109 protein-coding genes, 2 tRNA genes and 2 pseudogenes (2 of these 113 only partly in view) are annotated in these 114384 nt (G+C 64.5%); 84 read left to right on the top strand and 29 right to left on the bottom strand.

Going from position 1 to position 114384, the window contains the following annotated elements; genetic code table 11:
• From TK49_RS13920 to TK49_RS13905, 4 genes are all read right to left on the bottom strand, one after another.
• A protein-coding gene (locus TK49_RS13920; RefSeq protein WP_045787229.1) for an RDD family protein crosses the window boundary here: on the bottom strand, nt 1–88 show its start. Its footprint begins 437 nt before the window's first position; 88 of the gene's 525 nt are visible here — the first part of the coding sequence; the start codon lies at nt 86–88; its stop codon lies beyond the left edge, outside the window.
• A gap of 88 nt (nt 89–176) precedes the next feature.
• Nucleotides 177–1028, bottom strand: coding sequence for a DUF3106 domain-containing protein (locus tag TK49_RS13915; RefSeq protein ID WP_045787228.1), 852 nt, complete (start codon nt 1026–1028; stop codon nt 177–179).
• An 11-nt stretch (nt 1029–1039) separates the two neighbouring features.
• The gene (locus TK49_RS13910) at nt 1040–1477 is read right to left on the bottom strand and encodes a DUF3619 family protein (RefSeq protein WP_045787227.1); all 438 of its coding nucleotides are present in this window, start codon (nt 1475–1477) and stop codon (nt 1040–1042) included.
• Nucleotides 1474–2040, bottom strand: coding sequence for an RNA polymerase sigma factor (locus TK49_RS13905; protein WP_045787226.1), 567 nt, complete (start codon nt 2038–2040; stop codon nt 1474–1476). Before TK49_RS13905 ends, TK49_RS13910 begins: the two co-directional genes overlap by 4 nt.
• Before the next feature lie 359 nt (nt 2041–2399).
• On the opposite strand from TK49_RS13905, the gene TK49_RS13900 reads away from it, so the two are divergent.
• The 45 genes from TK49_RS13900 (at nt 2400) to ureC (ending at nt 47526) form a co-directional block, all read left to right on the top strand.
• Nucleotides 2400–4157: an acetolactate synthase 3 catalytic subunit gene (locus TK49_RS13900; protein ID WP_045787225.1), complete on the top strand. Its 1758-nt coding sequence runs from the start codon at nt 2400–2402 to the stop codon at nt 4155–4157.
• Nucleotides 4157–4648, top strand: a complete 492-nt coding sequence (gene ilvN / locus TK49_RS13895; RefSeq protein ID WP_004630835.1) for an acetolactate synthase small subunit — start codon at nt 4157–4159, stop codon at nt 4646–4648. The genes TK49_RS13900 and ilvN overlap by 1 nt, the downstream gene beginning before the upstream one ends.
• A gap of 75 nt (nt 4649–4723) precedes the next feature.
• Complete coding sequence (gene ilvC / locus TK49_RS13890) at nt 4724–5740, top strand: ketol-acid reductoisomerase (RefSeq protein ID WP_045787224.1); 1017 nt, start codon at nt 4724–4726, stop codon at nt 5738–5740.
• Nucleotides 5741–5888: 148 nt separating this feature from the next.
• Complete coding sequence (locus TK49_RS13885) at nt 5889–6536, top strand: phosphatidylserine decarboxylase (protein WP_045787223.1); 648 nt, start codon at nt 5889–5891, stop codon at nt 6534–6536.
• Between the two features lie 12 nt (nt 6537–6548).
• Complete coding sequence (gene pssA / locus TK49_RS13880; protein ID WP_045787222.1) at nt 6549–7421, top strand: CDP-diacylglycerol--serine O-phosphatidyltransferase; 873 nt, start codon at nt 6549–6551, stop codon at nt 7419–7421.
• Nucleotides 7422–7737: 316 nt separating this feature from the next.
• Nucleotides 7738–9279, top strand: a complete 1542-nt coding sequence (locus TK49_RS13875; RefSeq protein ID WP_045787221.1) for a 2-isopropylmalate synthase — start codon at nt 7738–7740, stop codon at nt 9277–9279.
• A 316-nt stretch (nt 9280–9595) separates the two neighbouring features.
• Nucleotides 9596–10855 carry a branched-chain amino acid ABC transporter substrate-binding protein gene (locus TK49_RS13870; RefSeq protein WP_045787220.1) on the top strand — a complete coding sequence of 420 codons (1260 nt, stop codon included), beginning with the start codon at nt 9596–9598 and terminating at the stop codon, nt 10853–10855.
• Nucleotides 10856–11014: 159 nt separating this feature from the next.
• Nucleotides 11015–11284 carry a 30S ribosomal protein S15 gene (gene rpsO, locus TK49_RS13865; RefSeq protein ID WP_045787219.1) on the top strand — a complete coding sequence of 90 codons (270 nt, stop codon included), beginning with the start codon at nt 11015–11017 and terminating at the stop codon, nt 11282–11284.
• 310 nt (nt 11285–11594) lie between these two features.
• Nucleotides 11595–13769 (top strand): polyribonucleotide nucleotidyltransferase, encoded by a 2175-nt coding sequence (pnp, locus tag TK49_RS13860; RefSeq protein WP_045787218.1) that lies wholly within the window; start codon nt 11595–11597, stop codon nt 13767–13769.
• A 91-nt stretch (nt 13770–13860) separates the two neighbouring features.
• A complete protein-coding gene (locus TK49_RS13855; RefSeq protein ID WP_045787217.1) occupies nt 13861–14808 on the top strand; it encodes an HAD family hydrolase in 948 nt (315 codons plus the stop codon).
• Between the two features lie 20 nt (nt 14809–14828).
• Entirely contained in the window at nt 14829–15833 is a 1005-nt protein-coding gene (locus TK49_RS13850) for an NAD(P)H-quinone oxidoreductase (protein ID WP_045787216.1), read from the top strand.
• An 81-nt stretch (nt 15834–15914) separates the two neighbouring features.
• On the top strand, nt 15915–16661 hold the full coding sequence (gene tpiA / locus TK49_RS13845) for a triose-phosphate isomerase (RefSeq protein ID WP_045787215.1): 747 nt from the start codon (nt 15915–15917) through the stop codon (nt 16659–16661).
• A 63-nt stretch (nt 16662–16724) separates the two neighbouring features.
• Complete coding sequence (gene secG, locus TK49_RS13840) at nt 16725–17084, top strand: preprotein translocase subunit SecG (protein WP_045787214.1); 360 nt, start codon at nt 16725–16727, stop codon at nt 17082–17084.
• Nucleotides 17085–17262: 178 nt separating this feature from the next.
• Nucleotides 17263–17347, top strand: a tRNA-Leu gene (locus TK49_RS13835).
• Nucleotides 17348–17511: 164 nt separating this feature from the next.
• Nucleotides 17512–17871, top strand: coding sequence for an NADH-quinone oxidoreductase subunit A (locus TK49_RS13830; RefSeq protein WP_004630810.1), 360 nt, complete (start codon nt 17512–17514; stop codon nt 17869–17871).
• Between the two features lie 6 nt (nt 17872–17877).
• The gene (locus TK49_RS13825; RefSeq protein WP_003261929.1) at nt 17878–18360 is read left to right on the top strand and encodes a NuoB/complex I 20 kDa subunit family protein; all 483 of its coding nucleotides are present in this window, start codon (nt 17878–17880) and stop codon (nt 18358–18360) included.
• A gap of 1 nt (nt 18361) precedes the next feature.
• Nucleotides 18362–18964: an NADH-quinone oxidoreductase subunit C gene (locus TK49_RS13820; protein ID WP_045787213.1), complete on the top strand. Its 603-nt coding sequence runs from the start codon at nt 18362–18364 to the stop codon at nt 18962–18964.
• A 13-nt stretch (nt 18965–18977) separates the two neighbouring features.
• Nucleotides 18978–20231 (top strand): NADH-quinone oxidoreductase subunit D, encoded by a 1254-nt coding sequence (locus tag TK49_RS13815; RefSeq protein ID WP_045787212.1) that lies wholly within the window; start codon nt 18978–18980, stop codon nt 20229–20231.
• Between the two features lie 112 nt (nt 20232–20343).
• Complete coding sequence (gene nuoE, locus TK49_RS13810; protein ID WP_045787211.1) at nt 20344–20847, top strand: NADH-quinone oxidoreductase subunit NuoE; 504 nt, start codon at nt 20344–20346, stop codon at nt 20845–20847.
• Nucleotides 20848–22143: an NADH-quinone oxidoreductase subunit NuoF gene (nuoF, locus tag TK49_RS13805; protein WP_045787210.1), complete on the top strand. Its 1296-nt coding sequence runs from the start codon at nt 20848–20850 to the stop codon at nt 22141–22143.
• Nucleotides 22144–22155: 12 nt separating this feature from the next.
• Nucleotides 22156–24507, top strand: a complete 2352-nt coding sequence (gene nuoG, locus TK49_RS13800) for an NADH-quinone oxidoreductase subunit NuoG (RefSeq protein WP_045787209.1) — start codon at nt 22156–22158, stop codon at nt 24505–24507.
• An 8-nt stretch (nt 24508–24515) separates the two neighbouring features.
• Nucleotides 24516–25580 (top strand): NADH-quinone oxidoreductase subunit NuoH, encoded by a 1065-nt coding sequence (gene nuoH / locus TK49_RS13795; protein WP_045787208.1) that lies wholly within the window; start codon nt 24516–24518, stop codon nt 25578–25580.
• Between the two features lie 20 nt (nt 25581–25600).
• On the top strand, nt 25601–26092 hold the full coding sequence (gene nuoI, locus TK49_RS13790; RefSeq protein WP_003261939.1) for an NADH-quinone oxidoreductase subunit NuoI: 492 nt from the start codon (nt 25601–25603) through the stop codon (nt 26090–26092).
• 154 nt (nt 26093–26246) lie between these two features.
• The gene (locus tag TK49_RS13785) at nt 26247–26879 is read left to right on the top strand and encodes an NADH-quinone oxidoreductase subunit J (RefSeq protein WP_045787207.1); all 633 of its coding nucleotides are present in this window, start codon (nt 26247–26249) and stop codon (nt 26877–26879) included.
• A 17-nt stretch (nt 26880–26896) separates the two neighbouring features.
• Entirely contained in the window at nt 26897–27208 is a 312-nt protein-coding gene (gene nuoK / locus TK49_RS13780) for an NADH-quinone oxidoreductase subunit NuoK (RefSeq protein WP_004630788.1), read from the top strand.
• Between the two features lie 27 nt (nt 27209–27235).
• Entirely contained in the window at nt 27236–29293 is a 2058-nt protein-coding gene (nuoL, locus tag TK49_RS13775) for an NADH-quinone oxidoreductase subunit L (RefSeq protein WP_045787206.1), read from the top strand.
• 12 nt (nt 29294–29305) lie between these two features.
• Entirely contained in the window at nt 29306–30772 is a 1467-nt protein-coding gene (locus TK49_RS13770) for an NADH-quinone oxidoreductase subunit M (RefSeq protein WP_045787205.1), read from the top strand.
• A gap of 16 nt (nt 30773–30788) precedes the next feature.
• Nucleotides 30789–32264 carry an NADH-quinone oxidoreductase subunit NuoN gene (gene nuoN, locus TK49_RS13765; RefSeq protein ID WP_045787204.1) on the top strand — a complete coding sequence of 492 codons (1476 nt, stop codon included), beginning with the start codon at nt 30789–30791 and terminating at the stop codon, nt 32262–32264.
• 13 nt (nt 32265–32277) lie between these two features.
• Nucleotides 32278–32583, top strand: a complete 306-nt coding sequence (locus tag TK49_RS13760) for a DUF2818 family protein (RefSeq protein WP_045787203.1) — start codon at nt 32278–32280, stop codon at nt 32581–32583.
• A 43-nt stretch (nt 32584–32626) separates the two neighbouring features.
• Nucleotides 32627–33244, top strand: coding sequence for an NUDIX domain-containing protein (locus TK49_RS13755; protein ID WP_045787202.1), 618 nt, complete (start codon nt 32627–32629; stop codon nt 33242–33244).
• 137 nt (nt 33245–33381) lie between these two features.
• Nucleotides 33382–33846: a DUF1178 family protein gene (locus tag TK49_RS13750; RefSeq protein WP_045787201.1), complete on the top strand. Its 465-nt coding sequence runs from the start codon at nt 33382–33384 to the stop codon at nt 33844–33846.
• Between the two features lie 84 nt (nt 33847–33930).
• Entirely contained in the window at nt 33931–35127 is a 1197-nt protein-coding gene (locus TK49_RS13745; protein WP_045787200.1) for an acyl-CoA dehydrogenase family protein, read from the top strand.
• Between the two features lie 25 nt (nt 35128–35152).
• On the top strand, nt 35153–36283 hold the full coding sequence (locus TK49_RS13740; protein ID WP_045787199.1) for an acyl-CoA dehydrogenase family protein: 1131 nt from the start codon (nt 35153–35155) through the stop codon (nt 36281–36283).
• Nucleotides 36284–36339: 56 nt separating this feature from the next.
• A complete protein-coding gene (locus TK49_RS13735) occupies nt 36340–36810 on the top strand; it encodes a MaoC family dehydratase (RefSeq protein ID WP_045787198.1) in 471 nt (156 codons plus the stop codon).
• A gap of 37 nt (nt 36811–36847) precedes the next feature.
• On the top strand, nt 36848–37327 hold the full coding sequence (locus TK49_RS13730; RefSeq protein WP_045787197.1) for a MaoC family dehydratase: 480 nt from the start codon (nt 36848–36850) through the stop codon (nt 37325–37327).
• 260 nt (nt 37328–37587) lie between these two features.
• Nucleotides 37588–38850, top strand: coding sequence for an urea ABC transporter substrate-binding protein (gene urtA, locus TK49_RS13725; protein ID WP_045787196.1), 1263 nt, complete (start codon nt 37588–37590; stop codon nt 38848–38850).
• Nucleotides 38851–38955: 105 nt separating this feature from the next.
• The gene (gene urtB, locus TK49_RS13720) at nt 38956–40566 is read left to right on the top strand and encodes an urea ABC transporter permease subunit UrtB (RefSeq protein ID WP_045787897.1); all 1611 of its coding nucleotides are present in this window, start codon (nt 38956–38958) and stop codon (nt 40564–40566) included.
• Between the two features lies 1 nt (nt 40567).
• Nucleotides 40568–41749 (top strand): urea ABC transporter permease subunit UrtC, encoded by a 1182-nt coding sequence (gene urtC / locus TK49_RS13715; RefSeq protein ID WP_045787195.1) that lies wholly within the window; start codon nt 40568–40570, stop codon nt 41747–41749.
• Complete coding sequence (gene urtD, locus TK49_RS13710; protein ID WP_045787194.1) at nt 41746–42597, top strand: urea ABC transporter ATP-binding protein UrtD; 852 nt, start codon at nt 41746–41748, stop codon at nt 42595–42597. The genes urtC and urtD overlap by 4 nt, the downstream gene beginning before the upstream one ends.
• A 141-nt stretch (nt 42598–42738) precedes the next feature.
• Complete coding sequence (gene urtE, locus TK49_RS13705; protein ID WP_045787193.1) at nt 42739–43431, top strand: urea ABC transporter ATP-binding subunit UrtE; 693 nt, start codon at nt 42739–42741, stop codon at nt 43429–43431.
• Between the two features lie 102 nt (nt 43432–43533).
• A complete protein-coding gene (locus tag TK49_RS13700; protein ID WP_045787192.1) occupies nt 43534–44421 on the top strand; it encodes an urease accessory protein UreD in 888 nt (295 codons plus the stop codon).
• A 79-nt stretch (nt 44422–44500) separates the two neighbouring features.
• On the top strand, nt 44501–44803 hold the full coding sequence (gene ureA, locus TK49_RS13695; protein WP_045787191.1) for an urease subunit gamma: 303 nt from the start codon (nt 44501–44503) through the stop codon (nt 44801–44803).
• A gap of 54 nt (nt 44804–44857) precedes the next feature.
• Nucleotides 44858–45475 (top strand): HupE/UreJ family protein, encoded by a 618-nt coding sequence (locus TK49_RS13690; protein ID WP_045787190.1) that lies wholly within the window; start codon nt 44858–44860, stop codon nt 45473–45475.
• 13 nt (nt 45476–45488) lie between these two features.
• On the top strand, nt 45489–45794 hold the full coding sequence (locus TK49_RS13685) for an urease subunit beta (protein WP_012762288.1): 306 nt from the start codon (nt 45489–45491) through the stop codon (nt 45792–45794).
• A gap of 13 nt (nt 45795–45807) precedes the next feature.
• Complete coding sequence (gene ureC, locus TK49_RS13680; RefSeq protein WP_045787189.1) at nt 45808–47526, top strand: urease subunit alpha; 1719 nt, start codon at nt 45808–45810, stop codon at nt 47524–47526.
• 83 nt (nt 47527–47609) lie between these two features.
• On the opposite strand, the gene TK49_RS13675 is transcribed toward ureC, so the two are convergent.
• Entirely contained in the window at nt 47610–48875 is a 1266-nt protein-coding gene (locus TK49_RS13675; RefSeq protein ID WP_045220114.1) for an IS256 family transposase, read from the bottom strand.
• 400 nt (nt 48876–49275) lie between these two features.
• On the opposite strand from TK49_RS13675, the gene ureE reads away from it, so the two are divergent.
• The 4 genes and pseudogenes from ureE to TK49_RS13655 all read left to right on the top strand — a co-directional run.
• On the top strand, nt 49276–49932 hold the full coding sequence (gene ureE, locus TK49_RS13670; protein ID WP_045787188.1) for an urease accessory protein UreE: 657 nt from the start codon (nt 49276–49278) through the stop codon (nt 49930–49932).
• Nucleotides 49925–50614: an urease accessory protein UreF gene (locus tag TK49_RS13665; protein ID WP_045787896.1), complete on the top strand. Its 690-nt coding sequence runs from the start codon at nt 49925–49927 to the stop codon at nt 50612–50614. The genes ureE and TK49_RS13665 overlap by 8 nt, the downstream gene beginning before the upstream one ends.
• Before the next feature lie 11 nt (nt 50615–50625).
• Nucleotides 50626–51249 (top strand): urease accessory protein UreG, encoded by a 624-nt coding sequence (gene ureG, locus TK49_RS13660; RefSeq protein WP_045787187.1) that lies wholly within the window; start codon nt 50626–50628, stop codon nt 51247–51249.
• Between the two features lie 174 nt (nt 51250–51423).
• Nucleotides 51424–52311 (top strand): annotated as a pseudogene (locus TK49_RS13655) (IS481 family transposase); the annotation flags it as partial.
• Between the two features lie 4 nt (nt 52312–52315).
• Here TK49_RS13655 and TK49_RS24420 read toward each other — a convergent pair.
• From TK49_RS24420 to TK49_RS13625, 6 genes and pseudogenes are all read right to left on the bottom strand, one after another.
• Nucleotides 52316–52971 (bottom strand): annotated as a pseudogene (locus TK49_RS24420) (DDE-type integrase/transposase/recombinase); the annotation flags it as partial.
• Between the two features lie 116 nt (nt 52972–53087).
• Nucleotides 53088–55793 carry an aconitate hydratase AcnA gene (acnA, locus tag TK49_RS13645; RefSeq protein ID WP_045787185.1) on the bottom strand — a complete coding sequence of 902 codons (2706 nt, stop codon included), beginning with the start codon at nt 55791–55793 and terminating at the stop codon, nt 53088–53090.
• Nucleotides 55794–56187: 394 nt separating this feature from the next.
• On the bottom strand, nt 56188–56733 hold the full coding sequence (locus tag TK49_RS13640; RefSeq protein WP_045787184.1) for a hypothetical protein: 546 nt from the start codon (nt 56731–56733) through the stop codon (nt 56188–56190).
• 209 nt (nt 56734–56942) lie between these two features.
• Nucleotides 56943–57839, bottom strand: a complete 897-nt coding sequence (gene prpB, locus TK49_RS13635; protein WP_045787183.1) for a methylisocitrate lyase — start codon at nt 57837–57839, stop codon at nt 56943–56945.
• Nucleotides 57840–57855: 16 nt separating this feature from the next.
• Complete coding sequence (locus tag TK49_RS13630) at nt 57856–58836, bottom strand: HpcH/HpaI aldolase/citrate lyase family protein (RefSeq protein WP_045787894.1); 981 nt, start codon at nt 58834–58836, stop codon at nt 57856–57858.
• Between the two features lie 109 nt (nt 58837–58945).
• Nucleotides 58946–59935, bottom strand: a complete 990-nt coding sequence (locus TK49_RS13625; RefSeq protein WP_045787182.1) for a malate dehydrogenase — start codon at nt 59933–59935, stop codon at nt 58946–58948.
• 352 nt (nt 59936–60287) lie between these two features.
• On the opposite strand from TK49_RS13625, the gene TK49_RS13620 reads away from it, so the two are divergent.
• The 23 genes from TK49_RS13620 (at nt 60288) to purF (ending at nt 84520) form a co-directional block, all read left to right on the top strand.
• On the top strand, nt 60288–61100 hold the full coding sequence (locus TK49_RS13620; RefSeq protein ID WP_045787181.1) for a GntR family transcriptional regulator: 813 nt from the start codon (nt 60288–60290) through the stop codon (nt 61098–61100).
• 264 nt (nt 61101–61364) lie between these two features.
• Entirely contained in the window at nt 61365–61775 is a 411-nt protein-coding gene (sdhC, locus tag TK49_RS13615) for a succinate dehydrogenase, cytochrome b556 subunit (protein WP_045787180.1), read from the top strand.
• Nucleotides 61776–61785: 10 nt separating this feature from the next.
• On the top strand, nt 61786–62151 hold the full coding sequence (gene sdhD, locus TK49_RS13610) for a succinate dehydrogenase, hydrophobic membrane anchor protein (RefSeq protein ID WP_045787179.1): 366 nt from the start codon (nt 61786–61788) through the stop codon (nt 62149–62151).
• Between the two features lie 3 nt (nt 62152–62154).
• On the top strand, nt 62155–63933 hold the full coding sequence (sdhA, locus tag TK49_RS13605; protein WP_045787178.1) for a succinate dehydrogenase flavoprotein subunit: 1779 nt from the start codon (nt 62155–62157) through the stop codon (nt 63931–63933).
• A 30-nt stretch (nt 63934–63963) separates the two neighbouring features.
• Nucleotides 63964–64665: a succinate dehydrogenase iron-sulfur subunit gene (locus tag TK49_RS13600; protein WP_009241007.1), complete on the top strand. Its 702-nt coding sequence runs from the start codon at nt 63964–63966 to the stop codon at nt 64663–64665.
• Between the two features lie 70 nt (nt 64666–64735).
• Nucleotides 64736–65023 (top strand): FAD assembly factor SdhE, encoded by a 288-nt coding sequence (locus TK49_RS13595; protein WP_045787177.1) that lies wholly within the window; start codon nt 64736–64738, stop codon nt 65021–65023.
• A gap of 122 nt (nt 65024–65145) precedes the next feature.
• Nucleotides 65146–66447, top strand: a complete 1302-nt coding sequence (gene gltA / locus TK49_RS13590) for a citrate synthase (protein WP_045787176.1) — start codon at nt 65146–65148, stop codon at nt 66445–66447.
• Nucleotides 66448–66651: 204 nt separating this feature from the next.
• Nucleotides 66652–68061, top strand: coding sequence for a 3-isopropylmalate dehydratase large subunit (gene leuC / locus TK49_RS13585; RefSeq protein WP_045787893.1), 1410 nt, complete (start codon nt 66652–66654; stop codon nt 68059–68061).
• A 33-nt stretch (nt 68062–68094) separates the two neighbouring features.
• Nucleotides 68095–68745 (top strand): 3-isopropylmalate dehydratase small subunit, encoded by a 651-nt coding sequence (leuD, locus tag TK49_RS13580; protein ID WP_045787175.1) that lies wholly within the window; start codon nt 68095–68097, stop codon nt 68743–68745.
• A 29-nt stretch (nt 68746–68774) separates the two neighbouring features.
• Nucleotides 68775–69845: a 3-isopropylmalate dehydrogenase gene (gene leuB / locus TK49_RS13575; RefSeq protein WP_045787174.1), complete on the top strand. Its 1071-nt coding sequence runs from the start codon at nt 68775–68777 to the stop codon at nt 69843–69845.
• An 80-nt stretch (nt 69846–69925) separates the two neighbouring features.
• Nucleotides 69926–70102: a hypothetical protein gene (locus TK49_RS24570; RefSeq protein ID WP_157774004.1), complete on the top strand. Its 177-nt coding sequence runs from the start codon at nt 69926–69928 to the stop codon at nt 70100–70102.
• An 81-nt stretch (nt 70103–70183) separates the two neighbouring features.
• Nucleotides 70184–71287, top strand: a complete 1104-nt coding sequence (gene asd / locus TK49_RS13570; RefSeq protein WP_045787173.1) for an aspartate-semialdehyde dehydrogenase — start codon at nt 70184–70186, stop codon at nt 71285–71287.
• A gap of 402 nt (nt 71288–71689) precedes the next feature.
• Entirely contained in the window at nt 71690–74581 is a 2892-nt protein-coding gene (tapV, locus tag TK49_RS23745; RefSeq protein WP_052698611.1) for a FimV/HubP family polar landmark-like protein TapV, read from the top strand.
• A gap of 82 nt (nt 74582–74663) precedes the next feature.
• The gene (gene truA, locus TK49_RS13560) at nt 74664–75488 is read left to right on the top strand and encodes a tRNA pseudouridine(38-40) synthase TruA (RefSeq protein ID WP_045787172.1); all 825 of its coding nucleotides are present in this window, start codon (nt 74664–74666) and stop codon (nt 75486–75488) included.
• A gap of 7 nt (nt 75489–75495) precedes the next feature.
• The gene (locus TK49_RS13555; protein ID WP_045787171.1) at nt 75496–76188 is read left to right on the top strand and encodes a phosphoribosylanthranilate isomerase; all 693 of its coding nucleotides are present in this window, start codon (nt 75496–75498) and stop codon (nt 76186–76188) included.
• 96 nt (nt 76189–76284) lie between these two features.
• The gene (gene trpB, locus TK49_RS13550) at nt 76285–77478 is read left to right on the top strand and encodes a tryptophan synthase subunit beta (protein ID WP_045787170.1); all 1194 of its coding nucleotides are present in this window, start codon (nt 76285–76287) and stop codon (nt 77476–77478) included.
• A gap of 22 nt (nt 77479–77500) precedes the next feature.
• Entirely contained in the window at nt 77501–78319 is an 819-nt protein-coding gene (locus tag TK49_RS13545) for a DNA-methyltransferase (RefSeq protein ID WP_045787169.1), read from the top strand.
• 15 nt (nt 78320–78334) lie between these two features.
• A complete protein-coding gene (trpA, locus tag TK49_RS13540; RefSeq protein ID WP_045787168.1) occupies nt 78335–79132 on the top strand; it encodes a tryptophan synthase subunit alpha in 798 nt (265 codons plus the stop codon).
• A gap of 42 nt (nt 79133–79174) precedes the next feature.
• The gene (gene accD / locus TK49_RS13535) at nt 79175–80047 is read left to right on the top strand and encodes an acetyl-CoA carboxylase, carboxyltransferase subunit beta (RefSeq protein ID WP_045787167.1); all 873 of its coding nucleotides are present in this window, start codon (nt 79175–79177) and stop codon (nt 80045–80047) included.
• Nucleotides 80048–80130: 83 nt separating this feature from the next.
• Entirely contained in the window at nt 80131–81429 is a 1299-nt protein-coding gene (gene folC / locus TK49_RS13530) for a bifunctional tetrahydrofolate synthase/dihydrofolate synthase (RefSeq protein WP_045787166.1), read from the top strand.
• Between the two features lie 13 nt (nt 81430–81442).
• Nucleotides 81443–82300, top strand: coding sequence for an SPOR domain-containing protein (locus tag TK49_RS13525; RefSeq protein ID WP_045787165.1), 858 nt, complete (start codon nt 81443–81445; stop codon nt 82298–82300).
• Between the two features lie 93 nt (nt 82301–82393).
• Nucleotides 82394–82891 (top strand): CvpA family protein, encoded by a 498-nt coding sequence (locus TK49_RS13520; RefSeq protein ID WP_045787164.1) that lies wholly within the window; start codon nt 82394–82396, stop codon nt 82889–82891.
• Between the two features lie 96 nt (nt 82892–82987).
• Complete coding sequence (purF, locus tag TK49_RS13515) at nt 82988–84520, top strand: amidophosphoribosyltransferase (protein ID WP_045787891.1); 1533 nt, start codon at nt 82988–82990, stop codon at nt 84518–84520.
• A gap of 71 nt (nt 84521–84591) precedes the next feature.
• Here the strand turns inward: purF and TK49_RS13510 are convergent, their stop codons facing one another.
• The 4 genes from TK49_RS13510 to TK49_RS13495 all read right to left on the bottom strand — a co-directional run bounded on the left by TK49_RS13510 (nt 84592) and on the right by TK49_RS13495 (nt 87307).
• Nucleotides 84592–85413, bottom strand: a complete 822-nt coding sequence (locus TK49_RS13510) for an ABC transporter permease (RefSeq protein WP_045787163.1) — start codon at nt 85411–85413, stop codon at nt 84592–84594.
• A gap of 23 nt (nt 85414–85436) precedes the next feature.
• Nucleotides 85437–86399 (bottom strand): nodulation factor ABC transporter ATP-binding protein NodI, encoded by a 963-nt coding sequence (nodI, locus tag TK49_RS13505; protein ID WP_045787162.1) that lies wholly within the window; start codon nt 86397–86399, stop codon nt 85437–85439.
• A 156-nt stretch (nt 86400–86555) separates the two neighbouring features.
• Complete coding sequence (locus TK49_RS13500; protein ID WP_045787161.1) at nt 86556–86756, bottom strand: glycine zipper 2TM domain-containing protein; 201 nt, start codon at nt 86754–86756, stop codon at nt 86556–86558.
• 137 nt (nt 86757–86893) lie between these two features.
• The gene (locus TK49_RS13495; protein ID WP_045787160.1) at nt 86894–87307 is read right to left on the bottom strand and encodes a PRC-barrel domain-containing protein; all 414 of its coding nucleotides are present in this window, start codon (nt 87305–87307) and stop codon (nt 86894–86896) included.
• A 190-nt stretch (nt 87308–87497) separates the two neighbouring features.
• Here TK49_RS13495 and TK49_RS13490 point away from each other — a divergent pair, with 190 nt between their 5' ends.
• The 5 genes from TK49_RS13490 (at nt 87498) to TK49_RS13470 (ending at nt 90165) form a co-directional block, all read left to right on the top strand.
• The gene (locus TK49_RS13490; protein ID WP_045787159.1) at nt 87498–87998 is read left to right on the top strand and encodes a phasin family protein; all 501 of its coding nucleotides are present in this window, start codon (nt 87498–87500) and stop codon (nt 87996–87998) included.
• Between the two features lie 255 nt (nt 87999–88253).
• Nucleotides 88254–88493 (top strand): hypothetical protein, encoded by a 240-nt coding sequence (locus tag TK49_RS13485; RefSeq protein ID WP_045787158.1) that lies wholly within the window; start codon nt 88254–88256, stop codon nt 88491–88493.
• A 148-nt stretch (nt 88494–88641) separates the two neighbouring features.
• Nucleotides 88642–88971, top strand: coding sequence for a hypothetical protein (locus tag TK49_RS13480; protein ID WP_045787157.1), 330 nt, complete (start codon nt 88642–88644; stop codon nt 88969–88971).
• A gap of 245 nt (nt 88972–89216) precedes the next feature.
• Complete coding sequence (locus TK49_RS13475; RefSeq protein WP_045787156.1) at nt 89217–89486, top strand: hypothetical protein; 270 nt, start codon at nt 89217–89219, stop codon at nt 89484–89486.
• Nucleotides 89487–89751: 265 nt separating this feature from the next.
• Nucleotides 89752–90165, top strand: a complete 414-nt coding sequence (locus TK49_RS13470) for a GlcG/HbpS family heme-binding protein (protein ID WP_045787155.1) — start codon at nt 89752–89754, stop codon at nt 90163–90165.
• A gap of 207 nt (nt 90166–90372) precedes the next feature.
• Here TK49_RS13470 and hemP read toward each other — a convergent pair whose 3' ends face one another.
• The 5 genes from hemP to TK49_RS13445 all read right to left on the bottom strand — a co-directional run bounded on the left by hemP (nt 90373) and on the right by TK49_RS13445 (nt 94805).
• Complete coding sequence (hemP, locus tag TK49_RS13465) at nt 90373–90633, bottom strand: hemin uptake protein HemP (RefSeq protein ID WP_045787154.1); 261 nt, start codon at nt 90631–90633, stop codon at nt 90373–90375.
• 153 nt (nt 90634–90786) lie between these two features.
• The gene (locus TK49_RS13460) at nt 90787–92799 is read right to left on the bottom strand and encodes a BCCT family transporter (RefSeq protein ID WP_045787153.1); all 2013 of its coding nucleotides are present in this window, start codon (nt 92797–92799) and stop codon (nt 90787–90789) included.
• Between the two features lie 149 nt (nt 92800–92948).
• Nucleotides 92949–93362, bottom strand: coding sequence for an ExbD/TolR family protein (locus TK49_RS13455; protein ID WP_045787152.1), 414 nt, complete (start codon nt 93360–93362; stop codon nt 92949–92951).
• Between the two features lie 9 nt (nt 93363–93371).
• Nucleotides 93372–94100, bottom strand: coding sequence for a MotA/TolQ/ExbB proton channel family protein (locus TK49_RS13450; protein WP_045787151.1), 729 nt, complete (start codon nt 94098–94100; stop codon nt 93372–93374).
• 45 nt (nt 94101–94145) lie between these two features.
• Complete coding sequence (locus TK49_RS13445; RefSeq protein WP_045787150.1) at nt 94146–94805, bottom strand: energy transducer TonB; 660 nt, start codon at nt 94803–94805, stop codon at nt 94146–94148.
• A gap of 525 nt (nt 94806–95330) precedes the next feature.
• Here TK49_RS13445 and TK49_RS13440 point away from each other — a divergent pair.
• Nucleotides 95331–97646, top strand: coding sequence for an AAA family ATPase (locus TK49_RS13440; protein ID WP_045787149.1), 2316 nt, complete (start codon nt 95331–95333; stop codon nt 97644–97646).
• On the opposite strand, the gene TK49_RS13435 is transcribed toward TK49_RS13440, so the two are convergent.
• Nucleotides 97647–97988 carry a DHCW motif cupin fold protein gene (locus TK49_RS13435; RefSeq protein ID WP_045787148.1) on the bottom strand — a complete coding sequence of 114 codons (342 nt, stop codon included), beginning with the start codon at nt 97986–97988 and terminating at the stop codon, nt 97647–97649. It abuts the gene before it with no gap.
• Nucleotides 97989–98365: 377 nt separating this feature from the next.
• Here TK49_RS13435 and TK49_RS13430 point away from each other — a divergent pair, with 377 nt between their 5' ends.
• On the top strand, nt 98366–99634 hold the full coding sequence (locus TK49_RS13430; RefSeq protein WP_045787147.1) for a dicarboxylate/amino acid:cation symporter: 1269 nt from the start codon (nt 98366–98368) through the stop codon (nt 99632–99634).
• Between the two features lie 40 nt (nt 99635–99674).
• Here TK49_RS13430 and murI read toward each other — a convergent pair whose 3' ends face one another.
• From murI to TK49_RS13410, 4 genes are all read right to left on the bottom strand, one after another.
• Nucleotides 99675–100523, bottom strand: coding sequence for a glutamate racemase (murI, locus tag TK49_RS13425; RefSeq protein WP_045787146.1), 849 nt, complete (start codon nt 100521–100523; stop codon nt 99675–99677).
• A gap of 10 nt (nt 100524–100533) precedes the next feature.
• Nucleotides 100534–102057, bottom strand: coding sequence for a fumarate hydratase (locus TK49_RS13420; RefSeq protein WP_045787145.1), 1524 nt, complete (start codon nt 102055–102057; stop codon nt 100534–100536).
• Nucleotides 102058–102246: 189 nt separating this feature from the next.
• A complete protein-coding gene (locus TK49_RS13415; RefSeq protein ID WP_045787144.1) occupies nt 102247–102786 on the bottom strand; it encodes a TIGR00645 family protein in 540 nt (179 codons plus the stop codon).
• 89 nt (nt 102787–102875) lie between these two features.
• Nucleotides 102876–103832 carry a DMT family transporter gene (locus TK49_RS13410; RefSeq protein ID WP_099050676.1) on the bottom strand — a complete coding sequence of 319 codons (957 nt, stop codon included), beginning with the start codon at nt 103830–103832 and terminating at the stop codon, nt 102876–102878.
• A gap of 203 nt (nt 103833–104035) precedes the next feature.
• Between TK49_RS13410 and acs the strand changes: the two genes are divergently transcribed.
• Entirely contained in the window at nt 104036–106018 is a 1983-nt protein-coding gene (gene acs / locus TK49_RS13405; protein ID WP_045787143.1) for an acetate--CoA ligase, read from the top strand.
• A gap of 20 nt (nt 106019–106038) precedes the next feature.
• The gene (locus TK49_RS13400; RefSeq protein ID WP_394372227.1) at nt 106039–108102 is read left to right on the top strand and encodes a sodium:solute symporter family protein; all 2064 of its coding nucleotides are present in this window, start codon (nt 106039–106041) and stop codon (nt 108100–108102) included.
• 68 nt (nt 108103–108170) lie between these two features.
• On the opposite strand, the gene TK49_RS13395 is transcribed toward TK49_RS13400, so the two are convergent.
• The 3 genes from TK49_RS13395 to TK49_RS13390 form a co-directional block, all read right to left on the bottom strand.
• Nucleotides 108171–109715, bottom strand: a complete 1545-nt coding sequence (locus tag TK49_RS13395) for a methyl-accepting chemotaxis protein (protein WP_045787142.1) — start codon at nt 109713–109715, stop codon at nt 108171–108173.
• Between the two features lie 524 nt (nt 109716–110239).
• The gene (locus tag TK49_RS24975; protein ID WP_240479883.1) at nt 110240–110380 is read right to left on the bottom strand and encodes a hypothetical protein; all 141 of its coding nucleotides are present in this window, start codon (nt 110378–110380) and stop codon (nt 110240–110242) included.
• Between the two features lie 2 nt (nt 110381–110382).
• Nucleotides 110383–111081, bottom strand: a complete 699-nt coding sequence (locus tag TK49_RS13390; protein ID WP_045787141.1) for a CocE/NonD family hydrolase C-terminal non-catalytic domain-containing protein — start codon at nt 111079–111081, stop codon at nt 110383–110385.
• A gap of 531 nt (nt 111082–111612) precedes the next feature.
• On the opposite strand from TK49_RS13390, the gene TK49_RS13385 reads away from it, so the two are divergent.
• The gene (locus TK49_RS13385) at nt 111613–111894 is read left to right on the top strand and encodes a DUF7696 family protein (RefSeq protein WP_045787140.1); all 282 of its coding nucleotides are present in this window, start codon (nt 111613–111615) and stop codon (nt 111892–111894) included.
• Nucleotides 111895–112035: 141 nt separating this feature from the next.
• On the opposite strand, the gene TK49_RS13380 is transcribed toward TK49_RS13385, so the two are convergent.
• Nucleotides 112036–112126, bottom strand: a tRNA-Ser gene (locus tag TK49_RS13380).
• Nucleotides 112127–112302: 176 nt separating this feature from the next.
• Between TK49_RS13380 and TK49_RS13375 the strand changes: the two genes are divergently transcribed.
• Together TK49_RS13375 and TK49_RS13370 are read left to right on the top strand one after the other, a co-directional pair.
• A complete protein-coding gene (locus TK49_RS13375; protein ID WP_045787139.1) occupies nt 112303–112770 on the top strand; it encodes a (2Fe-2S)-binding protein in 468 nt (155 codons plus the stop codon).
• Nucleotides 112767–114384, top strand: partial view of a xanthine dehydrogenase family protein molybdopterin-binding subunit gene (locus tag TK49_RS13370; protein ID WP_045787138.1) — the 5' portion only. The gene runs 680 nt beyond the window's last position; 1618 of the gene's 2298 nt are visible here — the first part of the coding sequence; its start codon is at nt 112767–112769; the stop codon falls past the right edge of the window. The genes TK49_RS13375 and TK49_RS13370 overlap by 4 nt, the downstream gene beginning before the upstream one ends.

Here is a 114384-nt window from a genome sequence, read left to right as displayed (position 1 = left end):
GCATGCCCGCTAGACGGCGGCGCAGGGTGGGCGCTGCGAGCGCATCGTGCGCCGCAGCCGAGGAAGCAGGGGAAGCGGGAGTGGCCATCGAACGGGTGAGCGCGGCAAGCGCAATCCAACATCCGCCGGCAAGGCTTGCGCGGCGCTGTTCGGATTATGCCAAAGGGTGTGCCGGCTCAGCCGCCGAGCACCGTGGACGGGGGCGGACTCCCCGATTCGCCCCCCGTCGTGGTGGACGGCGCGGCGGGCTGCGCAGGGGCGGGGGGCGTGCTTACCGGTGCGGGTGCCGCAACGGCGGGCGCCGAGGCAGCGTTCGGAGCCGGCGTGGCCGCGGGGCTGGACGCTGTAGCCGTCACCTTGCCAGGCGGCGTCGTGCGCGTCGTGCCAGGCTTCGTGCGCCCATGATGGACCGCCTTGGCAGCATCCTTGGCGAGGCTCGCATTGCCGGGCAGCGCCGTGACCGCAGACGGATGTTTCTGCGCCTTGGCGGCGGCCGCCAAGGCCTTCTTCTGCTCATCCGACAGCTTCTGGTAGCTCTGCCAGGCCTCGCTTTTCTTCTGCAGCGGCACGGACTTGGTGGTCTGGAAGTTCTCACGCGCACGGTGGCGCTGCTCGGGCGTGAGCTTGACCCAGTCGGCCATGCGGGTTTGCAGGCGCTGCTGCTGGGCCGGCGTGTATCTCGGATACGCCTGCGCGATCTGCAGCCACTTCTTGCGCGCAAGCTCCGGCATGTCGTTCCACTCCGGTGCCAGCGGCGCCAGGATGCGCTGCTGCACGATGGTCAGTTCCGACCAGTTCGGGTGGACGGAGGGCCGCGGATTGGTTGCAGGCGGCGTCGGCAGGTCGACCGGGGCGTTGACGATGACCCCCGATGCAGCAGGCACCGGCGCCGAAGCGCTGGTGCCCTGTGCGATCGCGAGCCCTGCCGTCAGTCCTGCGGTACCAAGCAGCAGGGCCACGCTGTTGCGCAGACACCGGATCCGATCGCCGCGCGGTGGTTGGCCGTGGGTGTGGAAGACGTTGCTCATCGATCAGCCTGTCACTGATCGTGCTTCAGGTACTGGTGGAAACCTTGGTCGGCGTAGGCCGCCAGCGGCAGGTCGTCGAGCAGCATGGCGGTGTCGACCTCGGCGAGCTCGTCCACGCGCTGCTGTTGCTGCCACTGGTAGATTCCAGCGAGGCCCGCAACCAGCGCGATGGTCGGCCACAGCAGGCCGAACCGGCGCAGGAACGCTGCGGCGCGTTGCAGCGGCGAGGCGCCGCTTTCCATCTCGAACGACGCCGAACCACCACCGGGCAGCGCCAGGGCGGGCGCATGGACCGTCCGCGGGGCTTCCGCTTTCTTGTGCGCAAGCGCCGTGCGGCGCGCCGCTGCGAGGCGGTCGCGCACATCGGGCGGCAACTGCCCGGCCGACTCGTTCAGAGCGGTGCGGACGGCGTGCACAAAACGGCGTTCTCGGAGTTCTGCCTTGTTCATAGTCGGATACCTCGCGCCCGCAGCGCCTGGGCCAGGGCGTGTGTTGCCCGCGAGCAGTGCGTCTTTACGCTGCCCTCGGAACAGCCCATTGCCAGGGCCGTCTCGGCAACATCCATGTCTTCCCAGTAACGCATCAGAAAGGCTTCCCGTTGACGTGTGGGGAGCTTCTCGATTTCGCGCTCCAGGATCTCGAGCACCTGCGCACGTTCCACCTTGTCGGCGCTGGACTCCGCCGCTGTGGAGCCGGCTTCGCTTTCGATGAGTTCGAGCGGGTCGGTGTCGTCGCCCTCGGCATCGGAGCGAAAGCTCGAGAACAGGCTCACCCAGGTGTTGCGCACCTTGCTGCGACGGAACCAGTCATGGATCGTGTTCTGCAGGATGCGCTGGAACAGCAGCGGAAGCTCGGCTCCGGGCTTGTCGCCGTATTTCTCGGCCAGCTTGATCATGGCGTCCTGCACGATGTCGAGCGCGGCATCGTCGTCGCGCACCGCAAAGACCGCCTGCTTGAAGGCGCGTTTTTCGACGCTTAGGAGGAAGGCCGACAGTTCCTGTTCAGAGGCCATACAACGGCGAGTGCGAATCCTGTGGGGCAGCCGGGGCGAAATTCACACTGTCATATGTGATCCTAGCGCCGCGTGGCAGCGACGGCCAAGGCCGTCAAAAATGTTGCGATGCTAGCAAAAATGCGGGTCGGCGGACACCCCGAGTGTCTGGCGGGCGGCCCGACGTGGCGAATCTTGGCGCTGCTGGACCGCCATGCGGCATTCCAGTATCATCCCCGGTTCACAATATCTGTGGTTTGTCTCATCTGGCTGCCCATCAGGCGGTCCATCCATGCAGACGCGCAACCGCTCAAACCCGCGCCACAAGCCCGGTAGAGAGCATCCGAACAATTTTTTGCCGAAAATTGCAAAGGACTGAAATGAATATGCCAAGCGCGGAATTTTCCCACGCCAATAGCGGTTCATCTGCCGACATGATGGGGGCTGACATCCTCGTCAATGCGCTCGCGGCAGAGGGCGTCGAGTTCGTCTGGGGTTACCCCGGCGGCGCGGTGCTCTACATCTACGACGCGTTCTACAAGCAGAACAAGATCGAACACATCCTGGTGCGCCATGAACAGGCGGCAGTCCATGCGGCTGACGGCTATGCGCGCGCCACGGGCAAGGTCGGTGTCGCCCTCGTGACGTCCGGCCCCGGCGTGACGAACGCCGTGACCGGCATCGCCACCGCCTACCTGGATTCGATCCCGATGGTGATCATCACCGGTAACGTGCCGACGCACGCCATCGGCCAGGATGCCTTCCAGGAGTGCGACACCGTCGGCATCACGCGCCCGATCGTCAAGCACAACTTCCTGGTCAAGGACGTGCGCAATCTCGCCTCGACCATCAAGAAGGCGTTCTACATCGCCTCGACCGGCCGCCCGGGCCCGGTGGTGGTGGACATCCCCAAGGATGTCTCGCGCGAACTGTGCAAGTACGAGTACCCGAAGACCATCGAGATGCGCTCGTACAACCCCGTCAACAAGGGGCACTCGGGGCAGATTCGCAAGGCAGTAAGCCTGCTGCTGCAGGCCGAACGTCCGTACATCTATTCGGGCGGCGGCGTGGTGCTGGCCGAGGCCAGCGAAGAGCTGCGCCAGCTGGCCGCACTCACGGGCTACCCCGTCACGAACACGCTGATGGGCCTGGGCGCATTCCCCGGCACCAGCAAGCAGTTCGTGGGCATGCTGGGCATGCACGGCACGTACGAAGCCAACATGGCCATGCAGAACTGCGACGTGCTGATCGCCATCGGCGCGCGGTTTGACGACCGCGTGATCGGTAGCCCGGCACACTTCTCGTCGCAGCCGCGCAAAATCATCCACATCGACATCGATCCGTCGTCCATTTCCAAGCGGGTGAAGGTCGACATCCCCATCGTCGGCAACGTCAAGGACGTGCTGCAGGAGATGATCGCCCAGATCCAGTCGGGCGAAGCCAAGCCGAACAAGGCGGCGCTCGCCAAGTGGTGGGAGCAGATCGAACAGTGGCGCAGCGTCGACTGCCTGAAGTACGACCGCACCTCCGAGATCATCAAGCCGCAATACGTGGTGGAGAAGATCTGGGAACTGACCAATGGCGACGCTTTCATCTGCTCCGATGTGGGTCAGCATCAAATGTGGGCCGCGCAGTTCTACAAGTTCAACGAGCCGCGCCGCTGGATCAACTCCGGCGGTCTGGGCACGATGGGTGTCGGCCTGCCGTACGCGATGGGTATCAAGAAGGCGTTCCCGGACAAGGAAGTCGTCACCATTACAGGTGAGGGCTCGATCCAGATGTGCATCCAGGAGCTGTCGACCTGCCTGCAGTACGACACGCCCGTGAAGATCTGCTCGCTCAACAACGGTTACCTCGGCATGGTCCGCCAGTGGCAGGAAATCGAGTACGACAACCGCTACTCGCATTCCTACATGCAGGCGCTGCCCGACTTCGTGAAGCTGGCCGAATCGTATGGCCACGTCGGCATGCGCATCGAGAAGACGTCTGACGTCGAGCCCGCACTGCGCGAGGCTTTCCGACTCAAGGATCGCACCGTGTTCCTCGACTTCCAGACCGACCCGACTGAAAACGTCTGGCCGATGGTCCAGGCGGGCAAGGGAATTTCTGAAATGCTGCTCGGCGCGGAGGATCTGTAATGCGCCACATCATTTCTGTCCTGCTCGAAAACGAACCGGGCGCGCTGTCGCGCGTGGTGGGCCTGTTCTCGGCGCGTGGCTACAACATCGAGACGCTGACGGTCGCCCCGACCGAAGACGCCTCGCTGTCGCGCATGACCATCGTCACGACCGGTTCGGACGACATCATCGAGCAGATCACCAAGCACCTGAACCGCCTGGTGGAAGTCGTCAAGGTCGTCGACCTGACCGAAGGTGCGCACATCGAGCGCGAGCTGATGCTCGTGAAGGTGCGCGCCGTCGGCAAGGAACGCGAGGAGATGAAACGCACCGCGGACATCTTCCGCGGCCGCATCATCGACGTGACCGAGAAGACCTACACGATTGAGCTGACCGGCAACGGCAGCAAGCTCGACGCGTTTCTCGATGCCATCGATCGCACTGCCATTCTCGAGACCGTTCGCACAGGCGGCTCGGGCATCGGCCGCGGCGAGCGCATTCTGAAGGTTTGAACCGGCGCGTGCACCAGCGTGCAGCTGCGGCCGGACCCCATCGATATCGAAGTATCTGAAAATTAGGACATCAACATGAAAGTGTTTTACGACAAGGACGCCGACCTCTCCCTGATCAAGGGCAAGAACGTCACCATCGTTGGCTATGGCTCGCAAGGCCACGCCCACGCCCTGAACCTGAACGACTCGGGCGTGAAGGTGACGGTCGGCCTGCGCAAGAACGGCGCGTCGTGGAACAAGGCCGTCAACGCCGGCCTGCAGGTCAAGGAAGTGGCCGAGGCGGTGAAGGAAGCCGACGTTGTCATGATCCTGCTGCCGGACGAGCAGATCGCCGATGTGTACAAGAACGAAGTGCACAACAACATCAAGCAGGGCGCCGCACTGGCATTCGCGCACGGCTTCAACGTGCACTATGGTGCCGTGATTCCGCGTGCCGACCTGGACGTCATCATGATCGCCCCGAAGGCGCCGGGTCACACCGTGCGCGGTACGTACACGCAAGGTGGCGGCGTGCCGCACCTGATCGCCGTGCACCAGGACAAGTCGGGCACCGCGCGTGACATCGCCCTGTCGTACGCCACCGCCAACGGCGGCGGCCGCGCCGGCATCATCGAGACGAACTTCCGCGAAGAAACCGAAACCGACCTGTTCGGCGAGCAAGCCGTGCTGTGCGGCGGTACCGTCGAACTGATCAAGGCTGGTTTCGAGACGCTGGTCGAAGCCGGTTACGCTCCGGAAATGGCTTACTTCGAGTGCCTGCATGAGCTGAAGCTGATCGTCGACCTGATCTATGAAGGCGGCATCGCCAACATGAACTACTCGATCTCGAACAACGCCGAATACGGCGAGTACGTCACCGGCCCGCGCGTGGTGACGGAAGAGACCAAGAAGGCCATGAAGCAATGCCTGAAGGACATCCAGACCGGCGAATACGCCAAGAGCTTCCTGCTGGAGTACAAGGCCGGCCAGCCGACGCTGATCTCGCGCCGCCGCCTGACCGAAGAGCACCAGATCGAGCAAGTTGGCGCCAAGCTGCGTGCGATGATGCCGTGGATCGCCAAGAACAAGCTGGTCGACCAGTCGAAGAACTGATCGGACGCATCTTGTGCGAGAAAGCCAGCCTTCGGGCTGGCTTTTTTTTTATGCTGATTCCAGGACGCCAGATACTGTTTGAAGTGCTGGCGCGGCCCCGTGTCGGCTAGAATGCCGCATTTCCTTCAAGACGCTGTCGAGGTCTGAGTTGAACAACACGTATCCGCATCCCATCATCGCCCGTGAGGGCTGGCCGTACCTGGGCGCGATCTTCGTCGTCTCGCTCATCGTGCAGATGGCCGCCGGCTTTGGCTGGGCGTGGCCGTTCTGGGTGCTGACGCTGTTCGTGCTGCAGTTTTTCCGCGATCCGGCGCGCCCGGTGCCAACGCAGGCCAACGCGATTCTCTCGCCGGCAGACGGCCGCATCGTTGCCGTCGAACAGGTGCGCGACCCGTACGCCGATCGCGATGCGCTGAAGATCAGCGTGTTCATGAACGTGTTCAACGTCCACTCCAACCGCGCGCCGGTCGATGGCACGGTGCAGCAGGTGCAGTACTTCCCCGGCAAGTTCGTCAACGCAGACCTGGACAAGGCGTCGCTCGAAAACGAGCGCAACGCCATCGTGCTGCGCCGCGGCGACGGCCAGCTCGTCACGTCCGTGCAGGTGGCCGGCCTCATTGCTCGGCGCATCCTTTGCTACACCAGGGTTGGAGAGACGCTCGCGCGCGGGCAGCGCTACGGTTTCATCCGCTTTGGCTCGCGCGTCGACGTGTATCTGCCGCTCACTGCCCGGCCGCGCGTGACGATCGGCGAGAAGGTGTCCGCCACCCTCACGGTGCTCGCCGAGCTGGACTGACCGGAGGCCGCCATGCCCGCGTTCAACCGCCGCAAGAAGCGCTTCACCGCCGGCAACGTGACGCACCTGCGTCCGCTGCGACACAACCAGCCGCGCTCGGATGACGACGATCTCGAAATCGTGCGCCCGCGCCGCCGCGGCATCTATCTGCTGCCCAACGCGTTCACGACGGCGGCCCTGTTTGCCGGCTTCTTCGCGATCGTGCAGGCGATGAACCTGAACTTCGAGACCGCCGCCATCGCCATCTTCGCGGCGATGGTGCTCGATGGCATGGACGGCCGTGTCGCGCGCATCACCAACACGCAAAGCGCGTTTGGTGAGCAGTACGATTCGCTCTCCGACATGGTCTCGTTTGGCGTGGCGCCGGCGCTGGTCATGTACGAATGGATCCTGCGGGATCTGGGCAAGTGGGGCTGGCTCGCCGCGTTCGTGTATTGCGCGGGGGCCGCCCTGCGCCTGGCACGCTTCAACACCAACATCGGCGCGGTCGACAAGCGCTTCTTCCAGGGTATGCCAAGCCCCGCTGCGGCAGCCCTGATCGCCGGTTTCGTCTGGCTGGCCATCGACAACAAGCTGCCCGTCAAGGAGCTCTGGATGCCGTGGGTAGCATTCGGGCTGACGCTGTACGCAGGGCTGTCGATGGTGTCGAACGCGCCGTTCTACAGCGGCAAGGCGCTCGACGTGCGGCATCGCGTGCCGTTCGGTGTGATGGTGCTGGTGCTCGTGCTCTTCGTCGTGGTGTCCAGCGACCCGCCGGTCGCGTTGTTCGGGCTGTTCGTGGGCTACGCGGTGTCAGGCTACCTGCTCTGGGGCTGGCGCACGTTGCACGGGCAACAGGGCAGTCCGCGCCTGCCGAAACAGGTTTCCGACGATGTGCACGAGTGATCCGTGCGTGACGTTTTTGTGCGCTTGCGTCAATTTTTGAATTCGTCTATAGTCGTTCGCATGCTTTCGCGCCCGATTTCCATTCTGATTACGCTAGTCTCGATTGGTGGCCTACTAGGTCATCAGGTCGGGACACGCGCATAGGAAATCGCAAGACGAGGCAAGCAAAACCGCCAAGTTTTCGCGAACCAGGATTCAACAGCGCCCCGGCCTGCAACCATGCATGCCGGGGCGTTTTGCATTCTGCGCCGCAAAAAACGATCCGAGACACCATCAAGACCGACGCCAAAAACGTCACCCCCACCAAGGAGCCGCCATGAGCGACAAACTCATCATTTTCGACACCACCTTGCGCGACGGCGAGCAGTCCCCGGGTGCGTCGATGACCAAGGAAGAGAAGATCCGCATCGCCAAGCAGCTCGAGCGGCTCAAGGTGGACGTGATCGAAGCCGGCTTCGCAGCCAGCTCGAATGGTGACTTTGAGGCGATCCGCGCGATTGCGCAGTCGGTCAAGGATTCGCGGATTTGCTCGTTGGCCCGTGCGAATGATCGCGACATTTCCCGCGCTGCCGAGGCGCTCAAGCCGGCGGGGCAGTTCCGCATCCACACGTTCATCGCCACGTCGGCGCTGCATATGGAGAAGAAGTTGCGCATGACGCCGGACCAGGTGTACGAGCAAGCGCGTCTGGCGGTGCGCTTCGCGCGCCAGTTCACGGACGACATCGAGTTCTCGCCCGAAGACGGCAGCCGCTCCGACATGGACTTCCTCTGCCGCGTGCTGGAAGGCGTGATCGCCGAGGGCGCGACCACCATCAACCTGCCCGACACAGTGGGCTATGCGGTGCCGGAGGGCTACGCCGGGCTGATCCGCTCGGTGCGCGAACGCATTCCGAATTCGGACAAGGCGATCTGGTCGGTGCATTGCCACAACGATCTCGGCATGGCGGTCGCCAATTCGCTGGCGGCCGTCAAGCTTGGGGGCGCACGCCAGATCGAATGCACGATCAACGGCCTGGGCGAGCGCGCCGGAAACACGAGCCTCGAAGAGGTCGTGATGGCGGTCAAGACGCGCCGGGACTACTTCAACCTCGATGTCGGCGTCGATACCACGCAGATCGTGCCGGCCTCCAAGCTGGTTTCGCAGATCACCGGTTTTGTCGTGCAGCCGAACAAGGCCGTGGTAGGCGCCAATGCCTTCGCTCACGCGTCGGGCATTCACCAGGACGGCGTGCTCAAGGCGCGCGACACCTACGAAATCATGCGCGCCGAAGACGTGGGCTGGACGGCCAACAAGATCGTCCTCGGCAAGCTCTCGGGCCGCAACGCATTCAAGCAGCGCCTGCAGGAACTCGGCATCGAGCTGGATTCGGAAGCCGAACTGAACGCCGCATTCCAGCGCTTCAAGGAACTGGCGGACCAGAAGGCCGAGATCTTCGACGAGGACATCGTCGCCATCGTCTCCAATGAAGCGCAGCACAGCGAGGGCGAGTACTTCCGCTTCGTGTCGCTGTCGCAGCGCTCGGAAACCGGTGAGCGCCCGCACGCGCGCATCGTCTTCGTGGCCGACGGCAAGGAAGTGACCGGTGAAGCCGAGGGCAACGGCCCCGTCGATGCCACGCTCAACGCCATCGAAAGCCGGGTCGCCAGCGGCGCGGAGCAGCTTCTGTATTCGGTCAACGCCATCACGACGGGCACGCAGGCTCAGGGCGAGGTGACGGTGCGTCTGTCCAAGTCCGGCCGCATCGTCAACGGCGTGGGCACCGACCCGGACATCGTCGCGGCGTCGGCCAAGGCCTATCTGGCCGCCCTGAACAAGCTGCAGGACAAGAGCAGCGAGAAGCTCAATCCGCAGATCTGAGCGCCGGCCTCAACGCACACCCCAGGAGCGACTCGACCTACACGATCACAACAGAGCGCGCACCCGGTTACCCGCCGGGCCGCGAAGCGGGTGCGGCGGCACCGGACACGCCAAGAGCGTGATTGCCGTGCCGGCCGCCTTTGAGAGCGATGTCCGTGCCATCCACGACGCCGCCGACCCGAACATCCACGCCAGGTGATGCGCCTTGCGTGGATGTTGCCGTTGCGACGAACCGTCCTCTGTTGACCAGCGGCTGCGCGTGCCTTGTGTTGGCGTGCGCAGCCGCTTTACCATCCGCGCTTCACGGAGGTTTGACATGGTGTTTCGTTGGTTCGTGGCCGCGCTGGCGGCTGTGGGGATGTGCGGGGCCGCAGCGGCCCAGCCTGAAGCTGGGCCCATTCGGTTGGCCTTGATCGAGGGGCTGTCAGGACCGTTCGCCAATGCGGGTGAGGCGGTGGACCGCAATCTGCGCATTGCCATCGAAGGCGTGAACGCGCGCGGCGGCGTGAAGCTGCCGGATGGGCGTCATCCGCTTGCGCTGGTGCGTTTCGACAGCAAGAACACGGTCGATGAGTCGCTGCTGCAATTGCAGGCGGCCACCGATGCCGGCATCCGGTTCGTCCTGCAGGGCAACAGTTCATCGGCCGCGGCGGCCTTGTCGACGTCCATTTCGCGCTACAACGAGCGACATCCGGACGCGCGCGTGCTGTTCCTGAACTATGCGGCCGTCGACCCCGCGCTCACCAACGAGGCGTGCAGCTTCTGGCATTTCCGTTTCGATGCGTCGGCCGACATGCGCATGCACGCACTCACCGAAGTGATCCGCACCGACAAGGCCGTCAAGAAGGCCTACCTGATCGGCCAGGACTACACGTTCGGGCGCCAGGTCGCGCAGCTGGCGCGTCAGCAGTTGGCCGAAAAGCGCCCCGACGTGGCCATCGTCGGCGAGGTACTGCACCCGATCGGCAAGGTGAAGGATTTTGCGCCATACGTGGCGCGCATCGCGGCGTCCGGCGCCGATACGGTCATCACCGGCAACTGGGGGAATGATTTGACGCTGCTCGTCAAGGCGGCGCGGGATGCGGGGCTCAAGGCCCGGTTCTTCACGTTCTACGGCAACTCGCTCGGCGCGCCGGCGGCCATGGGCGAGGCAGGGGTCGGCCGCGTGGTGGCCGTGGCGGAATGGCATCCGAACCTGGGTGGCGTGAAGTCGGATGCGTTCTACAAGGCCTTCCGTGTGCGCTATCCAGCACCCTCAGACGACTACCCGCTGCTGCGCGATCAGATGATGATCGACATGCTCGCGGCCGCCATCGAGCGCGCCGGCACAACGGAGGCAACAGCCGTGGCGCGTGCACTGGAAGGCGCTTCCCTTGACACCGGCTTCCACCGGATCACGCTGCGTGCCGACGACCATCAGGCCATCCAGCCGCTTGTCGTGATGCAGATGGAGCGGGCCGGCACGGGTGCTGCGCCCTTCGATATCGAGGGCTCGGGCTACGGCTTCCGTACGCTCAGAGTGATTCCCGCGCCGCAAACCGCCTTGCCGACCACGTGCAAGATGGTGCGCCGTTAACCGCTCCTGGCGCGGAGTGTCGTTGCGGGCCGGTTCTGCGCTATAATCGCGGTCTTGCCGTCCAGACCGGTCTTGGGATGGATGGCCGGATCATTGTTCAACACGGCACCGGCGGCGGCCAATGAGGCGCTGCAGTGTCCGCAAGTCAAAGGAATCGAAATGTCCGTCGCTGACATCAACAAGCAAGAAATCGTCAAGGATAACGGCCGCAGCGCCAACGACACGGGCAGCCCGGAAGTGCAGGTTGCACTGCTGACCGCCCGCATCAATGAACTGCAGCCGCACTTCAAGGCGCACATGAAGGATCACCACAGCCGTCGCGGCCTGCTCAAGATGGTGAGCCGTCGCCGTCGTCTGCTGGACTACCTCAAGAGCAAGGACGCTGACCGTTACACCGCGCTGGTTGCCAAGCTGGGTCTGCGTAAGTAATGGTGGGTCTCACGCACTGCGCGTGATGAACAAGTGCCTGCGTCAGCATGCTGATGCAGGCATTTTGTTTTTGGCGGCCGCGTTGGCGGCTGCGCCGGGCAACCGGCAATGATGGCGATCGGTGATGAAGCCGGTCGTTGGGACCGGGGGCGGCAGGAAGCGGAATCTTGTGTCATTCCAGCGCGGCATTGGGCGCCAGCGCTGCGCTGGAATGGCATAAACACACTTCTGCAACCGCACCGTCTCCCGGAACGTGTTTGTCGTGGCGAAGCGTCATGAAGCTCGCCGCGAATACTGAACAGGAGATGCTATGACCATGTTCAACAAGGTCGTCAAGGAATTCCAATGGGGCGGCCACAAGGTCCGCATGGAAACGGGTGAGATCGCCCGCCAGGCGAGCGGCGCTGTGCTGCTCGACATGGAAGACACCGTTGTGCTCGCCACCGTGGTGGGCGCCAAGAACGCCAAGCCGGGACAGGACTTCTTCCCGCTGACGGTCGACTACATCGAGAAGACCTATGCCGCCGGCAAGATCCCGGGCGGCTTCTTCAAGCGTGAAGGCCGTCCGTCGGAAAACGAAACGCTGACCTCGCGCCTGATCGATCGTCCGCTGCGTCCGCTGTTCCCGGAAGGCTTCTACAACGAAGTCCAGGTCGTCGTGCACGTGCTGTCGATGAACCCCGAAGTGCCGGCTGACATCCCCGCGCTGGTGGCGGCTTCGGCTGCGCTGGCCGTGTCGGGTCTGCCGTTCAACGGCCCGGTGGGCGCTGCCCGCGTCGGCTACAAGGATGGCCAGTACCTGCTGAACCCGAACCGCGCGCAGCTGGCGCATTCCGAGCTGGATCTGGTTGTGGCCGGTACCGAGCGTGCCGTGCTGATGGTCGAGTCCGAAGCCAACCAGCTGTCGGAAGAGGTCATGCTCGGCGCCGTGGTGTACGGTCATGAGCAGATGCAGATCGCTATCAACGCGATCCACGACCTGGTGCGTGAGGGCGGCAAGCCCGAGTGGGATTGGCAAGCCGCTCCGAAGAACGAAGCGCTGATCGCCAAGGTGTCGGAACTGGGGCTGGCCGATCTGCAGGCCGCTTACCAGCTGCGCCAGAAGCAGGCACGCAGCCAGAAGCTGAAGGAAGTCTACAAGTCGGTGGCAGAGAAGCTGGCCGAAGCCGGCGTGGAAGCCGACGGCGTGGAAGTGGACAACATCCTGTTCGAGCTCGAGTCGAAGATCGTGCGCGGCCAGATCCTCAACGGCGAGCCCCGTATCGACGGGCGCGACACCCGCACGGTGCGCCCGATCGAGATCCGCTCGTCGGTGCTGCCGCGTGCGCACGGCTCGGCGCTGTTCACGCGCGGTGAAACGCAGGCGCTGGTGGTGGCGACGCTCGGCACCAAGAGCGACGAGCAGATCATCGACGCGCTGCAGGGCGAGTACCGCGACCGCTTCATGCTCCACTACAACATGCCGCCGTTCGCCACCGGCGAAACCGGCCGCGTGGGCAGCCCGAAGCGCCGCGAAATCGGCCACGGCCGTCTGGCCAAGCGCGCACTGATCCCGGTGCTGCCGAAGGAAGATGAATTCGCCTACACGATCCGCCTGGTGTCCGAAATCACCGAGTCGAACGGTTCGTCGTCGATGGCGTCGGTGTGCGGCGGCTCGCTCGCGCTGATGGACGCTGGCGTGCCGATCAAGGCGCACGTGGCCGGTGTGGCCATGGGCCTGATCCTCGAAGGTAACAAGTTCGCCGTGCTGACGGACATCCTGGGTGACGAAGATCACCTGGGCGACATGGACTTCAAGGTGGCGGGTACCGATGCCGGTATCACCGCGCTGCAGATGGACATCAAGGTGCAGGGCATCACCAAGGAAATCATGCAGGTCGCGCTGGCGCAAGCCAAGGAAGGCCGTCTGCACATCCTGGGCAAGATGCAGGCTGCCATGGGCGGCGCACGCACCGAGCTGTCGGAGCACGCTCCGCGCATGATCACCGTCAAGATCAACCCGGAGAAGATCCGTGACGTGATCGGCAAGGGCGGCTCGACCATCCAGGCGCTCACCAAGGAAACCGGCTGCACGATCGACATCCAGGAAGACGGCACGATCACCATCGCGTCGACGTCGTCCGAAGGCATGGCCGAAGCCAAGCGCCGTATCGAAGCGATCACGGCCGAAGCCGAAGTGGGCAAGATCTACAACGGCACCGTGCTCAAGCTGCTGGACTTCGGCGCGATCGTGAACATCCTGCCGGGCAAGGATGGCCTGCTGCACATCTCCGAGATCGCCAACGAGCGCGTGAACCAGGTCTCCGACTACGTGAAGGAAGGCCAGGCCGTGCGCGTGAAGCTGCTCAGCACCGACGAGAAGGGCCGCATGCGTCTGTCGATCAAGGCCGCCAAGGCTGAAGAAGGCGACGTGCCCGCCGCTGCCCCGCAGGCGCCGGGCGCTGGCGACGCTGTCTCGCAACAGCAGCAGCAACAGCAGCAGTAAGCGAGCGGTTTTCGCAGCGAAGAACGGCTGGACGATGTCCAGCCGTTTTTTTGTTTACACTGCGTCGCGAGTTCTCCACCTGGGCCTGACCATGAGCCGCCTGTTCGAGCAAAATCGCATCGCCATCGTCTGGGATTTCGACAAGACGCTGATCCCGCGCTACATGCAAGTGCCGCTGTTCGAGCGCTTCAACATCGCCGAGCAGGCCTTCTGGGACGAGGTCGCCGCCGGTTCGAAGGCAATCGAATCGCGGGGCCAGAAGGTCAACCACGAGACGTTCTACCTCAATGTGCTGCTGCGCCATGTGCGCGACGGCCGCATGGGCGGTCTGGATAATGCTACGTTGCGCGAGCTCGGGGCCGACCTCGAGTTCTTCCCGGGCGTGACCGACTTCTTTGAGCGCAGCAAGGCCTGGGTGCGCGAAAACGCGGCGTATCAGGCGTTCGACATCAAGCTTGAGCACTACATCGTCAGTACCGGCCTGACCGAGATGATCAAAGGCTCCCCCATCGCGCCCTACATCGACGGCGTGTGGGGATGCGAATTCCTGGAGGCCCCCGATGCAAGCGGCCGGCCGGTTATCTCGGAGGTGATCTATGCCATCGACAACACCACCAAGACCCGTGCGCTCTTCGAGATCAACAAGGGTGTCAACAAGCACCCCGAGGCCGTCAATGTGAACTCATCGATTGCCGAGGACGAACGCCGCGTGCCGTTCGCCAACATGATCTATGTGGCCGACGGCCCGAGCGACATTCCGGCGTTCTCGGTGGCGCGCAAGGGCGGCGGTCGCACGTATGCGGTCTACAACCCCGAGAGCCCGCGCTCGTTCGAACAGGCCGACAACCTGCGTGCTGATGACCGCGTCGACATGCTGGGCCCGGCCGACTACCGCTCCGGATCACCGACCGAGATGTGGCTCAGATTGCATATCGGCAAGATTGCCGACGCCATCGTCCACGGCAAGCAGGAAATCCTGCGCGAAACCACGCGCGGCATCCCGCAGCACTTTGTCGAGCCCAAGCGCGCTGCGTCATAACCCTCACCGATCCGATTCTCATGAAAGCGATTGAAATTACCGAGTACGGCGCTCCCGAAGTCCTGAAGCTCGGCGAGCGCCCGATGCCTGAGCCCAAGGCGGGTGAAGTGTTGATCCGCGTACGTGCCGCCGGCGTGAACCGTCCCGACGTGTTTCAGCGCACCGGCAACTATCCGGTGCCACCGGGCGCGTCGGACATTCCCGGCTTGGAAGTCGCAGGCGAAATTGTGAGCGGCGATCTTTCACATGCCGACAACCGCTACGGGTTGAAGGCCGGCGATCGGGTTTGCGCGCTGGTGCAGGGCGGCGGGTATGCGGAATTCTGCACCGCGCCCCTGGGCCAGGTGCTGCCGGTGCCGACCGGGCTGTCTGATGTCGAGGCTGCCGCGCTGCCTGAGAACTACTTCACCGTGTGGTCCAACGTCTTTGATCGCGGCCTGCTCGGCAAAGGCGCACACGGTGCCGATGAAACGCTGCTCGTGCAGGGCGGGTCCAGCGGCATCGGCACGACGGCCATCCAGATCGCGTCGGCACTCGGCCATCGCGTGTTCGCCACGGCGGGCAGTGCCGACAAATGCGCCGCCTGCGTGGAGCTCGGTGCCACGCGTGCGATCAACTACAAGACCGAGGATTTCGTCGAGATCGTCAAGGCAGAAACGGGGCGGGGCGCCGACGTCGTGCTCGACATGGTCGGGGGCAGCTACGTTGCACGCGAGATCGCCTGCACGGCCGACGATGGCCGCATCGTGCTGATCGCACTGCTGGGCGGCGCCAAGGCCGAAGTGCCGCTCGCCGACATCCTGCGCCGGCGCATCACGCTGACCGGCTCGACGCTGCGCCCGCGTCCGGCGGCGTTCAAAGCCGCAATCGCCGCCCATCTCTACGAGAAGGTCTGGCCGCTGCTGGCGTCCGGGCGCATCAAGCCGGTGATCCATGAGGTCATGCCGACCGCACAGGCTGCGCAAGCCCATGCGCTGATGGAGTCGAGCGCCCACATCGGCAAGATCATGTTGGTTTGGGACTAACCGCGGGACGCCAAAATTGACCCTGTTTTTGCCGCCACGGTAGAATGCCGGGTTTATTTGACAGTCGACCGGGCAAAAAACGTGAACGCTAGACCGAAGCTGGTGGTGGGTAACTGGAAGCTGCATGGCAGCCTGAACACCAATGCGGCACTGCTCGAGCAGATCAAGGCTGCCGGAAAGACCCGTGCTGCACTGGCGGTCTGCGTGCCGTTCCCTTACCTGGCGCAGTGTCAGGCGCTGCTGGCGGGCTCGGCGGTGGGTCTCGGTGCACAAGACGTATCGACCGAGACGCGCGGAGCGTTCACCGGCGAGGTGGCGGCATCGATGCTGACGGAGTTCGGCTGCGGCTACGTGATCGTCGGCCACTCCGAGCGCCGCACGTATCACGGCGAGACGGACGCACAAGTGGCGACCAAGGCGCTGCGCGCACTCGAGCATGGGATCACCCCGATCGTCTGTGTTGGCGAAACGCTGGCCCAGCGCGAGGCCGGCGAAACCGAGCAGGTGGTGGGCCGCCAGCTGGATGCCGTCCTGGAAGCGCTGTCCGTCGAGCAGCTGGGTCGTATCGTCGTCGCCTACGAGCCCGTGTGGGCGATCGGGACCGGCAAGACGGCCACGAGCGAGCAGGCGCAGGCGGTGCATGCCTTCCTGCGTGCACGTGTTGCGGCCCGGGATGCGGGTGTGGCACAGCGGCTGCCGATTCTGTACGGCGGCAGCGTCAAGCCCGATAACGCGGCAGAGCTGTTTGCGATGGCTGACATCGATGGCGGCCTGATCGGCGGGGCGTCGCTGAAAGCAGAAGATTTCGTGGCGATCGGCCGCGCTTAAACGGCCGTTCGGGCCGTCATGTGAAAGCGCTGACGCTCGCAACATATTATTGAGAGAAATGAAATGGCAATTCTGAAGACTCTGCTGGTCGTGGCGCAAATCCTGAGTGCGCTCGGCGTGATTGGCCTGGTGCTGCTGCAGCACGGCAAGGGCGCCGACGTGGGTGCGGCTTTCGGCTCTGGCGCGTCGGGCAGCCTGTTCGGTGCGACCGGCTCGGCCAACTTCCTGTCGCGCACCACGGCGGTACTGGCAACGGTGTTCTTCGTGGCCACGCTGGCGCTGACGCTGATTGGTACCAACAAGGGCAGCGTGTCGGCGGGTGTGATGGGTTCGGTTGCGCCGGTTGCGCCTGCAGCATCGGCTCCGGCCGCTTCTGCGCCCGCTGCTCCGGCCGCTGCTTCCGCGCCTGCCGTTCCCAAGTAATCTGATGTAACGGAAGGGGGTGTGCCGTCGGCTTTTCGGTGGGCTCCCGAGCATAAGTTTTTTGTTTGTGCATTGAACAAAAGCTGCGCTTTGCGGTAGAATGCAAGGCTTGAAACAACACGGGAAACGGCAACGGCGCCTAGCCTGATCCGGCCTCCTGATCGAGTTTCTTCCCCCAGCCGACGTGGTGAAATTGGTAGACACGCTATCTTGAGGGGGTAGTGGCGAAAGCTGTGCGAGTTCGAGTCTCGCCGTCGGCACCAATCAAATTTCGGGGTCTGTTCAACGGGAGTGTTCCGCGCAGGCCCCTCCGCAAGGCGGCGCGCAGTCAGGCGTCGTGAGGCTGCGGACCCGGCGCCTTTGATGGGGCGACAAGGCGCCGCCTGCGGGCAGTGCTGTTGCAACCATTCAAAAAGGCGGGCGTCCCTTGAACCTCGAAGCCTATTTCCCCGTACTGCTGTTCATCGTTGTCGGCGTTGGCCTTGGCCTGGCGCTGATGACCATCGGCCGTGTCCTCGGTCCGAACAATCCCGATCCTGACAAGCTCTCGCCGTACGAGTGCGGCTTCGAAGCATTCGAAGACGCGCGCATGAAGTTCGACGTGCGCTATTACCTCATCGCCATCCTGTTCATCCTGTTCGATCTGGAGACTGCGTTCCTCTTTCCGTGGGGCGTGGCGCTGCGTGAGATCGGCTGGCCGGGCTTCTTCGCGATGGGCGTGTTTCTTCTCGAGTTTCTCGTGGGCTTCGTCTACATCTGGAAAAAAGGCGCGCTCGATTGGGAGTGATGTGAAATGGCGATCGAAGGCGTACTCAATGAGGGCTTTGTCACGACCACCGCTGACAAGCTGATCAACTGGACCCGTACCGGGTCGCTGTGGCCGATGACGTTCGGCCTGGCCTGCTGTGCCGTGGAAATGATGCACGCCGGTGCGTCGCGTTATGACCTGGACCGCTTTGGCGTGGTGTTCCGCCCGTCGCCGCGTCAGTCCGACGTGATGATCGTGGCAGGCACGCTGTGCAACAAGATGGCGCCGGCCCTGCGCAAGGTGTACGACCAGATGGCCGAGCCGCGCTGGGTCATCTCGATGGGCTCGTGTGCCAATGGCGGGGGGTATTACCACTACTCGTATTCCGTCGTGCGCGGCTGCGATCGTATCGTGCCGGTCGACGTGTATGTGCCGGGCTGTCCGCCGACGGCTGAAGCGCTCATCTACGGCATCATCCAGCTGCAGGCGAAGATCCGCCGCACCAACACCATCGCGCGCAAGGGCTGAGATGACCGACAAGCTAGCCACCCTGAAGGCCGCGCTGGAGAAGGCGCTCGGCAACCGCATTCAGAGCCTGACCGAGGCGGTTGGTGAATTGACTCTCGTGGTCAAGGTTGCCGACTACCTCGACGTCATGCGCACGCTGCGCGACGACGCATCGCTGAAGTTCGAACAACTGATGGATCTGTGCGGCGTCGATTACGCCGACTACGGTGACGGCGCCTGGAACGGCCCGCGCTTTGCCGCCGTATCACACCTGCTGTCGGTGTCGCACAACTGGCGCGTGCGTGTACGCGTGTTTGCGCCCGATGACGATTTCCCCGTCGTTCCGTCGGTGGTCGACATCTGGAACTCCGCCAACTGGTTCGAGCGTGAAGCGTTCGACCTGTACGGTCTGGTGTTCGAAGGCCACCCGGACCTGCGCCGTATCCTGACCGACTATGGCTTCATCGGCCATCCGTTCCGCAAGGACTTCCCTGTGTCGGGCTATGTGGAAATGCGCTACGACCCGGTGCAGCGGCGCGTGGTCTACCAGCCGGTGACCATCGAACCGCGCGAGATTACACCGCGTGTGATCCGCGAGGATCAGTACGGTGGTCTGAAGCACTGAAGGGCGCCCGATCATGGCAGATATCAAGAACTACACTCTGAACTTCGGCCCGCAGCACCCGGCCGCACACGGCGTGCTGCGCCTGGTGCTTGAGCTGGACGGCGAAGTCATTCAACGTGCCGATCCGCACATCGGCCTGCTGCACCGCGCGACCGAAAAGCTCGCCGAGCAGAAGACCTGGATCCAGAGCGTGCCGTACATGGACCGGCTCGACTACGTGTCGATGATGGTCAACGAGCACGCGTACGTCATGGCCATCGAGCGCCTGCTCGGCCTCGAGGTGCCGCTGCGCGCGCAGTACATCCGCGTCATGTTCGACGAGATCACGCGGATCATGAACCACCTGATGTGGATCGGTTCGCACGCGCTGGACGTGGGCGCCATGGCGGTGTTCCTCTACGCCTTCCGTGAGCGCGAAGACCTGTTCGACATGTACGAGGCAGTGTCGGGCGCGCGCATGCACGCGGCTTACTATCGTCCGGGCGGCGTGTATCGCGACCTGCCTGACACGATGCCGCAATACAAGGCATCCAAGGTGCGCAACGAGAAGGCGCTGGCCGCCTTGAACGAGGCGCGTTCCGGCTCGCTGCTGGACTTCATCGAAGACTTCACCAACCGCTTCCCGAAGTACGTCGACGAGTACGAAACTCTGCTGACCGACAACCGCATCTGGAAGCAGCGTCTGGTCGGCATTGGCGTGGTCAGCCCGGAGCGTGCGCTCCAGAAAGGGTTCTCCGGCGCGATGCTGCGCGGCTCGGGCATCGAGTGGGATGTGCGCAAGAAGCAGCCGTACGAAGTGTACGACCGCATCGACTTCGACATCCCGGTCGGCGTGAACGGCGATTGCTACGACCGTTACCTGGTGCGCGTGGAAGAAATGCGCCAGAGCAACCGCATCATTCGCCAGTGCATCGAGTGGCTGCGCAAGAATCCCGGCCCGGTGATCACCGACAACCACAAGGTGGCACCGCCGTCGCGCGTGGACATGAAGACCAACATGGAAGAGCTGATTCACCACTTCAAGCTCTTCACCGAAGGTATCCATGTGCCCGAAGGCGAAGCCTATGCGGCGGTCGAGCACCCGAAGGGCGAATTCGGTATCTACGTGATCTCGGACGGTGCCAACAAGCCGTATCGCCTGAAGATTCGTGCCCCCGGCTTTGCGCATCTGGCCGCGCTCGACGAGATGGCGAAGGGCCACATGATCGCCGACGCCGTGACGATCATCGGGACGCAAGACATCGTGTTTGGCGAGATCGACCGCTGAACCCGCAAGAAAGAACGGTTTGACGCGCAGGCAAGCGCGGCTGTGAAACGAGGACGCACGCCGGGGCCGACAGAAGCAACAGGCCCCGCGTCCCGCACCAATCGCAACGAAAATGCTATCAGCAGAAGCTCTCAAGGAAATCGACCGGGCGGTCGCGAAGTATCCCGCCGACCAGAAGCAGTCCGCCGTGATGGCGGCGCTGGCGGTCGCGCAGAGCGAAAAAGGCTGGGTATCGCCCGAAGTCATGCAGTTCGTGGCCGAGTACCTCGAAATGCCGCCGGTGTGGGTCGAGGAAGTGGCGACGTTCTACAACATGTACGACACGAAGCCGGTGGGCCGCTTCAAACTGACCGTGTGCACCAACCTGCCGTGCGCGCTGTCCGGTGGCGAGCGTGCTGCGGAACACCTGAAGAAGAAGCTGGGCATCGGCTTCAACGAGACCACGCCCGACGGCAACTTCACGCTGAAGGAAGGCGAGTGCATGGGCGCGTGCGGCGATGCACCGGTCATGATCGTCAACAACACCCACATGTGCAGCTTCATGAGCAACGAGAAGCTGGACGCACTGATCGCCGACCTCCAGGCGAAGGCGTCCGCCAACGGAGCAGGCAAGTAAATGACCTCCCTGCACGATCGACACATCCAGCCGCTGATTCTCGCCGGCCTGAACGGCGACAACTGGCACCTCGAAGACTACGTCAAGCGTGGTGGCTATCAGCAGCTCAAGCGCATCCTCACCGAGAAGGTCTCGCCCGAGCAGGTCATTGCCGACGTGAAGGCGTCGGGCCTGCGCGGCCGCGGTGGTGCGGGCTTCCCCACGGGCCTGAAGTGGAGCTTCATGCCGCGTCAGTTCCCGGGGCAGAAGTATCTCGTCTGCAATTCGGACGAGGGCGAGCCGGGTACGTTCAAGGATCGCGACATCCTGCGCTACAACCCGCATGCGCTGATTGAAGGCATGGCCATCGGCGGTTATGCGATGGGCATCACCGTGGGCTACAACTACATCCACGGCGAGATCTGGGAAGTCTACAAGCGCTTCGAAGAGGCGCTGGAAGAAGCGCGCGCCGCTGGCTTCCTGGGCGACAACATCCTCGGCTCGGGTTTCAGCTTCCAGCTGCATGCTCACCATGGCTATGGCGCGTACATCTGTGGCGAAGAAACCGCGCTGCTCGAGTCGCTGGAAGGCAAGAAAGGCCAGCCGCGCTTCAAGCCGCCGTTCCCGGCGAGCTTCGGCCTGTACGGCAAGCCGACGACGATCAACAACACCGAAACCTTTGCCGCAGTGCCGTTCCTCCTGGCGATCGGTCCGGACAACTACCTGAAGATGGGCAAGCCGAACAACGGCGGCTCGAAGATCTTCTCGGTGTCCGGCGACGTTGAACGCCCGGGCAACTACGAAATTCCCCTCGGCACGCCGTTCCCCAAGTTGCTTGAATTGGCCGGCGGCATGCGCGGCGGCAAGAAGCTCAAGGCGGTCATCCCGGGTGGGTCGTCGGCGCCGGTCGTGCCGGCCGACCTGATGATGGCCTCGGACATGGACTATGACTCGATTGCCAAGGCCGGGTCGATGCTGGGTTCGGGCGCGGTCATTGTGATGGACGAAACACGCTGCATGGTGAAGTCGCTGCTGCGCCTGTCGTACTTCTATTACGAAGAATCGTGCGGCCAGTGCACGCCTTGCCGCGAAGGTACGGGCTGGCTGTACCGCGTGGTCGATCGCATCGAGCACGGCAAGGGTCGCCAGGAAGACCTGGACCTGCTGAACAGCGTGGCCGAAAACATCATGGGCCGGACCATCTGCGCGCTCGGCGATGCCGCTGCGATGCCGGTCCGCGGCATGCTCAAGCACTACTGGGATGAGTTCGCGTATCACGTCGAACACAAGCAGTGCATGGTGCCCACCTACATTTAAGCGTGGCAGAACATGGTTGAAATCGAAATCGATGGCAAGAAGGTCGAGGTTGCCGAAGGCAGCCTGGTGATGGAGGCGGCTCGCCAGGCGGGCACCTACATTCCTCACTTCTGCTATCACCGCAAGCTATCGGTCGCGGCCAACTGCCGGATGTGTCTGGTCGAGGTCGAGAAGGCGCCCAAGGCACTGCCGGCCTGCGCCACGCCGGTGACGGCGGGCATGAAGGTCTTCACCAACTCCGAGAAGGCGGTGAAGGCGCAGAAGTCCGTGATGGAGTTCCTGCTGATCAACCACCCGCTGGATTGCCCGATCTGCGATCAGGGCGGCGAGTGCCAGCTGCAGGATCTGGCCGTCGGGTACGGCAAGTCCGAATCGCGCTACAAGGAAGAGAAGCGCGTGGTGTTCCACAAGAACGTGGGCCCACTGATCTCCATGGAAGAGATGACGCGCTGCATTCACTGCACGCGTTGCGTCCGCTTCGGCCAGGAAGTCGCTGGCGTGATGGAGCTCGGCATGCTCAACCGCGGTGAGCATTCGGAAATCACGACATTCGTTGGCCAGACGGTCGACTCCGAACTGTCGGGCAATATGATCGACCTGTGCCCGGTCGGTGCGCTGACCAGTAAGCCGTTCCGCTACTCGGCCCGCACGTGGGAGCTGGCACGCCGCAAGTCGGTGTCGCCCCACGATGGCCTGGGCGCCAACGTGATCGTCCAAACCAAGAACCAGCGTGTGATGCGCGTGCTGCCGCTGGACAACGAGGCGATCAACGAATGCTGGCTGTCCGACAAGGACCGCTTCGCCTACGAAGGCCTGAACAGCGACGACCGCCTGACCCAGCCGATGCTCAAGCAAGGCGGTCAGTGGAAGGCCGTCGACTGGACCACAGCGCTGGAATACGTCGCCAACGGTCTGAACAGCATCAAGCGCGACCACGGTGCCGAGCAGATCGGCGCGCTCGCCAGCCCGCACAGCACGCTGGAAGAGCTGTTCCTGCTTCAGAAGCTGGTGCGTGGCATCGGCAGCGACAACGTCGACTTCCGCCTGCGCCAGTCCGATTTCTCGGTCAAGCCGACCGGCGCACCGTGGCTGGGCATGCCGATCGCCGACGTTTCGCTGCTGCAGCGTGCGCTGATCGTGGGTTCGTTCCTGCGCAAGGATCATCCGCTGCTGGCCGCGCGTCTGCGCCAGGCCGGCAAGAAGGGCGCGCAGTTGAGCGTGATCGGTGCCGGTGGTGAAGATCTGCTGATGCCGGCTACGCAACTGCTGGGCGCGCCGTCGCAGTGGCTTGCGTTGCTGTCGCAAGTCGCGGTGGCCGTGGCGGCTGCCAACAACGTGGCCCGTCCGGGCGGCACCGACGGCATCGAAGCCGGTGACGTTGCCAAGCGCATTGCCGCGAGCCTCGCTTCGGGCGAGCGCAAGGCCGTGTTCCTCGGCAATGCAGCGGTGGCGCATCCGCAATTCTCGCGACTGCACGCGCTGGCCCAATGGGTTGCGCAGCAGACCGGTGCCACGCTGGGCTTCCTGACCGAAGCAGCCAACACCGTGGGCGGCTACATTGCCGGCGCACTGCCGCAAGGCAACGGCCTCGACGCCGCGGCCATGCTCGCGCAACCGCTTCGCGCCTATGTGCTGCTGGGCGCAGAGCTGGAGTTCGACTCCGCCAATCCGGCACAAGCGCGTGCGGCGCTGGACCAAGCTGATACCGTGGTCGTGCTGTCGCCGTTTGCATCGCGTGCCGCGCTCGAATACGCAGACGTACTGCTGCCGACGGCACCGTTCACAGAAACCTCGGGCACCTTTGTCAACTGTGAAGGCCTGCCGCAGAGCTTCAACGGCGTGGTCCGCAGCCTGGGCGATTCGCGTCCGGCGTGGAAGGTCCTTCGTGTGCTGGGCAACCTGCTGAACGTTTCGGGCTTCGAGTACGACAGCTCCGAAGCAGTGCGTGACGAAGTGCTCGCCACGCCGGCCGCCGATCGTCTGTCCAACGCAACCACGGCGCAGACCACGGCTCCGGCAGTCACCAACGCCGGCATTGAGCGCCTGGCCGACGTGCCGATTTACCACGCCGATCCGATCGTTCGCCGCGCGGGTTCGCTGCAACTGACGGCCGCCGCACGTGCTGCAGTGCGTGCCAGCCTGCCGGCCGATCTGTACGCGCAACTTGGTCTCTCCAATGGCGATGCCGTGCGCGTGACGCAAGGGCAGGCCAGCGTGGTGCTGCCGGCCGTGCTGGACAAATCGCTGGCCTCTGGCGTGATCCGTGTGCCTGCCGCCACCGAAGCCTCGGCTCAACTGGGCGCGATGTTCGGCGCGGTAAGCGTTGAGAAGGTTGAATCGTCCGCGCTGGCGGCTACGGTGTAAGGGTCAACATGATCGAGTCGATTACTTCTTTCGGTACCGCCACCTTTGGTGGCTGGTGGCCGCTGATCTGGACGCTGGTCCGCGCGGTCTGCATCGTCGTGCCGCTGCTGCTCTGTGTGGCGTACCTGATCCTCTGGGAGCGCAAGCTCATCGGCTGGATGCACGTGCGCCTGGGTCCGAACCGGGTGGGCCCGATGGGCCTCCTGCAGCCGATTGCCGACGTGCTGAAGCTGCTGCTCAAGGAAGTCATGGTGCCGAGCGCGGTCAGCCGAGGCATGTACATCATTGCGCCGCTGATGGTGCTGATGCCCGCGGTGGCGATCTGGGCGGTGGTGCCGTTCCAGGCGGAAGCCGTGGTATCGAACATCAACGCGGGCCTGCTGTACGTGATGGCAATCAGTTCGGTGGGCGTGTACGGTGTGATCCTGGCGGGTTGGGCCTCCAACTCGAAGTACGCATTCCTGGGTGCGATGCGTGCGTCCGCTCAGATGATCTCGTACGAAATCGCCATGGGCTTCGCGCTGGTGACGGTGCTGATGGTGACGGGCAGCCTGAACCTCTCGGACATCGTCAACTCGCAGAACCGCGGCTTCTTTGCAGACCACGGCGTCAACATCCTGTCGTGGAACTGGCTGCCGCTGCTGCCGATGTTCGGCGTGTACTTCATCTCCGGCGTGGCCGAAACCAACCGCCATCCGTTCGATGTGGTCGAAGGCGAGTCTGAAATCGTGGCCGGCCACATGATCGAGTACTCCGGTATGGCGTTCGCGCTGTTCTTCCTGGCTGAGTACATCAACATGATCGTCATCTCGGCGATGACGGCAACGATGTTCCTGGGGGGCTGGGCTCCGCCCATCGACGCGCCGGTGTTCAACTGGATCCCGGGCTTCTTCTGGCTGCTGATCAAGGTCTTCCTGCTGCTGTCGGTCTTCATCTGGCTGCGTGCATCGTTCCCGCGCTATCGCTATGACCAGATCATGCGCCTGGGCTGGAAGATCTTCATTCCGCTCACTGTGGGCTGGCTGGTCGTCGTCGCCATCTGGTTGGTGTCGCCGTGGAATATCTGGAAGTAACGGGACAATAGGAAGGCACCATGTTGCTTGCCATCAAGGAATTCTTTAACAGCCTGCTCCTGAAGGAACTCTTCAAGGGGCTGGCGCTGACCGGGCGCTACCTGTTTGCGCGCAAGATCACCGTTCTCTTTCCGGAAGAGAAGACGCCGCTGTCGCCGCGCTTCCGCGGCCTGCATGCGCTGCGTCGCTATCCGAACGGAGAAGAGCGCTGCATCGCCTGCAAGCTGTGCGAAGCCGTCTGCCCGGCCCTGGCCATCACGATCGAGTCCGACCAGCGCGACGACGGCACCCGCCGTACCACGCGCTACGACATCGACCTGACCAAATGCATTTTCTGCGGCTTTTGCGAGGAAGCTTGCCCGGTGGACGCCATCGTCGAGACGCACATCCTGGAATACCACGGTGAGAAGCGCGGCGACCTGTATTTCACCAAGGACATGCTGCTGGCCGTGGGTGACCGCTTCGAGCCGGAAATCGCGGCCAACAAGGCGGCTGACGCAAAGTACCGCTGATTCAGGACGCCCGCCGGGCAGTTGGCGGGCGGCGCAGTTGAACTCCCGCAAGGACTTCGGCTCCTCGTGAGCCAACCAGCTATGGCGGCAAGTCGCAATCTTGCCGCCACGGCTTTGGACAAGCGCGTGCCGCAAAACGGCACGCGTCAGGATCATGGAAATCACGACGATCATCTTCTACTGTTTCGCGCTCGTGCTGGTGCTCTCAGCGCTGAAGGTCATCACCGCGAAGAATCCCGTGCACGCGGCGCTGTTCCTCGTGCTCTCGTTCTTTACCGCGGCGGCGATCTGGATGCTGCTCAAGGCCGAGTTTCTGGCCATCACGCTGGTGCTGGTCTACGTGGGGGCGGTGATGGTGCTGTTCCTCTTCGTGGTGATGATGATCGACATCGACATCGAGCACCTGCGGCGGGATTTCTGGACTTACGTGCCCATGGCCGCCTTCGTGGGTGTTGTCATCATCCTGGAAATGGCCGTGGTGCTGACCAAGACCTTCATGGGGCGCGTACAGCCGGTGCAGGGATTGCCCAAGGGTTTCAACGGCCCGAATACGCAGGCGCTCGGCAAGCTGATCTACACCGACTACATCTACGCCTTTGAAGTGGCGGGCGCGGTGCTGCTGCTGGCGATCGTCGCAGCCGTTGCGCTGACGGCACGCCGCCGCAAGGACACCAAGACACAAAACCCGGCCGAGCAGATCCGCGTGCAACGCAAGGACCGCGTGCGCCTGGTTTCGATGCCGGCGGAAAAGTCGTCTGGCGCAGCTTCGGCTGAATCGAACAGCTGAGCCCCGGGAGAACCCACATGTCTTCGCTATCCCTTGCCCATTACCTCGTGCTCGGTGCGGTGCTGTTTGCCATCAGCATCGTCGGCATCTTCCTGAACCGCAAGAACGTCATCGTGCTGCTGATGGCGATCGAGCTGATGCTGCTCGCGGTCAACCTGAACTTCGTCGCGTTCTCCCATTACCTGGGCGACCTGGCGGGGCAGGTGTTCGTGTTTTTCATCCTGACGGTGGCCGCGGCGGAATCCGCGATCGGTCTCGCCATCCTGGTGGTGCTGTTCCGTAACCTGGACACCATCAACGTCGACGATCTGGACAGCCTCAAGGGCTGACCGGCGCAACCACTGATAAGAAGCTCCATGGCAACCACGCTCAATCCCAACCTGCTGCTGGCGATTCCGCTCGCGCCGCTGGCCGGCGCGGCGATCGCCGGGCTGTTCGGCACGAAGTTCTTCGGCGAGAAGATCGGCCGCGCGGCGTCCCACAGCGTCACCATCCTTGGTGTTGCGATCGCCTTTGTTCTCTCGGCGCTCACGCTGTCCGATGTCATGAATGGTGCGGGCTACAACGGCACCGTCTATGAATGGATGACGCTCGGCCCGCTGAAGATGGAAGTCGGCTTCCTCATCGATTCGCTCACGGCGATGATGATGTGCGTGGTGACCTTCGTGTCGCTGATGGTTCACATCTACACCATCGGCTACATGCACGAAGACCCGGGCTACAACCGCTTCTTTGCCTACATCTCGCTGTTCACGTTCTCGATGTTGATGCTCGTGATGAGCAACAACTTCCTGCAGCTGTTCTTCGGCTGGGAAGCAGTGGGCCTGGTCTCGTACCTGCTGATCGGTTTCTGGTTCAAGCGGCCGACGGCCATCTACGCCAACATGAAGGCGTTCCTGGTCAACCGCGTGGGTGACTTCGGCTTCGTGCTCGGTATCGGTCTGCTGCTCGCATACAGCGGTAGCCTGAGCTACGCAGACGTGTTTGCCGCTCGTGACAAGCTGGCCGCCATTGGCTTCCCGGGCACCGACTGGCACATGCTGACGGTGGCCTGCATCTGTCTGTTCATCGGTGCGATGGGCAAGTCCGCACAGTTCCCGCTGCACGTGTGGCTGCCGGACTCGATGGAAGGCCCGACGCCGATTTCCGCACTGATCCACGCGGCGACCATGGTGACGGCCGGTATCTTCATGGTAGCGCGCATGTCGCCGCTGTTCGAGCTGTCGGACGCCGCGCTGTCGTTCGTGCTGGTCATCGGCGCCATCACCGCGCTGTTCATGGGCTTCCTCGGCATCATCCAGACCGACATCAAGCGCGTGGTGGCGTACTCGACGCTGTCGCAGCTCGGCTATATGACGGTGGCGCTGGGCGCTTCAGCCTACCAGGTGGCCGTGTTCCACCTGATGACGCACGCGTTCTTCAAGGCGCTGCTGTTCCTTGGTGCCGGCTCGGTCATCATCGGCATGCACCACGATCAGGACATGCGCAACATGGGCGGCCTGCGCAAGTACATGCCGATCACGTGGCTGACGTCGCTCGTGGGTTCGCTGGCGCTGATCGGTACGCCGTTCTTCTCGGGGTTCTATTCGAAGGATTCGATCATCGAGGCGGTGCGTGAATCGCACCTGCCGGGCGCGCAGTTCGCCTACTGGGCGGTGCTGGCCGGCGTGTTCGTGACCGCGTTCTATTCGTTCCGCATGTATTTCCTGGTGTTCCACGGCGAGGAGCGTTTCGGCAAGGCCGATCAGCATCACGACGAGCACCACGAAGAGGAAGACGGCGGCAACGAGCACCATGGTCTGGCGCCGGGCGAGAAGCCGCATGAGTCGCCATGGGTGGTGACGGTGCCGCTGGTGCTGCTGGCTATCCCGTCGGTCATCATCGGTGCGATGGCGATCCAGCCGATGCTGTTCGGTGAGTTCTTCAAGCACGGCGTGGTCTTTTCGGAAGTCATCTTCAACGGCGAAAACCATGAAGCCATGAAGGTGCTGGCCGAAGACTTCCACGGCTGGGTGGCGATGGCGCTGCACGGCTTTACATCGGCACCGTTCATTCTGCTGGTGGCGGGTGTCGTGCTGTCATGGTTCTTCTACCTGAAGCGGCCGGATATTCCGGCGGCGATCGCCAAGCGTTTCTCCGGCGTCTACAAGCTGCTGGACAACAAGTACTACATGGACAAGATCAACGAGATCGTCTTTGCCAACGGGGCGGTCAAGTTCGGCCGCGGCCTGTGGAAGGGCGGCGATCAGGGCGTGATCGACGGCGTGGTCGTCAACGGCAGCGCGCGTCTGGTGGGCTGGTTCGCGAGTGTCGTGCGCCTGCTCCAGTCCGGCTTTATCTATGACTATGCGTTCGCGATGATCATCGGCACGGTAGCGCTGCTGACGTACTTCGTGTTCCTGGCAGGCAAATAAGGGATTACAAAAATGGTTCTGTCTTTTGCGATCTGGCTGCCGATCTTCTTCGGCGTGCTGGTGTTGGCCTCGGGCTCAGACCGCAATCCCGGTTATGTCCGCTGGATGTCGCTGATCGGCTCGCTGATCAGCTTCGTGATGACGCTGCCGCTCGTCACGGGCTTCGACAAGTCGACGGCCGCGATGCAGTTCGTCGAGAAGTCGACCTGGATCGAGCGCTTCCACATCAGCTACTACCTCGGCGTGGACGGCCTGTCGATGTGGTTCGTGGTGCTGACTGCCTTTATCACCGTGATCGTCGTGATCTCGGCCTGGGAGGTGATCACCGAGCGCGTGGCCCAGTACATGGCTGCGTTCCTGATCCTGTCGGGCCTGATGATTGGCGTGTTCGCGGCGCTCGACGGCCTGCTGTTCTACGTGTTCTTCGAGGCCACGCTGATTCCGATGTACATCATCATCGGCGTGTGGGGCGGACCGAACCGCGTGTATGCAGCCATCAAGTTCTTCCTGTACACGCTGCTCGGCTCGCTGCTGATGCTGATCGCACTGCTGTACCTGTACTTCCACAGCGGCACGTTCGAAATCCTGCAGTGGCACCAGGTCAAGCTGTCGATGAACGAGCAGATCCTGTTGTTCATCGCTTTCTTCATGGCGTTCGCCGTGAAGGTACCTATGTGGCCGGTGCACACGTGGTTGCCGGACGCCCACGTGGAGGCGCCGACCGGCGGCTCCGTCGTGCTGGCCGCGATCATGCTGAAGCTCGGCGCGTATGGCTTCCTGCGGTTCTCGCTGCCGATCGCACCCGATGCGAGCCACAGCCTGTCTGCGTTCATCATCGCGATCTCGCTGGTGGCCGTCATCTACATCGGCCTGGTGGCGCTGGTGCAGGCCGACATGAAGAAGCTGGTCGCGTATTCGTCGATCGCCCACATGGGCTTCGTCACGCTGGGCTTCTTCATCTTCAACGAGATCGGTATCGAGGGCGGCATCGTTCAGATGATCTCGCACGGTTTCATCTCCGGTGCGATGTTCCTGTGCATCGGCGTGTTGTATGACCGTGTGCACTCGCGCCAGATCGCCGATTACGGCGGCGTGGTGAACACGATGCCGAAGTTCGCAGCGCTGTCGGTCTTCTTTGCGATGGCCAACTGCGGTCTGCCGGCCACCTCGGGCTTCGTGGGCGAATTCATGGTGATCCTGGGTTCGGTCCAGTTCAATTTCTGGATCGGTCTGCTGGCAGCCACCGCGCTGATCTTTGGTGCGGCGTATTCGCTGTGGATGGTCAAGCGCGTGATCTTCGGCGATGTGACGCACAAGCACGTAGCCGAGCTGAAGGACCTGAATTGCCGTGAGTTCTTCATGCTGGGCGTGCTGGCGATCGCCACCCTGTACATGGGCCTGTATCCGAAGCCTTTCACCGATGTCATGCATGCGTCCGTGGTCAATCTGCTGAACCACGTGGCCCAGACCAAGCTGTAAGCAGCGAGAAGAAACTATGCAATCGTCCTCCTCCATTGCGGCTGTTGCCCCAATCATTTTTCTCGCGCTAGGCATTGGTGCCGTCAACTGGATCGATCTGGCGCGCGGCAAGAACCGGAGCAGCGTTGCCTATCCGGTCTCGCTGGTGATCACGCTGGTGCTGACGGTCTGGTTTGCGTTGAATGCCGCCGCCGGTGAAACGCACTACGCATTCGGCAACATGGCCGTGATCGACCCGATGGCCAACGTGCTGTCGTCGTTCTGCGCGCTGACGCTGTTCGTGACGCTGGTCTATACGCGCCGCTATCTGAACGATCGCGAGATGTCGGCCGGCGAGTTCTACATGTTCGGCTTGTTCACGTTGGGTGGGCAGGTCGTTATGATCACCGGCAACAACTTCCTGGTGCTGTACCTGGGCCTGGAGTTGCTGTCGCTCGCTTCGTACACGCTGGTTGCTCTGCGCCGTCGCTCCAACGTGTCGTCCGAATCGGCGATGAAGTACTTCATCCTGGGTGCGCTGGCTTCGGGGCTGCTGCTCTACGGCATGTCGATGCTCTACGGCGCAACCGGTTCGCTCGAACTGGGCAAGGTGTTCGACGCCATCAAGAGCGGTGAGATCAACAAGACGATCCTCGTGTTTGGCGTGGTCTTCATCGTTGCCGGCCTGGCCTTCAAGCTCGGTGTGGCGCCGTTCCACATGTGGGTGCCGGATGTCTATCAAGGCTCGCCCACGGCAGTGACGCTGCTGATTGCAGGCGCGCCCAAGGTGGCGGCGTTCGCGATGGCGCTGCGCATCCTGGTGGAAGGGCTGCTCCCGCTGGCATTCGACTGGCAGAACATGCTGATCGTGCTGGCCATCGTGTCGCTCGCCGTCGGCAACATCACCGGTGTGGTTCAGACGAACTTCAAGCGCCTCCTGGGCTATTCGACGGTGTCCCACATGGGCTTCCTGCTGCTCGGCATGTTGTCGGGCGTGAGCTCCGGCAAGCCGGATCTGACGGCTCAAGCCTACAGTGCGTCGATGTTCTACGCCATCACGTACGTGCTGACCGCGCTGGGCGCCTTCGGCGTGATCCTGCTGCTGGCGCGCAAAGGCTACGAGGCCGAGGAGATCGCCGACCTGAAGGGCTTGTCGAAGAAGAGCCCGTGGTTTGCATTGCTCATGCTGTTCATGATGATGTCGCTGGCGGGCCTGCCCCCGACGGTCGGCTTCTATGCCAAGCTGTCGGTGCTGGGCGCGGTGGTCGATGCAGGCATGCCGTGGCTCGCCGTGGTGGCGGTCCTGTTCTCTCTGGTGGGTGCGTTCTACTACCTGCGTGTCGTGAAGGTGATGTACTTCGATGCACCGGCCGACGAGGGCCCCGTGGAAGCGACCTTCGGCCTGCGCTCGCTGCTGTCCGTCAATGGCCTCTTGGTGCTGGTGCTCGGCATCTTCCCGGCCGGCCTGATGAGCCTGTGCTACCAGGCCATTCGCCTCACGCTGGCTTCGTAAAGTAGCCGGCACCATGAGCACCTCGACGGGCGGCCTGTTTGTCATCGTGTTGGCACTGGTGTGTGCGAACCTGCCGTTCGTCAATCAACGCGTGCTCGCCCTGGTGCCGGCACGCTGGCCGCGCAAGCCGTTCTGGCTGCGCGGCGCCGAGCTGATTGCCATGTATGTGGTGGTTGGGCTGGTCGGCTTCGGCATTGAATCGAGCCAGGGCAATGCGTTTGCGCAGGGCTGGCAGTTCTACGCGATCACCGCTTGCCTGATGCTGGTGTTTGCGTTTCCCGGCTTCACTTGGCAATACCTGGTTCGTCATCCCCGTTGAACCCGCCGGGCAGGTCCTCTCTGTCTCGGCATGAGAGCCTGCCATGTCCGATTCCACCCCACCGAACCCGAACACCCCCGCCAACGCCGCGCACGATGCCGATGCCGGCCTGCGCGAGACCCCCATTGCGTCTGCCTTGATGCACCAGGGGAAGTTCCTGACGCTCAAGCAGGACATTGTCCGCCTGCCGGACGGGCGCCATGCCAGCCGGGAATACCTGATCCATCCAGGCGCCGTCATGATGATTCCGCTGTTTGATGACGGTACCGTGCTGATGGAGCGGCAATTTCGCTACCCGGTCGGGCAGGTGATGATCGAGTTCCCGGCCGGCAAGCTCGACCCGGAAGAAGGCGGACTGGCATGCGGCAAGCGCGAACTGCGCGAGGAAACCGGCTACACGGCCGAGCGCTGGGACTATCTCACGCGCATCCATCCGGTCATTTCGTACTCCACCGAATTTATCGACATCTATCTTGCGCGCGACCTGAAGCAGGGCGATGCCGCGCTTGACGAAGGCGAGTTCCTGGAGACCTTCATCGCGCCGGCAGGCCAGTTGATCGACTGGGTGCGCGAGGGCAAGATCTCCGACGTGAAAACCATCATCGGGGTGTTCTGGCTCGAGAAGATCTTGTCGGGCGCGTGGGCCCCGAGTGGCGCCTGATCCGCTTGTACTTGCGGTTTTCCGCCCCCATCTTCTGTTAGTCAATCCTGTGGCGAACGGTCGTGCGAAAAAATTAGCACGACCGTTCACAAATTTCCGAATCGGGGATACACTCATCCCCACGCGCTGGACCGATCATGAAAGTGCTGGACCTCCGCTGTGCCAATGACCACCGCTTCGAAGGCTGGTTCGGCTCCGATGCCGACCTCCAATCGCAGCAGGAACGCGGGCTGTTGACGTGCCCGGTTTGCGGTCACACCGAGGTTGAGCGCCTGCCGAGTGCACCGCGCCTGAACCTGTCGTCGTCCCGGGCGGAGACCTCCGCGAAGGACGGCACCGCCAAGGCAGCGGCAAGCGAGGCTCGCGCGCAAGCCGCGACCCTGCAGCAGCTCTATCTGAAGGCCGTCCGCCATGTCCTGGCCAATACGGAGGACGTTGGCGAGCGGTTTGCCGAAGAGGCGCGCCGTATGCATTACAACGAGGCGCCGGAGCGCGGGATTCGCGGGACGGCCTCGCTGGAAGAAGCGCGGGAGCTGGCAGAGGAGGGCATCGACGTGATGCCGCTGTTGGTGCCCGAGGCGCTCAAGCAGCCCGTGCACTAGTTGCCCGATTCGGGTCCGCGCCGGTCCGACAAGAACGTTCTTCGCTGGTTTGCCGCAGCGGAGAGCCAACCACAGGAGACAGGCATGGATCTGAACTACTCGGCGGCCGACGATGCGTTCCGCCAGGAAGTCCGCAGCTGGCTGCAAGCCAACCTGCCCAAGGACATCCAGGACAAGGTGTTGAACCACCGCCGCCTGAACCGCGACGATTTCGTCCGCTGGCACAAGGCGCTCGCGGCCAAGGGCTGGTCCGTGCCGCACTGGCCTGTCGAGTGGGGCGGCACGGGCTGGTCTCCCATCCAGAAGCACATCTGGGACGAAGAGTGCGCGCAGATTGGCGCGCCCGGCGTGCTGCCGTTTGGCGTGAGCATGGTGGCGCCGGTCATCATGAAGTATGGCAACGAAGCGCAGAAGCGCTACTACCTGCCGCGCATTCTGGACTGCACAGATTGGTGGTGCCAGGGCTATTCCGAGCCGGGGTCCGGTTCGGACCTGGCCTCGCTCAAGACACGCGCCGTGCGCGAGGGCGATCACTACATCGTCAACGGCCAGAAGACCTGGACCACGCTCGGCCAGCACGCCGACATGATCTTCTGTCTCGTGCGCACGGACCCGGAAGCCAAGAAGCAGGAAGGCATCTCGTTCCTGCTCATCGACATGAAGACGCCGGGCATCACCGTGCGGCCGATCATCATGCTCGATGAAGAACACGAAGTGAACGAGGTGTTCTTCGACAACGTGAAGGTGCCGGTTGAAAACCTCATCGGCGAAGAAAACCGTGGATGGACGTACGCCAAGTACCTGCTCGGCCATGAGCGCACCGGCATTGCGCGCGTGGGCAATTCCAAGCGCGAACTGGCGTTCCTCAAGCGCGTCGCTCTGCAGCATCAGAAGAACGGTAAGCCGCTGCTGGAGGATCCGGTGTTCGCGGCCAAGGTGGCTTCGCTCGAGATCGAACTCCTGGCCCTCGAAATGACGGTGCTGCGCGTGGTGTCGAGCGAGAGCGCCGGCAAGGGGCCCGGCCCGGAGGCGTCGCTGCTCAAGATCAAGGGCACGCAGATCCAGCAGATGCTGACCGAGCTGATGGTCGAGGCTGCCGGGCCGTATGCCCAGCCGTTCGACCCTAGCTACCTGGAAGGCGAAACGCAACAGGCCATCACGGGCGACAACGATGCCGCGCCCCTGGCACCGTACTACTTCAACTATCGCAAGACCTCGATCTACGGCGGGTCGAACGAGATCCAGCGCAACATCATCAGCCAGATGATCCTCGGCGTCTAACGAGCAACGGATAACGGAGACAACCATGGATTTCTCGTTCACCGACGAACAGAAGCAACTGGCCGATGCAGTGCGCCGCTTCATCGACAAGGACTACGGTTTCGAGGCGCGCAACAAGGTGGTGTACTCGCCCGAAGGCGTGTCCCAGGCGCACTGGGACGCGCTGGCCGAACTGGGCCTCACCGCGTTGCCAGTGCCGGAAGCACAAGGCGGCTTTGACGGCCGCGCGATGGACCTCCTGGTAGTGATCCAGGAACTCGGCCGTGGCCTCGTGGTGGAGCCCTATCAGGCCACCGTGCTCGGTGCCCAGGCACTCAAGCTGGCGGGCGGACAGGACGCACTGCTCGAAGACGTGGCCGGTGGCGCCGTGAAGCTCGCCATCGCGTTCCACGAACGCCAGTCGCGCTACGAACTCTTCAACGTGACGACGCGCGCCGCCCAGCAGGGCAGCGGCTGGGCGCTTACGGGCGAGAAGACCGTCGTCGTGCACGGCGCGCAGGCCGGCAAGCTCATCGTGTCGGCACGCACCGGCGGCGAAGCGCGTGACACTGCCGGCCTGTCGCTGTTCCTGGTTGACCACGATGCAGCCGGTGTGACGGTCAAGGACTACCGCACCATCGACAACCTGCGTGCCGCCGACATCCGCTTCGACAACGCGCCGGCCACGCTGCTCGGCAAGGTCGGCGAGGCATGGGAGACGATCGACGCCGTCGCAGACCTGGGCTGCGTGCTGCTGTGCGCGGAAGCGATCGGCCTGATCGATGCGCTGAATGCCGCCACGCTCGAATATACGAAGACGCGGCAGCAGTTCGGCGTGCCGATCGCACGCTTCCAGGCGCTGCAGCACCGCATGGTCGACATGTTCATCCACGCGGAGCAGGCGCGTTCGATCACGTATCTCGCTGCCGCGCACTTTGAGGACGGCGATGCCGAGGCGCGCCGCCGTTATGTGTCGGCGGCCAAGGCGCGCGTGGGTCAGGCAGCGCGTGACGTCGGCCAGGAAGCCGTGCAGTTGCACGGCGGCATGGGCGTGACGAACGAGCTGCCGGCCGCGCACATGTTCAAGCGCCTGACGATGATCAACACGACGCTGGGCGACGTGGATCACCACCTGGCACGGTTCGCATCGCTGGCGGGCTTCAAGAACGCAGCATAAGCGCAAGTTCGAGCGCCCCGCATTCGTGCGGGGCGTTGTCATTTGGAGGAGACAACATGGTAGAAGCAACGCGGTCGTACGAGTTTTACTTCGACGATTTCGAGGTCGGCCGTACGCTGGAGATGGGCACGTACACCGTCACCGAAGAAGAGATCCTGACTTTTGCGCGGCAGTACGATCCCCAGCCGTTCCACATCGACGAAGAGGCGGCCAAGCACAGCATCTACGGCGGGATCATTTCGAGCGGCTGGATGACATGCTCGATCATGATGCGGCTGATGGTGCAGGGTTTCCTGAGCAAGGCGGCCAGCATGGGTTCGCCTGGCGTGGACGAGATCCGCTGGATCAAGCCGGTGTATCCGGGCGATACGCTGTCGGTGTCGAGCACGTGCATGGAAGTGCGGCCGTCCCAGTCGAAGCCGGATCGCGGCGTGGCGGTCAACCGCTGGGAAGCACGCAACCAGCGCGGCGAACTGGTCTGCACGGTGACTGGCATGGGCTTGTTCGGCCGCCGGCCCAAAGTCTGATTCGCTGCGCATTCCACCACCCGAGGAGACAAACCACATGCGCATCATCGAATCGCTCGACGAGCTCAAGGGGCTGGTCGGCCAGGAAGTCGCGGTGAGCGACTGGACCGAGATCACGCAGCACCAGGTGAACCTGTTTGCCGAGGCCACGGGCGATCACCAGTGGATTCACGTCGATGTGGAACGCGCCAAGCGCGAATCGCCGTTTGGCGCGCCGGTGGCGCACGGGTTCCTGACGCTGTCGCTGTTGCCGATGCTGATGGAGAAGGCCCTGAAGATGTCCGACGTGAAAATGGGCGTCAATTACGGCCTGAACCGGGTCCGCTTTACGGCACCCGTGCCGGTTGGCAGCCGCGTGCGAGCGCGCGTGAAGCTGCTCGAGATGGAGCTGCTGCCGCCGCTGCCCAATGCCCCCGCCCTGACCGGTGCACAGATGACGTGGGCCGTGACGTTCGAGCGTGAAGGACAGGAGCGCCCGGTGTGCGTGGCAGAAACGATCTCGCGCCGCTACTCCTAGCGGCACGCTCTTCAGGCTTCCAAGGGCCGGCGCAATGCCGGCCTTTCTTTTTGCGCGCGCGTGAGCTTGCGCTTCGCCCGTTTTGTTGCTTATCGACGCCTGCCCCACGTCTGAGCACGACCACGCCCCAATGCGCGGAGTTGGAGCGGTATTGGCACCGTTTTGGCGCCGATTTCCCATCGAGCGAGCGAAAAGCGATGGCACGGTAGTTGCACTTTCGGCCCCGGGAGTCGTTCTCACTACCAACAAGAGGAGCCGCAATGAAACGTCGTGAGCTGTTGAAGCTGTCAGCCGTCGCTGGCGCAACGCTGTTGTCCATGTCGAGCCTGGCGTTTGCGCAGGCAAAGGATCCGATCAAGGTCGGCATCCTGCATTCGCTCTCAGGCACCATGGCGATCTCCGAAACGTCGTTGAAAGACGTGGCGCTGATGACCATCGACGAGATCAACAAGAGCGGCGGCGTGCTGGGCCGCAAGCTCCAGCCGGTGGTAGTGGATCCGGCGTCGAACTGGCCGCTGTTTGCCGAGAAGGCGCGCGGGCTGCTCACGCAGGACAAGGTGGCCGTGACGTTCGGCTGCTGGACGTCGGTGTCGCGCAAGTCGGTGCTGCCGGTGTATGAAGAGCTGAACGGCCTGCTGTTCTACCCGGTGCAGTACGAAGGCGAAGAAATGTCGAAGAACGTCTTCTACACTGGCGCGGCGCCTAACCAGCAGGCCATTCCGGCCGTGGAATACCTGATGAGCAAGGAAGGCGGCGGTGCCAAGCGCTTCTTCCTGCTCGGTACCGATTACGTCTATCCGCGCACGACCAACAAGATCCTGCGCGCGTTCCTGCACAGCAAGGGCGTGAAGGACAGCGACATCGAAGAGGTCTACACGCCGTTCGGCCACTCCGATTACCAGACCATCGTTGCCAACATCAAGAAGTTCTCGCAGGGCGGCAAGACTGCGGTCATCTCGACCATCAACGGCGACTCCAACGTGCCGTTCTACAAGGAACTCGGCAACGCGGGCCTGAAGGCCAAGGATGTGCCGGTGGTGGCGTTCTCGGTCGGTGAGGAAGAGCTGCGCGGCATCGACACCAAGCCGCTGGCCGGCCAGCTTGCCGCATGGAACTACTTCATGTCGGTCAAGAACCCCGTCAACGAAGACTTCAAGAAGAAGTGGGCTGCATGGGTCAAGGCCAACAACCTGCCGGGCGGCGACAAGCGCGTCACCAACGACCCGATGGAAGCGACCTACGTCGGCATCATGATGTGGAAGCAGGCCGTCGAAAAGGCCGGCACCACCGACGTGGACAAGGTGCGTCAGGCGATGTACGGCCAGCAGTTCAAGGCGCCGTCGGGCTACACGCTCGTGATGAACAACAACCATCACCTGAGCAAGCCCGTGATGATTGGCGAGGTCAGGGGCGATGGCCAGTTCAACGTCGTGTGGAAGACGCCGACGGTGATCCGCGCCAAGCCGTGGAGCCCGTACATCCCCGGCAACGAAGGCAAGCCCGACATGGTTGCAAGCAAGTGATGTGACCTCGCGGGCCGGCCATGTGACGAGCATGGCCGCCTTTTGAACGACGCTGTACGACGTGGCTGGCCGGGCTCCGTGCCGGCCGCCACGCATCGGATTGCCATGACCCGCTTTCTTGCCGCACTGCTGTGCGCCCTGTGCTTGGTGGCTGTACCTGCCGCCCAATCGTGGGCCGCAGGGCAGCCGCTCACTCAGGCCGACCTCAAGCCTCTGGCCGGAGACGACTTCGATGCCAAGGTCAAGGCGCTCAACGCGCTGACCGCTGCGCCCGCCGAACAAGCCGGGCCGATTCTGCAAGCCTTGCAGAACGACGCGTTGTTCTTCGCGCCTGCCGCCGGCATGGTGCGTCAGGACGGCGAGAAGTACCTGGACGCGATCACTGGCCAACCCGTCACCGTCAAGGCCGACGATCTGCAGTCCCTCACACTGAACAATGCCCTGCGTGCGCAAGTGGACAGCGCGGCGAGCGGCTTCGTGCTGCAATCGCCCGATCGTGCCGTGCGCGCGCAGGCCGTCGATACGTTGCTTGCGCATCCCGAGACGGCGTCGCGCCCCATTGTCGATGCCGCACGCAAGCATGAAACCGATCCGGAGTTGCGCAGCAAGCTGCATGTCCTCTGGGCCAATCTCGCGCTTGACGACGGCACGCATGCCGAGAAGCTCGAGGCGCTCAAGCTGCTTGCGGGCGACACCAACCCGCAGACGCGCCAGCGCATCGCCCCGTTGCTTGCCAAGGACAGCGGCGCAGACGATGAACTGCGCGCCGCGGCCCAACAGGCGCTCGACGGCCTCGCCGCGCAGCAACGCAAGGCCGAGCTGGTCGGCAACCTGTTTGCGGGGCTGAGCCTCGGCTCGGTGCTGCTGCTGGCGGCGCTTGGGCTAGCCATCACCTACGGGCTCATCGGCGTCATCAACATGGCGCACGGTGAGTTCCTGATGATCGGTGCCTACGCCACCTACGTGGTGCAGACGATTTTCCGCAACTACTTTCCGAACGCGTTCGACTGGTATCTGCCCGCGGCGCTGCCTGCTGCGTTCCTGGCGGCGGCCATCGTCGGCTTTGCGCTGGAGCGGCTGGTTTTGCGTCACCTGTATGGCCGTCCGCTCGAAACGCTGCTCGCCACGTTCGGGATCAGCCTGCTGCTGATGCAGGCCGTGCGTTCGATCTTCGGTGCGCAGAACGTGGAGGTGGCGAACCCGAGCTGGATGAGCGGCGGCATTGCGCTGTATCCGGGCCTCGTGCTGCCTTACAACCGGCTCGTCATCCTGCTGTTTGCGCTGGCCGTGGTGGCGATTGCGTGGGCGGTGCTCAACCGCACGCGCCTGGGCCTGTTCGTGCGGGCCACCACGCAGAACCGCACGATGGCGGCCTGCGTTGGCGTGCGCACGTGGAAGGTCGACAGCTACGCGTTTGCATTCGGTGCCGGTATTGCCGGCCTGGGCGGCTGCGCGCTCTCGCAGCTCGGCAACGTCGGGCCGGACCTCGGCCAGAGCTACATCATCGATTCGTTCATGGCCGTGGTGCTGGGCGGGGTGGGGCAACTGGCCGGCACGATCATCGGTGCGTTCGGGCTGGGTCTCATCAACAAATTCATCGAGCCGTTCTATGGCGCGGTGCTGGCAAAGATCATCGTGCTGGTGCTGATCGTGCTGTTCATCCAGAAGCGTCCGCAGGGCCTGTTCGCCCTCAAGGGCCGCAGCGCCGAGGCCTGATATGACGACGACCAAGTTCTCTCTCGATATCCCGGCGCGCATGCCGCTGCTGTCGCGGCGCGGATGGTCTGCGCTGGTGCTCGTGTCGCTCATCGTGTGCATTGGCGCGCCGGTGTGCGCGCTGCTGGTGCCGGAGGGTAGCCCGCTGCATCTGTCGGCGTATGCGCTCACGCTCATCGGCAAGATCATGTGCTACGCGCTCGCGGCGCTGGCGCTCGATCTGGTGTGGGGCTATTGCGGCATCCTGAGCCTCGGGCACGGGCTGTTCTTCGCGCTCGGCGGTTATGGCATGGGCATGTACCTGATGCGCTCCATCGGCCGCGAAGGCGTGTACAAGAGCGACCTGCCGGACTTCATGGTCTTCCTCGACTGGAAGGAGCTGCCGTGGTTCTGGCATGGCACCGAGCATTTCGCCTGGGCGATGCTGCTGGTGATTCTGGTGCCCGGCGTACTGGCGTGGCTGTTCGGCTTCTTTGCCTTCCGCTCGCGCGTCAAAGGCGTCTACCTGTCGATCATCACGCAGGCGATGACGTATGCGGCCATGCTGCTGTTCTTCCGTAACGAGACGGGCTTTGGCGGCAACAACGGCTTTACGGATTTCAAACGCATCCTCGGCTTCCCGATCTCCGCATTGCCGACGCGCACGGTGCTGTTCGTGGCGACGTTCGTGGCGCTCGTGCTGGCGTTCATCGCCTGCCGCGCCATCGTCACGTCCAAGTTCGGCCGCGTGGTCACCGCCATTCGCGATGCCGAAGCGCGCGTGATGTTCTCCGGTTACAACCCGCTCGGCTACAAGCTGTTCGTCTGGACGTTCTCCGCCGTGCTGTGCGGCATTGCGGGCGCGCTCTACGTGCCGCAGGTCGGCATCATCAACCCAGGCGAGATGTCGCCGGGCAACTCCATCGAGATGGCCGTGTGGGTGGCCGTGGGCGGGCGCGGCACGTTGATCGGCCCCATCATCGGCGCGTTCCTCGTCAACGGCGCGAAGACGCTGCTGACCGCATGGGTGCCGGAGTACTGGCTGTTCGTGCTGGGCGCGATCTTTGTGCTGGTCACGCTGTATCTGCCAAACGGTGTGCTGGGACTGATGAACCAATGGCGCCTGCAAAAGCGCTTGCCGACACCCGCCGCACCGCCGAGCGAAGCGGCCGCCGCCACGCCGCCCGCCGGAGACCACGCATGAGCACGTTCACCGAACTCCCCGACCGTGCCGAGACGGGCACCGCCACCGGCATGGGCCATCTGGTCGAGCCGGACACGATCGACGTCTCGCACGGCGCCATTCTGTATCTCGAAGACGTGACCGTGCGCTTCGGCGGCTTTCGCGCACTGAACGCGCTCACGCTGTCGATCGACCACGGCGAGCTGCGCTGCATCATCGGCCCCAACGGCGCGGGCAAGACCACGATGATGGACGTGATTACCGGCAAGACCGGGCCGCGCAATGCCGACGTGACCGGCCGTGTCTTCCTCGGCCAGACCATCGACCTGCTGCGCCTGACCGAGCCGCGCATCGCGCAGATCGGCATCGGCCGCAAGTTTCAGAAGCCGACCGTGTTCGAGCAGCACACCGTGTGGGAAAACCTGGAACTGGCCATGAAGGCCGACAAGCGCTGGTGGGTCTCGCTGCGCGCGCGTCTGCTGAGCGACGGCCGCCAGCGCATCGAAGAAACGCTCGGCCGCATCCACCTGGAAGCGGAGGCCTATCGGCCCGCCGGGCTGCTCTCGCACGGGCAGAAACAGCGGCTGGAGATCGGCATGCTGCTGATGCAGCAACCGCAACTGCTGCTGCTTGATGAGCCTGTCGCCGGCATGACGGATGAAGAGACGATGCAGCTTGCAACGTTGCTCAACGGCCTGCGTGGCACGTGCTCGATCATGGTCGTGGAACACGACATGGAGTTTGTCGCCGCCCTGGCGGGGGCAGAAGGGCGCGTGACCGTGCTGGCTGAGGGCAGCGTCCTGGCCGAAGGCACGCTCGACGCCGTCAAGCGCGATGAGCGAGTGATCGAATCCTATCTGGGGCGTTAGAAGGCTCCGCAAAGCTACTGCGCGTCCCGATCTTGCCCCTGTGATGCTCGCCGTACCCGTGTACGGCTGCGCTTCTCGGGCCAACATCGGACCGCTCGCTACGTTTTTCAGAGCCTTCTCAAGGCAAAAGGAAAGAACGCGATGTTGCAGGTCCAACAACTGAACCAGTACTACGGCGGCAGCCACATCCTGCGCAACGTCAGTTTTGACGCCCCTACGGGCAAGCTGACCACGCTGCTTGGCCGTAACGGCGTGGGCAAGACGACGCTGCTCAAATGCTTGATGGGGGTGGTGCCCACCGCCAGCGGCGCGATCGATTGGGAAGGGCGCACCATCCAGAAGCTGCCCGCGTATGAGCGTGTCTCGCAGGGGCTCGCCTATGTGCCGCAGGGGCGCGAGATCTTTCCGCGGCTGACGGTGGAAGAGAACCTGCTGATTGGCGCGGCCGCCAAGCGCGCGCCGTCCAAGGTGCCCGATTCCATCTACGAGCTGTTTCCAGTGCTCAAGGAGATGAAGGGCCGGCGCGGCGGCGATCTGTCTGGCGGCCAGCAGCAGCAACTCGCCATCGGCCGCGCGCTGATGAGCGAGCCGCGCCTGCTGATCCTGGACGAGCCGACCGAAGGCATCCAGCCGTCGATCATCCAGGAGATCGGCCGCACGCTGCGGCGCCTGGTGGACGAGTTCGGCATGTCGGTGCTGCTGGTCGAGCAGTACTACGACTTTGCGCGCAGCATTGCCGACCGCTACGTCGTCATGAGCCGTGGCGAGGTCATCGCCCAGGGCGACGGCGCCAATATGGAAGCTGATGGCGTGCGTGATCTGGTCGCCGTTTGATGCCCCGGCTGATGTCCCGGTATTCGACGGAAAATGTCGAATGCCAAATCTGTGGCATCTGGCTATGATGAGAAAATTCCTAGCCGCCGTGCTGCCTTCCTGATGCGCCATCCCGATTTTCCTGTCCCGCCGCAGACCGATTCGTTCGCGTCCTGGGAAGCCTCGCTGCACCTGGCGTTTGCACGGCGCGGTGAGCGCACCGTGCTGGCCACGTGCCGGCATCAGGGGCCGCTGCGGGTGCAGAAGGCGCTGTATCCGGAAGGCGAGGGCGTGTGCCATGCCGTCATGCTGCATCCGCCTGCAGGCATTGCCGGCGGCGATGTACTCGATATCGACATCGAACTCGGTGCCGATGCGCACGCCGTGCTGACCACGCCCGGCGCCACCAAGTGGTACAAGTCGCTCGGCCGCACGGCCACGCAGCGCGTTGCCATCCGGGCGGAGGCGGGGGCGCGGCTCGACTGGCTGCCGCAAGAGAACATCGTTTTCAACCAGGCCCGCCCGATCATCGACCTGACGCTGGACCTGGCACCCGGCGCCACCGCCATCGGTTGGGACACCACCATGCTCGGCCGCCACGCCGCCGGTGAATCATGGGCCGAAGGCCGCATCGCCATGCGCACCGCTCTGCGTTGCAACGGTCAGCCGCTGTGGATCGAGTCTGCCGCGTTCGACGCGCAATCGCCCGTGCTGAATGCGACGACGGGCATGGCCGGCTTCCACATGGTGGGCACGCTGTGGGCCGTGGGCGAGGGCGCCACCGAAGCCCTGGCCGAATCGATGGCCGAGCACCTGCCGTACAACGCCGACCTGCGCGCGGGCGTGACGTGTCTCACGCAAGATGCGCCCGGCCTGCCAAACGTTTTGTTGCTGCGCGTGCTCGCACGCCGGCCCGAAGATGCGCGCGCGTTGCTGTCACAGACGTGGCTTGCGCTGCGCGAACCGATGCATGGCGTGGCGGGCCGTCCTCTGCGCCTCTGGTCTACATGACGGCCACATGTTGGCGACCCGACCTCGCATCGCCCGATCTGCACTGAACTGAATTGACCCTCACCGAAGAGAGCCCCTCGTGGAACTGACCCCGCGCGAAAAAGACAAGCTGCTGATCTTCACCGCCGCCTTGCTGGCCGAGCGCCGCAAGGGCCGCGGCCTCAAGCTCAATTACCCGGAAGCCGTCGCCTTCATCAGCGCCGCCATCATGGAAGGCGCACGCGATGGCAGGACGGTCGCCGAGTTGATGCACTACGGCACCACGCTTCTCACGCGCAATGACGTGATGGACGGCGTGGCCGAGATGATTCCCGACATCCAGGTCGAAGCCACGTTCCCGGACGGCACGAAGCTCGTCACCGTCCACCACCCCATCGTTTGAATTTTGATTTCCAAGTTTGAAGTCCGCACGCCACTCACCACTACGAGTCCTGCCATGACGCCAACCCTGTCTCGCTTCGTCCGGCCCGCTGCGGCCATCGCGCTTACGTTTGGCGCCTCCATCGCGTTTGCCCACCCGGGGCATCCGGGCCATACCGCTGAGGGCAGCCTGCTCGCCGGGTTCCTGCATCCGCTCACAGGCGCAGACCACTTGCTGGCGATGGTGGCCGTGGGCGTGTGGAGCGCACTGGCCTCGCGCTCGGTGCGCGATGCGCTCTGGGCGCCGGTCGCCTTTGTCGCGTTGATGATCCTGGGCGCGCTGCTGGGCGCAGGCGGCGTGGCGGTGCCGATGGCCGAACCGATGATCGCCGCATCGCTGCTGGTATTCGGCCTGCTGATTGCCGCGCGCGCGCAGCTGCCGACGTGGGGCGGTGCACTGCTGTGCGGCGCGTTCGCGCTGTTCCACGGCTATGCGCACGGCACGGAATTCCCCGCAGGGGCGCAGGCCATGTTCCCGTATTTCGTCGGCGGCTTTGCCGTGGCGACGGCGCTGCTGCACACCGCGGGCATCGGCGCGGGCTTTGCGCTGAAGCTACGTCTGGCATGGCTGGCGCGTCTGTCGGGCGTGGGCGTGGCGCTGTACGGCGCAGGCCTGCTCGTCACGGCCATCTGAGAGGGCTTGCACCATGATCCCCGGTGAACTCCTGCCGCAAGACGGCGATCTCGAACTCAATGCAGGCCGCGCGACGGTGACGGTCACGGTGGCCAACACCGGCGACCGCCCCGTGCAGATTGGCTCGCACTACCACTTCTATGAAGTGAATGACGCGCTGCGCTTTGACCGCGAAGCCGCGCGCGGGTATCGGCTCAATATCGCCGCCGGCACCGCCGTGCGCTTCGAGCCGGGGCAGGAGCGCACGGTCGAACTCGTGGCGCTGGCCGGTGACCGCGTGGTCTACGGCTTTGCCGGCCGCGTGATGGGCAAGCTTTGAGCGAGACACGGACATGACATTGAAGATCAATCGCCGCGCGTATGCGGAAATGTTCGGCCCCACCACGGGCGACCGCGTCCGCCTGGCCGACACCGAACTCATCGTCGAAGTCGAACGCGACTTCACCCTCTACGGCGAGGAGGTGAAATTCGGCGGCGGCAAGGTCATCCGCGACGGCATGGGCCAGAGCCAGCGCGAATCGAAAGACTGCGCCGACACCGTCATCACCAACGCGCTGATCATCGACCACTGGGGCATCGTCAAGGCCGACATCGGCCTGAAGCACGGCCGCATCTCGGCGATCGGCAAGGCGGGCAATCCGGACATCCAGCCCGGCGTGACCATCGTCATCGGCCCCGGCACCGAGATCATCGCGGGCGAGGGCATGATCGTCACTGCCGGCGGCGTCGACTCGCACATCCACTTCATCTGCCCGCAGCAGATCGACGAGGCGCTCAACAGCGGCGTGACGACGATGATCGGCGGCGGCACCGGCCCCGCCACCGGCACCTACGCCACCACCTGCACGCCGGGCCCGTGGTACATGCAGCGCATGCTGCAGGCCGCGGATGCCTACCCGATGAACATCGGCTTCCTGGGCAAGGGCAACGGCAGCCTGCCGGGCGCGCTGCGCGAGCAGATCGACGCAGGCGCCATCGGCCTGAAGCTGCACGAAGACTGGGGCTCCACGCCTGCCGCCATCGACTGCTGCCTGGGCGTGGCGGACGACACCGACACGCAGGTCGCCATCCACACCGATACGTTGAACGAATCGGGCTTTGTCGAGGCCACCGTCGCCGCATTCAAAGGCCGCACGATCCACACGTATCACACCGAAGGCGCGGGCGGCGGGCACGCGCCCGACATCATCCGCGTGTGCGGTGAATCGAACGTACTGCCGTCGTCGACCAACCCGACGCGGCCGTTCACCGTCAATACGCTGGACGAGCACCTCGACATGCTGATGGTGTGTCATCACCTCGATGCGTCCATCGCCGAAGACATCGCCTTTGCCGAGAGCCGCATCCGCCGCGAGACGATTGCCGCCGAAGACATCCTGCACGACCTCGGCGCGTTCTCGATGATCTCCAGCGATTCGCAGGCCATGGGCCGCGTCGGCGAAGTCGTGCTGCGTACGTGGCAGACCGCCCACAAGATGAAGGTGCAGCGCGGCAAGCTGGCCGGTGATCCGAACGATGCGCGCGGCGGGCATGACAACTTCCGCGTCAAGCGGTACGTGGCCAAGTACACGATCAACCCCGCGCTCACGCACGGCATCGCACATGAAGTCGGCTCGGTTGAAGTCGGCAAGTGGGCAGACCTCGTGCTGTGGAAGCCGGCGTTCTTTGGTGTGAAGCCGAGCCTGATCCTGAAGGGCGGGATGATTGCCTCTGCGGCGATGGGCGATGCGAATGCGTCGATCCCGACACCGCAGCCGGTGCACTATCGGCCGATGTTTGGGTCGGCGGGCGGGGCGCTGGGGCGGACGTCGTTGACGTTTCTGTCGCAATCAGCTGCTGCGGCTGGCGTGGCGGAGCAGTATGGGTTGGCCAAGACGACAGCGGTGGTCAAGGGCACGCGTACTGTGAGCAAGGCAGACATGATTCATAACGACTGGCGGCCTGACATTACTGTGGATCCGGAGACGTATCAGGTGGTGGCGGATGGGACGGTGTTGACTTGTGAGCCGGCGGAGGTGTTGCCGATGGCGCAGAGGTACTTTTTGTTTTGAGTTTTTGGGGAAGGGGCTGTCTGAATTTTTGTGTTCAAGGCTTTTTATTCGGGCTGCCGTTTCAGACGAGCCCGGTGGACATATTACGCGGCCGGTCGTGTAAAGCGCTCCCCATAGGCGATGGCGAACTGGTTCATGGCGTCTTTCCACTGCCTGGCTGCTCGGCCCCAGTCAGCCGTGATGTTGCGCAAGGCCAGCCACAGCAGCTTGGTGGCGGCATCATCGCTGGGAAAGTGCCCCCGCGTCTTGATGATTTTGCGCAGCTGACTGTGCAGGCTCTCGATGGCATTGGTCGTGTAAATCACCTTGCGCACCGCCGGGCTGAACGCAAAAAACGGAATGACGCGCTCCCAGGCCCGGCGCCAGGCCGCCACCACCGTGGGAAACTTCTGCCCCCAGGGACCAGCTTCCAGGGCATCGAGTTGGGCCGCTGCGGCTTCTGCGCTGGGCGCCGTGTAGATGGGCTTGAGCGCCGCTGCCAGCGCCTTGCGGTCCTTCCAGCTGGCATAGTCCAGGCTGTTGCGGATCAAGTGCACGATACAGGTCTGCAGCGTCGTGGTCGGAAACACCGCCCCAAGCGCCTCGGCTATGCCCTTGAGGCCGTCGGTGACGGCAATCAGGATGTCGGCTACACCACGGGTCTTCAGATCGTTGAACACCTTCATCCAGAACTTGGCCCCCTCGGTGTTCTCGATCCACAGGCCCAGGATGTCGCGGGTGCCGTCGGGCAGCACGCCCAGCGCCAGATAGATGGCCTTGTTGCGCACCACGGCATCCTCGCGGATCTTGACCCGCAGACAGTCGAAGAATACGACCGGGTACATCGGCTCCAGCGGGCGTGCCTGCCAGGCGGTGACCTCGGCCATTACCTCATCCGTGACGCAACTGATGAATTCAGGACTGACCTCGGTGCCGTACTGCTCGGCCAGAAAGCCCTGGATCTCACGCACCGTCATGCCCCGCGCGTACATGGCTACGATCTTGTCGTCAAAGCCGGTGAAACGCCGCTCGTGCTTGGGGATCAGGATGGGCTCGAAGGAGCCTGCGCGGTCGCGCGGCACTTCGATGCGCAGCGGCCCGTCCTGAGTCAGCACCGTCTTGGCGGACTTGCCGTTGCGCTGGTTGGCTGCATCCTCGGGGCGGGCGCTGCCGGGCGGGTAGCCCAGGTGGTACGACAGTTCTGCGCCCAGCGCCCGCTCGATCAGCGCTTTCTTCAGCGCCATGGTGGTGGCGTTGATCTGTTCGGCCGTCATCGGCGTGGTGCCGCCGGTCAGTTGTTCAATGAGTTCGTGGGGAATAGACGGCAGCGCCGCCGTGCCGGCTGCCGCCGGTTTCTTCTTGCTTGGCATAGATGCTCCTTTCCAACATGCTATGCCTCAAACACAAAATTCCTGACAGGCTCTTGGGGAAAGGGCCTTGGTGGTCCATCCCCTTTTCGTACCCTGCCGGGCACGACCTACTTTTTTGGGCAAGACAAAGAAAGTGAGTCGCTCCCGGCAGGGGGTGAAATGAGAAATGCGCTGCCACGCCGAGATCGAAACTCCACGCTTGGAGATCAGAACTCGGCGTTTGGAGATCAGAACTCGACACGGGAAGTTCCGAACCCGATGCGTGGGGTCTCTGAACCCAAAGCTTGGAGTTCAGAACGCGACGCTTGAGGTTTCGAACTCAACCTTTGAAGTTCAGAACCCCACGTTTGGAGTTCAGAACTTCGAGCTTCATAGCTGGATGACGAATCAGGTCGTAAAAATGCTTTCCATCAACAAACACCTCCCCGCACCACATGGTCTGGCCTCCGTGCTGGTCAAGCGTGCGCCCAAGCTGGTGCTCCCCTTCCTGGAGCGCAGCCGCAGCCGCCTGCGCGCCACGCTCGACGATGGCCGTGAAGTGGCCGTCGTGCTGCCGCGCGGCACCGTCATGCGCGGCGGCGATGTGCTGGTCGCTGAAGACGGCACACTGGTGGAAGTGCAGGCCGCCCCTGAACAGGTCCTGCGCGTGAGCAGCGACAACCGTCTTGCGCTGATGCGCGCTGCCTACCACCTCGGCAATCGCCACACGCCCGTGCAGGTCAGCGCCGATGTGCTGCAGCTCGAGGCCGATCCGGTGCTTGAAGACATGCTGGTCCGCCTCGGCGTGACCGTCGCGCATGTGGAAGCGCCGTTCGAGCCCGAGGCGGGCGCCTATGGCGGCGGCCATCGTCACGGCCACGATGCGACGTTCGAAGAGGACTACGCGGCCGCGCAAGCGCTGTATTACGAGCACCACGGGCACGGTCATGGCCACAGTTACGCGCATGACCACGGCCATGGTCACTCGCATAGCCACGATCACGCGCACGGTCACGATCACGACCACGGCCATGTGCATGGCCCCGGGTGCGGCCATCACCACCATCACCATGACTAACGCGGCGCAGCTCACCGCCTTGCTGCATCTCGCGTCCCCGGCGCTGCCGGTGGGCGCGTTCAGCTATTCGCAGGGGCTGGAGGCGGCGGTGGACGTGCGGCACGTGACCGATGAGGCGTCGGCTGCCGCGTGGATTGTTGAGGGGCTCGACGTGCTGGCCGCCTGCGAGGCGCCGTTGTGGCTGCTGCAGTTTGCCGATTGGCAGGCCGGCCGCTTCGATGCCGTGGCCGAGCGCGATGCGTGGTTCCTCGCGACCCGCGAGACGCGCGAGCTGCGGCTCGAAACGTCGCAGATGGGCTGGTCGCTCAGTCGCCTCATCCAGCAGATGGCGTGGGGCGACGAAGCACTGCGCAGCGCATTGGCCGCGCGCGCTTCAGTGACGTTTCCGACCGCCTTTGCCGCCGCCGCTGCCGCACTGAATGTCGACCCGCGCGACGGCGTGACGGCGTACTGCTTTGCCTGGGTGGAAAACCAGATGGCAGCGGCGGTGAAGGCCGTGCCGCTCGGGCAGGCTGCAGGGCAACGGATTCTCTTTGGCCTGCACGCAGCGGTGGCGCGTGCGGTCGAAGAGGCTACCCGGCGTGCGGCCTGTCATCCGCCTGAACTGTCTACGTTTTCGCCCGGGCTGGGCGTGTTGTCTGCCCGGCATGAAACGCAATACTCACGACTCTTTCGATCCTGAACCTGATCAACATGCGAACCAAGAAACTTCCTGCCCTGCGCGTTGGCGTGGGCGGCCCGGTGGGCTCCGGCAAGACCACGCTGCTCGAAATGCTCTGCAAGGCCATGCGCGAGCGCTACGACCTCGTGGCGATCACCAACGACATCTATACGAAGGAAGATCAGCGCCTGCTGACCATCTCCGGCGCGCTGCCGGCCGAACGCATCATGGGCGTCGAGACGGGCGGCTGCCCGCACACGGCCATCCGTGAAGATGCGTCGATCAACCTCGAAGCGGTGGATCGCATGCTCTCCAAGTTTCCGGATGCGGATGTGGTCTTCATTGAGTCGGGCGGGGACAACCTCGCGGCGACGTTCAGCCCCGAGCTGTCGGACCTGACCATCTATGTGATCGACGTGGCGGGCGGCGAGAAAATCCCCCGCAAGGGCGGCCCGGGCATCACCAAGTCGGACCTGCTCATCATCAACAAGACGGACCTGGCGCCGTATGTCGGGGCATCGCTGGAGGTGATGGAGAGCGACACGCGCAAGATGCGCGGCGAGCGGCCGTTCGTGATGTGCAATCTGCGGGCGCAGGGTGGGTTGGATGAGGTGATTCGGTTTATTGAGAAGCAGGGGATGCTGGTGGGGGGCTAGGGTTTTTGGGGCGGTGTGTTGCCTGCGGTGGGCGGTTGTGGTTCATCTCTGTTTCGTACCCTGCCGGGCAAGACTTACTTTCTTTGTCTTGCTGTACGGACCGGAGACATAGGTGACAGGTGTGCGAGGACATGGTTGACACTTTGAGCGGCACATTCGCTCGGAGGTCAGGCCATGCCCTGGAGCACACGAGACACCATGAGCCTTCGTCAGGAATTCGTTCTACTGGCTCTGCAGGAAGGGAGTAATCGGCGCGAACTGTGCCGGCGCTTCAGCATCAGCCCGCAGACCGGCTACAAGTGGCTGGCACGTTACGTTGAGTCGGGGGACGCCGGTCTGGCTGACCGGACGCGCCGTCCCTCGCACAGCCCGATGCGTACCGACGCCCCGCTTGAACAGGCTGTCATCGCGCTACGCCAGCAGCACCCTGCGTGGGGCGGGCGCAAGATCAGCCGCCGCTTGGCCGACTTGGGCTGGAGTGATGTACCGGCACCCAGCACCGTGACGTCCATCCTGCATCGGCATGGGTTGATTGCACCCGAAGCCTCAAACGCCTCCACGCCCTGGCAGCGTTTCGAGCACGCCGAACCGAACCAGCTCTGGCAGATGGACTTCAAGGGCGGGTTCGCGTTGGCCGACGGCCAGCGCTGCTCGCCGCTGACCGTGATCGACGATCACTCCCGCTTCAACCTGGTGCTGGCCGCCTGCACGCAGACGCAGAGCGCGGTCGTGCAGCGTCACTTGCGCCAGGCCTTCGAGCGCTATGGGCTGCCGCTGCGCATCAATGCCGATAACGGGGCGCCCTGGGGCAGCCCTACCCAGCCAGGGCAACTTACGGGCCTGGGCGTCTGGCTTATCCGCCTCGGTGTGCGCCTGGGCTACAGCCGCCCGGCCCACCCGCAGACCGACGGCAAGGACGAGCGCTTCCACCGCACGCTCAAGGCCGAGGCCCTGGCCGGGCGCTACTTCGCCTCTTGCGACGCGGTCCAGCACGCGCTGGATGCTTGGCGCACCGTGTATAACTGCGAGCGCCCGCACCAGGCCATCGACCTGGCCACGCCCCATCCTTAAGTGCTCGGCTGACCGACTCGGCATGCGGGCTCTCGTACACGTGGTAGCCGACGATCTTGCGTGAGTACGCGTCCGTCACCAGGCTCAGGTACGCGCAGCGTCCTGCAGTCGGCAAGTACGTGATGTCGGTCACCCAGACCGGCTCCGGGCCTGTGGGGACGACTTGGTTCGGACCTTCCTTGAGCAGGTTCGGGTGCCGCCGGAAACGGTGGTGGCTGTGTGTAGTCTTGTGATACGCCCGTTGTTGGGGAACCAGCAGGCGCGCGGCACGCAGCAGGACGAACAACCGGTCACGCCCGAGTGCGATGCCCGCCTGCGTCGGTTCAGGCGCGAGCAGGTGGTGCAGCTTGCGCGTACCCAGGCGCGGCTGGCGCAGGCGCACGTGCCGCACCAGCGTGGTGACCTGCTCGACCTGGGCGCTGCGGGTGCGCTCGCGCGCGCAGCACTTGTAGTACGCCTGGCGGCTGATGCCGATGTATCGGCAGGCCCGCTCGACACTCAGCCCTTGGACAGCACCGTCGAGCGACCCTGGATTGCGTACCGCTGCTGCGCCTGCTTGTAGCTCAGTTCGCCTCTTTCGACCTGCTCCACTACCGACAGCGTAAAAGCCAGACTGTAGTCCCGCTGCGTTCGCTTCTTTGCCCCTTGCATCTTGACTCTCCTTGCTCCACCAGGAAAAAGTGTCAACCTTATTCAGGACGGGTCACAAGCGATAAAAAAGCCGGCTCCGAAGAGCCGGCTTCGATCTGCGGCAGCGCAGCGTTGGCTCAGGCGGCCAGCAACTGGCGCAGCACGAACGGCAGGATGCCGCCGTGCTTGTAGTAGTCGACCTCGATCGGCGTGTCGATGCGCAGCAGCAGCGGCACACGCTGCGTCTCGCCGTTGGCGCGATGGATCACCAGGGTAACGTCCTGTTGCGGCCTGATTTCGCCTTCCAGGCCTTCGATGTCGAAGGTCTCGTTGCCCACGATGCCCAGCGACTGCGCCGAGTCATTGCCCTTGAACTGCAGCGGCAGCACGCCCATGCCGACCAGGTTGGAGCGGTGGATGCGCTCGAAGCTGCGCGCGATCACGGCCTTCACGCCCAGCAGCTGCGTGCCTTTGGCGGCCCAGTCGCGCGAGCTGCCCGTGCCGTACTCTTCGCCGCCAAACACGACCGTTGGCGTGCCTTCGGCGATGTACTTCATGGCTGCGTCGTAGATCGACATCTGCTCGCCGCTCGGCTGGAACAGCGTCTCGCCGCCTTCCACACGCGAGCCGTCGGCCTTCGGGGGGATCATCAGGTTCTTGATGCGCACGTTGGCAAACGTGCCGCGCATCATCACCTCATGGTTGCCGCGGCGCGAGCCGTAGCTGTTGAAGTCGGCCTTGAGCACGCCGTTGGCCAGCAGGTACTTGCCGGCGGGCGACGTTTCCTTGATCGAACCGGCCGGGGAGATGTGGTCGGTCGTCACCGAGTCGCCGAACACGCCCAGCGCACGTGCGCCCTTGACCGATGCCGATGCGGCGGCCGGCGTCATGTCGAAGCCTTCGAAGAACGGCGGCTCGGCAATGTACGTCGACTTCGGCCAGTCGTAGACCTGGCCCTTCGTGCCCTTGACGTTGGCCCACAGCTTGGACGGCTTCTTGACCTGCTCGTAGTTGGTGCGGAACGTGTCGGCGTTCATCGCGAACTTCATCAGCTTGGCGATCTCGTCCGAGCTCGGCCAGATGTCGCCCAGGTAGACGTCCTGCCCCTTCTTGCCCTTGCCGACCGGCTCGGTCATCAGGTCGCGCGTCACGTTGCCGGCGATCGCGTATGCCACGACCAGCGGCGGCGAAGCGAGGAAGTTGGCGCGGATGTTCGGGTGAATGCGCGCCTCAAAGTTGCGGTTGCCCGACAGCACGGCGGCGGCCACGATGTCGTTCTTCACGATGGCTTCGTTCAGCTCGGGCGTCAGGTCGCCGGCGTTGCCGATGCAGGTGGTGCAGCCGTAGGCCGTCACGCCGAAGCCCAGCTTTTCGAGGTACGGCAGCAGGCCGGCAGCCTCCAGGTACTTCGTCACCACGCGGCTGCCCGGGGCGAGCGAGGTCTTGATGTGCGGCGCGACTTCCAGGCCGGCTTCCACGGCCTTCTTGGCCAGCAGACCGGCTGCCAGCAGCACGCTCGGGTTGGAGGTGTTCGTGCACGACGTGATGGCGGCGATCAGCACGTCGCCGTTCTTCACGTTCACGCCGTTGCTCGTCGTGTAGGTCTTGTCGAGGTCGGCTGCGTCCTTGTTGAAGCCGTTCTCGGCCACCGGCTTCGAGAACAGCGACGAGAACGTCGCCTTCACGTTCCCGATTTCGATGCGGTCTTGCGGGCGCTTCGGGCCGGCCAGCGACGGGGCCACCGTGCCGAGGTCCAGCGTGAGCGTCTTGGTATAGTCGATCTCGCCGGCCTTCGGGATGCCGAACAGCTTCTGGGCCTTGAAGTAGGCCTCGAACGCGGCGATTTCTTCTTCAGTACGGCCGGTGCCCTTGAAGTACTCGACCGTCTTTTCGTCGACCGGGAAGAAGCCCATCGTCGCGCCGTATTCCGGCGCCATGTTGCCGATGGTCGCGCGGTCCGGCAGCGACAGGCTGGCCGTGCCTTCGCCGAAGAACTCGACGAACTTGCCGACGACCTTTTCCTTGCGCAGCATTTCGGTGATGGTGAGCACCAGGTCGGTGGCTGTCACGCCTTCGCGCAGGCGGCCCTTGAGCTCCACGCCGACCACGTCGGGCGTCAGGAAGTACACCGGCTGGCCGAGCATGCCGGCTTCGGCTTCGATGCCGCCCACGCCCCAGCCGACCACGCCGATGCCGTTGATCATGGTGGTGTGGCTGTCGGTGCCGACCAGCGTATCCGGGTAGTACACGCCGTCCTTTTTATGGACGCCGCGCGCCAGGTATTCCAGGTTGACCTGGTGGACGATGCCGAAGCCCGGCTGCACCACGCCGAACGTATCAAACGCCTGCATGCCCCACTTCATGAACTGGTAGCGCTCGTTGTTGCGCTGGAATTCCAGCTGCATGTTCAGGTCGAGCGCCTTCTTCTCGCGGAAGTGGTCGATCTGCACCGAGTGGTCGACCACCAGGTCGACCGGCACGAGCGGCTCGATCTTCTTGGGGTCCTTGCCCATGCGCGAGGCCACGTTGCGCATGGCGGCGAGGTCCGCCAGCAGCGGCACGCCGGTAAAGTCCTGCAGCACCACGCGGGCGACCACGAACGGGATTTCGTCGACGCGCTCGGCGTTCGGCTTCCAGTTCGCCAGTTGTTCGACGTGCTCCTCGGTCACCTTCTTGCCGTCGCAGTTGCGCAGCACGGATTCCAGCACGATCCGGATCGACACCGGCAGGCGCTCGATCGCCACGCCCAGTTCCTTGCCCAGTTGCGGCAGGGAATGGAACTTGCCGGTCTGGCCGCCGTTGATCTTGAATTCCTTGAGTGTTTTATTCAGGTTGTGGGGCATGGCATGACTCCAAGGCTTAGGGATGCGCGGGGCGCTTGAGGGCGTCCGTTGCAGAGACGTCAAATCAACCAGTCAAATCACGTACAAACCAACTCCAGCACGACTGCCGCGAGCGCCTTGCCGTCGTCGGTCGGACGGTGATCGCGCTGGCGATCGGCGCGTGCGGGCGGTCGTGATGTTCGTTGCACTGCATGTCCTCCACGCATGGTCCTCGGCGACACCTCCATGCGTGGGTGACGGCATCTTTGTCATCTCCGGCCGGCTGGCAGCCGAAGATGGGCCGCGGCGGGATTCCGGCCGCGATGTTCCGTGCGTCAGAGCCTGGGCGGCCGGTGCGGGACCGACACGGTCGCGCACTGGCCCGTCGCCCATGGCCACTGGCGCAATCCTGCGCTTACTGCTTGGCCGGCTGGGCGCCTTCCGGAGCGGGCGCCGGAGCAGCGCTGTCCTGCATCATCAGCGGCAGGCCCGCCGGAGCGCGCAGGGCGCCGGCTTGCGTCGGTGCCGGAGCACCGGCCGCCATTTCGGCGGTCTGGCACTCGTCCGCCAGGCGGTGGCCTTCATTGCGGTCGAACAGCATCGCCTTGGACGGAATGACCACCAAGTCCATCCCCGTCTTCTGGTCGAAGTAGCGGTCGGCGCCGGTGCGGGTCATCTGGCGCGGCAGCTGGTAGTTCTTGCCCTTCCAGTGCAACGTGATGATCTGGTCGCGGGCCATGTCGCCCTTGATGTACAGGTCATTGCCGAGCTCGCACTTCCACTGCACGCCTTCGGGCTGCTCTGCAGCGGCGACCGGAGCCGCTTTCTTGGCAGCCTTCTTCTTGGTCGGAGCCTTCTTCTTGGCGGCCGGCTTGGCGGTGGTCGAAGTCTGGGCGGTTGCATACTGCGATGCGGCCAGCGACAGGACGCCGGCGCAAGCGCCCACGATGAATTTGTTCATAGGGTTTCCTTCGGTAAGACTGGATCAGGGAGGCGGCTGTCCTGGCCGGGATGGCCCAGGCGTGGCGCGCACCGGCCGGTATTTTGACCGATTTGGACGCCGCGCCCAACGTTCTGTTGCATGCGCGTGCCACGCACCGTTTCCGTCCAGCCTGCCTCGCTGTTTCGTCTTCCGTTCTCCTTGTCTGAGGGGTGGATGGGTTGCCCGGCTCAACCGCGGTTCTGTGCGAACAGCGCGTCGAGTCTGGCCTCGTAATCGTGGTAACCGATGCTTTCGTACAGTTCCATGCGCGTCTGCATGGTGTCGACGACGTTCTTCTGCGTGCCGTCGCGCCGGATGGCGGCGTAGACGTTCTCCGCCGCCTTGTTCATCGCGCGGAAGGCGGACAGCGGGTACAGGATCATCGACACGCCCGCCGAGGCCAGTTCCTCGCGCGTAAACAGCGGCGTCTGGCCAAACTCGGTGATGTTGGCCAGCACCGGCACCTTTACCGCATCGACGAACTTGCGATACATCGACAGTTCCGTCATCGCTTCGGGAAAGATGGCGTCCGCGCCGGCCTCGACGCAAGCCACGGCGCGCTCCAGGGCGCGGTCCAGGCCTTCGACGGCCAGCGCATCGGTGCGGGCCATGACGACGAAGCTGGCGTCCGTGCGCGCGTCGACGGCGGCCTTGATGCGGTCCACCATCTCGTCTTTCGAGACAATCTCCTTGTTCGGGCGATGGCCGCAGCGCTTCGCGCCGACCTGGTCTTCGATATGCATGGCCGCCGCACCGAACTTGATGAGCGACTTGGTCGTGCGGGCGACGTTGAATGCGGAAGCGCCAAAGCCGGTATCGACATCCACGAGCAGCGGCACATCGCACACGTCCGTGATGCGGCGCACGTCGGTCAGCACGTCGTCCAGGCCCGAGATGCCCAGGTCGGGCAAGCCCAGCGAGCCGGCCGCCACGCCGCCGCCCGACAGGTAGATCGCGCGGTAGCCGGCGCGCTTGGCGAGCAGGGCGTGGTTGGCATTGATCGCGCCGACGATCTGCAACGGCGATTCGTCCGCCAGGGCCTGGCGGAAACGCGCGCCTGCGCTGGTTTGCGGGGTGGCAGTCATGTCGGGTCTCCTTTTTCTATCCGAAGAAACGCGCGGCAGCTTCGGCCGGCATGTCGACGCCCGTCGCGTGAGCGCGTTGCAGCACGGCCCACCAGTACCGATAGCTTGCGCGGTCGTGCAGGCGGCCGTCATGCTGGATCGGGCCCCACGACGCGTCCTGCGCTGCGGCAAGAATGGCGGCCGCGTGTGTCACTTCTTCGTGCGACGGGCGGAATGCGGACACGATCGGCGCAATCTGGTCCGGATGGATACTCCATTTGCGCAGGTAGCCGAATTCGCTGCGGGCGCGCGCAGCGTCGCTGCCGGCGCGTTCCGGATGCTTGATGTCGGTGCTGACGTTGTGCGACGGCACCTTGCCGTGCGCGTGGCACGCGGCGGAAATCTCGGCCAGCGCGCGGCGGATCAGCGGATGCTCGAACTGTTCCGGCGAGCCCATCGCGGCGCCCGGGATCGCACCGTTGTGCGCCGAGACGAAATCCATCAGCCCGAAGCTCAGGCATTCCACCTGCACCAGCGACGCAATGTCGAACACCTGCGCGAGCGCGCCATGCGTTTCGATCAGCACGTGGATGGGCAGGTGCCGCGCAATGCCGGCTGCCCTGGCGGCCTGGTTCACGCGATCGGTCACGCGCGCGACTTCCACCACGTCGCGCACCTTCGGCACGGTCACGTAAGCAAGACGGCTGCCTGCCTGGCCCACGAGGATGTCGACGTCCTGCGTCCACGCGTCGTGGTTCGGGTCGTGAATGCGGACGCCGACGCGGTTGAAGTGGTTGTCGTCGCTGTTGATGAGCGCGGCGGCGAGTTCGGCATGCGCGCGCTCCTGGCCGACGGCGGCGCCGTCCTCGCAATCGAACGTGATGTCGAAGACCGGGCCAAGGGCTTGTTGCAGGGCGAGCGACTTGCGCATCAGCCTTTCCGCGCCCGCGTAGTGGTCGCAGACAGGCAGTTGCGCCGGCATGGCATCGTCCTGGAACAAAACCTCGGTGGGATGCACTGCGTTGTAAGGGTTGGGTGGCATGTCCTGCGTGGCGCCAGGGTTCGGATGTGAAAAAACCGGAGGGTTCGCTGGCGACCGCCTCCGGTTTCTTCGTCAGATCATGCGATCAGCCCAGCAGGTGCTTCACGCCATCCTGCTCTTCCTGCAGTTCCTTGAGCGTGATGTTGATCTTGCCTTGGCTGTACTCGTCGATCTCCAGGCCTTCGACGATCTTGTATTTGCCGTTCTCGGTCGTGACCGGGAAGCCGAACATCACGTCCTTCGGAATGCCGTATTCGCCGTTGGACGGCACGCCCATCGTCACGATCTTGCCGTTGGAGCCGAGCACCCAGTCGCGCACGTGGTCGATGGCGGCGTTGGCAGCCGATGCAGCCGAGGACAGGCCGCGCGCCTCGATGATGGCGGCGCCGCGCTTGCCCACGGTCGGCAGGAACACGTCGTTGTTCCATACCGGGTCGTTGATCATGTCCTTGACGCTCTTGCCCTCGATGGTGGCGTAGCGGTAGTCGGCGTACATGGTCGGGCTGTGGTTGCCCCACACGAACAGCTTTTCGATCGAGGACACCGGCTTGCCGGTCTTGGCGGCGATCTGCGACAGGGCGCGGTTGTGGTCCAGGCGCAGCATGGCGGTGAAGTTCTCGCGCGGCAGGTCCGGCGCCGACTTCATGGCGATGTAGGCGTTCGTGTTGGCCGGGTTGCCGACCACCAGCACCTTGACGTCGCGCTTGGCAACGGCGTTCAGGGCCTTGCCCTGTGCCGTGAAGATCTGCGCGTTGGCGGAGAGCAGGTCCTTGCGCTCCATGCCCGGGCCGCGGGGGCGGGCGCCCACCAGCAGGGCCACGTCGACGTCCTTGAACGCGGTCATCGGGTCGGAGTGGGCTTCCATGCCGGCCAGCAGCGGGAAGGCGCAGTCTTCGATCTCCATCATCACGCCCTTGAGTGCCTTCTGGGCCTTCTCATCGGGGATTTCCAGCAGTTGCAGGATGACGGGCTGATCCTTGCCCAGCATTTCGCCGGCGGCGATGCGGAACAGCAGGGCGTAACCGATCTGTCCAGCAGCGCCGGTCACTGCGACGCGCATGGGTGCTTTTGCCATGAGAACTCTCCAAACGGTAGTGAAAGCGGATCGCACTGCGCGCGGCGGGCATCCTGGCGGGATGCGAGTGCAGCCTCGCAGGCATTGCCGGCAACGGTCGGCGCCTCATGGGCGGACGGCTCGGAATCGGCAAGAGCCTCGCAGTTTACTGCGTCCGCATGGCGATGTGGAAACACACTTGCGATTGACCTTGGGGCCGTCGTGGCATGGGTGCGCCTCGTCGCCCGGAACAGGCGCGAGTGTAGGCCCGGCCTCAATTCAAAGTCAATCAATCTTCTGTCTTATATAAGACATAAGACATTCTATAAACGGGCTGGACGCCTTTGTCGCTTTTGTGGTGAAATCGGCGGTTATGTCGAGCACATCAAGCCCTCAATCCGCTGCCATGCCGCCGTCTTCGGGCGGTGAGGCGGGCGCGTCGCCTGCACCTGCGGGCACAGGGGGCGGCTCGCCCACGTTCAGTCCGCTGTACCAGCAGATCAAGACGCTGATCCTGCAAAGCCTGCAAGCCGGCGAGTGGAAGCCCGGCGAGATGATCCCCAGCGAAATGGAATTGGCGGCCCGCTACAAGGTCAGCCAGGGGACGGTGCGCAAGGCGATCGACGAGTTGGCAGCCGAAAACCTGGTGGCACGGCGGCAGGGCAAGGGCACGTTCGTCACCACGCATTACGAAGAGGGCGTCCAGTTCCGATTCTTGCGCCTGATGCCGGAGCAGGGCGAGCAGCACTATCCGAGCAGTCGTGTGCTCGAGTGCAAGCGCCTGCGCGCACCGGCCGAGATCGCGCGCCTGCTCGAGCTCAAGGCCGGCGACAGCGTCGTGCAGATCCGTCGCGTGCTGTTCTTTTCCGGCGAGCCCACCGTGTTTGAAGAGATCTGGCTGCCCGGCGCGAGCTTCAAGGGGCTGACGGCCGAGAAGCTGACCGAGTGGAAGGGCCCGATGTACGCGTTCTTCGAGGCGGAATTCGGCGTGCGCATGCTGCGTGCCACGGAGCGGATCCGCGCGGTCGCGGCCGATGCGGCCACCGCCGAGCTGCTGTCGGTGACAGCCGGCTCGCCGTTGCTGTCGGTGGAGCGCGTCTCGCACACGTTCGGCGACAAACCGGTGGAATTGCGCCGTGGTCTCTACGTCACGACGCGGCATTACTACCAGAACGAATTGAATTGACGACGCGGTGGAGTCGGGGCCGGCTTCCGCGGCCCCGACAGCGTCGTGATTTGTGTGGCGCGCAACAGCGCATTGCGCGTCGTGAAGGCGGTGTAGAGAGGACAATCGCCCCCGTGTCACGCCACTGGCAGGCGAGGGCAGGAAGCACAAAAGTGGAGCGCGGCGGATGGAATTATTGGTGCGCTGCGCAACAAAAGCGCGCTAGAATCTCGCGGATTTGTGCAAAGCAGTTTTGTTTGTTGATTAGCCAATTGGGGTCTGACCATGGCAGAAGCCATCAAGAAAGCCAGGCCGGAATTCAGGAACATCGGTTTGGGCGACATCGCCCGCTACCGCTTGCCCTGGGCCGGTAAGGTGTCCATCCTGCATCGTGCCAGCGGTGCGCTGATGTTCCTTCTTCTTCCGTTCGTGCTGTATCTGTTCGAGCAGAGCATCACCTCGGAAATCAGTTTCGCCAAGTTCTCGGCGCTTCTGTCCAACGGCTTCGCCAAGGTCGTCGTCCTCGCACTCATCTGGGCGTATCTGCACCATTTCTGCGCCGGCATCCGCTACCTGATCCTTGATCTGCATATCGGCATCGACAAGACGTCGGCTTCCAAGTCGGCTGTCAGCGTGCTCATCGTGAGCCTGCTGCTGACCGTCGTGTTCGGCGCCAAGCTGTTCGGCCTGTTCTGAGGAGCGTCTGATGGCAAATAACAATATCGGTCCCAAGCGCCTCGTCGTCGGCGCGCACTACGGCCTGAAGGATTTCCTCGCGCAGCGTGTCACCGCCGTGATCATGGCGGTCTACACCATCGTGCTGCTGGCCGCCTTCCTGCTCTCGAAAGACACGTCCTATCAAAGCTGGGCTGGGCTCTTCGCCAACCAGTGGATGAAGCTGCTGACGTTCCTGGCGCTCCTGTCGCTTGCGTATCACGCCTGGATCGGTGTGCGCGATATCTGGATGGACTACGTGAAGCCCGTGGCAGTGCGTTTGACGCTGCAAGTGTTGACGATTCTGTGGCTCGTCGGTTGTGCGGGCTACGCAGCTCAGATTCTCTGGAGGGTTTAAGACATGGTCGCAGTCAAGACTGGGCTGCCGCGCCGCAAATTCGACGTCGTGATCGTCGGTGCGGGCGGTTCGGGCATGCGTGCATCGCTGCAGCTGGCAGAAGCCGGCCTTTCCGTGGCCGTGCTGTCCAAGGTGTTCCCCACCCGCTCGCACACCGTGGCGGCGCAGGGTGGCATCGGGGCGTCGCTCGGCAACATGAGCGAAGACAACTGGCACTATCACTTCTACGACACCGTCAAAGGTTCCGACTGGCTCGGCGACCAGGACGCGATCGAATTCATGTGCCGCCAGGCACCGAACGTGGTCTATGAGCTGGAACACTTCGGCATGCCGTTCGACCGCAACGCCGACGGCACCATCTACCAGCGTCCGTTCGGCGGCCACACGTCGAACTACGGCGAGAAGCCCGTGCAGCGTGCCTGCGCTGCGGCTGACCGCACCGGCCACGCGCTGCTGCACACGCTGTATCAGCGCAACGTGCGCGCCAAGACCCACTTCTTCGTCGAATGGATGGCGCTGGATCTGATCCGCGACCAGGAAGGCGATGTGCTGGGCGTGACCGCGCTCGAAATGGAAACCGGCGAGGTCTACATCCTCGAAGCCAAGGCGACGCTGTTCGCCACGGGCGGTGCCGGCCGTATCTACGCGGCCTCCACCAACGCCTTCATCAACACGGGCGATGGCCTGGGCATGGCCGCGCGCGCCGGCATCCCGCTGGAAGACATGGAGTTCTGGCAGTTCCACCCGACCGGCGTGGCCGGCGCGGGTGTGCTGATCACGGAAGGCGTGCGCGGGGAAGGCGGCATCCTGCGCAACAAGGACGGCGAGCGCTTCATGGAGCGCTATGCCCCGACGCTGAAGGATCTGGCGCCGCGTGACTTCGTGTCGCGCTCGATGGACCAGGAAATCAAGGAAGGCCGCGGCTGCGGCCCGAACGGCGACTACGTGCTGCTCGACCTGACCCACGTCGGCGCCGAGACCATCATGAAGCGTCTGCCGTCCATCCGGGAGATCGGCCTCAAGTTCGCCAACGTGGACGCGATCAAGGAGCCGATTCCGGTGGTGCCGACCATCCACTACCAGATGGGCGGTATTCCGACGAACTATCACGGCCAGGTCGTGGTGCCGAAGAACGGCAACCCGAACGAAGTCGTCAACGGTTTCTACGCCATCGGCGAATGCTCGTGCGTGTCGGTGCACGGCGCCAACCGCCTGGGCACGAACTCGCTGCTGGACCTTGTGGTCTTCGGCCGTTCGGCGGGCAACCACATCATTGCGCAGAACCTGAAGAACCGCGAGCACAAGCCGCTGCCGGCCGACGCTGCCGACCGTGCGCTGGAGCGTCTGGCGAAGCTGGATTCGTCCACGTCGGGCGAGTACGCGCAGGACGTGGCCAACGATATCCGCCGCAACATGCAGTCGCACGCGGGCGTGTTCCGCACGCAGGCGCTCATGGACGAAGGCGTGCAGCGCATCATGGAAGTGGCCGAGCGCGGCGCCAACATCCACCTGAAGGACAAGTCCAAGGTGTTCAACACCGCGCGCGTCGAAGCGCTGGAAGTCGCCAACCTCGTGGAAGTGGCCAAGGCGACGATGGTGTCGGCGGCTGCCCGCAAGGAATCGCGCGGTGCGCACGCCCACAGCGACTTCCCGAACCGCGACGATGACAACTGGCTCAAGCACACGCTGTGGTACAGCGAAGGCAATCGTCTCGATTACAAGCCCGTGCAGATGAAGCCGCTGACGGTGGAAACCGTGCCGCCGAAGGCGCGTACGTTCTAACCGGCCGGCTCAGATAAGGGACCCGCAAAAATGAAGCGAATTTTTGAAGTCTATCGCTACGATCCGGACAAGGACGCAGCCCCCCGCATGCAGACCTACGAGGTCGAACTCGACGGCCACGAGCGCATGCTGCTCGACGCGCTGGTCAAGCTGAAGAAGCTGGACGAGTCGATCGCGTTCCGTCGCTCGTGCCGCGAAGGCGTGTGCGGCTCCGACGCCATGAACATCAACGGCAAGAATGGTCTCGCCTGCCTCACCAACATGCGGGAGCTGCCGGAGAAGATCGTGCTGCGTCCGCTGCCGGGCCTGCCCGTGGTGCGCGACCTGATCGTGGACATGACGCAGTTCTTCAACCAGTACCACTCGATCAAGCCGTACCTGATCAACGACGAGCCGCCGCCCGAGAAAGAGCGTCTGCAGTCGCCGGAGGAGCGTGAAGAACTGGACGGCCTGTACGAGTGCATTCTGTGCGCGAGCTGCTCGACGTCATGCCCGTCGTTCTGGTGGAACCCGGACAAGTTCGTCGGCCCGGCCGGTCTGCTGCAGGCGTATCGATTCATCGCCGACAGCCGCGACCAGGCGACCAGCGAGCGTCTGGACAACCTGGAAGATCCGTACCGCCTGTTCCGCTGCCACACCATCATGAACTGCGTCGATGTGTGCCCGAAGGGCCTGAACCCGACCAAGGCCATCGGCAAGATCAAGGAATTGATGGTGCGCCGCGCGGTGTAAGCCGCGAGTCAGCGCCGTTTGGCATCGTGTGTCGCCGGAGCCGGTTTCCGGCGACACACTCTTCAGAAGCATGATTGCTGTGAATACTCCGACGTTCTCGCACCAGTCCGATCCGCACAAGCGCGCGCGTCTGCGCTGGCGTGCCCGGCGCGGTCTGCTGGAGAACGATATCATCGTCGAGCGCTTCTTCAACCGCTACGAGACGGAACTGTCGGATGACGACGTTGCCGCACTTTCGCAGTTGTTCGACCTGCCCGACAACGACCTGATGGATCTCCTGCTTGCACGCAAGGAGCCTGAAGGTGCACTCGACGTGCCGCAGGTTCAGCACGTCCTGACCTTGCTGCGCTCGGTCTGAGTCCGGCGCGCGAGAGGTTGCCGCAAGACGAATCGGTTGTGCCGCCCCCTGCAGGCATCCGTGATCCGTCTGGCGGGAGTCTCCCGACTTCATTTTCATAAACAGCAGAGAAGGAAACCGACATGACGCCGTCCGATGTGAAAGCCACCCTATCGTTTTCCGATGGCTCGCCCAGCGTTGAGCTGCCGATCTACAAGGGCACGGTTGGCCCGGACGTGATCGACATCCGCAAGCTGTACGGCCAGACCGGGAAGTTTACGTACGACCCCGGCTTCATGTCGACCGCGTCGTGCAACTCCAAGATCACCTACATCGATGGCGACAAGGGCGAACTGCTCTATCGCGGCTATGCCATCGACGATCTGGCCAGCAAGTGCGACTTTTTGGAAATCTGCTACCTGCTGCTCAAGGGCGAACTGCCGAACGCCAAGCAGAAGCAGGAGTTCAATGACACCGTCATGCATCACACCATGGTGCATGAACAGATGCAGTACTTCATGCGCGGTTTCCGCCGCGACGCGCACCCAATGGCTGTCCTGACCGGTCTGGTGGGCGCGATGAGCGCGTTCTACCCGGATGCCGCCAACATCAACGATCCGCGCGAGCGCGAGATCTCGCAGATCCGCCTGATCGCCAAGCTGCCGACGCTGGTGGCCATGGCATACAAGTACAACATCGGGCAGCCGAACATCTACCCGCAGAACGACCTCTCCTACACGGGCAACTTCATGCGCATGATGTTCGCCACGCCGTGCGAGGAGTACAAGGTCAATCCGGTGCTGGAGCGTGCGCTGGACCGCATCTTCATCCTCCACGCAGACCACGAGCAGAACGCCTCCACGTCGACCGTGCGTCTGGCAGGTTCCTCGGGCACGAACCCGATCGCCGCGATCGCTGCCGGCATTGCCTGCCTGTGGGGCCCGGCGCACGGCGGTGCGAACGAAGCCGCACTGAACATGCTGGAAGAGATCGGCACCGTCGACAAGGTTCCGGAGTTCATCAAGCAGGTCAAGGACAAGAACAGCGGCGTGCGCCTGATGGGCTTCGGTCACCGGGTGTACAAGAACTATGATCCGCGCGCCAAGCTGATGCGCGAGACGTGCCACGAAGTGCTGCAAGAACTGGGTCTGCAGAACGACCCGCTGTTCAAGCTCGCCATGGAACTGGAAAAGATCGCGCTGGAAGACGAGTACTTCGTCAGCCGCAAGCTGTATCCGAACGTCGACTTCTACTCCGGGATCGTGCAGCGCGCCCTGGGCATCCCGACCTCGATGTTCACGTGTATCTTCGCGCTGGCCCGCTCGGTGGGCTGGATTGCGCAGTGGGAAGAGATGATCACCGATCCGGAGTACAAGATCGGCCGCCCGCGCCAGCTGTTCAACGGCGCCGCTCTGCGCGAAGTCCCGGCGCTGGACAAGCGCTAAGCCAGCGTGTCCTGGCAAAAACCCCGCCCGGGAAACCGGCGGGGTTTTTTGTTGTCTGCGCGCAGCCAGGGCTTTCGCGAAATGGCGAAACCCCCTTTCGCCAGTCACGTCCTGCGCCCGATGCACCGGGTGGCATAATCGATCACTCCCCACGAAACTGCTCGCGCAGCCGCCAGGCATGGCGCGTTGTGCACGGATCGCATCATGGCCAAGACGCTCTACGACAAACTCTGGGACGATCACGTCGTTCATACCGAGGAAGACGGCACGACCGTCCTCTACATCGATCGCCAACTGCTGCACGAAGTGACGAGCCCGCAGGCGTTCGAGGGCCTGAAGCTGGCGGACCGCCCCGTATGGCGCATCAGTGCCAATCTGGCCGTGTCGGACCACAACGTGCCGACCACCGACCGCTCGCACGGCATCGCCGATCCGGTCTCGAAGCTGCAGGTCGATACGCTTGATGCGAACTGCGACGCCTACGGCATCACGCAGTTCAAGATGAACGACAAGCGCCAGGGCATCGTGCACGTGATCGGGCCGGAGCAGGGCGCGACGCTGCCGGGCATGACGGTGGTCTGCGGCGATTCGCACACCAGCACGCACGGCGCATTCGGCGCGCTGGCCCACGGCATCGGCACGTCGGAAGTCGAACACGTGTTGGCCACGCAGACGCTGCTCGCCAAGAAGAGCAAGAACATGCTCGTGAAGGTGGAGGGCACGTTGCCGAGCGGCTGTACCGCCAAGGACATCGTGCTCGCCATCATCGGCAAGATCGGTACGGCCGGCGGCACGGGCTACGCCATGGAGTTCGGCGGCTCTGCCATTCGCGCGCTCTCGATGGAAGGCCGCATGACGGTGTGCAACATGGCGATCGAGGCTGGCGCCCGCGCCGGCATGGTCGCCGTGGACGACGTGACGCTGGAGTACATCAAGGGGCGCCCGTTCGCGCCGCAGGGCGTGGAGTGGGAGCAGGCCGTCCAGTACTGGCGCACACTGCATTCCGATGAAGGTGCTCACTTTGACCGCGTGGTCGAGCTGCGTGCTGAAGAGATCCGCCCGCAGGTGAGCTGGGGCACGTCGCCTGAAATGGTGGTCAGCATTGAAGACCGCGTGCCGGACCCCGAGAAGGAAAAAGACCCGAACAAGCGCAACGCCATGGAGCGTGCGCTCGAATACATGGGCCTGCAGCCGAACGTTGCCATCAGCGATATCAACATCGACAAGGTGTTCATTGGATCGTGCACCAACAGCCGCATCGAAGACATGCGCGCCGCGGCCTGGGTCGTGCAGAAGCTGGGCAAGCGCATCGCTTCCAACGTGAAGCTGGCGATGGTCGTGCCGGGCTCAGGCCTCGTGAAGGAACAGGCCGAACGCGAGGGGCTCGACAAAATCTTCAAGGCGGCGGGCTTTGAATGGCGCGAGCCGGGCTGCTCGATGTGCCTGGCGATGAACGCTGACCGCCTCGAGCCGGGCGAGCGTTGTGCATCGACGTCCAACCGCAACTTCGAAGGCCGTCAGGGCGCTGGCGGCCGCACGCACCTAGTGAGCCCGGCGATGGCCGCCGCGGCCGCGCTGGAAGGGCACTTCGTCGACGTGCGCAAGCTCGCCTGAGTCGCAGCAGGAAGGAATAGGAAAGAAGCGATCATGGAAAAATTCATCGTTCACACCGGCCTCGTGGCGCCGCTTGACCGCGAGAACGTCGACACCGACGCCATCATCCCGAAGCAATTCCTCAAGTCGATCAAGCGCACGGGCTTTGGCCCGAACCTGTTCGACGAATGGCGCTACAAGGACGTCGGCGAACCCGGTCAGGACAACAGCAAGCGCCCGCTGAACCCGGATTTCGTGCTGAACCAGCCGCGCTATCAAGGCGCGTCGATCCTTCTGACGCGCAAGAACTTCGGTTGCGGCAGCTCGCGCGAGCACGCACCGTGGGCACTGCAGCAGTACGGCTTCCGCGCCATCATCGCGCCGAGCTTTGCCGACATCTTCTTCAACAACTGCTTCAAGAACGGTCTGCTGCCGATCGTGCTGACGGAGTCGCAAGTCGACCAACTGTTCAACGAGACGCAGGCTTTCACCGGCTATCAGCTGACCGTCGATCTGGACAAGCAGGTCGTCGTCACACCGGGCGGTACGGCATATCCGTTCGACATCACGGCGTTCCGCAAATACTGCCTGCTCAACGGCTTTGATGACATCGGCCTGACCCTGCGCTATGCAGACAAGATCAAGGCGTTCGAGGCGCAGCGTCTGGCCAAGATGCCGTGGCTCGCACACAGGCTCGTCGGTTGAGCTGACGATAGAACAACAAGGAAATACGCATGACCAAGATTGCAGTGTTGCCGGGTGACGGCATTGGCAAGGAAATCGTCGCCGAGGCAGTGAAGGTGCTCAAGGCGCTGGGCGAGTCGTTCGAGATGGAAACCGCCCCGGTAGGCGGTGCGGGCTACGAGGCCCAGGGCCACCCGCTGCCCGAAGACACGCTCAAGCTGGCCAAGGAGGCCGATGCCATCCTGTTCGGCGCCGTGGGCGACTGGAAGTACGACACGCTGCCGCGCGAGCTGCGCCCGGAGCAGGCGATCCTTGGCCTGCGCAAGCATCTGCAGCTGTTCGCCAACTTCCGCCCGGCCATCTGCTATCCGGAGCTGACCGGTGCCTCGAGCCTGAAGCCCGAGATCGTGGCCGGCCTCGACATCCTGATCGTGCGGGAGCTGAATGGCGACATCTACTTCGGCCAGCCGCGCGGCGTGCGGGCCGCGCCGGACGGCCTGTTCGCCGGCGCGCGCGAAGGCTTCGACACCATGCGCTACGCCGAGCCGGAAATCCGCCGCATCGCGCACGTCGCCTTCCAGGCTGCCGCCAAGCGTGGCAAGAAGCTGTGCTCCGTCGATAAGGCCAACGTGCTCGAGACGTTCCAGTTCTGGAAGGACATCGTCACCGACGTGCACAAGGAGTACCCCGAGGTCGAGCTGTCGCACATGTACGTCGACAACGCGGCCATGCAGCTCGTCAAGGCGCCGAAGAACTTCGACGTGATCGTCACCGGCAACATGTTCGGCGACATCCTCTCTGACGAGGCGGCCATGCTGACGGGCTCGATTGGCATGCTGCCGTCGGCGTCGCTCGATGCGAACAACAAAGGCTTGTATGAGCCGTCGCACGGTTCTGCGCCGGACATCGCAGGCAAGGGGATCGCCAACCCGCTGGCGACGATCCTGTCCGCCGCGATGATGCTGCGCTATTCGCTGAACAAGGCCGAGCAGGCCGATCGCATCGAAAACGCCGTCAAGAAGGTGCTCGCCCAGGGCTATCGCACGGGCGACATCCTGACGCCGGGCTGCAAGCAGGTCGGTACGGTGGAGATGGGCGACGCGGTGGTCGCAGCCCTGTAAATGAAACGCGCGTTGCGGTGCCGTCACATCTGGTCCCGCAATCGTCGTTTTTTCGGTGGACACATGTTGCAGTGCATTGTGTGGCCGCCAAATCGTGTATATTTTTGCAGATGATCTCGATCGCGCTTCCCGTCCTCGTACTGGGCATTCTGGCCACCCTGGCTATCGCCGCCAAGGGCACCGCCGCGCGCGCTCGCATGACGCCTGTCGAGATTCGCACGACCACCAAAATCATTACCAAAAAAACGATCTTCTGATCGTCCGTCGTGCCCGTTCGCCTTCCCCGCGCGGTCACGCCGGGCGACCGAGGCGGGGAAAATCACTAGAGGTTCACAATCATGAAGGTAGGTCTCGTCGGTTGGCGCGGCATGGTCGGCAGCGTGCTGATGCAGCGCATGCAGGAAGAGAAGGATTTCGACCTGATCGACACGGTGTTCTTCAGCACCAGTAATGCCGGCGGCAAGGCGCCTGCATTCGCCAGGACGAGTGCGCCCCTGGCAGACGCCAACGACATCGAAGCACTGAAGGCCTGCGACACGATCATTACGTGCCAGGGCGGCGACTACACGACCGAAGTCTTCCCGAAGCTGCGCGCTGCCGGCTGGAACGGCTACTGGATCGACGCCGCCTCGACGCTGCGCATGGAAGACGACGCCGTGATCGTGCTGGACCCGGTCAACCTGTCGCTCATCAAGAACGCGGTGGCGGCTGGCACCAAGAACTTCATCGGCGGCAACTGCACCAACTCCATCCTGCTGATGGGCGTGGGCGGCCTGTTCCGCGAAGGGCTGGTCGAATGGGTCAGCTCGATGACCTACCAAGCAGCCTCGGGCGGGGGTGCAAACCACATGCGCGAGCTGCTCAAGGGCATGGGCGTGATCCACGGCGCCGTGGCTGATGAGCTGGCCAACCCGGCGTCCGCCATTCTCGATATCGACCGCAAGGTTGCCAAGACGATTCGCGAAGACGTGCCGACGGAGTTCTTCCCGGCGCCGCTGGCCGGTGGCCTGATCCCGTGGATCGACAAGCAGCTCGACAACGGCCAGTCGAAGGAAGAGTGGAAGGGCCAGGCCGAGGTCAACAAGATCCTGGGCACGGCGCAGACCATTCCTGTAGACGGCCTCTGCGTGCGCATCGGCGCAATGCGCTGCCACAGCCTGGGGCTGACACTCAAGCTCAAGCGCGATCTGCCGCTCGAAGAGATCGAACAGATCATCCGCTCGGGCAACCCCTGGGTGAAGTGGGTGCCGAACGACCGCAGCATCACCGAAAAGGAACTGACGCCGGCTTCCATCACGGGCGGCCTGCAGGTCGGTGTGGGCCGTGTGCGCAAGCTGAACATGGGACCGGAGTACGTGAGCGCTTTCGTGATCGGCGACCAGCTCCTGTGGGGGGCGGCTGAACCGCTGCGCCGTACCTTGCGCATCCTGCTGGGCAAGTGATCGGCCCTTTACTTTTATTGCCAGACCAGGCTGCGGCATGTGTCGTTGCGGCCTGACAACAGAATGTGCGTTTTTTCCTCCAACGCCGCGCGGCCTGCGCGGCGTTGTGCCATCTGGATGCCCACTGCTTGTAACGTTGGTACACAATAGCGGCCAGCATTGCGGCAAGACAGCCGTCCCCCCCGTGTGTGGGGTGGACGAGGCCGGGGGAGGGGTTGGCGCCGCATCGGAGCACACGCATTCCGGGGGGTACGTCGGGTGCTTCAGAATCGTGCCAATCCTGTCGATTGAACAAAAATTGACGGCGATTCTTATCCACGCATTTCACCTGTTGGGTGAACTTGCTGCGCTAACTCGTTGATGTTAAGTTCGTTTGCACATTACAAAATAACGGAGTCGAAGGTGAGGGTGAGCCAATACCGCCGGAGAGAATCGTCCCATCGCAGTCCGCGTTGGTCGGCCGTCGCATTTGCCGCCGCGACCCTGCTGCTGATCCAACCGACGGCGCAGGCGGCGGGCTTTGGTGCGCTGCATGTGCGTTCCAGCCTCGGGCAGCCGCTGCAGGCAGAAATCGATCTGACCGGTGTGACGCCCGAAGAGGCGCAAAACCTGGTCGCCAAGTTGGCTGCTCCTGACGCCTATGCCCGGGCCGGCCTGACATACAACCCAATCGTCTCGTCGCTGCGCGCGTCGCTCGTGCGCCTGCCAGATGGCAATTACGTCGTGCGCCTGCGTTCGACGCAGCCTGTGGCGGAGCCGTTTGTTGACGTGCTGGTGGATCTGAACTGGGCAAGCGGCCACGTGTCGCGCGCCTACACCTTCCTGCTCGATCCGGCGGGCTCCAGCAATAGCACCCAGAATTTTGCGCCGACGCCTGTCGTGCAGGCCACGACACCCGGCGCGGCAGAGCCGGCCCCGGCGACCCCGCCGCAGGCAGCGGCGCCTGCCGCATCCACGGCGGCTCCGGCACGTCAGAACCGCCCGGCTCGCCAGGCCGCACGTCCGCAGCAGGGCGCACCCGCCGCCACGGCCCCAGACGCTGCGCCCGGCGGCGCGTACACCGTGCAGCGGGGCGACAGCCTGTACGACATTGCGTCGACAGCGGCCCAGGGCCAGGACGCCGTGTCGCTCGACCAGATGTTGCTCGCACTGTATCGCAACAATCCGAACGCGTTCATCGGCGGCAATATCAACCGGCTGCGTACCGGTTCGGTGCTGAAGGTGCCGTCGCAGGCCGAAGCCCAGAAGGTTTCGCCGCGTGAAGCGCGCCGCGAGGTCGTTGCCCGCACGTCGGGCTTTGCCGGTTACCGTAACCGGCTGGCCACGGCTGCCGAGGCCAACGCCGCCACGGATACCGATTCGGCCCGCCAGCAGAGCGGCAGCGTGTCGGCTCGCGTGCAGGATCAAGCCACGCCTGCAGCCAGCGGGCGCGACGAGCTGCGCCTGTCGAAGGCAGAGCGTTCAGGCAAGGCGGGCGCTGCCGCGGCCCGCGACGAGGAACTCGTCGCCAAGGAGCGTGCGCTCAAGGAAATGGAATCGCGCGTTGCACAGTTGGAGAAGAATCTCGCCGACATGCAACGCCTGGTGGAGTTGAAGAACGCCGAGCTGGCCAAGGCGGCCGCCAATGCCGCCAAGCCGGCCGCAGCGGCGCCGTCCGTGGCGGCCCCTGCGGTGACGGCAGGCAATGCGCCTGCGCCGGCTACGGCAGCTGCAGCATCCACGCCGGCGCAGGAGCAGCCGGCCGCGGCAGCGCAGGCCGACACGCCGGCCGCTTCGTCCGTAACGGCGGCGGCTTCGGCACCGGCGGCAGCCTCGGCGCCGGTTGCGGCCGCGTCCGCGCCGACCGCTGCTGCAAGCGCACCGGCAGCAGCTGCGTCCGCGCCTGCCGCCGCACCGAAGAAGGCACCGGTGGTCGTTGCGCCGCCGCCCGTTGAGGAAGAATCGTTCTTCTCGACCCTCCTGGGCAACCCGATGGCACTGGGCCTGGGCGGACTCGTGATCGCGCTGCTGGGTGGCCTGGTGGTGTATCGCCGCCGCCAGCAGAAGCCCGACCAGGCACACGGCTTCCAGGACAGCCTGCTGTCGCAGGAAAGCACGGTCATGGCCGGCGCCAATTCGCTGTTCGGTGCAGCCGGCGGCCAGAGCGTCGACACGTCGCAGCACAGCGTGTTCGGCGCGGATTTCCGGATCGGCGGCGGCAACGAGAGCAATGAAGTCGACCCGATTGCCGAGGCCGACGTCTATATCGCCTACGGCCGCGATGTGCAGGCCGAGGAGATCCTGCGTGAGGCGCTGGAGCAGCATCCTGACCGCCAGGCCATCCGCCTGAAGCTGATGGAGATCTACGCCAATCGCCAGGACGCACATGGCTTCCAGACCATTGCCGAAGAGATGCTGGCGCAGGTCGGTGCCGGCTCGCCGGAGTGGGCGGAGGCGGCTGCGATGGGTCGCAAGTTCGACCCGGCCAACCCGCTGTACCTCACGGTGCAGGGCGACGGGCAGCATCCCGCCGCAGAAGCCCAGCCGGCGCCCATCCACAGCGGTGCGGCCGTAGCGGGCGCTGCCGCGCTGGCCGGCGTGGGTGCCGCGGTTGCCGCCGAAGCGTTCAGCCCGACGGTGACCGGACAGACTACCCGCCGCGGCGACGACTGGACGACATTGTCGCCGGATCTGGACCCGTCGGCTCCGTCGACCAAGGCGCCGCAGCTGGCGGACCTGGAGCTGCCGCTGGACTCGTTCCCGGCCCCCGCGGCTGGTGAGCCCATCACCGCGCCCGCCGAGGCCTCGGACATCTTCAAGACGCATGCCGAGCCCGAAGCCGATCTGCCGCAGTTCAACGCGCATGCCGGCGAGGCCTATCAGCCCGTCGCAACGCCGCCGCTGCACATGGATCTGTCGGACCTCTCGCTCGATCTGAACCCGACGCCGCCGGCTGAGGAAGCCGCCGCTCCCGCCGCATCCGCTGACACTGGCCTGCCGAGCTGGGCGCAGCCGACCGATCTGTCGCAGGCGCCGATGCATTTCGAAGCCGAGCCGCATCACGCCCAGCCCGCAGACGTGGCCAACGACGAACCGCAATCGGCGATCCGCCTCGACACCAACCTGCCGCATACCCTGTCCGGCGAAGGCGGTACCGACGGCGTGCGCGATCTGCAGATCAAGTTCGACCTGGCCAAGGCCTACATCGAGATCGGTGATAAGGAAGGCGCACGTGAACTGCTGCAGGAAGTGCTGGACCTGGGCGATCCGTCGTTCCACGCCGAGGCCCAGGCCCTGATGCGCCAGATCGGCTGACGCACCGCCTGTACGCCATCGACGGCGCCGGCAGGGTGGTATCCTGCCGGCGTTTTTCTTTCCGCATGAGGATTCACAGGGCATGACGCGCATCGCGCTCGGCATCCAGTACGACGGTGCCGCGTTCTCGGGTTGGCAGTCGCAACCGCACGGCAACACCGTGCAGGACGTGCTCGAAGCCGCCTTGCGCCAATTTGCGGGCGTGCCTTTGCAGACGACCGTGGCCGGCCGCACCGATGCCGGCGTGCATGCACTGGGGCAGGTGGTGCATCTCGACACCGACCTCGTGCGCGACCCGTTCTCGTGGGTGCGCGGCACGAACGCCTTCCTCCCGCCGACCGTTGCCGTGCGCTGGGCGCAGCCGATGCCGGACGATTTCCATGCGCGCTTCTCCGCGCATCGCCGCACGTATTACTACGCGCTCACGTTCGGGCCGACGCGTGCGCCGCTGCTCGACGGCAAAGCCGGCTATGTGACATTGCCGCCTGGGCAGTCACTCAATGTGGCCGCGATGAACGAAGCCGCGCAGGTGCTGGTCGGCGAGCACGATTTTTCATCCTTCCGCGCGGCGGAATGCCAGGCCAAATCGCCCGTCAAGACGATGTATTCGGCGGAAGTGCGCGGTGAGGGCGAATGGGTGTTCGTGCGCATTCGCGGCAGCGCCTTCCTGCACCACATGGTGCGCAACATCATGGGCTGCCTGGTGGCGATCGGGCGCGGCCGCCAGCCGGCATCGTGGATGGCCGATGTGCTTGCAGCCCGCAGCCGTGTGGCGGCAGCCCCGACGTTCATGCCGGACGGGCTGTACCTGGCCGAGGTGGGCTATCCTGATGCGTTCCAGCTGCCGGCGTCCCCGGCATCGGCCAGCCTGTTCCGCGGCGTGTTCGACGAGCACGCCGGGCTCTGAATCCGCCATGTCTCTCCACCGAACCCGCATCAAACTGTGTGGCCTCACCCAGCCGGCCGACGTCGACCACGCCCTTGCGCTCGGTGCCGACGCCATCGGGCTGGTGTTCTATCCGCCCAGCCCGCGCTACGTCGCCACCGACCGCGCGGCTGAACTGGCCCGCCGTGCCGGGCCGTTCGTGACCGTCACCGGCCTGTTCGTCAACGCCAGCGCGGACGACGTGGCCCGCGTGCTCGACCAGGTGCCGCTCACGCTGCTCCAGTTCCACGGCGACGAAACGCCCGAGCAATGTGCCGAGATTGCGGGCAAGGTCGGGCTGCCCTGGCTGCGCGCCCTGCGTGTTCAGCCAGGGGCTGATTTGGTAGAATTCGCCGATCGGTTTGCCGCTGCCCAAGGCCTGCTGCTCGACGCATTTGTCGAGGGGTACGGCGGTGGCGGCCACGTCTTCGACTGGACCCTGATTCCCCCGCAATGGCTCTCGCACTCCGCACTGCCAAGCGCCGCTCCTCGGCTCGTTTTGAGTGGTGGGTTGAGCGCGCAAAACGTCGCTGGCGCGATTGAGCGCGTGCGGCCCTACGCTGTCGATGTCAGCAGCGGAATCGAGGCCGCACGGGGCGTGAAGGACCACGCCCGCATGACTGCATTCGTGCGTGCGGTCCGCGAGGCCGATGCTGCCCTGGGCGCGTCGGCGCAGGCCTGAGCCAGGTCGGCCGGTCTCTCGCGGTTCGCGCTTCCTGAATTCTTCCGCCGATGCGCCCTTGTTTGGTGGCTGCGGCGGACGCCTCGAGAGATTGCCATGTACAACCTGCCCGACGCCCACGGCCATTTCGGCCCCTACGGCGGCACCTTCGTTGCGGAAACGCTGTCCCACGCGCTCGATGAACTGCGCGACGCCTATGCGCGTTACCAGCACGATCCCGAGTTCATCAAGGAATACGAGTACGAGCTGAAGCATTTCGTCGGCCGTCCGTCGCCGATCTATCACGCGCGCCGCCTGACCGAGCACTGCGGCGGCGCGCAGATCTACCTCAAGCGCGAAGACCTGAACCACACCGGCGCGCACAAGGTGAACAACGTCATCGGCCAGGCGCTGCTGGCACGGCGCATGGGCAAGCCGCGCGTGATTGCGGAAACGGGCGCCGGCCAGCACGGTGTTGCCACCGCCACGATTGCCGCGCGCTACGGCATGGAATGCGTCGTCTACATGGGCAGCGAAGACGTGCGCCGCCAGGCCGCCAACGTCTACCGCATGAAGCTACTGGGTGCGACCGTGGTGCCAGTGGAATCGGGCTCGCGCACGCTCAAGGACGCGCTGAACGAAGCGATGCGCGACTGGGTGACCAACGTGGCCGACACCTTCTACATCATCGGCACGGTGGCGGGCCCGCACCCGTATCCGATGATGGTGCGCGACTTCCAGGCCGTCATCGGCGAGGAGTGCAAGGTGCAGATGCCCGAGATGACGGGCCGCCAGCCGGACGCCGTGATCGCCTGCGTGGGCGGCGGCTCCAACGCCATGGGAATCTTCTATCCGTACATCGACCACGCCGGCGTGAAGCTGATCGGCGTGGAGGCGGCGGGCGAGGGCATCGAGACGGGCCGCCACGCGGCATCGCTCACGGGCGGGTCGCCGGGCGTGCTGCACGGCAATCGCACCTACCTGCTGCAGGATGACGACGGCCAGATCATCGAGACGCATTCCATTTCGGCGGGTCTGGACTACCCCGGTGTCGGCCCCGAGCACGCCTGGCTGAAGGATGCGGGCCGCGCCGAGTACGTCCCCGTCACCGACAAGGAAGCGTTGCAGGCCTTCCACGACCTGTGCCGCATGGAGGGCATCATCCCGGCGCTGGAATCGAGCCATGCGCTCGCGTATGCCTGCAAGCTGGCGCCGACGCTGCCGAAGGACAAGATCCTTCTGGTCAACCTCTCGGGCCGCGGCGACAAGGACATGCACACCGTCGCCGAGCTCTCCGGCATCAAGCTCTGAACCTGAACGCATTGGCACCCGCATGACCGAGCGCGCCATCGACGGCATCTTCAACGAGGACTGCATTGCCGGGGTCCGGCACCTGGCTGACGGCAGTGTGGACCTCGTCATCGCCGATCCGCCGTACGGGCTGGGCAAGGACTACGGCAACGATTCCGACAAGCTGTCGGGCGATGCGTACCTCGCCTGGTCCGAGCGCTGGATCGACGCGGTCTTGCCGAAGCTGGCGCGCAACGGATCGCTCTACCTGTTCTGCACGTGGCAATACGCGCCGGAACTGTTCGTGATGCTCAAGCGGCGCCTCACGATGATCAACGAGATCATCTGGGACCGCCGCGTGCCAAGCATGGGCGGCAGCACGCGCAAGTTCTCGTCGGTGCATGACAACATCGGCTTCTTTGTCGCTTCGCGCGATTACTACTTCGATGTCGACGCCGTGCGCATCCCGTACGACGCCGAAACCAAGAAGGCGCGCAGCCGCAAGCGTTTCGAGGGCAAGAAGTGGCTGGAGGTCGGCTACAACCCGAAAGACGTGTGGAGCGTGTCGCGCCTGCATCGGCAGGACCCGGAGCGCGCGGAGCACCCCACGCAGAAGCCGCTGGAACTGGTCGAGCGCATGATCCTGGCAAGCTGCCCGCCCGGCGGTCTGGTGCTCGACCCTTTCCTGGGCAGCGGCACGACGGCCGCGGCGTGCGCGCGCCTCGGCCGCCGCTTTGCCGGCTTCGAGATCAACGCCGAGTACTGCCGTGTGGCGCGCCACCGCGTCGCCGCGGTGCATGCTGCTGCCGCCAACGCCCAACCGACTGATTCGCAGGCGCCCGACACCGTCAAGGTTGCCTGACCCACTGATCCTGCCATGTCCCGCATTGCTCAAACCTTCACGCAGTTGTCCGCGCAGGGCCGCAAGGGCCTGATTCCGTTCATCACGGCGGGCGACCCGTACCCGGAGATGACCGTCGACCTGATGCATGCGCTGGTCAAGGGCGGCGCCAATGTCATCGAACTGGGGGTGCCGTTCTCCGACCCGATGGCCGACGGCCCGGTGATCCAGCGTGCGTCCGAGCGCGCATTGGCCAGGAAGATCGGCCTGCGCACCGTGCTCGAATACGTACGTGCGTTCCGCGCCACCGACGCGACGACGCCCGTGGTGCTGATGGGCTACGCCAATCCGATCGAGCGCATGGGCGCAGACGCGTTCGCCAAGGCGGCATCGGAAGCCGGTGTCGACGGGGTGCTCGTGGTCGACTACCCGCCCGAGGAGTGCGAGGGCTTTGCCAAGACCATGCGCGATGCCGGCATCGACCCGATCTTCCTGCTGGCGCCCACCTCCACCGAGGCACGCATTGCGCAGATCGCCCGGGTGGCGAGCGGCTACATCTACTACGTGTCGCTCAAGGGCGTGACCGGCGCTGCCACCATCGATCTGGACGCCGTGGCCGCGCGCATTCCGCAGATCCGCCAGCACGCGCGCCTGCCGGTGGGTGTCGGCTTCGGCATCCGCGATGCGGCAACGGCACGCGCGATCGGCGGTGTGGCCGACGCGGTGGTCATCGGATCCCGCATTGTGCAATTGCTGGAAGAGGCTCCGCGCGAACAAGCGGTACAATGTCTGACTGATTTCATCGCAGAGATCCGGCAGGCCCTCGATGCTTGACCGCGGCCCCGATCTTCGCGACCCCGTATTCAAGGAGCACGCATGAGCTGGCTGGACAAACTGCTTCCGCCCAAGATCCAACAGACCGATCCGTCGCAGCGCAAGGGCATCCCGGAAGGCCTCTGGATCAAATGCCCCGCTTGCGAGTCGGTGCTGTACCGCACTGACGTCGAAGCCAACCTGCACGTCTGCCCGAAGTGCGATCACCACATGCGCATCGGCGCGCGCGCGCGGCTGGATGCGTTGCTCGACGCAGAGGGCCGGTACGAACTCGGCCAGGAGATCCTGCCGGTCGACGCGCTGAAGTTCAAGGACACCAAGAAGTACCCCGACCGCATCAAGGCGGCCATGGACGATACCGGCGAAACCGACGCCATGGTCGTGATGGGCGGCGCCATCCATGCGCTGCCGGTGGTCGTGGCCTGCTTCGAGTTCGAATTCATGGGCGGCTCGATGGGTTCCGTGGTGGGCGAGCGCTTCACGCGCGGCGCGCAGACGGCGCTGGAGCAGAAGGTGCCGTTCATCTGCGTGTCGGCCACGGGCGGCGCGCGTATGCAGGAAAGCCTGCTGTCGCTGATGCAGATGGCCAAGACCACGGCGATGATCCAGAAGCTGGCCGAGGCCAAGCTGCCGTTCATCAGCGTGCTCACCGATCCGACCATGGGCGGTGTGTCCGCCAGCTTCGCCTTCATGGGCGACGTGGTGATCGCCGAGCCGAAGGCGCTCATCGGCTTTGCCGGCCCGCGCGTGATCGAGCAGACCGTGCGCGAGAAGCTGCCGGAAGGCTTCCAGCGCGCCGAGTTCCTGCTGCAGAAGGGCGCCATCGACATGATCGTCGACCGCCGTAACATGCGCCGTGAGATCGCCGAACTCCTGGCCCTCCTGCAGAAGCAACCAGCCGACGCGCTGGCCTGATGCGCGACATCCGTTCATCGAAGCGCGGGCGATGAGTCCGCGCTTCTTGTTTTTGCGCGGCCGGTTCCGCGCGCATTCATCGCATGCAGACTTTCGACACTCTGTCTGACTGGCTTGCCCATCTCGAAACGGCGCACCCGGTCGGCATCGACATGGGCCTGGCTCGCATCAGCCGCGTGCGCGACGCACTTGGACTGCAGCTCAAGTCCGTCGTCTTCACCGTGGGCGGTACCAACGGCAAGGGCTCGACCTGCGCGATGCTCGAGTCGATCCTGCTGGCGGCGGGCTACAAGGTCGGGTGCCACACGTCGCCGCACCTCATCGACTTCAACGAGCGCGCCCGCGTGAACGGCGAAATCGCCACCGACGCAATGCTGGTGCCGCATTTCGAGGCGGTGGAGCGCGCGCGCTGCAGTTTCGAGACACCTGTCAGCCTGACGTACTTCGAATTCACCACGCTGGCGATCATGCATCTGTTCGCCAATGCGGGGCTGGATGCGGTGATTCTGGAGGTGGGGCTCGGCGGCCGGCTCGACGCGGTCAACATCATCGACACCGATTGCGCCGTCGTCACCAGCGTCGACCTGGACCACATGGCCTATCTGGGCGATACGCGCGAGGCGATCGGTTTCGAGAAGGCGGGAATTTTCCGCCCGGGCAAGCCGGCCATCTGCTCTGATCCGGTGCCGCCGATTTCGCTGGTCAAGCACGCCGAGGCCGTTGCCGCAGACCTCTGGCTGATCGGCCGCGACTTCAACTTCCAGGGCGACAAGCAACAATGGGGCTTCAGCGCCCGAGGCCGGCGGTGGTCAAGCCTGGGGTACCCGGCGCTACGCGGGGCGAATCAGCTTCTGAACGCGTCGGCCGCGCTGGCTGCGCTCGAATCGGTACGTGACCGGCTGCCGATCTCGGCGCAGGACGTGCGCCTGGGGCTGTCGCAAGTGGCGCTGCCCGGCCGGTTCCAGGTGCTGCCGGGCCGCCCCGCCGTGATTCTCGACGTCGCGCACAATCCGCATGCCGCCGCGGCGCTTGGCCAGAATCTCGAAAACATGGGGTTCTTCCGCTACACCTACGCGGTGTTTGGTGCAATGCAGGACAAGGACATCGCCGGTGTGCTGGGCCACATGCTGGACAAGGTCGACCATTGGTGCCTGACCGACCTGCCGCCCCCCCGTGCGGCGTCCGCCCAAAGCCTAGCTGCGGCCCTGGCCGACGCCGGCTTCCGTGCCGGCAAGGATACGAGCGTCAGCACGTTCAGCGATCCCGCCACGGCCTATCGCAACGCCATGGAGCGCGCAACCGAGGATGATAGAATCGTGGTCTTCGGATCGTTCTACACCGTTGCCGGCGTGCTGGCGGAGCGCAAGAGTCGCGCGCACTAAACCCGGGTGCCCCATGGGACTGCTTTCCATCTTTTCCTCCCGCAAGAACGCTGAAGGCGAACGCTCGCGCGGCGTATCAGCGAATGCCGCCGGCAGTGCCGCCGATGTGGCGCGTGACGCGGTCCGCGAGTCCCGTGCGTCGTCCAAGGCCCGCAGCCGGGCATCGCGTCGCGATGACGACGATGACGGCCTCGACCCTCAGCTCCCGCAGAAGCAACGTGCCCGCCGCCGCCTGATCGGTGCAGTGGTGCTGGTGGGCGCAGCGGTGATCGTCTTGCCGCTGGTGTTCGACGCCAAGCCGCGTCCGGTGACGGATGCCGTGGCGGTGCAGATCCAGGACCAGCCCGTGGACCGCGGCGCCAACGCTTCGAGCGATGAGCCGAAGGTCGCCAGCCGGCGCTCCACGCCGCGCGCAACGCAGGATCAGGCGCAGGCGCTGGACCAGGGCGAAGAGGTCGTGGCCTCCACCGATGCCCCCGCTCCCAGCACCAACGCCGGGGCCCCGCAGGCCCAACCCGACGCCAAGCCGACGCCACCCAAGACCGTGGCAAGCACGACGCCGGTGCCGGAACCCAAGCCCGCCGCGAAGCCGCCCCAGCAGGCACAACAGGCCGCCGCGCCCGCTGCCGATCCAAAGGACGGCAAGTTCATCCTGTTGATCGGCGCCTTCGCCTCGGAGGAGCGTGCCCACAACTGGCTCAGCAAGCTCAAGGCCGACAAGATTCCGGGATACATCGAACACAGGAAGGTGCCCGAGAAGGGCGATCTGGCGCTACTGCGTGCCGGCCCGTTCAAGGACCGCGCCTCGGCCGAAGCCGCGCAAAAACGCGCCGAACAGATCGGCCTGACGCCCAAACTCGTTCAGCAATAACGCCATCGCCATGCGGCCAAGCGCGCACTCGCCAGACGCAATGACCCGCTGCGCCATCCGGACCACGTACGTGCCGATGCAGGCCGCTGTCTGATGCAACCGACTTTCTTTGACTACGGCGTGCTGTTCATTGTCGTCACGTCGGCTTTGGTGGGGCTCTTCCGCGGGCTGATTCGCGAGGTGCTGGCCTTGCTCGGCTGGTTGTTTGCCGCATGGGTCGCGTATTCGTTTTCGGGGGTGGCGGCAGGGTGGATGCCCGAGTCGCTGCCGGGCGGGCCGGTCGCACGCACCGTGCTTGGTTTCGTCCTACTGTTTATCGTGACGGTGATTGCGACGTCGCTGGTGGGCGCGCTGCTGTCGGCAGTGCTCACGAGCGCGGGGCTCAAGCCGGCAGACCGCGGCCTGGGCATGGTTTTCGGGCTGGCGCGCGGCGGGGTGATCATCCTCGTGCTGATGACGGTGGCGGGCTTCACGAGCCTGCCGGAGCAGCCGTTCTGGCGCGATGCCATCACGCGGCCGTATGCGGAGCAGGCGGTGCAGGCGGCCAAGCCGCTGTTGCCGCCGGACGTCGCGAAATACGTCCACTATTGATTCGGGCGGCTTGGCCACAAGCTGGTCGTCCGGCAGGTTTTTTCGGCGCCTGCAACGGGTGTGGGCGCCACCAATACGTTCTCGCTGGAGATCGACATGTGCGGTATCGTTGGCGTGGTTTCGTCCACGCCTGTCAATCAGCTGATCTATGACAGCCTGCTGCTGCTGCAGCACCGGGGGCAGGACGCGGCCGGCATTGCCACCGCCTCAGGCAGCACCTTCTACATGCACAAGGCCAACGGCATGGTGCGCGACGTGTTCCGCACGCGCAACATGCGCGGGCTGCCCGGCACGAGCGGTATCGGCCAGGTGCGCTATCCGACGGCCGGTTCTTCCAGCGAAGAAGAGGCCCAGCCGTTCTACGTCAATGCGCCGTTCGGCATCGTGCTCGCCCACAACGGCAACCTGACGAACTCCGATCAGCTGCGCGAAGAGATGTTCCGGCGCGACCGCCGCCACATCAACACGCAGTCCGATTCCGAAGTGCTGCTCAACGTGCTGGCCGATGAGCTGCAGCGCGCGAGCAACGACATTCCGCTCGACCGCGATTCCATCTTCACCGCCGTGGCAGGGCTGCACCGGCGTGTGCGCGGCTCGTACGCCATCGCCGCGGAGATTTCCGGCTACGGCGTGCTGGCTGTGCGCGACCCGTTCGGCATCCGCCCGCTGGCGCTGGGCAGTCAGGAGACGCCGGACGGCAAGATCGAGTACATGGTGGCGTCCGAATCGGTGGCGCTGGAGGGCATCGGGTTCAAGTTCGAGCGCGACGTGGCGCCCGGCGAGGCGATCTTCATCGACCTCGAAGGCAACCTGCACACCAAGCAGTGCGCCGAGAACCCGCAGCTCACGCCGTGCATTTTCGAGTATGTCTACCTCGCGCGTCCGGACTCCCGCATGGACGGTGTCTCGGTGTACGACGCGCGCCTGCGCATGGGCGATTACCTGGCCGAGAAGATCAAGCGCGAGGTGACCGAACGCATCGACGTGGTGATGCCGATTCCCGATTCGTCGCGTCCGGCTGCCATGCAGGTCGCCAACCGGCTCGGCGTGCCGTATCGCGAGGGTTTCTTCAAGAACCGCTACGTCGGCCGCACGTTCATCATGCCGGGCCAGGCCGTGCGCAAGAAGTCGGTGCGCCAGAAGCTCAATGCGATGGCGATCGAGTTCAAGGACAAGAACGTGCTGATCGTGGACGACTCCATCGTGCGCGGTACCACGTCCTCCGAGATCGTGCAGATGGCGCGCGATGCGGGCGCCAGGAAGGTGATTTTTGCCTCGGCCGCGCCGCCCGTGAAGTACCCGAACGTGTACGGAATCGACATGCCCACGCGCGGCGAGCTGGTGGCGCATGGCCGCACGCACGAAGAGATCGCCAGGATCATCGGTGCCGACCAGCTCGTGTACCAGGACGTGGAAGACATGAAGCGCGCCGTGCGCGACGTCAACCCGGCGCTCAAGGAGTTCGATGCGTCCTGCTTTGACGGCAAGTATGTGACCGGTGACATCGACGAGGCGTACCTCGACCGCCTGGAAGCGTCGCGCAACAGCTCGGCGGCGCGCGGCGACCAGGCGCAGAACGATGATCCGCGCACGCAACTGCACCTGCAGCGCTCGGCCGTGAACGAATAGGCCGTCTGCGCACGCCCAACAAAAAGCCCGTCTCGAAGACGGGCTTTTTGTTGGGCGTGCGCCGGCGCGCTTCACTTCAGCATGCGACGGCGCAGCAGCCACAGGCACAGCCACAGCGCGCCCACGGCGTACAGGAGCAGCACCCCCAGATGCACGAGGATGTGGTCGGGCGTGCGGCCGAGCATCAATGGGCGGATCAGTTCGACGGCGTGCGGCAGCGGCAGGACATTCGTGACGGCGCGCACGGGCGCGGGCAACTGCGAGAGCGGAAAGAACACGCCCGAAAGCAGCATCATCGGCGTGATCACAAGCGTCTGGTAGAACATGAAGAAGTCGTAGTTGGGCGCCAGCGCCGTCATGTTCATCGCCAGGCAGGCGAAGGTGAACCCCGTGAGGACGACAACCGGAAGCGCGAGCAGCGCCGCCGGCATCGATGCATAACCGAGTGCGCCCGCCACCAGCATGATCGCCAGGCCAGAGAGGACCGACTTGCTCGCCGCCCAGATCAGCTCGCCGAGCACCACATCGCCGAGCGTGAGGGGCGCGTACAGGATGGCCTCCCACGTGCGCTGGACGTGCATGCGCGAGAACGCCGAATACATCGCCTCGAAGCTGGCCGACATCATCGTGCTCGAGGCCACCGTGCCGGCCGCCAGGAAGGCAATGTACGAGACGCCGTCGACATGCCCGACCAGCAATCCGAGCCCCAGGCCCAGGCCGAACAGATAGATCATCGGATCGGCAAGGTTGCCCGCCATCGACGGGATGGCCAGCTTGCGCCAGACCATGAAGTTGCGCAGCCAGACGGTCTGCCAGTTGCGGAAGTTCAGCGGCAGCAGCGGCTGCGGGTATGCGCTCTGCTGTGCGACGCGGGGAGCGGTTTCGGTCGACATGGGGAAGTTCGTTCGGTCAGGCGTCAATCACGCATTTCGCGGCCGGTCAGGCGCAGGAAGACGTCTTCGAGATTGGCAGGGCGGTGCAGGTAGCGCAGGCCTGGCAGCGTGTGCGTCTCGGCCTGGGTGCGCAGCGCGGCGACTAGCGGTTGCGGATCGCGTGCGTAACAGAAGAGCGTTTCGCCGCTGGTCTCGACACGCTCGGCCAGCGGTGCGAGCAGCGCGCGCAAGGTGTTGAGGTCATCGCCGTAGACCTCCACCACATCGCAGCCGATTTCGCGGGCGATCAGCTCGTGCGGCTTGCCTTGGGCGATCTTGCGGCCGTTGTCGATCACGCAGAGCTCGTCGCACAGGCGCTCGGCTTCTTCCATGAAATGCGTGGTCAACAGGATGGTCTTGCCGGCGGCAAGCAGCGAGCGCAGCCGCTCCCAGATCAGGTGCCGCGCCTGTGGATCGAGCCCCGTGGTGGGCTCGTCCATGACGAGGATGTCCGGATCATTGATGAGCGCGCGTGCCACGGTCAGCCGGCGCTTCATGCCGCCCGACAGCGCCCGCACCGGCGCGTCGGCCTTCTGTTCGAGCCGCGCGAACTCGAGCAGGGCCGGGATGCGTTCGCGGATCACGGCGCCGGACAGCCCGAAGTAGCGTCCAAAAATGCGCAGGTTTTCCGAGACGGAGAAGTCCGGATCCAGGTTGTCGAACTGGGGGACAACGCCCACGCGCATGCGTGCGCGGTGGGCAAACTCCGGGACGCGCTCGTTGCACAGGAGCACGGTGCCCGCGTCGGGCATCGTCATGCCGAGCAGCATGCGCAACGAGGTGGTCTTGCCCGCGCCGTTCGGCCCCAACAGCCCGAAGCACTGGCCGCGCCGGACGCTGAAGCCGAGGTCATCGACGACGGTCTGGTCGCCGTAACGCTTGCGCAAGCCATCAACGCTCAGGATCGGTGTGCTGGCCACGCCAGAACCCGGTTGCTCGTATCGCACGTCGCCTCCGTTGGAAAACGCTGATTATGCGCCGGCCGGTGTCGATGCGTACGCGCAAGCGCACCATGGGATGGGGACTCTCAGGCAACAAAAAGGCCAGGCGGATCGCCTGGCCCCAGTTCGCAGCACACGCTCGAGGGCGCGACGGATGGCGGGTTACTTGGTGGCGGCGTTACCGATCACGCCACCCAGCGCAGCACCGCCCAGTGTGGCGCCTGGACCGCCCCAGATGGCCGCCCCGGCGACACCACCTGCGGCCGCGCCCAGCGCCGTATTGCGCTGCTTTGGCGTCATGTCCGCGCATCCGCTGACGGATGCCATTGCGGCCGCCAGGATCAAGGATACGAAGGCACGCATGACGAACTCCTTCTGTCGTTTGTGTACCTGTATTGCAGGGCACGTTCGGGCGAATGTGCAGCCATCGTTGCCTGAAAACCGTGTCAGCCGATTCCGACGTGGCGAGCACGGCGCCGTGCGCAAGAGTTCCCGGTATGTCAGCGCGCCTTGGCGGGCTTCTCCTGGCGTTCGTACTGGAATTCGGGCATCGACTTGATGGCGTCCTTGGTGGCGCCCGGCAACACGATGCGGCCCTGGTCGTATTTGAACTGGTTCACAGGGATGGCGACGTCATGGCGGCCGAGGCCGACAAAGCCGCCCGCTCCGACCACCGCAAACGACACCGCGTTCTCTGGCGTCACGATCAGGTCGCGCACGCTGCCGACCTTCTCGTTGGCTTCGTTGTAGACCGGCTTGCCGAGCACCTGCCTCTTCACGCTCACGCCCTTGATGACGGCATCCAGTTCAGTGACCGAGACCCCGAGCGTCGCGTGGCCCGCGACTTGCGCAGAGACCTGCGGTGCAGCAGCAACGAACGCGGTAGCGAGCAGGACAGCGGTGAGACGTTTCATCATGACTCCACGGTCGGTTGAAGAACGCCTGTCACTGTATGCCGCTGCGGCTGTCCGACCCAGGCGAAGCGGTCCGAAACCTCTGTAGGACAAACGGGGGATGCCAAAGAAATCGGCATCGCAGGCGGCTACACTGAAACGCCCGGCCCTTGCCGGATGTATGGATCGATCTCACGACGGAGAACCCGACATGATGACTCTGGAGCAACTCGGCATCCTGCAACGATCGCAGCTCGAGGCTTGGATGGCCGTCACAGAAGAGACCTTTGGTGGGGTCAATCGCCTGATCGCGCTGAACCTCCAGGCCTTCAAGGCCGGCTTGGGCGAGACCGAGCAATGCGTGCAGGAGGCCGTGGGTGCGCAGGATGCCGCGCAGTGGTGGAACGCGCAGGCGCGCTATCTCCAGCCGGCCGGAGAACGGGTTTCCGGCTATACCCGCAACGTGGTGGAGATCGGCATGGAGACGCAGAATGGCATCGCCCGCGCGCTGCAGCGTCATGGCGATGAAGTGCGCCGCCAGTGGGGCCATGTCGCAGAGAACCTCGCCGATGCCGTGCCCCCGGGCGCGGAGGCTGCCGTGAAGTTCTTGAAGGCGTCGGTGGGCCTCGAGGTGGCGGCCGCTGAAGCCGCTGAAGGGGCGGCCTCGCAAGCCGCAAGTGACGCTGTCGCCAAGACGGGCGCTGCACCTTAGGCGCCCAACACAGGCGACACCCGTCGGCACTGGGCCGACATCGATTTCGGCACTGTCCTACAAGACGGTGCGGGCGGGTCTGGACAGCCGGCCCGTGCGCCTGTTTCTACACTTCCTACATGTCCATCAACATGTAGGAGGTCATCATGTCCTATCTCGTTGCGTGGCTCTTGGGTGTCCCCGCGGTCGTGTTGCTGTTGATCTGGCTGTTCGTGCATTGACAGCCCGGCTTCCTCAATGCGAACCGGAGGACACATGACTTTCCGAGACGACTGCAAAATCGAAGTATCCGCGTATGAACTCTCGCCCGATGCATGGCGAGCCGAAGTCAGCATCGTGCACATGAGCAGCGGCGAAGTGCTGTTGCCGCGAACCACCGTGCGCGAATCGTCGAACACCTACCCGAGCGCCGGGATCGCGCTGGAGGCAGCGCGGGCCTATGCCGAGGCGATGATCGCCTGCGGGCAGTTCGACTGCAGCCCCGCGCTAGACTGATCGGCAGGGCTGCCCGCAGCGCCCGCGCCGTTACGTTCTGTTACCAAATCGCGGGCGCCGTATCACCTGTGTGCGCGGCCCTGAATAGAATACAGATACCGTATTCCGCGCCGGCTACGGAACTTGCCCGGCGCACCAGCAGCAGGTGATGGAAATGATTCGACGCAATGTGCTGTGGATTGCAGGTGCGGCCGCACTCGCAGTGCTGGCCGTGCCGGGAGTGGCGTCGGCGCACGTGAGCGTCGGCATCGGGTTTGGCGTGCCGGTTGCGCCGGCTCCTGTGTATGTGGCTCCGGCTCCGGTGTACTATCCGCCGCCTCCGCCGGCCTACTACGCGCCGCCGCCCCCGCCGCCTGTGTACTACGCGCCGGCGCCCGTCTATTACGGTCCGGCTCCCGTCGTGGTGGGTGCGGGCTGGTACCGCTGGGGCCCGCACTATCGCTGGTACGACGGGCGCCATTGGGGGCGCTGGCGCTGAACGGCGCGATGATGCAAGGCCAAAGGCTCCTTCGGGAGCCTTTCGTTTTGGCCGTGCGCGATGGCATGGCATCTGCGTGGAGATGGAAGGACGATGCACGATCGTCGCCCCGCGACAAAGCAGCGCGGGGCAGAACCGATGGCGCGTCTGTCCGCTCGATATGGCATCCGCATGAAAACGGTGCGGAAGGTGTGTGCCGGACGCCGGCGCACGGCATGTTTGCAGTACTCGTCGAAGGAGTCTTCATGCAAGTCAACACGCAACGCTTTGCAACCCGTACGCTGCTCGCAGTCGCAAGCGGCCTGGCCATGGCTGCAGGTGCGGCAGTCGCGCACGCTGGCTCGGTCGATCCATACCGGCCCGCACAGAAGGTCAGCCGTGCTGATCCCTACACGGATGGCGCCAAGGTGAACCGCGCAGACCCGTACACCGACGGCGCCAGGGTGGGCGAACGCGACCCGTACACGGAGGGCGCACGGGTGGACCGCCGCGATGCCTTTACGGACGGCGCGTGACGCGTCCTTCTGCAATGCAACATCAGGCCCGGGGCATACCCGGGCTTTTTGTTTGCACATCTGCATTGGCGGTGGCGCGTGTTAACGTCCACCCCAAGGAGGGCTGGCGCACGGCCCATCTGCGACGATACTGAAAGCACACCAGGTATCGGCTCAGTTGCGTCGGAGGCCGCGATCCTGCCGTGGAACCGACGCATGCCGGTGGCATACTTTTGCTTCGCGCGAAGTGTCGCGCATGTGCATTACGACAACCAAGGAGAACGTCATGAAAACCAAGCCCTGCCTGTGCCAGGACGATGTCACGAAGATCCTGGATGCCGCCGAGAAGGAAGCGCGGGCGCATCAATGGGCCGTGACGATCGCAGTGGTGGACGATGGCGGCCATCTCATGGGCTTGCGCCGCATGGACGGCTGTGCGGTCATCTCGTCGTATATCGCGCCGGAGAAGGCCAAGACGGCTGCGCTCGGCCGCCGCGAATCGAAGATCTACGAAGACATCATCAACAACGGCCGCGTATCGTTCCTGTCGGCGCCGCATCTGCAGGGCATGCTAGAGGGCGGGGTGCCGATTCTTGTCGAGGGCGTGTGCGCCGGCGCCGTTGGCGTGTCGGGCGTGAAGTCCGCCGAAGACGTACAGATCGCCAAGGCGGGTATTGCGGCTGTGCACGTGATCTGCTGACGCGCGTCGGCGGCGCATCGAGCGAAGGCAAGAGAGGGCGCGGCGCAGGTCGCGCCCTGTTTGTTTGAGGCAGGGAATCCGGGGCAAAGAACGGCTTGGCTGGCGTCGTCCGGCAGATGGGTCTGGAATCTGCCAACGCGAATTGACGATGGCTGGCTACGGCCGAATGTCTCCTGAGAGAGACGTCCCCACAAAAGTCGTTGCGTGCTACTTGGTCAGGATCAGCTTGCCGAAGCGCGTGACGCGCAGCGTGTACACCGCGCCGTTGTGCTGGATGGCGACGGCGCTCTGGCCGGCAAACAGCTGCTCCGACGTCATGACACGCGTGTCGCCGACGAGGGAAGCCGCCGGTGCGGCCGCCGGCGCTGCGGGTGCCGTGTTGGCGCTGGCTTGGCGCGTGCGGGCCACGATGACGTGGCGACGGCGCGTCACGGTGCGTCCTGCATCCTGGTGTTCAGCGGCGTTCATGGCGGTGTCCTGATGAAAAAGCGTTGGCTGGCAAGGCGCTGCAGTGAATGCGGAGCAGTCTAAATGAGAATCGTTATCATTACAAGTCGAATTCTTACGTGGCTGCTCGCGGCCAGCGCCAAAAAGAAAACCGGGCGTGAAGCCCGGTTCTGCTCAGGTGTGGCCCGGTGCCTCGCGTAGCAGGCGCGTACGCTCATCGGCCAGTTGCGCGCGGTAACGCTCGTAGTGGCGAAGGATGTCGGCGATGATCTCGTTGTCCCGCAGATATTCGATGTCGTAGCCTTCGCGGCCGTCTTCGAAGAACGTCACCGGTTCGTGCACGATCGCGGTTTCCGCCTCGGCCGCCTGCCGCGGTGTGGTCGCCGGCAGCAGCTTGGCAACGACGCGTACGCCGTAGACGAAATCGCGGTGCGATGCGTCCGGAATGACCAGGCGCACGCTGTCTTCCGCTTCGCGCACATGTGCCTCGATGCCGCGGGCGCGCAGTTCATCCACCACGTCGTTCATGGCGGGCCGTACGTGTCCGGCGAGGAAGGCGCGGACGTCGGCCTCGGTGGCGGGGTGGACCATCTGCGCGAGGCGCCGCCGCCAGTGCTGGCCGCTCCAGAACGACGTCGCCGGGCCAAGCTCGCGGGAATAGTGCGCGCGGTCGGCCAACATGCCGCGCCACAGCCCGTAGCACAGCAACACCATGATGATGGCCACGGGCAGCGCGGCCACGAGCGTCATCGCCTGCAATGCCTTGAGCCCGCCGGCCAGCATCAGGATGGCAGCCGTCGCACCCAGCACGGCCGCCCAGAACAACCGTTGCCACACGGGCGAATGCGCGGCACCGCGTGAAGCGATGGTGTCGATCACGAAGGCGCCCGAATCGGCCGACGTGATGAAGAACACCGCAATCAGCACGATGGCCAGCCACGACAGCGCTGTGCTGCCCGGGAAGAAGTCGAAGAAGCGGAAGAGCAGCGCATCGACATTGGTGGCCGTTTGCGCGAGGTTGCCCATGGCCGCATGCGTGTCGAGCCAGATGGCGGTGTTGCCGAAGGCCGTCATCCACAGCAGGTTGAATAGCGTGGGGGCGATGAGCACGCCAATCACGAACTGACGCACCGTGCGCCCGCGCGAGATGCGCGCAATGAACATTCCGACGAACGGCGACCACGACATCCACCACGCCCAGTACTGGATCGTCCAGTTGCCGAACCAATCGCTGGCATTGGGCGGCGTGTACGCGAACGTGCGGAAGGACAGGCTGACCAGGTTCGACAGGTAGTCGCCGACGTTCTCGCTGAAGGCCTGCAGCAGAAACACCGTGGGGCCGGCGATGATGACGAACGCCAGCAGCAGGAACGCCAGCGCGAGGTTGAGTTCGGACAGCCGGCGTACACCGTTGCCGAGCCCCGATGCCGCCGACGCGCCGGCAAGCGCAACGACGCCACAGACCAGCACGACGCGGAACGTATCGGAGTCGGTCTGCCAGCCGCCCACCAGGTGCAGGCCCGCGCCCAGCTGCAACACGCCGTAGCCCAGCGTCGTCGCAATGCCGGCGACGGTGCCGATGAGCGCGAACGCATCCACGCCATGGCCGAGCGCACCGTTGATGCGCTCGCGCAAGAGCGGATACAGCCCGGAGCGCATCGTCAGCGGCAGGTTGTAGCGGAAAGCGAAGTACGCCAGTGCCAGGCCCATCACGCCGTAAATCGCCCAGGCGTGAAAGCCCCAGTGGAAGAACGTGGTGAGCATGGCCTCGCGTGCGGCGAGTGCGGTCTGCGGGTTCGCGCTCGGCGGCTGCAGGTAGTGCTGCATCGGCTCGCCGACGCCGAAGTACATCAGGCCGATGCCCATGCCCGCTGCAAAGAGCATGGCCGTCCAGGAGACGAAGCTGAATTCGGGTTCGGCCTCATCGGGGCCCAGGCGGATATCGCCGAAGCGGCTCGCCGCCACGATGACGAGAAAGGCCAGAAAGCCCGTGACGGCCAGCGTGTAGAACCAGTCGAAGCGTCCGGTCACCCACCGTTGTGCGGTGCCGAACACGACGTCGGCCAGTTCGGGGCGAACGGCGCAGAGCACGAGCAGCAGCACCAGGGCAGCGAGGGCCGGCACGACAACTTGGGGGACGAGGGTGATACGTGGGGAGGTGGCGGGGGATTCTGAAGCGTGGGACATGCGTGCGTTGAACGATCCTGTCGACGAACTGAGGAGGGGTCACAAGTACAGCCCGCATCGTGTTGTTGCAAATATGCGGGCCCTGAAATGACGAACCCCCGTGCGGGGACGGGGGTTCTGTCGCATGCGGTGCGGCTATGCGAGCGCAATCAGTTGCGCTGCGGCTCCGTCACGAAGCCGATGCGCGCGAGGCCGCCTCGCTGGATGGAGGCCATCACCTGGGCGACGCGCTCGTAGCGCACGTTGCGGTCGGCGCGCAGGTGCATCTCGGGCTGCGGCTGCTGCTGCGCGGCTTTTTCAATGTCAGCCTGCAGCGTGGCCTCGTCGACCGGCTGGTTGTTCCAGAACACCTGGCCCTGCGCGTCGATCTCGACATTCACGCTTTGCGGCTTGGCATCGTCGGGTTTGTTGGACGCGCGCGGCAGGTCGATCTTGACCGCGTGGTTGATCACGGGAATGGTGATGATGAAGATGATCAGCAGCACCAGCATGACGTCGACCAGCGGCGTCATGTTGATCTCGCTCATCACCTCGTCATCGCTGTCGAAGGATCCGAAGGCCATGATGACTCCTTACTGCTGCTTGACCGCGGCCAGCCGCACGCTGGCGTCGTCGCGCGAAGCGCCCGGACGCAGGCGCGCGCCGGTCACGAAATACGCGTGCAGGTCGTGCGCAAAGCGGTTCAGCTTGGCGATGATCGCCTTGTTGCCGCGCGTGAGCGCGTTGTAGCCGAGCACCGCAGGAATCGCCACCGCCAGGCCGAACGCCGTCATGATCAGCGATTCGCCCACGGGGCCGGCCACCTTGTCGATGGTCGGCACGCCTACGGCGCCAATGCCGAGCAGCGCGTGATAGATGCCCCACACCGTGCCGAACAGGCCGACGAACGGCGCGGTCGAGCCCACCGACGCGAGCACCGCCAGGCCCGACTGCATCTGGCCGACCGATTCGTCGATGGCGCTCTTGAGCGAACGCGTGATCCAGTCGGAGATGTCCATCACGTCGTGCAACTGCGGCTGGCTGGCGCGGTGGTGCTGAGCGGCTTCGCGGCCCGTCTGCGCAAGCACGTAGAACGGGTTGTCCTTGGGCGAGCCCAGCGTCTGCATGGCGTGGTCGAAGTCGTCGGAGTGCCAGAAGCGCTTTTCAGCGCCCTGCGCCATCGACTTCAGGCGCACGATGTCCCACGCCTTGGTGAGGATGACGATCCACGAGGCGAGCGACATGAGCAGCAGCAGAATCGCCGTGGCGCGGGTGACGACGTCGCCTTGTGTCCAGAGGTGGGAGAGACCGAGTTCCTGCATGATGAATGTCCTGAATGAGCGAAAGGCAGATCCGGTGGGATCGGATTAGTTGTCGAGCTTGAAGACAAACGGCTTGTTGGCGACCACGGTCATGGCGCGGCCGTTCTGCTTGTACGGGCTGCAGCGCAGGTTGCGCGCGGCATCCAGTGCGGCGCGGTCCAGGCGCGGCGAGCCGCTGGACGTGATGACGGCCGTATTGGTGACCACGCCGTCCGGCCCAATGGTGACCTTGACCACCGCGCGGCCTTCCTCACCCATCTTCTGCGACATGGTGGGGTAGGTCAGCGGCGGATCGTTGCACTGGATGTCGTTGATCCCGACGCTGATGGGGCCGGCGGGGGCCGGGGCTGGCGCCGGTGCCGCTTCCGCGGGCGGCGGCGGAGGCGCGGGCGGTGCGGCGGGGACAACGGGCGCGTTGTCCGATGGCGGCAGCGTGGGCGCTGGCGTGGGAGCGGGCTTGGGCCGCGCCACGGGCTTGACGATGTTCACCGGCTTCGGAGGCGTCGGCTTGGCCGGCTCGGGCTTGGGCGGCTCCGGCGCGCGCACCGGCTGCGGCGGCGTGGCCGGGATGAGGTTGACCTGCAGCTCCGGCGGTTCTTCCTTGTGCGGCGGCGGCTGGATCAGGCCGAGCTGAATCAGCATCAGCACGCCCGCGTGCAGCAACAGCACGACCACCAGAATCTTGAGAGTACGAGGGTGAATCATCAACGACCGGGAATCGAAAGCAGAAAAAGGGGTGCGATGCGACGGTGGCGGGATGGACGCCGAAAACGGCCAGCAACGTCAGCGCTTGCCGAAGACGATCAGTGAAACCCCAATGCTGATGAGCAGACTCAGGAGCAGTTCCATGGCGCCTTGCGTTGAGCCGGCGGGATCGCCGTCGGCATGACAGGCATTTTAGGCCTACAAGTTGCAACAGTGTTGCGATAAGTGGCAACGTTCTGTTCAAACGCAATCGCAACGACAGGCGAGAGTATAAACGATAATGATTCCTATTTGAGATCATTTCCTCGCCGCCCGTGGGGTGAGGCGCACATCCAGACGGCTGATAGCCCGGTGGCGCGCACGCAGGCGGTGCGGCCCGGATGGCGCCGCGGGCTCGCAACTTGCAAACACAGGGGTCGATCCGGGCTCCGCCGTGTGCGCAAACGCGCTAGGATGAAACCCATCCAAACACGGTGGCGAACCGGCCAACCGTGACCGACGCAAACGGGGAAGAAGGGGGCGACCATGGACGAAGCCAACCTCAGCATGGACGACGCCGATGACGACGGCACGTTCGTCCCCACGGGCGGGCGGCAGCCGTCGCTGCTGTCGTCGCTCGATTCCATGTGCGCGCAATTTGCGCTGCGCACCGTCTGCGCGATGGGGTTGCGGTTCAACCTGCGCACGAACATCAACGACATCCTGACCGTCTGTGCACCGGAGCTGATCTGGCCGGTGACGGTCATCCACCGCCTGCAGCGCTTCCTGGCGGCCCGCTGCGCCGACATGCCAGGCTGGCGGGCCGTCGGCAAGCTGGATCTGCCCACCTTCATGGATCGCCACGGCCAGTGGAGCAGCGCCTTCGACGAAAGCTCGCTGTTCTACTACCTCGATGAATACGTCAAGCACCACGCGAAGGACATGTTCACGGTCTTCGGCGCCTCCTGCCAGGCGCTGGGCGAGCGGCTGGCCGGCGAGCGCGTGCTGCTGGTCGGCAACATCGACATGCTGGCGCGCGTGCTCGGCCTGCCGCCGCATGAGCGCGCGCTGCTGCTGTTCGCCTCGCTGGTGAAATACAAGCGCGATCTGCGTGCGGTGATGGTCGACTGCAAGGTCGCGCACAGCCAGGAAGCCTTCCAGTTGCTGGCCAGCCTTGCCGGGGCGAGTACGGCGGAAGTGGCGGCGTCGTTGCGGCCGGGGTCACGGCTCGAGACGCTTGGTCTGATCGAGCCGCCGCTGCCGGAGAACAGCGTCACCGATCTGGGCGACCTGATGCGCATCTCCGACCGCCTGCTGCATGTGCTGCTGGGCGATTACGCCAGCGAGGCGGAGATGATGGCCGTCTTTACGCGCCCCGCGCCGCCGACCACGCTGTCGCAAGCCGATTACCCGCATGTCGAGACCGATGCGCGCTACCTGACCGCATTGCTCGAGAACGCCTCGCGACAGCGCGCGACTGGCGTGAACATCCTGCTCTACGGCGCGCCCGGCACCGGCAAGACCGAGCTTGCGCGCGTGCTCGCGCGTGATGCCGGCTGCGACCTGTACGAGGTGGATTGTCTGGACAAGGACGGCAACAGCCTCACCGGGAAAGACCGCTATCGCTCCCTGCAGGTGTCGCAGGCGTTCCTGCGCGGGCGGCCCGGCGCGGTGCTGCTGTTTGACGAAGTGGAAGACGTGTTTCCCGGCCCCACGCGCGAGCTGATGAGCCTGTTTGGCCACGAAGAGCCGCGCGGCTCGGTCAACGGCAAGGCGTGGGTCAACCAGACACTCGAGCAGAACCCCGTGCCGGTGATCTGGGTATCGAATTCCATCCGGCAGATCGACCCGGCGTATCTGCGCCGCTTCCAGTTCCACCTGGAGCTGAAGGTGCCGCCGCCGACCGTGCGCGAGAGCATTATCCGCAAGCATCTGGAAGGGCTCGATGTGTCGGATGCGTTCATGGCGAAACTGGCCGCGCGCAAGACGCTCACGCCCGCGCAGATTGATTCCGCCGCGCGTTTTGCGCGCCTGACGCAGCCGGCCATGGAGGAATCCGCAGAATCGCTGATCCTGCGCCAGCTTGATCACGCCGACCAGGCCATGGGGCTGCGGCCGGACGTGCAGGCGCATCGCGTCGTCACCGAATACAAGCTGGACTATCTGAACCTGGAGACGCGCTTTTCGGTCGAGCGCATCATTGACGCGCTGCGGGCGCGCAAGCGCGGCACGCTGTGCTTCTACGGGCCGCCCGGCACCGGCAAGACGGTGCTGGCCGAACACATTGCCGGCGAGCTCGATGTGCCGCTGATGATCAAGCGCGCGTCCGACCTGATGAGCAAGTACGTGGGCGAGACCGAGCAGCAGATTGCGGCAATGTTCGCCCGGGCGGAAGAAGAGCGCGCGCTGCTGCTGCTGGACGAGGCCGACAGCTTCATGCAGAGCCGCCAGGCCGCCGTGCGCAACTACGAGGTCTCCGAGGTCAACGAGATGCTGCAGGGCATGGAGCGCTTTGACGGCATCTTCATCTGCACGACCAACCTGTTCGATCGCATCGATGAAGCGGCGCTGCGGCGCTTTGCCTTCAAGATCCGCTTCAAGCCGCTGATGCGGCAGCAGCGTGAGCAGATGTTCATTGCCGAAGCGCTGGGAGGAAAGGCCGAGGCGCTCAAGCCGGTGTGGCGCGAGATTCTTGCCTCGCTCGACATGCTCACGCCCGGTGATTTTGCGGTGGTGAAGCAGCAATCGGTGCTGCTCGGCGAGGCGCTGGAGCCGGAGGCCTTCCTCGCACAGCTGCGCCAGGAGCACTCCATCAAGCCCGAGCTGCGCGAACGCCGGTCGATCGGCTTCACGCAGCGCTGATCAATCGACGATAAACAGCTTCGCGCCGATCTTCGTGGACGACCGGTGCGCCTCGGCATCGTCGCCGACCTGGTAACTCATGCCGGGTCTGAGGGTGAACTTGCGGCCGTCCTGCAGCGTGGTTTCCAGCTCCCCCTCCAGGCAGAACAGGACGTGCCCCTTCTTGCACCAGTGGTCGGCCAGGTAGCCCGGTGTGTATTCCACCATGCGCACGCGAATCCGGTTGCGTTCGTCGCCAAAGTCGCGCGTGCGCCAGATGGCGAGACCGGTTTCTCCGCGATGTTCGGTCGGTTCGACGGTAGACCAGTCCGTCGTGCCAAAGGGGAAGGGGGCCATTTTCATCGCAATGTTCCGGTGTGTGACGAGAGGCCTTGATGGTAGCAGTGGCTCGAGTGCTCATCACGTCTCAATCGAGGTGATCTACGCGCGGCTTCTGGGCACGCCCCGACGGCATTGCGCGGCCGTCAATAATGGGGACGCCGGCCCGCCATTCCAATGTTGATGCGGCGTTGCAGCACGCCGCCGATGACCGCCCGGCAATGTATGCAGAAAATGCATGGTGCTATGCAACATCGACATAACGATGGCCATGCGCTTCTCTAATATCGTCGCTTTTTACAAAGCGTGACGAACGTGGGCCGCCTTGAACGCTTGGCCGCGCCATGAGATCCGCGTCCTGCGCGCAGCCTGTGCGGCCCGCGCCATCCTTGGAGAAAGTCTTGAACACCAAACGTCTGACCTCGCACATCGGGGTCGCCATGCTGCTGGGCATCGCCGTGGGCTGGGGCTGCCACGAATACGCCAAGGACGCCGCGGCGGCCAAGGACATCGCTTCGTACTTCAGCATCATCACCGACATCTTCCTGCGCATGATCAAGATGATCATTGCGCCGCTGGTGTTTTCGACGCTGGTGACTGGGCTGGCGAGCATGAGCGGCGGCAACGCGGTCGGCCGCGTGGGCCTGCGCGCGATGATCTGGTTTGTGTGCGCCTCGGCGACCTCGCTGGCGCTGGGCATGGTGCTGGTCAACTTCTTCCAGCCCGGCGTGCACATGAACTTGCCGCTGCCGGAGGTGACTGCCACGTCGGGCCTGAAGACCGGCGACTTCACGCTCAAGGCCTTCATCACCCACGTGTTCCCGCGCAGTATCGTGGAGGCCATGGCCACCAACGAGATCCTGCAGATCCTGGTGTTCTCACTGTTCTTCGGCGCTGCGCTCTCGACGATGAAGAACCCGATGGAAACCGTGATCGGCCGCGGCCTGGAAGAGCTGACCAAGCTGATGTTCCGCATTACCGACTACGTGATGCGGTTTGCACCGCTGGGCGTGTTTGCCGCCATGGCCGCTGCCATCACGGTGGAAGGCGTGGGCGTGCTGTGGACGTACGGCAAGCTGATCGGCGAGTTCTACCTGGGCCTGGCGCTGCTGTGGGCGATCCTGTTCTTCGTCGGCTATGTGCTGCTGGGCCGTTCGCTCGGGCGCCTGCTGGGGCTGATTCGCGAGCCGACCATGCTGGCGTTTGCCACGGCGAGCAGCGAATCGGCGTATCCGAAGACGATGGAAGCGCTGGAGAAGTTTGGCGTGCCCAAGCGCGTGGCCAGCTTCGTGCTGCCGCTGGGCTACTCGTTCAACCTCGATGGCTCGATGATGTATCAGGCGTTCGCGGTGCTGTTCATCGCTCAGGCGTACAACATCCAGATGAGCTTTACGCAGCAGGTCACGCTGCTGCTCGTGCTGATGCTCACGAGCAAGGGCATGGCCGGCGTGGCGCGCGCCTCACTGGTGGTGGTGGCGGCCACGCTGCCGATGTTCCATCTGCCGGAAGCCGGTCTGCTGCTGATCATCGGCATCGACCAGTTCTTCGACATGGGCCGCACGGCCACCAACGTGATCGGCAACAGCCTGGCCACGGCCGTGGTGGCGAAGTACGAACCGGCTGAAGAAGAAGGCGAGGGCGAAGTCGCCGCGCAGCCGAAACTCGGCTAAGGCCCAAAGTAAAAACGCCACCTACCCAGGTGGCGTTTTTTTATTCAGCTTGCGAAGCGAGGGAGGTCGCTGCAGGGGTGAGCGGCGCATCGCCAATGTCGACGCGCTGCGCCATGGGCGCCTCTCCCAGCAATGCAGCCACCATGGCTTGCAGCGGAAGCACGTCGCCGGTGCTCATGAAGCGCGGCGAAGCAGCCTGGCCTGACGCGTGCAAGCCCGCCGCCGCCAGCGTGCGGCCGAGATGGCGCGCGACGGCATGTCCTGTGTCGATCAATGTCAGCCGGTCGCCCGCAATCTCGCGGATGGCATCTTCCAGGAATGGGTAGTGAGTGCAGCCGAGCACCAGCGTGTCGGCATTCGCATCGAGCATCGGTTGCAGATAAGCCTGCAGCAGCTCGAGCACGGCCGGCGAATGGGTATCGCCGCGTTCAATCAGCGGGACGAGGCCGTAGCCGGGTTGGCTCAGCACTTGGCAATCGCCGGAGGCAGCGGCCAGCAGGCGTGCAAATTTCTCGCTGCGCAGGGTGCTTTCAGTCGCCAGAACGCCGACCACACGGCTCTTCGACGTGGCAACCGCCGGCTTCAAGCCCGGCTCGACGCCGATCACCGGCACCGCGAGTTTTTCGCGCAGCACGTGCACGGCCTGCGCCGTGGCGGTGTTGCAGGCGATCACCAGTGCCTTGCAGCCTTGATCGACGAGCCATTCGCACACACGCAGCGTGCGATCGGCAATGTATTCGGGTGATTTTTCCCCGTACGGGGCATGGCGGGAATCCGCCAGGTAGAGAAGCGATTCGGCCGGCAGTTCGGCGCGAATCGCGCGCAGGACGGAGAGCCCTCCGAGGCCGGAATCAAAGACTCCGACCGGTGCCTGCGCGCGTGTGGTCATGTTGCAGCGATCAGGCTGCGGCGACGGGGATCTTGCCGATCTTCGCCTGCCATTCCGCCGGGCCGGTCTTGTGGACCGACGTGCCGGAGCTGTCCACGGCCACAGTGACCGGCATGTCCTTCACGTCGAACTCGTAGATGGCTTCCATGCCGAGGTCTTCAAACGCCAGCACCTTGGCGGCGCGGATGGCCTTCGACACGAGGTAGGCCGCGCCGCCCACGGCCATCAGGTAGGCCGACTTGTGCTTCTGGATGGCCTCGATGGCCGCCGGGCCGCGCTCGGCCTTGCCCACCATGGCGATCAGGCCCGTCTGGGCGAGCATCGTCTCGGTGAACTTGTCCATGCGTGTGGCCGTGGTCGGGCCTGCCGGGCCGACGACTTCATCGCGCACGGGGTCGACCGGGCCGACGTAGTAGATCACGCGGTTGGTGAAGTCGATCGGCAGCTTCTCGCCCTTGGCGAGCATGTCGGCGATGCGCTTGTGCGCGGCGTCGCGGCCGGTCAGCATCTTGCCGTTGAGCAGCAGCGTCTGGCCCGGCTTCCACGAGGCGACTTCTTCCGGCGTGAGCGTGTTCAGGTCGACGCGCTTGGACGTTTCCGTGTTGGGCGCCCACTCGACCTTCGGCCATTGCGACAGGTCCGGCGCTTCCAGCTTGGCGACGCCGCTGCCGTCCAGCGTGAAGTGCGCGTGACGCGTGGCGGCGCAGTTCGGGATCATCGCCACGGGCAGGTTGGCTGCGTGGGTCGGGTAGTCGAGGATCTTCACGTCCAGCACGGTGGCCAGGCCGCCCAGGCCCTGCGCGCCGATGCCCAGCGCGTTGACCTTCTCGTACAGCTCGATGCGCAGTTCTTCCACGCGGTTGCGCGGGCCGCGGGCGATCAGGTCCTGGATGTCGATCGGCTCCATCAGCGCTTCCTTGGCCAGCAGCATGGCCTTTTCAGCCGTGCCGCCAATGCCGATGCCCAGCATGCCCGGCGGGCACCAGCCGGCGCCCATGGTCGGCACGGTCTTGAGCACCCAGTCGACGATCGAGTCGGACGGATTCAGCATCACGAACTTCGACTTGGCTTCGGAGCCGCCGCCCTTGGCTGCGACGATCACGTCCACCGTGTCGCCCGGCACGATCGACATGTTGATCACGGCCGGGGTGTTGTCCTTCGTGTTGGTGCGCTTGCCGGCCGGATCGGCCAGCACGCTTGCGCGCAGCTTGTTGTCGACGTCGTTGTACGCACGGCGCACGCCTTCGTTGACCATGTCTTCCAGGCTCATCGTGGCGCCGTCCCAGCGCACGTTCATGCCGACCTTCAGGAACACGGTGACGATGCCGGTGTCCTGGCAGATCGGGCGCTTGCCTTCGGCGCACATGCGGCTGTTGGTCAGGATCTGCGCGATGGCATCCTTGGCCGCCGGGCTCTGCTCCTGCTCATAGGCGCGGCCCAGAGCAGTGATGTAGTCCATCGGGTGGTAATAGCTGATGTACTGCAGCGCGTCGGCAACGCTCTGGATGAGGTCTTCTTGACGAATGACGGTCATGGTGGGGGACCAACGTATAGGAATGAAAAGCCGGTGCGGCAGCGCAGTGGTCGGTGGCCGTCACTGCCTGCCTGTGACCTGGACGGCGGGCGCCGCAGGCTCAGAACAGCCTGAGATCATACACCCAATGTCGGGCACGGATTGTCCGAGCGCGTTCGTCGGAATCGCCGCGCCGACAAGGGCGCGGCGTCAATGTGCGTCGGCAGCCTCGCCGTGCGGATGCGCGTGCGAAACGATGCGGTCCACCCAGGCCATCACCAGCGCAGAGACCAGGAACGCCACGTGAATCACGACCTGCCACAGGATCGTGTGGGTGTCCTTCTGGGGTGCATCGATGAAGGTCTTGAGCAGGTGGATCGACGAGATGCTGATCAGCGCCATCGACAGCTTGACCTTCAGCACGCCGGCGTTCACGTGGTCGAGCCACTCCGGTTCATCCTCATGGCCCTCGATGCCGAGCTTGGACACGAAGATGTCGTACCCGCCGATGATCACCATGATCAGCAGGTTGGAGATCATCACCACGTCGATCAGCCCCAGCACGGCGAGCATGATCTTGGTTTCGTCGAGCTCGTTCATGTGCGAGACCAGGTGCCAAACCTCGATCACGAACAGATAGACGTAGGCCGCCTGGGCAACGATCAGCCCCAGGTACAGCGGCAGTTGCAGCCAGCGGGAGAAGAAGATCAGGCGCGGGATCGGGCGCAGCGGAGCAATGGGCGACTTCATGAGGCAAGCGGGCAGTTGGACGAAAAACCGCGCGATTGTAGCGTTTCGCGATGGCGAAATCGCTTACACGGCAACGCTCGCGATGTGCTTCACTCGCGGTCGAGCGACGGATCGAGCGGATCCAGCGGATCGACCACCCGCCGCCGCACCGGGCGGCGCGGCCGTGCCGGCCAGCTTGCGATCAGGATGCCCGCCACCACGCATGCCAGCGCCACACCGTGCGCCCAGCCCGGGGTTTCGCCCAGCGCGACGATGCCGTACGTGGCCGCCGCAATCGGCAGCACGGAGGTGAACACGCCGGCCAGGTGCGCCGGCACGTGGCGGATGCCCTTCATCCACAGCCAGAACGAGAAGATGCTGGCCGACAGCGCATACCAGAGCACCAGCCCCCAGATCGGCAGCGGCACACTCGACGCGTCGAACGTCAGCAGCGGCACCAGCCCGAGCGGCAGCATCAGCAGGCCGCCGATCAAGTGCGTGTACGCGCAGATCTCGATGGCGGGCAACGTTTGCGTCAGGCGGCGCGACAGGATCACGTAGATGGACTCGCACAGCACCGCACCCATCACCAGCGCATTGCCCAGCAGCGCCTGCGTGGCATCGGCCGGCGCGGCGGCGGACGATTCGCCGCCACGATAGGCGTTCAGGATCGCCACGCCGGCCACCGCCAGCACCACCGAAACGAACGTCCGCCGCGATGGCCGCTCGCGCAGCACCAGCCACGACAGCAGCGCCACCGTGGCCGGAATCGTGCTGGTGATGATGCCCGCGGCCAGCGCCGACGTGAGCTTCACCCCGTTGAGCATCAGGAGCGTAAAGCCGAACGTGCCGAAGAACGCCTGCAGGAAGAGGTTCGTCCACTCACCGCGCGTGACGCGCCGCATGCGCGACGGCCTGTACCACGGCGCCATGCAGACAATGGCGATCAGGAATCGCAGCAACGCAAACAGCATGACCGGCATGACGGCGACGATCGATTTTCCGAAGCCGACGTTGCTGCCGACCAATGCCATGGCAGCGATGAGAAAAAGGGCGTGAATGGGCACGATGGTGGTTCGGTGGAAACCGGCACGGGACGCGGCTTTCGGGCCGGCCATGTTGCGTTGCGGTGGGTGCCGTAACGCGGGGTGACGCATTATAGTAATGGCCTTCACATCGGTTTGCGCCGCGCAAATGCGTAAGGCTGGAGTCAGGTCCGGCGCTTAGATTCGCCGCAAAACGATTACAGACATCGCTATCAGGAGACATCATGGCTGGCATTGAATCTGTCCTGCAGGAAACGCGCGTGTTCAACCCGCCCGAGTCCTTTGTCAAACAGGCCAACATCGCCGGCATGGATGCATACCGTGCCCTGTGCGCCGAGGCCGAGCGCGACTACGAAGGCTTCTGGGCGCGCCTGGCGCACGAGCACCTGCTGTGGCACAAGCCCTTCACCAAGGTGCTGGATGAATCCAACGCACCGTTCTACAAGTGGTTTGAAGACGGCGAGCTCAACGCCTCGTACAACTGCCTCGAGCGCAACCTGGAAAACGGCAACGCCGACAAGGTCGCCATCATTTTCGAAAGCGACGACGCCAAGGTCACGCGCATCACGTATCGCGAGCTGCACGCGCGCGTCTGTCGCTTCGCCAACGGCCTCAAGGCCCTGGGCATCAAGAAGGGCGACCGCGTGGTGATCTACATGCCGATGTCGGTGGAGGGCATCGTCGCCATGCAGGCGTGCGCGCGCATCGGGGCGACGCACTCGGTCGTGTTCGGCGGGTTTTCGGCCAAGTCGCTGCAGGAGCGCATCGTCGACGTGGGCGCCGTGGCCCTCATCACGGCCGATGAGCAGATGCGCGGCGGCAAGGCGCTGCCGCTCAAGGCCATCGCCGACGAAGCCCTGGCCATGGAAGGCACTGAGGCCGTCAAGCACGTGATCGTCTATCGCCGCACCAACGGCAACGTGAACTGGGTCGAAGGGCGCGACCGCGCGATGGATGAAGTCGAGGCGGGCCAGCCCGACACGTGCGAAGTGACGCCCGTGGGCGCCGAGCATCCGCTCTTCATCCTCTACACCTCCGGCTCGACCGGCAAGCCGAAGGGCGTGCAGCACAGCACGGGCGGCTACCTGCTGTGGGCGCTGCTGACCATGCAGTGGACGTTCGACCTCAAGCCGGACGACATCTTCTGGTGCACCGCCGACATCGGCTGGGTCACGGGCCACACCTACATCACCTACGGCCCGCTGGCAGCCGGCGCCACGCAGGTCGTGTTCGAAGGCGTGCCGACGTATCCGAACGCCGGCCGCTTCTGGGACATGATCCAGCGCCACAAGGTCAACACGTTCTACACCGCGCCGACGGCGATCCGCTCGCTCATCAAGGCCGCCGAGGCCGACGAGACGATCCACCCGAAGCAGTACGACCTCTCCAGCCTGCGCCTGCTGGGCACCGTGGGCGAGCCGATCAACCCCGAAGCCTGGATGTGGTACCACACGAACGTCGGCGGCGGCCGCTGCCCGATCGTCGATACGTTCTGGCAGACCGAGACCGGCGGCCACATGATCACGCCGCTGCCGGGCGCCACGCCGCTGGTGCCGGGCTCGTGCACGCTGCCGCTGCCCGGCATCTTGGCGGCCATCGTTGATGAAACCGGCGGCGACGTGCCGAACGGGCAGGGTGGCATCCTCGTCGTCAAGCGTCCGTGGCCTTCAATGATCCGCACCATCTGGGGCGACCCGGAGCGCTTCAAGAAGAGCTACTTCCCGGAAGAGCTGGGCGGCAAGCTGTATCTGGCCGGCGATGGTTCGATCCGCGACAAGGACACCGGCTATTTCACCATCATGGGCCGCATCGACGACGTGCTGAACGTCTCGGGCCACCGCATGGGCACGATGGAGATCGAATCGGCGCTCGTGGCGAACCCGCTGGTGGCGGAGGCCGCCGTGGTCGGCCGCCCCGACGACATGACCGGTGAAGCCATCTGCGCGTTCGTGGTGCTCAAGCGCTCGCGCCCCGCCGGCGACGAGGCCAAGCAGATCGCCACCGAACTGCGCAACTGGGTGGGCAAGGAGATCGGCCCGATCGCCAAGCCGAAGGACATCCGCTTTGGCGACAACCTGCCCAAGACGCGTTCGGGCAAGATCATGCGCCGACTGCTGCGCTCGCTGGCCAAGGGCGAGGACATCACGCAGGACACGTCCACGCTGGAGAATCCGGCCATCCTCGACCAGCTCAAGGAAGCCCGCTAACCCGCAGCGCGGCCCCGATCTTGGCCAGCGACTCGCAGCACGACAGCCGCTTTCGCAAGCGGCTGTTTCTGTATTACGGGCTCTACACCGTAGGGTTGCTCGTCTTCATCCTGATGATGGCGGCGATCGAACACGCGCGGGGACCCGGCGTGTGGCTCGGCTATGTGTTCCTGTTCGTCACGATTGCCATCTATGCGTGCATCGGGCTGATCTGCCGCACGGCAGACCTCACCGAATACTACGTGGCGGGCCGACGCGTGCCCGCCTTCTTCAACGGCATGGCCACCGCGGCGGACTGGATGAGCGCCGCGTCGTTCATCGGCCTGGCCGGCATCGTCTTTGCCTCCGGCTATGAGGGGCTCGCCTATGTGATGGGGTGGACGGGCGGTTATTGCCTCGTTGCCTTCCTGCTGGCGCCGTACCTGCGCAAGTTTGGCGGCTACACGGTCCCCGATTTCCTCGCCACGCGCTACGGCAACGGCGAGCGCGGCGGCAGCCCGGTGGTGCGCGGCATTGCGGTACTGGGCGCGACGCTGTGTTCGTTCGTCTACCTCGTCGCGCAGATCCAGGGGGTCGGGCTGGTCGTCACGCGCTTCATCGGTGTGGAGTTTTCGGTGGGCGTATTCTTCGGGCTGGCGGGCATCCTGGTGTGCTCGTTCCTGGGTGGCATGCGCGCGGTCACGTGGACCCAGGTGGCGCAGTACATCATCATGATCGTGTCGTTCCTGGGCGTGGTCGCGCTGATGGGCTGGCACCAGCATCACGACCCGGTGCCGCAGCTTTCCACCGGCCGCCTGTTGCAGCAGATCGACAAGGAAGAGCGCCGCATCGTCCACGACGCCGCCGAGCAGGGCGTGCGGGAGCACTTCCTGGGCGAGGCCCAGGCGCTGCAAGACCGCATCGCTGCATTGCCGCAGTCGTTCGACGACACCCGTGAAGCGTTGAACGCAGAATTGAAGCTTGCCCGCGAGCGTAACGCCCCGCTGCGCGAGATCAAGGCGCTCGAACGCGAGCGCGAGGCATTCCCCGCAGATGCCGCGGCCGCCGCGATCCTGTGGAATCAGCAGCGTGAAGAGGCGTTGGCACGCAGCCGCGTCCCGCCGCCATCGACGGAGCCGTTTCCATCGGCGTCGGAAGCCGAGCGCGGGACACAGCGATTGAACTTCGTGCTGCTGGTGTTCTGCCTGATGGTGGGAACGGCGAGCCTGCCGCACATACTCACGCGCTTTCACACCACACCGTCGGTGCGCGAGACGCGCAACTCGGTCGGGTGGACGCTGTTCTTCATCGTGCTGCTGTACATCTCTGCGCCTGCGCTGGCGGCGCTGGTGAAGCTCGACCTGCTGCAGCATCTGGTGGGGGCGTCGTTCGGCGATCTGCCGCAGTGGGTCGTGCCTTGGCGCAAGGTCGATCCGCCTGTCTTCGCGTTGCGCGACATCAATGGCGACGGCATCGTGCAGTGGGCCGAGGTGATGATGCAGCCGGACATGGTCGTGCTGGCCGCGCCGGAAATCGCGGGGCTGCCGTATGTGCTGTCGGGCCTGATTGCCGCAGGCGCGCTGGCGGCCGCGCTGTCCACCGCGGACGGCCTCCTGCTGACGATTGCGAATGCGCTGTCGCACGATGTGTACTTCCACATGATCGACAACACCGCCAGCCACCAGAGGCGCGTGACCGGCGCGAAAGTCGTGCTCCTGGGCGTGGCATTGCTCGCCGCCTACGTGACGTCGCTCAAGCCGGGCAACATTCTCTTTCTGGTGGGTGCCGCGTTCTCGCTGGCCGCTTCGTGCTTCTTTCCGGTGCTCGTGCTGGGTGTGTTCTGGAAGCGCACGAATCGGGCCGGCGCGATTGCCGGCATGCTCACCGGCCTGGCCGTGAGCGTGTACTACATCTTCGTCAACTACCCGTTCTTTACGCGCATGACCGGCATCCTCGGCCACCCGTGGTTCGGTGTGGACCCGATCGCCTCGGGTGCGTTTGGGGTGCCCGCCGGCTTTGCCGCCGCCATCGTCGTGAGCCTGCTGACGCGGCCGAACCGGCCGGTGGTCGACAAGCTGGTGGGCTATCTGCGCGATCCGCTGTAGACGCAGCCGCAACGGCCCGCCGCCTGTCAGCGCGGGCCGCATGACGACGAGCGCTGCGCCGTGCCGCCTCAGGCGACGCGGAAGAACGATACCGCCGCGCTGAGTTCCTGCCCTTGGTCCTGCAGCGACTGCGAAGCGGCGGCCGCTTCCTCCACGAGCGCGGCGTTGCGCTGCGTCACTTCATCCATCTGCGAGATGGCCTGGTTGACCTGCTCGATGCCTCGCCGCTGCTCCAGCGAGGCCGCGGCGATCTCTTCCATGATGTGCGTGACCCGTGCCACGGCCTGCGTGACCTCCGACATCGTCGCGCCAGCCTCGCACGCCAGCGTGGAGCCGTCCTGAATGCGTTCCACCGACGAGGCGATCAGTTCCTTGATCTCCTTGGCCGCCGTTGACGAACGCTGCGCCAGGCTGCGCACTTCGCTGGCGACGACCGCAAAGCCTCGGCCTTGCTCGCCTGCGCGTGCGGCCTCCACGGCGGCGTTCAACGCGAGGATGTTCGTCTGAAATGCAATGCCTTCGATGATGCCGGTGATGTCGGCAATCTTGCTCGAGCGCTCGCTGATGTCCTGCATGGTCGATACGACTTGGCCAACGACCGTGCTGCCCTTGAGTGCCACTTCCGACGCGGTGGAAGCGAGCGCGGTGGCGTGCTGCGCATTCTCGGCGTTCTGCTTCACGGTGGACGTCAGCTCTTCCATGCTGGCCGCCGTTTCCTGCAGCGACGACGCCTGCGCTTCCGTGCGCTGGCTCAGGTCGGCGTTGCCGGCGGCAATCTGTTTGGCGGCGCCCGCGACGCTGCTGCTGCTGTCGCGCACCTTGTCGACGATCTCGGTCAGGCGGCCGTTCATGTCGCGCAGGGCGGAAAGCAGGTGGCTTGTCTCATCCTTGCCGCGCACGTCGATGCGGCTGCTCAGGTCACCGCGCGCCACCGTCCGGGCGACATCCACCGCCGTGCGGATCGGCTGCGTGATCGACCGCGTGATGACCAGGCCGGCAATCACGGCCAGCAGCACCGCGCCGATCGACAGGCCGGTCAGTAGATTGCGCTGGGCGACGTACTGCGCCTCATACGCCTGCACGAGCTGCTCCTGACGTTCGTGCGTGTAGGTGGCATACGCGTCGGTGGTCTTGATGAGCGCAGCCAGCAGCGGGCGGCATTCGTTGTCCATCTTCTGGACGGCCTCATCGCGTTTGCCGGCCAGCACCAACCCGAGGATGTCGGTGGCCACGGGGCCGTACTGCGCTTCCACGCGATTGATGTCTTGTACCAGCGAGCGCCCGCGGTCGGTCGCGTCCTTGGCGCTCGCGATCATGTCGTTGAGTTGCTTGAGCTTGTTCTTCACGTCGTCGTGCGCGCGCAGGACTTCTGCCTTTTCCAGGTCCAGGTCTTGTTGCGTCACCACGAGAACCAGGTTGCGCGCGGCAATGGCGCGGCGGTCGACCGCCGTACGCACGTCGTTGGCGACATCTGCGCGGGCGCTGATGCCGTGCACATAGCTCGAGAATCCTTCGGTCGACTCGGACAGCGCCCGCAACGACATGCCCGATACCACGACAACAATGGCTGCCAGCACGCCAAAGCCCGTGGTGAGCTTGGCCTTGATGGTCATCTGGGAAAGGTTCACAGCGTCCTCCGGCTTGCTGAATGAATGGAGATGCGGTCGCGCACCGGAGCGGCTCGAAAAGGACGGTCGACGACCACGTTTGTTATATCCAAGGTGTTGCGCACTTGAGGAAGATGCAGGTTATGTCATGGTGAGACCGAATCGTCTTTGTCCGACTTTTCGGTCTACCCGGGGTTATCGGCATTCAAAAGAAAATCCTGAATAGCTTTCTCATGCGCGTTTTTGCTTAATGCATGTGAGGGGATTGTGTTGCCGGTGAAACCTTGTGTGGCAAGGGCTGGGCTTGCCGTCATTCCGAATCGTGCGATGGATTATGCGGCTTGGGCGGCGCCAACGTTTTCCTACCGTATTTAGGTTATCTAATGTCAGTTATCCTGGTTTTTGTCCACATCACTTGTTGTGCGTAGTTTTACGTATGGATTTAGCCCACTAGGTAATTGGGTGGTGTCGGGTGTGTAAAGAAAACGGCCCGCCGAAGCGGGCCGTGTGATTGCCAGAAGCGGCTTTTGCTACAGCGCGGTGGCGGGCACCACGGGCAGAACCACCTGGGAGGGGCGGGCCGCATCGCTATAGACGGTCAGCACGCCGATCAACGAGTCGAGCAGCGTAGGCAGCGGCGGCACGCCTTGCGGGAGGTTGCTTGCGCCCACCGCTACGCGCAGCTTGTGGCCTTTGACGATGAGGGCGCTGGTCGGAACACCTCTACCGGCACCATGACGGCCTGGCCCGGCACGATCGGCTGGACGGAGCCGGTCGTGAACGGATGCCATGGCTGGATCATCAGGCCGTTCGTCGTGCGTGAACGGCTGCCGTCCACCGCGCGCAACGAAGCCGTCTGGAGCCCATCGGTGTGCGGCGTAACGTTGCCAGCGGCGTCCACGTCGTCAATGCGTACCGAGACGCCGGCGTCCAGCGCGGTGCTCGATATCCATACATCCGCTTCGGGGAAAGTGCCGGTCGCGGCTTTGCCGGATGCGTCGGCGGGCAGCGTCACGTATGCCGCCAGCTTTGTGCCGTCGGGCATCGTGATGTACTGCGTGGCTTGCTTGGCAACGCCTGCGTAGAGCGCGGGCGGATTGTAGTCGGCCCACTTGGCGCCGGCGTTGCCGGTGATGGACGTTCCTGGTTGCGCCGGCGTGGCGCGCGTGCCAAGCGTGGTCCAGTTGACAGCGGCAGGCTGTGCCGGCTGCGTGGGCTGTGTTGGTTGCGTGGTGGTGTTTGAATCGGCGGGTGTGCTGTTGGCGACGGCGGAACCGTCACCGCCGCCGCAGCCCGACAGCGAAAGCGCCGCGCACAGCAGCGCGGAGATCAGCATACGGCCGTGCCGCACGCGTGGGTTGCCCATCTGCATGGGGGTCTCCTCTTGAATGCTCTTGTTGTGTTTGTGTGGGGGGATGGCCGGCGCGCCGAGGGTGGCGGCACGCGGCCGATCGCTCCGGGTAGGGAAGCGAAGCAAGCGAGTAGGCCGACGCAGAAGAGGGGTGGGTGACACGACCGACCGCGCGCCAGCGGGCTTGGGCGCACGGGACAAGTACCAAGCATGCCTGTGGACGCGTTCCCCGCAGATGGCGTGGTGCCACCGTGCGAGGCGCGTGATTGGGTTGTGGAACGCCCGAGCGTTACGTAACGTTCCGCGTAACGAGCCGGCCGGCGGGGCCGTGTTCAGATGAGCATTCCGCACCCCACCAACGTAGGGGTGCTGTCCGCCAACCCGCGTCAGGAGGGCACTTCAAACAGATCAAAACGACAACGCATGCATGCACGAACCGCGAATGGAGCGGCCCCCGGGTATTGGCATGGACGTTGCATCGTCAGGCTGCACGCCCGGCACAGGGCACCGCGAAGAGATCGCAAAAACAGCACAGAGCGCAAGGGGGCCATCATGAATCGCACCGTTCAAGACATCGAGATTGCCGCTGCCATTGACTCGGACCTGCTTCGCCGCCGCGAGCAGTTTGCCGGTCAGCCCTCCGCGTGGCGTGTGTGGTCCGAGGCTGCGCACGTTGCCACGCTGAATGAACGCGCACGCAACGCGTTTATCGAACACGTGGCAAACAGCCGTGGTGCCGATATCGCCTTGCGCCTGCTGCTGAAAGCCCAATCGATTCGCGATGAGGTTACGCAGACGCTGATGGTGGGCGAGACGACCGCCACGCTGCATTGAGTTACGCGAGAGGATGCCGACCGCGCAGACGCGTCGGCGGTGGGATGCAAAAGGCCTTGTCGGGAGACTGGGTCTTTTGTTTTTGGGCGATGGAAGGTGCCGCAGAAATGAAAATGCCCGCTTGAGCGGGCATTTGTGTTCTGGCGGAGAGAGGGGGATTCGAACCCCCGATAGGCTATTAACCTATACACGCTTTCCAGGCGTGCGACTTAAACCACTCATCCATCTCTCCGGAAGCCCGCGATTGTAGCACACCGGGCGAGCCAGCCAACCCCTGATGCCTCGGTCTGGACGAGGCTGTCGGTTCTCCGACGCAGCAAGCAACCGAGGGTGACCACTATTGCCGCTCCCAGCCGTTTGAACGTACGCTTCGCCAAAAAAACGCCAAGGCAAGGAGACCACCGCCACATGGAGCTGGACATCAACCACAAGCCGGTCAACGTCGACTGCGACCCGGCCACACCGCTGTTATGGGTACTGCGCGACCACCTGAACCTGACCGGCACGAAGTTCGGCTGCGGCGTTGCGGCCTGCGGCGCTTGCACGGTTCATGTGGATGGCGCGGCGGTGCGCTCCTGCGTCTTGCCCGTGACGGCGGTGGCCGGCAAGCGAATCACCACCATCGAAGGCCTGGCCGGCGGCGAGGGCAAGCGCCACGCCCTGCAGCAGGCCTGGGTGGATGAGCAGGTGCCCCAGTGCGGCTACTGCCAGTCCGGCATGCTGATGGCCGCGGCTGACTTGCTTGGGCGCCAGCCCGACCCCAGCGATGCGGATATCGACGCCGCCATGACGAACATCTGCCGCTGCGGCACATACCCGCGCGTGCGCGCGGCCATCAAGCGTGCCGCCAAGGCGTTGCGGGACGGGCACGCATGAACGCCAACGCAACGAAGCCGCGCAGAGGGCGCCGTCGTTTCCTGCTCGGTGCGCTGGGCATCGGCGGGGCGTTGGTTGTGGGCTGGGGGGTGATGCCACCGCGCAGCCGCGTGGGCGGTGCGGGCATCTTCCCCGAGCACAACGGCGAGATTGCGCTGAACGGCTGGATCAAGATCACGCCGGACGGCGGCGTCGTGCTTGCCATGCCGCGCGTGGAGATGGGCCAAGGCATCCACACCGCACTGTCGATGCTGGCGGCCGAAGAACTGGACATTCCGCTCTCGCGCGTGAGCATCGAGAGCCCCCCGGTGGAGCGCATCTACGGCAATGTGGTCGCCATGGGCATCGGCTCGCTGCCGGTGCACCCCGATAGCGAGGACAAGACCTGGGCGCGGGCACTGGCCTGGATGATGTCGAAGGGTGCGCGGGAGATTGGCCTCATCATCACCGGCGGCAGCAGCAGCGTAGCCGACGGCTGGCAGCCGGTGCGCGAAGCGGCCGCCACGGCGCGCGCCGCGCTGGTCGAAGCGGCTGCACGCGAATGGAATGTGCCGGCTGCACAGGTCAGCATCCGCGATGGCCGACTCATTGGCCCGGGCGGCAGGCAGGCGACTTTCGGCAGCATGGCAAAGACGGCGCAGGGCATCTCTGCGCCGTCCAGCGTCAGGCTGAAACCTGCTTCGCAATACCAGTGGATCGGCAAGCCGGCGCCGCGCAACGACCTTGCGGCGAAGACCGATGGCAGCGCGCGCTTTTCCATCGACGTGCGGCCACCCGGCATGCTGTACGCCGCGGTCGTGATGTGCCCGGTGTTTGGCGGCAAGCTGAAGACGTTTCAATCGAAGGCCGCCTTGTCCATGCCGGGCGTGCGTTATGTGGTGCCGTTCGAAGGCTCGGCGGGCGGGGCTCCGGGGGTGGCCGTGGTGGCCGACCACTACTGGCAGGCGCGTCAGGCGCTGGCGGCGGTCGAGCCCGTGTGGGACAACGGCCCGCACGCCGCGCTCGATTCAGCCGGCATCCGGCAGCAACTCGTCAACGCGCTGAACAGCGACAAGGGCGGGTTCACCTATCGCTCAATGGGCGACGGGCTGAACGCCTTCGACAACACCGGCGGCGGCATCATCGTCGAGGCGGAATACACGGCGCCGTATCTCGCCCACGCCACCATGGAGCCGATGAACTGCACCGCCCAGGTCACGAAGGACGGCGTGCAGCTCTGGGCGCCCACGCAGGTCGCGACGCTTGCGCAGGTGGTGGCTGCACGGGCTGCGGGCGTGGACCGCGACAAGGTCCACATCGACATCCCGTTCATCGGTGGTGGTTTCGGACGGCGGCTGGAGTCGGATTTCGTCGGCCAGGCCGTGACCATCGCAACCAGGACGGAAGGCCGTCCCGTGCAGGTCATCTGGTCGCGCGAGGACGACATCCGGCATGATTTCTATCGGCCGCAGGCCATCGCACGGCTCAAGGCCCGTGTGGAGCACGGCAAGGTCACGGCGATCGCCTCGCGCAGTGCGGGCCAGTCCATCCTGGCCGGCGAGCTGGACCGCCTGTTCGGTGCGCCATCGGCGGGCATTGACCGCTACACCGTCGAGGGTCTGTTCGATCTGCCCT

This window comes from Ralstonia mannitolilytica (assembly GCF_000954135.1).
Lineage (GTDB): Bacteria > Pseudomonadota > Gammaproteobacteria > Burkholderiales > Burkholderiaceae > Ralstonia > Ralstonia mannitolilytica.
The sequence above is the reverse complement of the archived record's forward strand: the minus strand, read 5'-3'. Positions and strand labels throughout refer to the sequence as shown.

Excerpts from the sequence above, each read along its gene's own strand:
- TK49_RS13915 (WP_045787228.1), bottom strand. The coding sequence starts at position 1,028 with ATGAGCAACGTCTTCCACACCCACGGCCAACCACCGCGCGGCGATCGG.
- TK49_RS13910 (WP_045787227.1), bottom strand. The coding sequence starts at position 1,477 with ATGAACAAGGCAGAACTCCGAGAACGCCGTTTTGTGCACGCCGTCCGC.
- TK49_RS13905 (WP_045787226.1), bottom strand. The coding sequence starts at position 2,040 with ATGGCCTCTGAACAGGAACTGTCGGCCTTCCTCCTAAGCGTCGAAAAA.
- TK49_RS13900 (WP_045787225.1), top strand. The coding sequence starts at position 2,400 with ATGAATATGCCAAGCGCGGAATTTTCCCACGCCAATAGCGGTTCATCT.
- ilvN (WP_004630835.1), top strand. The coding sequence starts at position 4,157 with ATGCGCCACATCATTTCTGTCCTGCTCGAAAACGAACCGGGCGCGCTG.
- ilvC (WP_045787224.1), top strand. The coding sequence starts at position 4,724 with ATGAAAGTGTTTTACGACAAGGACGCCGACCTCTCCCTGATCAAGGGC.
- pssA (WP_045787222.1), top strand. The coding sequence starts at position 6,549 with ATGCCCGCGTTCAACCGCCGCAAGAAGCGCTTCACCGCCGGCAACGTG.
- TK49_RS13875 (WP_045787221.1), top strand. The coding sequence starts at position 7,738 with ATGAGCGACAAACTCATCATTTTCGACACCACCTTGCGCGACGGCGAG.
- TK49_RS13870 (WP_045787220.1), top strand. The coding sequence starts at position 9,596 with ATGGTGTTTCGTTGGTTCGTGGCCGCGCTGGCGGCTGTGGGGATGTGC.
- rpsO (WP_045787219.1), top strand. The coding sequence starts at position 11,015 with ATGTCCGTCGCTGACATCAACAAGCAAGAAATCGTCAAGGATAACGGC.
- pnp (WP_045787218.1), top strand. The coding sequence starts at position 11,595 with ATGACCATGTTCAACAAGGTCGTCAAGGAATTCCAATGGGGCGGCCAC.
- TK49_RS13855 (WP_045787217.1), top strand. The coding sequence starts at position 13,861 with ATGAGCCGCCTGTTCGAGCAAAATCGCATCGCCATCGTCTGGGATTTC.
- TK49_RS13850 (WP_045787216.1), top strand. The coding sequence starts at position 14,829 with ATGAAAGCGATTGAAATTACCGAGTACGGCGCTCCCGAAGTCCTGAAG.
- secG (WP_045787214.1), top strand. The coding sequence starts at position 16,725 with ATGGCAATTCTGAAGACTCTGCTGGTCGTGGCGCAAATCCTGAGTGCG.
- TK49_RS13825 (WP_003261929.1), top strand. The coding sequence starts at position 17,878 with ATGGCGATCGAAGGCGTACTCAATGAGGGCTTTGTCACGACCACCGCT.
- TK49_RS13820 (WP_045787213.1), top strand. The coding sequence starts at position 18,362 with ATGACCGACAAGCTAGCCACCCTGAAGGCCGCGCTGGAGAAGGCGCTC.
- TK49_RS13815 (WP_045787212.1), top strand. The coding sequence starts at position 18,978 with ATGGCAGATATCAAGAACTACACTCTGAACTTCGGCCCGCAGCACCCG.
- nuoE (WP_045787211.1), top strand. The coding sequence starts at position 20,344 with ATGCTATCAGCAGAAGCTCTCAAGGAAATCGACCGGGCGGTCGCGAAG.
- nuoF (WP_045787210.1), top strand. The coding sequence starts at position 20,848 with ATGACCTCCCTGCACGATCGACACATCCAGCCGCTGATTCTCGCCGGC.
- nuoG (WP_045787209.1), top strand. The coding sequence starts at position 22,156 with ATGGTTGAAATCGAAATCGATGGCAAGAAGGTCGAGGTTGCCGAAGGC.
- nuoH (WP_045787208.1), top strand. The coding sequence starts at position 24,516 with ATGATCGAGTCGATTACTTCTTTCGGTACCGCCACCTTTGGTGGCTGG.
- nuoI (WP_003261939.1), top strand. The coding sequence starts at position 25,601 with ATGTTGCTTGCCATCAAGGAATTCTTTAACAGCCTGCTCCTGAAGGAA.
- TK49_RS13785 (WP_045787207.1), top strand. The coding sequence starts at position 26,247 with ATGGAAATCACGACGATCATCTTCTACTGTTTCGCGCTCGTGCTGGTG.
- nuoK (WP_004630788.1), top strand. The coding sequence starts at position 26,897 with ATGTCTTCGCTATCCCTTGCCCATTACCTCGTGCTCGGTGCGGTGCTG.
- nuoL (WP_045787206.1), top strand. The coding sequence starts at position 27,236 with ATGGCAACCACGCTCAATCCCAACCTGCTGCTGGCGATTCCGCTCGCG.
- TK49_RS13770 (WP_045787205.1), top strand. The coding sequence starts at position 29,306 with ATGGTTCTGTCTTTTGCGATCTGGCTGCCGATCTTCTTCGGCGTGCTG.
- nuoN (WP_045787204.1), top strand. The coding sequence starts at position 30,789 with ATGCAATCGTCCTCCTCCATTGCGGCTGTTGCCCCAATCATTTTTCTC.
- TK49_RS13760 (WP_045787203.1), top strand. The coding sequence starts at position 32,278 with ATGAGCACCTCGACGGGCGGCCTGTTTGTCATCGTGTTGGCACTGGTG.
- TK49_RS13755 (WP_045787202.1), top strand. The coding sequence starts at position 32,627 with ATGTCCGATTCCACCCCACCGAACCCGAACACCCCCGCCAACGCCGCG.
- TK49_RS13750 (WP_045787201.1), top strand. The coding sequence starts at position 33,382 with ATGAAAGTGCTGGACCTCCGCTGTGCCAATGACCACCGCTTCGAAGGC.
- TK49_RS13745 (WP_045787200.1), top strand. The coding sequence starts at position 33,931 with ATGGATCTGAACTACTCGGCGGCCGACGATGCGTTCCGCCAGGAAGTC.
- TK49_RS13740 (WP_045787199.1), top strand. The coding sequence starts at position 35,153 with ATGGATTTCTCGTTCACCGACGAACAGAAGCAACTGGCCGATGCAGTG.
- TK49_RS13735 (WP_045787198.1), top strand. The coding sequence starts at position 36,340 with ATGGTAGAAGCAACGCGGTCGTACGAGTTTTACTTCGACGATTTCGAG.
- TK49_RS13730 (WP_045787197.1), top strand. The coding sequence starts at position 36,848 with ATGCGCATCATCGAATCGCTCGACGAGCTCAAGGGGCTGGTCGGCCAG.
- urtA (WP_045787196.1), top strand. The coding sequence starts at position 37,588 with ATGAAACGTCGTGAGCTGTTGAAGCTGTCAGCCGTCGCTGGCGCAACG.
- urtB (WP_045787897.1), top strand. The coding sequence starts at position 38,956 with ATGACCCGCTTTCTTGCCGCACTGCTGTGCGCCCTGTGCTTGGTGGCT.
- urtC (WP_045787195.1), top strand. The coding sequence starts at position 40,568 with ATGACGACGACCAAGTTCTCTCTCGATATCCCGGCGCGCATGCCGCTG.
- urtD (WP_045787194.1), top strand. The coding sequence starts at position 41,746 with ATGAGCACGTTCACCGAACTCCCCGACCGTGCCGAGACGGGCACCGCC.
- urtE (WP_045787193.1), top strand. The coding sequence starts at position 42,739 with ATGTTGCAGGTCCAACAACTGAACCAGTACTACGGCGGCAGCCACATC.
- TK49_RS13700 (WP_045787192.1), top strand. The coding sequence starts at position 43,534 with ATGCGCCATCCCGATTTTCCTGTCCCGCCGCAGACCGATTCGTTCGCG.
- TK49_RS13690 (WP_045787190.1), top strand. The coding sequence starts at position 44,858 with ATGACGCCAACCCTGTCTCGCTTCGTCCGGCCCGCTGCGGCCATCGCG.
- TK49_RS13685 (WP_012762288.1), top strand. The coding sequence starts at position 45,489 with ATGATCCCCGGTGAACTCCTGCCGCAAGACGGCGATCTCGAACTCAAT.
- ureC (WP_045787189.1), top strand. The coding sequence starts at position 45,808 with ATGACATTGAAGATCAATCGCCGCGCGTATGCGGAAATGTTCGGCCCC.
- TK49_RS13675 (WP_045220114.1), bottom strand. The coding sequence starts at position 48,875 with ATGCCAAGCAAGAAGAAACCGGCGGCAGCCGGCACGGCGGCGCTGCCG.
- ureE (WP_045787188.1), top strand. The coding sequence starts at position 49,276 with ATGCTTTCCATCAACAAACACCTCCCCGCACCACATGGTCTGGCCTCC.
- TK49_RS13665 (WP_045787896.1), top strand. The coding sequence starts at position 49,925 with ATGACTAACGCGGCGCAGCTCACCGCCTTGCTGCATCTCGCGTCCCCG.
- ureG (WP_045787187.1), top strand. The coding sequence starts at position 50,626 with ATGCGAACCAAGAAACTTCCTGCCCTGCGCGTTGGCGTGGGCGGCCCG.
- acnA (WP_045787185.1), bottom strand. The coding sequence starts at position 55,793 with ATGCCCCACAACCTGAATAAAACACTCAAGGAATTCAAGATCAACGGC.
- TK49_RS13640 (WP_045787184.1), bottom strand. The coding sequence starts at position 56,733 with ATGAACAAATTCATCGTGGGCGCTTGCGCCGGCGTCCTGTCGCTGGCC.
- prpB (WP_045787183.1), bottom strand. The coding sequence starts at position 57,839 with ATGACTGCCACCCCGCAAACCAGCGCAGGCGCGCGTTTCCGCCAGGCC.
- TK49_RS13625 (WP_045787182.1), bottom strand. The coding sequence starts at position 59,935 with ATGGCAAAAGCACCCATGCGCGTCGCAGTGACCGGCGCTGCTGGACAG.
- TK49_RS13620 (WP_045787181.1), top strand. The coding sequence starts at position 60,288 with ATGTCGAGCACATCAAGCCCTCAATCCGCTGCCATGCCGCCGTCTTCG.
- sdhC (WP_045787180.1), top strand. The coding sequence starts at position 61,365 with ATGGCAGAAGCCATCAAGAAAGCCAGGCCGGAATTCAGGAACATCGGT.
- sdhD (WP_045787179.1), top strand. The coding sequence starts at position 61,786 with ATGGCAAATAACAATATCGGTCCCAAGCGCCTCGTCGTCGGCGCGCAC.
- sdhA (WP_045787178.1), top strand. The coding sequence starts at position 62,155 with ATGGTCGCAGTCAAGACTGGGCTGCCGCGCCGCAAATTCGACGTCGTG.
- TK49_RS13600 (WP_009241007.1), top strand. The coding sequence starts at position 63,964 with ATGAAGCGAATTTTTGAAGTCTATCGCTACGATCCGGACAAGGACGCA.
- TK49_RS13595 (WP_045787177.1), top strand. The coding sequence starts at position 64,736 with ATGATTGCTGTGAATACTCCGACGTTCTCGCACCAGTCCGATCCGCAC.
- gltA (WP_045787176.1), top strand. The coding sequence starts at position 65,146 with ATGACGCCGTCCGATGTGAAAGCCACCCTATCGTTTTCCGATGGCTCG.
- leuC (WP_045787893.1), top strand. The coding sequence starts at position 66,652 with ATGGCCAAGACGCTCTACGACAAACTCTGGGACGATCACGTCGTTCAT.
- leuD (WP_045787175.1), top strand. The coding sequence starts at position 68,095 with ATGGAAAAATTCATCGTTCACACCGGCCTCGTGGCGCCGCTTGACCGC.
- leuB (WP_045787174.1), top strand. The coding sequence starts at position 68,775 with ATGACCAAGATTGCAGTGTTGCCGGGTGACGGCATTGGCAAGGAAATC.
- asd (WP_045787173.1), top strand. The coding sequence starts at position 70,184 with ATGAAGGTAGGTCTCGTCGGTTGGCGCGGCATGGTCGGCAGCGTGCTG.
- truA (WP_045787172.1), top strand. The coding sequence starts at position 74,664 with ATGACGCGCATCGCGCTCGGCATCCAGTACGACGGTGCCGCGTTCTCG.
- TK49_RS13555 (WP_045787171.1), top strand. The coding sequence starts at position 75,496 with ATGTCTCTCCACCGAACCCGCATCAAACTGTGTGGCCTCACCCAGCCG.
- trpB (WP_045787170.1), top strand. The coding sequence starts at position 76,285 with ATGTACAACCTGCCCGACGCCCACGGCCATTTCGGCCCCTACGGCGGC.
- TK49_RS13545 (WP_045787169.1), top strand. The coding sequence starts at position 77,501 with ATGACCGAGCGCGCCATCGACGGCATCTTCAACGAGGACTGCATTGCC.
- trpA (WP_045787168.1), top strand. The coding sequence starts at position 78,335 with ATGTCCCGCATTGCTCAAACCTTCACGCAGTTGTCCGCGCAGGGCCGC.
- accD (WP_045787167.1), top strand. The coding sequence starts at position 79,175 with ATGAGCTGGCTGGACAAACTGCTTCCGCCCAAGATCCAACAGACCGAT.
- folC (WP_045787166.1), top strand. The coding sequence starts at position 80,131 with ATGCAGACTTTCGACACTCTGTCTGACTGGCTTGCCCATCTCGAAACG.
- TK49_RS13525 (WP_045787165.1), top strand. The coding sequence starts at position 81,443 with ATGGGACTGCTTTCCATCTTTTCCTCCCGCAAGAACGCTGAAGGCGAA.
- TK49_RS13520 (WP_045787164.1), top strand. The coding sequence starts at position 82,394 with ATGCAACCGACTTTCTTTGACTACGGCGTGCTGTTCATTGTCGTCACG.
- purF (WP_045787891.1), top strand. The coding sequence starts at position 82,988 with ATGTGCGGTATCGTTGGCGTGGTTTCGTCCACGCCTGTCAATCAGCTG.
- TK49_RS13510 (WP_045787163.1), bottom strand. The coding sequence starts at position 85,413 with ATGTCGACCGAAACCGCTCCCCGCGTCGCACAGCAGAGCGCATACCCG.
- TK49_RS13500 (WP_045787161.1), bottom strand. The coding sequence starts at position 86,756 with ATGCGTGCCTTCGTATCCTTGATCCTGGCGGCCGCAATGGCATCCGTC.
- TK49_RS13495 (WP_045787160.1), bottom strand. The coding sequence starts at position 87,307 with ATGAAACGTCTCACCGCTGTCCTGCTCGCTACCGCGTTCGTTGCTGCT.
- TK49_RS13490 (WP_045787159.1), top strand. The coding sequence starts at position 87,498 with ATGATGACTCTGGAGCAACTCGGCATCCTGCAACGATCGCAGCTCGAG.
- TK49_RS13485 (WP_045787158.1), top strand. The coding sequence starts at position 88,254 with ATGACTTTCCGAGACGACTGCAAAATCGAAGTATCCGCGTATGAACTC.
- TK49_RS13480 (WP_045787157.1), top strand. The coding sequence starts at position 88,642 with ATGGAAATGATTCGACGCAATGTGCTGTGGATTGCAGGTGCGGCCGCA.
- TK49_RS13475 (WP_045787156.1), top strand. The coding sequence starts at position 89,217 with ATGCAAGTCAACACGCAACGCTTTGCAACCCGTACGCTGCTCGCAGTC.
- TK49_RS13470 (WP_045787155.1), top strand. The coding sequence starts at position 89,752 with ATGAAAACCAAGCCCTGCCTGTGCCAGGACGATGTCACGAAGATCCTG.
- hemP (WP_045787154.1), bottom strand. The coding sequence starts at position 90,633 with ATGAACGCCGCTGAACACCAGGATGCAGGACGCACCGTGACGCGCCGT.
- TK49_RS13460 (WP_045787153.1), bottom strand. The coding sequence starts at position 92,799 with ATGTCCCACGCTTCAGAATCCCCCGCCACCTCCCCACGTATCACCCTC.
- TK49_RS13455 (WP_045787152.1), bottom strand. The coding sequence starts at position 93,362 with ATGGCCTTCGGATCCTTCGACAGCGATGACGAGGTGATGAGCGAGATC.
- TK49_RS13450 (WP_045787151.1), bottom strand. The coding sequence starts at position 94,100 with ATGCAGGAACTCGGTCTCTCCCACCTCTGGACACAAGGCGACGTCGTC.
- TK49_RS13445 (WP_045787150.1), bottom strand. The coding sequence starts at position 94,805 with ATGATTCACCCTCGTACTCTCAAGATTCTGGTGGTCGTGCTGTTGCTG.
- TK49_RS13440 (WP_045787149.1), top strand. The coding sequence starts at position 95,331 with ATGGACGAAGCCAACCTCAGCATGGACGACGCCGATGACGACGGCACG.
- TK49_RS13435 (WP_045787148.1), bottom strand. The coding sequence starts at position 97,988 with ATGAAAATGGCCCCCTTCCCCTTTGGCACGACGGACTGGTCTACCGTC.
- murI (WP_045787146.1), bottom strand. The coding sequence starts at position 100,523 with ATGACCACACGCGCGCAGGCACCGGTCGGAGTCTTTGATTCCGGCCTC.
- TK49_RS13420 (WP_045787145.1), bottom strand. The coding sequence starts at position 102,057 with ATGACCGTCATTCGTCAAGAAGACCTCATCCAGAGCGTTGCCGACGCG.
- TK49_RS13415 (WP_045787144.1), bottom strand. The coding sequence starts at position 102,786 with ATGAAGTCGCCCATTGCTCCGCTGCGCCCGATCCCGCGCCTGATCTTC.
- acs (WP_045787143.1), top strand. The coding sequence starts at position 104,036 with ATGGCTGGCATTGAATCTGTCCTGCAGGAAACGCGCGTGTTCAACCCG.
- TK49_RS13395 (WP_045787142.1), bottom strand. The coding sequence starts at position 109,715 with ATGACCATCAAGGCCAAGCTCACCACGGGCTTTGGCGTGCTGGCAGCC.
- TK49_RS13390 (WP_045787141.1), bottom strand. The coding sequence starts at position 111,081 with ATGCAGATGGGCAACCCACGCGTGCGGCACGGCCGTATGCTGATCTCC.
- TK49_RS13385 (WP_045787140.1), top strand. The coding sequence starts at position 111,613 with ATGAATCGCACCGTTCAAGACATCGAGATTGCCGCTGCCATTGACTCG.
- TK49_RS13375 (WP_045787139.1), top strand. The coding sequence starts at position 112,303 with ATGGAGCTGGACATCAACCACAAGCCGGTCAACGTCGACTGCGACCCG.